We start from the raw sequence: 115343 nt of genomic DNA on the forward strand, positions 1-115343 counted from the left end.
CACACTCATACTGGCAAAGCTCGGCCTGCTGGATGAGGTCCCGGCTTGCACGGATCTCATCACCAAGCCATGGGTTGAAGAAGCGGGGGTTGCGGTACTCGATCAGCCATTCGTAGCCAAGGGCAATGTCGCAACCGCTGGCGGTTGCCTGGCTTCGCAGTATCTGGCCGCCTGGTTCATTTCCCGTCTAGCGGGTGTAGAGGCTGCGCGCAGGGCACTTCATTACGTTGCCCCGGTGGGGGAGAAGGATCTGTATGTAGAGCGTGCGATGACGAACATTTCTCGGTTTCTTTAAGCCGACTACTGCTGCTAATGCATATGAGAAACTCAGTCTCGTCGAGTAATCCGGTCGTGTACTCAGACTCACCTGATAGACGACCGCTTACGAGATACTTAATTTGTCTCCGGGTTCCCTGCATTCTGGGCAAACGTATGGGGGAGCTGGCTTGATAAGCAGCCTGCGTGCTATCACCTTAGCCATCAACCTCAATGCCCCCAGTCCAACCAGCCACAACCCGCCGCGCGTCGCGGCGTACTGCCTGTGGAGGCACGCCGAAACCTCGGATGAAGGCTTCCCGCATGTGGCGGCGATCACGAAAGCCGGATTCGCTGGCGATGACATCAAGGGAGAGTCGGCTCTGCTCAATCATCAAACGGGCGGCCTCCAGGCGAAGTCCTTCGATGGCTTTGGCTGGGGGGTGTCCGGTTTCGGCAGTGAAAACACGGGTGAACTGGCGAGGGCTCAGGTGTGCCACGTCGGCCAGTTCCTCGACCCCGAGCGGTCGGTTCAGGTTCTGCCGTGCATAGTTCAAAGCGCTTTGGATGCGGTCGGACTTGGGCGCGAGGCCAAGCATTTCCGAATGCTGTGACTGGCCGCCGGATCGGTACTGGTGCATCACCAGTTTGTGCGCTACCGAGCGGGCAATATCGGCCCCCAGATCCTTCTCCACCATGCCGACAGCAAGATCCAGTCCTGCCGTCATGCCAGCCGAGGTCCAGATGGGGCCGTCGACGATATAGATGCGGTCGACCTCGACGATGATCTCCGGATGTTGCTTCTGCAGAATCTGGGCATAGGCCCAATGGGTCGTGGCTCGCCGCCCGGCCAGCAACCCCGACTCAGCAAGGATGAAACCGCCCGTACAGATGCCGACGGTGCGCCGTGCCTGACTGCCGGCTTGGCGTACGAAATCGAGCACAGCGGAGCTTGTATCATTCTTCAAGGGATCGTTGACCCCGACAACGATCCAGGTATCGGCCAGCCGTGGAGCCTGAAGTGGTCGGGTTTCCATGACAAGTCCCAGCGAAGAACGCACCATGCCGCCGTCCGGTGAGAAATTCTCGACGCTGTAAAAAGGCTCTTCCGCGACCTGGTTGGCGAACTCGAAAACGGTTTGGGTCGCCAGGGAGAGCACCTGAAAGCCATCGGTGAGCAAGTAGCCGATGCGATGCATGATTTATTCTCGGTTGTCCTGAATCACTACCTTATACGTCATTTGAGATATCGCCAAGCCGCCGCATTCTGTCCTCCAGTTCTTCCCATAACACTGGAGATTCGAAATGACTCAATCCCGTCTCGGTATCGCAATGATCACGGGTGCTTCGTCCGGTATAGGTGCCATTTATGCTGAGCGCCTGGCCCGCCGTGGTCATGACCTGATTCTGGTCGCGAGAAATCGTGACCGCCTGACTGTCTTGGCAAAGCGCCTGAGTGAAGAAACCGACCGCCACATTGAGATCGTGGTGGCCGACCTGTCTGACAGAGCCGACCTGGCGCGGGTCGAAGAGCGGCTCAGGACAGACGCAAACATTTGCCTGCTCGTGAACAATGCCGGGGTTGGAGCAACACAACCCCTGCTTGAGTCGAACATCGACAAACTCGAAGAGTTGCTCACGCTCAACGTGAACGTGCTGACGCGATTGACTTATGCTGTCGTTCCAGGCTTCGTCGCCCGTGGTGGCGGTATGCTGATAAACATCGCCTCGATTGTTGCCATTGCCCCGGAAGTGCTGAACGGCGTTTACGGCGGCTCCAAAGCATTCGTCCTCGCGTTCAGCCAATCTTTGCGTCATGAACTGGCGGACAAAAATATCAGAGTCCAGGTGGTACTGCCCGGCGCGACGGCCACGGAGTTCTGGAGCGTGGCCGGAACACCACTGGCGCACCTGCCGGAGAATATCGTGATGAGCGCGGACAATATGGTGGACGCTGCACTGTCCGGGCTTGATCAAGGCGAGTTCGTCACCATCCCGGCACTGCCGGAAATAGCCGACTTGAATGCCTACGAGGCGGCACGTCAGAAGTTGATGCCCAATTTGTCGCTCAGTGCACCAGCTGAGCGCTATCGCAACTGATGCTTGAGGCAGGTATTGAAGTAAAAGAGTGCGGGCTCGTTGGCGAGCCCGCACTGCTATTCGGGTATATCCACCGACCGCTTTTGGCCGGTAGCGGTCGCTTGTGAGCGTACGTGATGCGGCTAAAGAATATTTCAGCGCGATTTTAGGAACAGTCTGATAGGAAAACTCTTGATGAGTCCTGAGAATGGGGGTGAGACCTCTGATAATGCCCTCGTCGAAGGATTAAGCCGATGAAACCTCTGCGTGACCTTCAAAATCTTCAGCTAAGACTGGTTGAGTCTGCCTCTGTGAACGAAAGCTGCGCCGCTGACCTGTTAAGCATTCTGCAAAAACTGACGAACAAGGAGGCGAACAGCGTCGTTGAGATAATCGGCTTACTGCAGCATGAGGCAGCAATGCTTCAGCAACTATCGAGAGACTTGACGCTTCAACGCTATAAAACAATGTTTGGCTAACGACTTGCCGACCCGAGCAGCGCATCGCGAGCACTCTTGGATGGAGTTCCGCAAAGCGCAGGGAGAGGTTTTCACCGCTGTATACGCCATACAGCCGTAGCAAAGCGGTGCTTGTACGATGTCCTATCTCAAGGTATTACTACGTCTCCCACAAAAAAAATAAAACCACGGAGATCGCTACATGGACTCATCCCTGTCCGCCAATGCTGAAAGCCTTGACCCAGCGAAAGGCGACACCCGCCGCAGTTTCCTGAAAAAGTCCCTCGCCGTTTCCGCCACGCTCGCCACCGTCGGCAGTTCCGCGCTAACCCGACTCGCCGAGGCTGCCGAACCCTTGAGTCAGCGCTACCCTGATCCACTGATTCACATCCTCGACGACAGCTTCCTCGAACTACGTGTTTTCAACGCCAGTGTTGAAAAACTTGCCACCGGTATGCGCTGGGCCGAAGGACCGGTATGGGTTGGTGATGGCCGCTATTTGCTCGTCAGCGACATCCCCAATAATCGCATCATGCGCTGGGACGAAATCACTGACACCTTCAGCGTGTACCGCGAACACTCGAACTTCTCCAACGGCATGTGCCGGGATCGCCAAGGGCGTCTGATTGTCTGCGAAGGCTCCACCACCACCAGCGAAGGCCGCCGCATCACGCGCACTGAATCCAATGGCACGATCACCGTGCTGGCCGACAGCTTCGACGGCAAGCCTTTCAACTCGCCCAACGACATCGTCTGCAAAAGTGACGGATCGATCTGGTTCACCGACCCACCATTCCAGACCAGCAACAACTACGAAGGCCACAAAATCACCCCGAGCCAACCCCATGCCGTGTACCGCATCGACGGCGAAAGCAAAAAAGTCACCCGGGTCATCGACGACCTCAACGGCCCCAACGGCCTGTGCTTTTCGCCCGATGAAAAAACCCTTTACGTCGTTGAAGGTCGCGCCAAACCCAATCGCCTGATCTGGGCGATCGCCGTAAAGGACGACGGCACACTGGGCGAACGTCGCAAGCACATCGAAGGGCTGGAGTATGCCGCGATCGACGGCATCAAATGCGATGAAGCGGGCAACCTGTGGTGCGGCTGGGGCGGCAATGGTGATCCCAAGGCCGACCTGGAAAAACTCGACGGCGTGCGCGTTTTCAATCCGGAGGGCAAGGCCATCGGGCACATTTCCCTACCGGAACGTTGCCCGAACTTGTGCTTTGGGGGACGCGAAGGGAATCGGCTGTTCATGGCCAGCAGTCACTCGATCTACTCACTGTTTGTGAATACTCGCGGGACTACGTTTGCGCTGTAAAAATAGCCTGCAGCGCATCTGAGGATGCGCTGCATTTCCGGCTGTTTATGAAACCCTACGGTTTGGAGACGCCCGGCACATCCATGTTGATCTTGCGCCAGAACGCTTCAGAAAAACTGTAAACCGAGAAGGCAATCAACCCCAGGGCCATCAACATCAAAATCAGCCAACCCGCCGGAAGATTCTGCAGCGCATCGAGCGCCTCTTTCAGACCCGGTGGATCCACGGCTTGATAGGTGGAACCGCTGATTGCCAGGAGCAATGCAATCTCTATAAACACCACTCCGCGAGCGATCAGACCAAACCGGGAGACAGGGCGGACGTAGCGCATGACTTCTTCGTCGGCCTCAAAATACCTTTCGAACGACGCTTTCCAGCCCTTGATGAGGTGAGCAATGCCGACACCGAGCGGAACGAGAGCGATCACATACACCAACACATTCGAGTATTCCCACGACAAGAGATGTGCTAGCCAATCTTTGGTTTGCCCGCCGGTATTTCCCGAGCTTCGAATGCCGCTTACGAGCAGGCCCAATGCAAAAAACGCCAGAGCCCCGTTGACCAGACCTCCTGCCAGCAGGCCGGCACGAATCACCAGACCTTTGAGTTGTTTGCCGTGATGATCGACATCACGCGTAGCTTGCAAGACACGCCAAGCCGCAAAGGCGAGCAGACCCGCCACCACCAACCCAACTAAAAAATAGCCGAATGGCTGGCCTAGCAAGGCCTCCAGACTCTTGTGGCTGTCCTTGGGTCGGGTCGAATCCCGGGCGGCGAGCAATGCGAAGATACCAATGATCAAATACAGCACTCCGCGAGCGGCGTATCCGCCCCGGGCAAGTATTACAAGGCTGTGTTGCGCGGACATGGGGTGTATTCCTGAAAGGTCATAGGAGAGCAGACCCTTCTTGCCAGGAGGGGTTCTATTTCGCCTTCCTGGCACTCAAACGTTCGTTATGTGTTGCGGGCAGAGGAGGGCTTACTCAACCATCACCTCATCCAGTGCCTGCTCCAGCAGGTTGACCGTGCGCTCGAGATTCTGCAGCTTCTCCAGCCCGAACAGCCCGAGGCGGAAGGTCTGGAAGTCGGCCGGTTCGTCGCATTGCAACGGCACGCCGGCAGCGATCTGCAGGCCGTGTTCGGCAAATTTCCTGCCGTTCTTGATGTCGGCATCATCGGTGTAACTCACCACGACGCCGGGGGCCTGAAAGCCGACTGCAGCGACGCTTTTGAAGCCTTTGCCGGTCAACAGGGCGCGCACCCGATCACCCAGCGCCTGTTGTTCATCGCGAACCTTGTCGAACCCGTACGCTTGCGTCTCTTTCATCACGTCGTTGAACCGCGCGAGGGAATCGCTGGGCATGGTCGCGTGATAGGCATGTCCGCCCTGTTCGTAGGCCTGCATGATTTGCAGCCACTTTTTCAGGTCGCAGGCGAAGCTGCTGCTTTGCGTCTGTTCGATGCGCTCGAGCGCCGCAGCACTGAACATCACCAGAGCGCAGCAAGGGGAGGCGCTCCAGCCTTTTTGCGGGGCACTGATCAGCAGGTCGACGGCGCATTGGTGCATATCCACCCAAATCGTGCCGGAGGCGATGCAGTCCAGCACGAACAGACCACCCACTGCATGCACGGCGTTACCGACCGCGCGCAGGTACTCGTCGGGCAGGAGGATCCCGGATGAGGTTTCCACGTGGGGGGCGAAGACCACTTTCGGCTTCTGCGCCGCAATGGCTGCCAGCACTTCGTCCAGAGGTGGCGGGGCGTAGGCTGCCTGGCGACCCGTCTCGATCGGCCGGGCTTTTAACACCGTGGTGGCCGCCGGGATGTTGCCCATCTCAAGGATCTGGCTCCAGCGATAACTGAACCAGCCGTTGCGTATCACCAGACATTGCTGGCCGGTGGCGAACTGCCGTGCCACCGCTTCCATGCCGAACGTGCCGCTGCCCGGAACCACCGCCACGGCCTCGGCGTGGTAGACCTGTTTCAGGGTCGTGGAAATGTTCTTCATCACGCCTTGAAAGGACTGCGACATGTGGTTCAGCGAGCGGTCGGTGTAGACCACGGAATACTCGACCAATCCCTCGGGATCGATGCTCGGATAGAGCTTTGACATGGTGACTCCTTCGGCAGAGAGGTAAACATCTTTGGCAAGCAAGTGTAGGCAAAGGGCAGGGATCAGCTCATCGAAATGCGCAAATGAGGTTAGAGTGCTCGGCAATGTCTCTATCGTTGCGTGAACCATGAAGCTGCCGCTGTTTATTTCTCTGGATGGGCCCAAGGGCACCGGCAAAACCACACTGCTGGAGGCCGTTACCGCCGCACTGCGGGCAGACAAGCACAAAGTCATTCGGCTGTGCGAGAGAAAAAGCGATCCGTACCGCGGCGAAACCATGGCCCTGGTCAACCAACTCGCCAGACATCCCTCGCGGGAGCTGGAGTGGGCGGTGTGTCAGCGCCTTGCCGATAGCCGTCGCTGGATTTCCCGAGAAGTGCTGCCCAAACAGCCGCTGGACAGCATCATCCTGATCGACCGCTGGTATCCGTCGGATGCCGCATTTCGCCATAGCGTGCCGTTTGCCGAGATTCTGCAGTTGAACATGCAGCGAGGTGTGCGCGTACCGGATCTGCATGTCGGGGTCGTCACCGCACCGGATATTTCATGGGCGCGGGCAACGGCCCGATCACGAGGACTGGGCGGCACAGTGATCCAGAAACACGCCGAGCACGTCGTGTGTAGCGAGATGTTCGAGCAGGCGATTGCCGATCATGGCTGGGTGCTCTGCCGTAACGAAGGAACCATCGAAGCCGCAACGACTCAGGTAGTTTCAGAGATCTATAAAGTGCTTGGCTGATCGTCGATTCGCAGGCGCTGGTTTAATTTGAATTTCAGGTTTCTCTGATCTGAGCTAACTGTACTGACGGATCGCACGCAACCCATGCTCACAAACCTCTGGTATGTCGTCCTCCCATCGTCCCAGTTGACTGATGGATTGATGCCGGTTCAATTGCTCGGACAACCCTTCGTAGCGTTCCGCGATGACGCGGGTGTCGCTCACTTGCTGTCGGATATTTGCGTGCATCGCGGCGGTTCGCTGTCCGCCGGCAGCAAAGTCGGCAATAGCTTGCAGTGCCCTTATCACGGCTGGCAGTTTGGCGCTGATGGAGTGTGCACGCTGATACCGGCGCAGCCGGACCTGCGGATTCCCGCCAAGGCCCGAGTTGATGCCTACCTGACGCTGGAGCGATACGGTTGGGTCTGGGCTTTTCTGGGGGACCTGCCTGAGTCTGAGCGTCCGCCTTTACCCACGCTCGACTGGGTTGACGATCCCGCCATCCGCGTGGTCTCGGGCCACTTTGACTGGCAGGCCAGTTGGGACCGGATTATTGAAAACGGTCTGGACTTTGCGCACGCACCGTTTGTCCATGGCTCAACCTTCGGCGATCCGGATCATCCCGAGATTGAATCATTCGAGGTCGACAGCGATGCGTGGAGCGGCAGCGCCCAAATGCTTATGCGCAGGCCGGTACGCAAAGGGCTGCTGCGACGTAAATCCTCCACTGAGTTTGTCAGCGTGGTGACTGTTCCGGGTTTCCATTTGGCCGGCCCATGCACAACGCTGGAACTTGAATTACCGAATGGCTGGCGAATCTACATCGTCTCGGCGCATGTCCCGATTGACGCCAATCGCACGCGCACCTGGTGGATGATGGGCAGAACGTTCCTGCGCACCCGACTGCTGGATCGCAGGTTTATTGCGAGCAATATCCGTATCTTCGAACAAGATCATGCCGTGCTGAAAAACGTCCGGCCCGAACGTGTGCCGGACTCTTTCCAGCAGGAGGTTTCGTTGAAGTCCGATGCGCTGCAGATTGCTTTTCGCAAAGATGTGCAGGCACTGGAGTTGCGCGGCTGGCGCATCGACGAAGAGCGTCTTGCGCGAACCTTCACCGGACGCAAGGCCTGCGCGATACCCAGCCCTGAACGTCGACAAATTCGCGCTTGGGCGATCGAGCCGATTCCTCTCGTGGATATCACTCACGAATCTGAATAGTGGTGCGAGCCAGTCTGCACTTGACACAGACTGGCGCAACCCTCAGCGCGTTTCACACTGAGGCGAAGGCTCGCCGCTCAATGCGTCCACCATCGGCGGATGCTCCTGCACCGCTTGGCGCAGATCTTCGGTCACCCGCAGTTCCGCACCTGTCGGTGAGAACGTGGCTGCCGCCGCAAACGGCGCGGGATTGGCCGGAACCGGGCGTTTGCCACGGCGCCACAGGAAGAAGGTGACCATGCACAGATTGACCAGTGCAAACACCCAGAACAGTCCATTGGCGCCGAACGAGTTCATGACCGGCGAGATCATCATCGGGCTGATCGCCGAGCCCAGCGAATTGATCAGCAGCAAGCCCTGAATCATCGGCACCAAGGCTTCGGCCGGGGCGCGGTCGGCCGCGTGGCTGACGGCAACCGGGTACAGCGCGAATACGCCGCCACCGAGCAGAAACAACATCACCGCGAGCATCGTCGAGGACAACGGCACCAGGACGATCACCAGCGATAGCACCGTGCACGCCACCGTCAGAATGGTCAGCACCTGCAAGCGATCCTTGCGGTCGGACCAGCGCCCGACCGGGTATTGCAGGAGCATCGCGCCGAGGATCGTCCAGGCCATCATGCTGCCAACTTCCCCGACATTCAGACCGCTGCGTTGCAGATACAACGGCAGCAAGGTGTAAATCGCCGCGATGGTCACACCCGAACCGAAACAGCCGACCAGCCCGGTCGGTGTCACGCCCAGCAGTTGCCGTGGCTTGAGCGGTTCAACCTGATCGAGCAATGGCGACACGCGCGGCAGGATCACGATCGGCAACACCGACAACGAGGCGAGCATGCCGGCCACCATGAACGGTGCGCTGTCGCTCAACCCGGTGATTTTGCCCAGCGTTGCCTGGCCCAGCACACCAGCGCCGTACAAGACGATCATGTACAGCGCGAGCAAGCGCCCGCGAATCTTCGCGTCGCCCGCCAGCAGCAGCCAGCTTTCAATCACCAGAAACACGCCGACCGTGGCCCAGCCGTTGATCAGGCGCAGGGCAAACCAGCCCCAAGTGTCATAGAACAAGCCCTGCAGCAGGATGGTCACAGCGATCAACGAAGCAAAGCTGCCGTAGGCGCGGATATGGCCGATGCGCAGAATCAAGCGGTCATTGAATACGGCGCCCAGGGTCAGGCCGATGAAGTAGGCCGATGACACGACACCGATCATCGTCGCCGAAGCGCCGGCGGCGTCCAGTCGAAGGGTGGTAAGCGATGACAAAAAACCGTTGCCCAGCGCAACAATGAACAGCCCGAGCAGGGGCGCCAGCGCCATGGCCAGCAAACGCGGAGACATAAAAACCTCTAGAGATCGAACAGCGCAACGTGCGCCTCTGCGCATGCGATTGCCAAGCCGGGGTGTGTGGTGCGGGTGCCTGCCGAACGGGCAGGGCGGTTGGATACGTTTCGGTCACCAGATCCGGCGACTGCAAGAGCGCGCGGATTCTAAGGCTTGTGCGCAATTTTCCAATGGCTGATTGCTGCGACAGTTGGACGCAGGTCAATCAAGGCTGAGTCATAACGACAGCTCATCCTTTGCCGGGCAAAAATGTCCCTTTATTGATCCTCTTGCGCTGGTTAGCCTGTGCGGTCGGTTTGCCATTTTGTGCCGGGAGTCATGATGCTGATCAAAGGTGAGCGGGCCGCCACAGCGTGTGGTTTGGTGGCGATTGTTTTGTGGAGTACCGCCGCCGGATTGATCAGGGGCGTCAGCGAGCACTTCGGTCCGCTGGGAGGCGCTGCGCTGATCTATTCGCTGGGCGCCATGCTCTTGCTGGTATTTCTCGGTCGCCCGCGGATTCGCTCGACCTCCAGGCTCTATCTGGTGCTGGGCAGCGCCTTGTTCGTCGCGTATGAAGTGTGCCTGTCGTTGGCGCTGGGTTTCGCCAGTGATCGTCATCAAGCCATTGAACTGGGCGTGGTCAATTATCTGTGGCCGTGCCTGACCGTGGTGCTGGCGATTGTCATGAACGGGCAGAAAACCCGCTGGTTCATCATTCCAGGCTCCGCGCTGGCGATTTTCGGCATCTTGTGGGTGGTCAGTGGCGAGGGGTTATCGTTGCCAGGGATTGTGCGCAATGTTCAGTCCAACCCGTTGAGCTACAGCCTGGCATTGACCTGTGCGATTACTTTTGCGCTGTATTGCAATGTCACGCGTCGTTATGCCGGCGGGCAGAATCTGGTGGTGCTGTTTTTCGTATTGACGTCCGTCGTGCTGTGGGTGAAGTGGTACGTGAGCCAGGAACATATACCGCCATTCACTTGGGAAAACTCCCGGGAGCTGCTGGCAGCCGGAATCGCCATGGCCGGCGGTTACGCGCTGTGGAACATCGGCATTCTACGGGGAAACCTGACCTTGCTGGCGACTGCGTCCTACTCCGCGCCGGTGCTGTCGTCGGCGTTCGCCGCGCTGTGGCTGGGCGTGAGTTTGCAGATGCAGTTCTGGCAGGGCGCCGTGCTGGTGACGGCGGGGTCACTACTGTGTTGGCATGCGACCCGGCAGCGCGCCGTACCCCAGACAACACCGATCAAGGTCAGTGTGGGCGATAACCCTCACTGAAGATGCCAATCCCCGCTTCCATCAATGCTGCCCGTGCGTTATGTCTCCAAAAATCTTGCGGCGTAACTGACAAACAACAGCAGAAATACCAAGCCACCCAATGCGACCACCAGCGTACTGAAATGCGCAACCATGCCGATAAACGCCGGCCCCATGAGAATGCCGGCGTAGCCCATGGAAATGATCGCCGGAATCGCTGTGCGCTGGGGCATGCGCTGTTGCCGACCTGCCGCCGTAAACAGCACCGGAACAATGTTCGAGCAGCCGATGCCGACCAAGGCATAGCCCAGCAATGCCGCTTGCCAGCTATCGAACACAAGGGAAACCAGCATGCCCGCCGCCGCGCAGATCCCGCCCAGCGCCACCACGCGAACACCACCCAGTCGGCTGACGATGGCATCTCCGGTCAGGCGCCCGAGCGTCATCGCCGCCGCAAAACTCGCATAGCCCAAACCGGCGTAGCTGGGTTCCATCGCGCGTTGCGAGGCGAGAAAAACCGCGCTCCAGTCGAGCATGGCGCCTTCCGTGAGGAAAACAATGAAACACAGACAGCCCAACAGCAGCACGATCCCCCTTGGCAGCGCCAACAACGGACCGTCTCTCTCCGTGCCATAGGGCAACAAACCTGGCGCAGCCTTGTACAGCGCGGCGAGGATAATCGCCACCAGACAAAGCACGGACAGCAGTGGATTCAGTCCCAGGCTGAGCATCGCCGTCATGGCCCCGGAACCGGCGATACCGCCGACACTGTAGAGCCCGTGAAAACCGGATTGCAGGGTTTCGCCGCTGTTCTTTTCAACGATGATGGACTGGATATTGATCGCGCAATCGAGCATGCCCATGCTGGCGCCGAACCCCAGCACGGCGAGCGCCAGCCCCGGCAGCCATGTCAGATGGCTGAGCATCGGCAGCACCGAACACAACGCGAGAGTTGAGCAGATGATCACTGGCCGGCAGCCAAAACGTGCAGTCAGGTAACCGGCAAACGGCATGGCGACGATCGAGCCGATACCAAATCCCAGCAACAACAGGCCCAGTCCACCGTCGTCCAGTCCGGTACGCGCTTTCACCAACGGAACAAGTGGTGCCCAGGCCGACATCACAATGCCGGTGATCAAAAATACAATGCGCGTGGACACGCGTTCGCCGTGGTTTGCATAAGCTGCCAGGGATGACGTCGAGGTGTTCATTGATGCGGACATCCTATCGGTGTCTCCCGGCTTTTTCGGCGACGAACCGGAACAACAGTTTTTCGAGACGAAAGAGTCCCTGCCAGCATCCGTCGGGATGCTGAAGGGAGGAGGGGTGGAACTGGTGAGGAGAACCCGGATCAGCCAACAGACTTCAACGGGATAGGGCCTTTGAGCCGATCCATCATGGTCGCGCAGTACCAGTCATCGAACTGACAAACACCAGTCTCGGCTGTTTCCGAATAAGGACCCGGCTCGTACGAAGGCGAGGTCACGCCGCGCTGGGTGCCTTCGACCAGCGTGCGGTCCTGATCGTTGGTGGCAATCCAGACTTTGGTCAGGCGTTCGAGATCGTAATCCACGCCTTCCACTGCGCTGTCGGGTACCAGCCATTTGGTGGTGACCAAGGTTTCAGTGGCGCTGATCGGCAGCACGCGGAAGCTCAACGCGTGGTCACCGAGGAAGTGATTCCAGGTGGACGGGTAGTGGAAGTACAACAGCGCGCCGATGTCCGCTTCAGCTGTCTTGTCCAGGCGACCGGCAACGGCTGGTTTGCCATCCATGGTGTAGCTGACGGCACCGGATGACAGGGGAATACGGGTCATGCGGAACTGACCATTGATATCCATCACCAAACGGCTTGGTAACCCGGCGCTCTCGCACTTGGACCAGTAGGCCGAGAGTTCGGGATCATCTTCACCACTGATGCCGCCCACCGAAAGGTTATCGACGAACGAATGCAGCAGCTCCGGGTGTGAGCCGTCGCAGTGGTAACACTCGCGATTGTTTTCGAAGACCAGTTTCCAGTTGCCTTTCTCGACGATGTTCGATTCGAACGCCACTTTGCAGTTTTCAAGATAGTGCGGCGCTACAAAAGGGCTGACGGCTTTGCGGAATCCTTCGAAGTCGGGAGCCTTGGCGGCCACGCAGACATAAATGTAGGTATCGACGATCTCGCAGTGAACGCTTTTCAGACTGTATTGGGATTTGTCGAAATCCTGGCCCATGTTGCCGGCGAACAACAGGTTGCCATCCAGCTCGTACGTCCACTTGTGATACGGGCAAACCATCTTCGCCACTTTGCCGTGATCGGCCTCACAGATTTTCGCGCCACGGTGACGGCAGGCGTTATGGAATGCCCGGACCTCGCCGTCTTTGCCACGGACGACGGCAACGGGATAGTCACCGATTTGCAGGGTGAAATACTGCCCCGGTTTGGTAATTTCAAACGTGTGGCCGGCGAAGATCCAGTCCTTGTGCCAGATCTGCTCAAGGTCCTGACGGTAAACGCTTTCATTGCTGTAAAGAGCGCCCGGCAGCGAGTGCCAGGGTTTGCGCTGTGCGATCAGGTCAAAAACACTTTCTTTATTGTTCATTTTTATCCTCCCATAGGCGACATGGTTCTCAGCCTATATGGCCGAAGACAGCCGTCACAAACGACATTTGCTGTGGGCAATTCATGCGTTGGGGTTATCGATGGGGCCTGACGGGAGCGGCGGAACTGCGGGGAAAATCGCTTCCATGGCAGTAATGGCGCAACTGGATTGAGCGATGTGTTTGATCACCGCTTTCACCTCGGCACTGCGTTCTACACCGAGACCGCTGGCGAACAGATCAAATTTCTGACTCAGCTCTGCAGCGCTGAGGGCCGTTTCGGGATCGCCACGCGCGGCGGTGACCGGACTGACCAGCACGGCACCGTTTTTCAGGGTAATGGTCAATCGCGAGAGGATTTCGTCGGGGAATCGGGCGGAGATATCGGCGGCTTCGACGACTTCGATACGACGGCTCAACGCGAGAATGTCTTCGGCAAAAATCGCCGCCCCGGTGACTTCCTCCGGACCGACCTTGCCCCGGACAATCAGTGCAGCCAGCGGAAAGGCCAAGGCGTACTGCGCCTGGTCGGCGTCACTCGGCGTATGCCCCTGCAAACACATCGACTCGTAGAACGTTTCCACTCGAACGGTTTCAATCGAGTCGGCATGGAGTTGAGGATTTTCCCGCTGCAGTTCGAGCATGGCGGTCAGCGCCGGTTGCGCCCAACGGCAGACCGGCCAGGGTTTGAAATACTGACTGTCGATCTCCCAGCGTGTACCGATGTCGGTCCAGTATTCGGCGACGGTGACATCTTCAACCGTTTCTGCCGGTGCACCGGTGATGCCTTCCCGGGCCATGAGCAGGGCGTTCAAACCCGCAAATGCGCCTGCTCCGTGGGCATCGCGCAGCATCGTCGGCGCTTGCACCACGCGCATCATCGGGCAGCGTGCGCTGAAGTATTCGGCGATGCCCAAGGCGTGGCGAAAGGTCGGTTCATCGAAGCCCAGCAAGCGCGCCCCGGCACAGACCACACCCAGCGCGGAAAAACCACCCGATGCGTGATAAGTCGGCGAAGTCGCCATCAAGGCCGAACCTGCCCGCAGCGCCGTTTCATAACCGATGCACAGGGCAGTGAGCAGTTCATGGCCGCTGATCGACTGGCCTTGATGATGCAGCGCATCGGCGAGGGCAAGCACGGCGGGAACAACAGTCGCTCCGGCGTGCCCCTTGGATTTGAAGTGGCCTTCGTGGGCGTCGAGGCTATCAGCGCTGAACCCGCCGGCCCACGCTGCGCCGAGCACGTTGACACGCTGCCCGGCAAAGATCAGGCGACTGCTATAGGCGCCCGCCGGGTAATGCCGTTCGGCAAAACGCCGCATCGCGCTGCTGGTGTCATTGCTGGCCGCGCCGGCCATGACGCCGACGATATCCAGCAGACTGTCCTGCACGATTGCACGAGTCTTGAGCGGGGCATCGAGGAAATCAAAGTCGCGACAGAATTCGAAGAGTGACATTCAACAATCCCTTCCTGTGAGTTGAGCCGGGCCGATCATGGCCGGCGCTGCTCAACAATGAGCCACGGGGAGGGTGCCGCTCTAGCAACATTTTCGTCGGGCTATTGATAACCAAATCACCCAACGCTTGTGCCGAGCGGATTAACGGCGGGGAAACTTCGCCAGAATCCATTCGCGAAAACGCCGCAGTTCTTCTTCGTTTTCGGAGCTTTCGCGACAGCTCAGGTAGTGCCAGCTATTGCGCAATTGCACCTGTTGCTCGATCGGTCGCACCAGCAGGCCTTGCTGTACCAATCCCGTGACCAGGTGATTCCAGCCCAACGCGATGCCCTGATGGGTCAGGACCATGCTGATGAGCAGGTTGTAGTCGTTGGCGTTGAAGATCTGTGGGCTGTTCGGCGGACGGTCATCGATATCGATGGCCTGAAATGCCAGCCACACGCCCCAGTCGACATGCTCGGCGACCTGCGAGCGGCCATAGGGGCTCAGGTTGAGCAGGGCCGAATCGCGCACGCCTTCGATCGTCGCAATCTCCGGGTGTTTCTCCAGATACTGCGGGGTGCACACCGGATAAATCACGTCGTGGCACAACGGGTAGCTTCTATAACCATCACGAATGCGCGAAATCTTGTTAATGAAGATGTCCGGCTGCACACCGGGTTCCATGGTCAGAAAGTTCTGCGTGGTGATCAGGTTGAGTTCGATATCCGGGCACTGCGCAAAGAACTCTTGCAGATGATTCGACAGCCACAGTGCGGAAAAGGCCGGCGAGCAACAAACGGTGAGCACCTTCTTGGTCGACTGGCTGCTGCGGATGCGTTCGGCAGCCTGGGCGATGTTGACGAACGACAGCTGCGCGGCATCGAAGAACACCGCGCCGGCGGCCGTCAGTTCCACCGCACGACCGACCCGGGTAAACAGCTGCGCGCCCAGATAGCTTTCCAGCTCACGGATCTGCCGGCTGATCGCGGCTTGAGAAACGCACAATGCCTCGGCCGCACGGGTGAAGCTTTCGTATTTGGCCGCGGCGACAAATGCCTTCACAGCCCTTAAGGACGGCATTTTCAGCAGGATGGTGTCAGGGTCGACATGCTTGCTCATTCGTACACTCTCCTAACGATACAGCTCCCCAACGAAGCGCGAGGAGGGTAACGGAACCGTGCGGGGACGGCTACGCGAGCGTCGCTGTGGGGATAGACCCGGTCGCTCATGGTGCTGACGCAGCACCCGGCAACGGCAGTCTTCGCAACCGATAACCCGACGTTATCGAATTGTCCCTGTAAATGTAGTTGGATTAAGCGGGGTGATGCTAATAGATTTGAAACATCCCTTTTTCCTGGGACCTCAAAAATAATAAAAGGAAGCCCGTCGTGAAGACATTTATTCATTACCGCTGCCGCTTACAATTATTTTTGCTCGTTTGCCTGTCGCTTAATGCGAAAGATGCACGATGCGAAGGAGGCATGGTATGACAAGTTCCGACGAGATCATCTGCGTAAAGAATGTTTTCAAAGTCTTCGGTACGCAGCCAGCACTTGCCATGGAAATGGTTAAAGAAGGCGCATCAAAAGCTGAAGTGTTCAAAAAGACCGGTCAGGCGATTGGTGTTTTTGATGCCAACTTCTCGGTTCGCCGTGGCGAGATTTTCGTGATCATGGGTTTGTCCGGTTCGGGCAAATCGACCATGGTCAGATTGTTCAACCGGTTGATCGAACCAACCTCCGGGCAGATCTTTCTCAATGGCAAGGAAATCACCGGCCTGGGCGACAAGGACTTGTTGCAAGTTCGCCGCAAAGACATGGGCATGGTCTTCCAGTCGTTTGCTTTGATGCCGCACATGAGCGTCATCGACAACGTCAGCTTCGGCCTGGAAATCAGTGGCGTCAGCGAGAAGGAACGCTATTGCCGCGCGATGGGCGCACTGGAGCAGGTCGGGCTTTCGGGGCAGGAGCTGAGCTTTCCTCACCAACTCTCCGGCGGTATGCAACAACGCGTCGGCCTGGCCCGCGCGCTGGCCAACGATCCCGCCATTCTGCTGATGGATGAAGCCTTCTCGGCTCTTGATCCGATGATTCGCAGCGAGATGCAGGGCGAGCTGATCAAGCTCCAGGCCGAGCAGGACCGCACGATCATTTTCATCTCCCACGATATAGAAGAAGCGGTTCGAATCGGTCACCGCATTGCCATCATGGAAGGTGGGCGGGTGGTGCAAATCGGCACGCCGCGTGAACTTCTGTGCAACCCGGTGAATAAATATGTTCGCGATTTCTTTAATGGATTCGACACCAGTCGCATTCTGAAAGCGGGCGATATCGCGCAACAGGATTGCAATGTCGCTTATATACCGGGCGGGCAAACGCCGATTAAAGCGGAAGCGTCTCTTCGCGACATCTTTCATCTGGTTGCGGCCTCGTCAACTCCCATGCCGGTGGTGGATGAAGTTGGGCTTTATAAAGGTTCGATTTCGCAAGGCCATCTTCTGAGTTGTCTGTGTAACAGCTGAACTGCGAATAATCAGAATTGATTTACCGCTTCTGAGGGCGAGGTAGCACCATGTCAGACTTCAACTTTCTAGATCCTTTCCAAAGTTTAAATATTCCCTTGGGTTCGTGGGTAGAGACCGCCCTTAAATATCTGGTGCATAACTTCAGGGAAGTGTTTCGCTCGATCCGCTGGCCGGTCGATCAAGTACTCGACGGTGTGCAGTGGGGACTGCTGTCGGTTCCGCCCACGGTGTTCATCATCATCGCCGGACTGATCAGTTGGCAGATTGGCGGCAAGCGCATCGCGATCTTCAGCGTCGCAACCCTCACCGGGCTTGGACTGATCGGTGTGTGGAACGATGCGATGGTCACGCTGGCCCTGGTGCTGACCTCGCTGTTGTTCTGCGCGGTCATTGGCATACCGCTGGGCATCTTGTGTGCACGCAGTGATCGCACGGAAATGATCATTCGCCCGGTGCTGGACGCCATGCAAACGCTCCCTGCATTCGTCTATCTGGTGCCGGTGGTGATGCTCTTTGGTATCGGCAACGTCCCCGGTGTGATCGTCACCATCATCTTTTCCGTCGCGCCGCTGGTGCGGCTAACCAACCTTGGTATTCGCCAAGTCCCTGCGGACAAGGTCGAAGCCGCCCGCGCGTTCGGCTGCACAGCTACGCAAATGCTTATGAAGGTGCAATTGCCGTTGGCGGCGCCAACGATGATGGCCGGCCTCAACCAGACACTGATGCTGTCGCTGTCGATGGTGGTGGTCGCCTCGATGATTTCGGTGGGCGGTCTGGGCTTGATGGTGTTGAGCGGCATCGGCCGCCTCGACATGGGCCTGGCCAGCGTCGGTGGCGCGGGGCTGGTGCTGCTCGCGGTATTCCTTGATCGACTGACCCAGGCAATGGGTGAGCGCAGCAGCGATCTGGCCACGGGTCAGCGCTGGTATGAAAGCGGCCCCGTGGGGCTGGTCATGAAACTGAAGAAAAAGAAGAACGTTGTACGTCCAGTGACGAATTGAGTTGGCCTGCTCACCCCATTAAAAACTCCAAGCGTGGTGAAACATGAAACTGACAAATCTCAAGAAAAGCGTGGTGGCGAGCCTGGTGGCTTCGGTGTTTGGCACCTTGCTGTGCTCGGCGGTTTACGCGGCCGATGCCAACAAACCCGGTGCCGGTGTTTCGATTACGCCGATTTTCCCGACCATTGCTGAAGAACGCTTTCGTGGTGAGGTGGTGATCGCCGGCCTTAAGGAGTTGGGCTACGACGTCAAACAGCCAAAAGAAGTCGACTACCCGGCGATGTTTCTCGCGCTGTCTTATGGTGATGCGGATTTCACCGTGCATGAATGGGAACACCTGCACCAAGCGTTTTATGAAAAGGCCGGCGGCGATGACGTGATGGTCAAGGTCGGGCAAGTCATGAAAGGCGTGCTGCAGGGCTACATGATCGACAAGAAGACCGCCGAGGCTTATCAGATCAAGGATCTGTCGGACCTGAAGAAACCCGAAATCGCCAAGCTCTTCGACAGCAATGGTGACGGCAAGGCCGACCTGACGGGCTGCAATCCGGGTTGGGGCTGCGAGATCATGATCGAACACCACATGAAAGCCTATGGCTTGGGTCCCACCGTAGTCGACAACCGCGGCTCGTACTTCGCGTTGATGGCTGACACCATTGCGCGGCTTCAGCAAGGCAAGCCCGTGCTGTTCTTCACTTGGGTTCCGCAGTGGATTGCCAGTGTATTGGTGGAAGGGCGTGACGTCGTCTGGTTGCCGGTGCCTTTCACCTCGCTGCCGGATGGCAAGGAAAGCAAGGACACCTTCCACGACGGCAAGAACCTCGGTTTCCCGGTGGACACGATCAATGCCGTCATGAGCAAAGAGTTCGCCGAGAAGAACCCGGTGGCGCGCAAATTCCTCTCTGAAGTCAGCATCCCGACGGCCGCTGAAAGTGCGCAAAACCTGCGCATGCAAAACGGTGAGAAGTCGCTGGCCGACATCAAGCGTCATGCCGCGGAATGGATCAAGGCCAACCAGCAAGCCTATGACGGCTGGTTGAGTGACGCCCGGGCGGCAGCGAAGTAATCGGTTCGACCACGGTTTGGCGGCGGGCGGTGCCAGTCGCCAAGCCACAAGGTTGTCGTTTCAAGTGAAGGTGAGCGGGTGACGCAAGATGGAAACGTTCCAGAGTCCGTTGAAACAACAGAACATCGGCTTTCGCCCATCCACCGTGATGTCGGGCCATGAACGTGTGGTGCGGGTGGCGTTTATTCTGCTCGATCATTTTTCCTTGACGACCCTTTCAACGGCGATGGACGCCTTGGCCACTGGAAACCTGATCAACGCTGAGACGATTTACACGGTATCGACCTACTCACTGCAGGGCGGGCTGGTTGAAAGTGATATTGGCGTGTCGCTGGCTTCGCAAAGGCTGCTTGCCGAAGGTTTCAATCATGATGCGGTGATTGTCGTCGGAGGCCAGCGTGTGAGGCTTGCCACACAGCCAGTGCTGCGCCGAGTGCTGAAGAAGTCCTCGGGCAAAGGGATCGTTGCCGGGTGCTGGAATGCCGCGTTTTATCTGGCCGATGCCGGTTTGCTGGAGGCTTGCGAGTTCGCCTGTCACAGCGACAGCTGCGGCCTGATCAATGAATATTTCCCGCAGTTGAAAGTTTCCGCTCGTGAGTTTATTTGCACAGAGCGCCGGGCCACTTGCGCCAACGCTCATTCGGCGCTGGATATGACCCTGGCGATCATGCAGGAGCTGGGAGCGGGTAACGATGCGGCACTGGTCGATGAAATAAAACGGGTTCACCAGTCTGGACACCTTCAACCGAAGACTGCCGACAGTCTCCGCTGTTCAGCGATTCCCAAGCCTTTGAACATCGCGCTCGACTTGATGGAACAAAACATTGAGGAGCCGTTGGAAATTGACGCAATCGCCAGTCAGGTCGGCGTGTCACGCCGGCAACTGGAAAGAAGGTTTGCCCGCTATCTGAATGCGGCACCCAATCGTTACTACCTGGAGCTGCGTTTGACTCGGGCCCGGCAACTGATTGTGCAAAGTGATCGCTCGTTGACGGATGTCGCTTTGGCAACCGGGTTTGTCAGCTATCCGCACTTCTATAAACGCTTCAAGGACTTGTTCGGCTTACCGCCCATGACCTTCAGGGATTATTACTACTCGAGCGACTGTGCCAGTAGCGGACGTTATGCCGTAGCGGCCAGTTTTTAAAACAAACAGTCAATCGTCACTGTTTGCGCAAGTGCCAGTTTTACAAGTTTCCGGATCAACGCCACTGCGTGCGTTCGCTTTGTGCCGCGTGCGTTTTGCAACTTCAACGATTAACGGTTCAACACTATGAAAGTCAGTTCATTACCCGCCGATGATGATAGTTGTGGCTGGTTTCATTTGAGCAAGCCACGCAGTCCCGAACCGGCTCACCGTGGGCACCGTTCCGTTCGCTGGGTGATCATCGGTGCCGGCTTCACGGGACTGGCGTGCGCGCGGCAACTGGCGTTGAATTTTCCCGACGACGAAGTGGTGCTTATCGAAGCGCAGGAAGTCGGGCTGGGGCCATCGGGGCGCAATGCCGGTTTTGCCATTGATCTTCCCCATGACATTGGCGCTGAGGATTACATCGGTGACATCGCGCTGGCCCGGACCAGTTTGAAACTCAATCTGGCCGGCCAATCGATACTTCGCGAGCTGGTCGATCAATACCGCATCGACTGCCAGATGAAAGCCTGCGGCAAATATCAGGCGGCGGTAGAGAATCGCGGTATCGCCGTACTCGATGCCTATCGCCGGGGCCTGGAAAAACTCGATCAGCCCTTTCAAATGATTGATGCCGACGAATTGCCCGAACACTTGGGCACACGGTTTTACCGCCAGGCATTGTTCACCCCGGGGGCGGTGCTACTGCAACCGTCCGGACTGGTGAAAGGCCTCGCCGACAACCTGCCATCGAACGTCACGCTGTATGAGCGCACCCCGATTCTGGAAGTGGAATACGGCGCCAAGACGATCCTCAAACACGCTCACGGCAGCATCACCGCCGACAAGCTGATTCTGGCGAACAACTCGTTCGGCATGCGTTTCGGTTTCCTGCAAGGGCGCATGTTGCCGATCTACACCTACGCGAGCATCAGCCGGCCGCTGACCGAAGAGGAGCAGGCGCGCCTGGGCGGCAAACCGTTCTGGGGCGCCATTCCGGCCGATCCGTTCGGCACCACGGTGCGCCGCACCCCGGATAACCGCCTGCTGATCCGCAACAGTTTCACCTTCAACCCGGATGGCCGCAGCAACAGCAAATACAACGAACGTTTCGTGCGTCGGCACAAGGCTTCATTCGATCAGCGGTTCCCGATGTTGCCGGACGTAACGTTCGACTACACCTGGGGCGGCGCCTTGGCCATGTCGCGCAACCACAACGGCTTCTTCGGTGAACTGGCGCCCAATGTTTATGGCGCGCTGGGATGCAACGGTCTGGGCGTCACGCGGGGAACTGTCACCGGCAAGTTGCTCGCTGACTGGCTGGCGGGGCAGCGTGACCCACTGATTGATTTCCTGTTGCAGGCGCCAGGGCCCAACAGCAACCCGCCAGAACCGTTCCTTTCGCTTGGGGTGAACATGAACCTCAAGTGGGGGCAGTACCGCGCAGGGAGAGAAAGCTGAGTCTGCGTTGGCCGGTCGCTGAAGCCTCGTCGCTCTGCTGCCGTCCTGAAGGCTTCACCGCCAATAACCAAGGTCTGCCCGGCATGCCGTCGGGCGCACGGATTGAACATTGAACCACTGGAGAAAACGCTATGAACTTTGACGGAATTTTCACCCCTGCCATTACCCCGTTGTCCGCTGATGGCCAGATCGACTATTCGGCGTTCTCCGAGGTGCTCGAATACCTGATCGAGTCCAAGGTTCACGGCATCGTAATTGGCGGCTCCACCGGCGAGTATTACGCGCACACCGCCGAGGAGCGCGTGGCCGTCGCCGAGCGGGCCAAAGAGGTGATCCGCGGACGTTTGCCACTGGTGATCGGCACCGGTGGCATTCGTACCGAAGATTCTGTGTACTTTGCCGAGAAGGCCAAGTCACTTGAAGCGGACGCTATTCTTGTGGGGTCACCGCCATACGCCTTGCCGACGCAAAAGGAAATTGCCGCCCATGTGCTCGCCGTGGACAAGGCCGCCGGGCTGCCGATCATGCTTTACAACTACCCGTCGCGGATGGGCGTGGCGATGGGCGATGAGTTTTTCGAAGCGATTGCTGGCTGCAAGAACATCGCCGCGATCAAGGAAAGTTCGGGCGAGATGAGCCGCCTGCACCGTCTGGCTCACGCTCATCCGTCGATCCAGCTGTCCTGTGGCTGGGATGATCAGGCCCTGGAGTTTTTCGCCTGGGGCGCGCGCAGCTGGGTTTGCGCCGGCTCGAACTTCATCCCGCGCGAACACATCGCGCTCTACGAAGCCTGTGTCCTCGAGAAAAATTTCGATAAGGGCCGGCGGATCATGTCGGCGATGTTGCCGTTGATGGATTTCCTCGAGAGCGGCAAGTTCGTGCAGTCGATCAAACATGGCAGCGAACTCAGTGGGCTGCGTGCCGGCGGTGTCCGGGCGCCACTGCAAGCGCTGGAGCCTTCCGAGAAGCAAGCGCTGGAAAGCGTGATCAAAACCCTGCAGAAAAACGTCGCGCGTATCGTCGAGGAGGCTTGAAATGGCAGACCTGCTGAGTAAAGAGCAATATCTCGAGTTGGCTGCGAAGCTCGAATTTCGCAATCAGGCCTTCATCAACGGCCAGTTTTGCGCCTCGCGGTCAGGCAAGACATTCACCACAACCAACCCGGCTACCGACCAGGTGCTGACCGAGATTGCCGCGTGCAATGCCGACGACGTCGATGCAGCGGTAGCGGCGGCCAAGGAAGCCTTTGACGACGCACGCTGGCATTCACTGGCGCCGTCCGCACGCAAATCGGTATTGCTGCGCTTTGCCCAATTGCTGGAAGACAACGCCCACGAACTGGCAGTGCTGGAAAGCCTGGACAGTGGCAAGCCGATTCGTGAATGCCAGAACATCGACGTGCCGGAAACGATTCATACGCTGCGTTGGCACGCCGAGCTGATCGACAAGATCTACGACGCTACGGCTCCCGTCGGCTCGGGTGCGGTGACCATGGTTGTGCGTGAACCGATTGGCGTTGTCGGCCTGGTGTTGCCGTGGAACTTCCCGCTGCTGATGCTCGCCTGGAAAATCGGCCCATCGCTGGCCGCAGGCTGTTCGATCGTGGTCAAACCGGCCAAGGAAACCACGTTGAGCACTTTGCGCGTCGCCGAACTGGCGCATCAGGCAGGGATTCCCGCTGGCGTGTTCAACGTCGTGCCCGGGGGAGGCAAGGAGGCCGGTGAGCCACTGGGGCGTCACGCGGATGTGGCCATGGTCAGCTTCACCGGCTCAACCGATACCGGGCGGCTGTTCCTCAAGTATTCCAGCGAATCGAACCTGAAACGCATCGTGCTGGAATGTGGCGGCAAGAATCCTGCCGTGGTGATGAATGATGTCGAAGACATCGACCTCGTCGCCCAGCATGTGGTGAATGGCGCGTTCTGGAACATGGGTGAAAACTGCTCGGCCTCATCGCGGCTGATCGTCCACGCTGACATCAAGGATGAACTGTTGCAGCGTGTCCAGGTGCATCTGGGTGACTGGAAAATGGGCGATCCACTGGATCCTGAGAACCGCCTGGGTTCGATGATCAGCAAGGCGCATTTCGACAAGGTGCGCTCCTACCTTGATGTGGCCCGCGACGAAAACCTGCGTGTGCTGGTAGGCGGCAAAACCCGCCAGGATATTTTCGTCGAGCCCACTATCGTTGACGGCGTGAGTCGCGATAGCCGTTTGTTCCAGGAAGAGATCTTCGGCCCTGTACTGAGCGTCACCACGTTCCAGACCGTTGACGAAGCCATTGTGCTGGCCAACGACACAGCCTACGGCCTGGCAGCATCGGCTTACACCGGCAACCTGCGCCATGCCCTGAAACTCTCGCGCGGGATTCGCGCCGGGATCGTCACGGTGAACTGCTTCGGTGAAGGCGATGCCTCTACGCCATTCGGCGGCTACAAGGAGTCGGGGTTCGGCGGGCGCGACAAGTCGATCTGGGCGCACGATCAATACACCGAAATCAAAACCATCTGGATTGACGCTTCCTGATAGTGCTTTGACGGCAGAAATCGTATCGCCTCGACACTGGATTCAGTGGCGGGGCGATTGACCCATTCCATGAGCTGAGCCAATAGCAGCACAACTCGACCGTGAACAACCGCTGGCGAGAACCCCTCACGCACTGACTTTAACCTCAGCCTTGACGACTGATTTACGATAAGTCAGCAAAACGATGCCCGTGACCACAATCACCCCGCCGAGAATCTGTCCGTTGCTGAGCATTTGATCCAGCACAATCCAGCCCATCAACAACGTTGCCAATGGCTCGATGTTCATGACCGGCGCATTGCGCGGCATGTCGAGGCGAGGCACCGAAATGAACAGAACGATAAAACCCGTGCCGTACAGCACCACAAGGGTGGCGAGGGCCAGCCATCCGGTCGAGGTGGCGGGCAGGTTCAATCCGCCGGGAAGGGCGCCCGTCAGCCCTGCCAGGTTGACGCTGCTGAACACGATGAAAATGGTCAGCAGACTGCGCACCGAGCCACGTACCTGAGACAGTTTGTGGTCAGTGATCCACAGCGCACAGGCGAACACGCTGGCGGCGCAGAACGCGAGCGCGACGCCCGTCAGCCATTGCGCACTGACGTCTGTTGTGGTCGAGAGACGCCCGGGGACATCCAGCACAAACACCAGGCCCAGCAGAATCAAACCCATCAACGTCGCGGTGCGTGCGCTCGGTCGCGCACCACCCAACGCCCAGGTCAGCAATGCCAGCAGAATGGGGAATACGTTCGCCACCAGCAGCGCCAGCGCCACCGGCACCCGCGCAACAGCAGAGTAAAGGCACAGACTCTGCGCAGTGATCAGCAACCCCAGCAACAGTTGCCAGCGCCAGGCACCCGCCGGCAAGCGCGGGCTTTGTCTTTGCCACAGCACCAGGATGGCGAGCACCAGCAAGGTCCCGCCGGAACGCATCAAAATCGCCAGCAGCACACCCGCACCATCATCAAAGGCGACTCGCGCCGCCACATGATTGCCGGCAAACGCACAGCCCATGCAGAACAGAATGATTACTGCGAGAGAGCGGGGGTAGGGTGGCGGTACGGCTTGCGCAGCGGTAAGGCGAGGCATGGCAGATCTCAGGATTGTTAGCCGTTCGAACGACTTGGTTTTTATTAGGTTGTCGTACAACAAGGCGGTTTTACCGCATTCGACAACGTCGGGCAATAGATCTGAAAGCTCACAGCTACGCATATGTTTGACGTTACGGTGGATTTCCCACGCCTTTGATTAGGCGCAGAGATCGTATGACCTAATAAAAAAGGGGCGAGTCCGCCCCTCCCATAGGTCTGCATTTGTTCAGGCATGAAATGGATAATCGATGTAGCCACGCTGATCCCCGCCAAAAAAGCTTCCAGGGTCTGGCGTGTTGAGCGCCAGGCCATCGTGCAGCCGACGCGGCAGATCCGGGTTGGCCAGGAACGGCCGGCCAAACGCGATGATGTCGGCACGATCAGCGATCAGCGCCTGTTCGGCAGATTGCGCGTCATAACCGCCGGCCAGGATCAGCACGCCGTTCCAGGTCTTGCGCAACTGGGCAATGATCGCGTCCCAGCGCGGGTCGAAGTTCTCGTCTTTGACTGTGCCGACCATCGCCGGCTCGACCAGGTGCAGGTAGGCCAGATTCCATTGATTGAACGCCTCGACCAAGTGGCCGAAGGTCGCCTCCGGGGTGTCATCGCCCATGCCCATGAAACGCCCCATCGGCGTCAGGCGTACGCCGACCCGTTCGGCGCCGACTTCTTCAGCCACGGCCGCGACCACTTCGAGCAGAAACCGCGCGCGATTCTCCACGCTGCCGCCATAGGCATCGTCACGCTGATTGCTGTTGCTGTTAAGAAACTGATCGAGCAGGTAACCGTTGCCAGCATGAATCTCTACACCGTCCATGCCCGCCTGCAATGCGTTGCGCGCGGCCACGCGGTAGTCCTCGACGATGCCGGCGATTTCCGCGGTTTCCAGCGCACGCGGCACCGGCACATCACCCCAGACGCCGTTACCGTTTTCGTCAACGATAAACGTCTTGCCAGGCACCGGCAGCGCGCTGGGTGCAACCGGCAGGCCGGCATCGGGTTGAAAGCTGGGGTGGGACACCCGGCCGACGTGCCACAGCTGCATGAAGATCAACCCGTCGGCCTCATGCACCGCCGCGCTGACGTCACGCCACGCGCGGACCTGCTCAGGGCTGTAGATGCCCGGCGTCCAGGCGTAACCCTGAGCCTGCCGGGAGATTTGTGTGGCCTCGGTGATGATCAGCGCGGCACTGGCCCGCTGGCGGTAGTACTCGGCGTTCATCGGTGTCGGCACATCGCCCGGTTGCCCGGCGCGGGAGCGCGTCAACGGCGCCATCGCCACGCGGTGGGCGAGGGTGTAAGGACCGAGTGCGAGGGGTTGGAACAGACGACGAGTCATGGGTAGCTCCAGATTTCAATAGAAGGAATTCAAGCGCGGCAGCGGTGCCGCGAACCAGTGCCGCTAACTTAACCGCGCTCAGCGGGGCTGATAATCGGTGACCGGCGCTACGCTGTTTTGCGCAGGGCGCAACGGCGCCCGTGCTCATCAGCGACGAACACGGGCGTAGCTCAGGCGGGTGGGTTTGAGCGCGTGAGTGGCAGGTTCAGCCAGCGCCGGCCGGTGGCGTTGGCGACGGCGTTGCCAAGCGCTGCGGCCATCGGCCCCTGGACGATTTCAGCGGCACCGAGAAAGGGTTCTCCCGGCTGGTCGAGCAAATGCACATCGACTTGTTCCGGCAGTTGCGTGAAACGCAGAATCGGATAACCGCTCCAGTCGTAGCTGCGAATGCCGCCCGCGTCGTAGGCGACTTTTTCGTACAGGGTCCAGCTCGCGGACTGCACGATGCCGCCCTCGACTTGATTGCGCAGGCCATCGGGGCTGACGATCTGGCCAACGTCAACCGCCGTCACCACGTGGTCGATGCGGATCTCGCCGGTCTGCGGATGCACGCGCAGTTTCACGGCGATGGCGCAGTAACCCATGATGTTTTTGTAGCGGGCAAAGGCGAAACCGATACCGGCGCCGGGCTCGCTGCGTTTTTGCGGCCAGCCGATCTCATCACGCACACGTTCCACCACCGCGCGAGCACGCGGGTCGCTGAGATGGGCCAGACGCAAAGCGACCGCGTCGATGCCGGCCCGAATCGCCAGCTCGTCGATACTCGCCTCGATGGCGAAAATGTTGATGTGCGCACCCAGCGAACGCATGGCCGAGGTGCGAAACGGCATCTCGGTGACGAAGGTCATGTTGATGCGCGTCGAGTTCAACTCGTACAGCGGCACCGCATTGCGATCACCATCGCCTTCGGGCTGGGCGATCGGCACGGATGGCGCCGAGGGGAAGGGCCGCGCGAGCAAGCGTGCCGGCAACAGACGCCCGGCGTTGACGATGCGTTCGTTGTGCGGCGTGGTCCATAGTTCATAGGACCAATCCTGCAAACGGCCGTGGCTGAGACCAGCGTCAACTTCGGTGACCATCGCCGAGCTGTATGGCTCCCAAAGATTTTCCTGTTCGCGCATCCATTGCACGCGCACCGGCGTCCCGGGCACGCGCAGGGCAATCAACGCCGCATCGGCGGCGGCATCATCGGCGCCGTTATGCCCGTAGCACCCTGAGCCTTCGGTATGAATACAGCGCACCCGCTCAGCTGGCAGACCGAGCATTTCGGCAATGCCGGCGCGCAGTGGGTAAACGCCTTGGGTATGGGTCCAGACGGTTAGAACGCCGTCCTTGAACCAGGCCACTGCGCAAGACGGGCCGATCGAGCCGTGCATCAGATATTGCTTGGTGACCCGCGCCTGAAAACGCGTGTCGGCCGCGCCGCTCGGCGTGCCGCTGTTGCTGATCGGATAGCGCCGTGAGGGCAGGCGTTTGAGCAGGTCATGAATCTCGCTAGCCTCGGGAATCGCCTCGCCGCTGCTCCACTGCGCGACTTCGCTGGCGCTGCGCATGGCTTTGATCGCTTGCCACTCATCACCAGCGACCACCGCCAGATAGTTGCCGTCGCGGATCACCTTGACCACGCCAGCCTGAGCCTCGATGGACGCCGCATCGAATGCTTGCAGCGTGCAGCCCGGACGAGGCGGGCGGATCACCCGCGCATGCAGCATGCCCGGCAGGCGCATGTCCTGGACGAAGGCCGCACCACCGCTGACCTTCGCCGGGATGTCGAGGCGCGGCAACGAATGGCCGATCAATTTGAAGTCAGCGGCGGCCATCGCCGGTGACTGAGCCTCGGCGTATTGATGCACATCGACATGCTTGACCGCGACGGCGTAACTCATCCGCTGACCGGCCGGGCCTACGATCACAGCGTCGCGGGTGCTCAGCAGTGCTGCATCAACCTGCCAACTGCGCGCGGCGGCATCGACGAGCATTTCGCGCACCTGCGCGGCGGCGTTATACAACGCGGTACCGCTGTCGAAAATACTGTGGCTGCCGGCGGTGTAGCCTTCGTTGGGCGTCAGCGCGGTGTCGGCGGTGAGCAGGTTGATGGAGGTTGCCGGCACCTGCAAACGCTCGGCGGCGATTTGCAGCAGCGCGGTTTTCACCCCGGTGCCCAATTCGACCTTGCCGGTGTAGACGGTGATGCCGTCGGCGCCGATGCGGATCCAGGCGTCGAGAAACGGGTTGGTGCGCAGGCTTCCGGGGAGATCGGGCGCGAGGACTACGGTGCCGAGCGTGTCGACTTCGGTGTCCGCTAACACACGCCGCGCCAACGGCATCAGGGTGAATACCATCAGCAACGCACCACCACGCAGAAAGGCACGCCGACTCGGGTTCAAACCGTTCGACTCACTCATGTCAGGCTCCCGTTGTGCCCGGCCACCTGTTTGATCGCCTCGATGATCCGCAAGTGCGTACCGCAGCGGCAAAGATTGCCGGCCATGTGCTCGCGAATGGTCGCCTCATCCGGGTGGCGATTACGCTCAAGCAACGCCTGCGCGCGCATCAGCATGCCGGCAATGCAGTAGCCGCATTGCGCGGCCTGTTTCTCGATGAACGCCGCTTGCAGAGGGCCAGGTTTTTCCGCGCTGCCGAGGCTTTCCACGGTGCGGATTTTTTTGCCTTCGAGACCGGCGCAGGGCGTCAGGCAGGCGAACACCGGTTGATCATCGACGATAACCGTGCAGGCACCGCACTGACCGAGACCGCAGCCGTATTTGGCGCCGTTGAGGTTCAAGTGATTGCGCAGCGCATACAGCAGCGGCATGTCCGGCTCCAGCTCAAGCGGTTGCGCGGCTCCGTTGACGTTGAGGGTGATCTGGCTCATTTCGTCTCCTGACGTAACGCTTCAATATTGGAAGAGAGGTCTGCCCACGGCTGATCGGGGCTGGCTTGCTGGCGTAAATACGCGGCCAGTGCGGCGAGTTGCGCGTTGTCCAGGCTGGCGGCGAACGCAGGCATCTCCGGGCCGGGCGATCCTGGCGTGGCGGGCAAGCCTTCAAGTACGGTCTTGAGGAAGTTGCGCGAACTGGCCGCTTGCAGCGCCGAGCTGTTTTGCAGGCCCGGGCGACCATCGATGCTGCGCATCGGCGCCGCCGGACCATGGCAGCCGGCGCAGGCGCTGCTGAAGAGCAGGGCGCCGGTCGAGTAGTCTGCCGCTTCACTGGCAGGTGTCTTTGGCGACGGTTGCGTCAGTGGGTGCGGGTTTTCCAGGCTGAGCAAATACTCGGCAATCGCCTCGGCTTCACTGGCGGGCAAGCGGGCCAGACTCAAGCTGACCGGACGCATCGGCCCGGCGGGTGTGCCGTGGCCATCGACGATCTCGGCGCGCAGATAGCCCACCAGTTGCGCGTGACTCCACGGGTTGCCGCGCTGGCCCATGCCGACCAGCGCCGGCGCGTGCCAGCCGTCAACGCTGCCGCCCTGTAGATATTCCGAAGATTTTTCCGCGCCGATCAGGTTCAGCGGCGAATGGCAGCCGGCGCAGTGCCCCGGGCCGTCGACCAGATAACGCCCGCGATTCCACGCCTCGCTGCGCTGTGCCAGCGGCGTCAATGGCTCACCGTGTAGAAACAGCAGGTTCCAGAACGACACCAACGGACGAATATTCATCGGAAAATTCATCCGGTTTTGCTCGGCCGGCGCGTGCACGGCAGGGCCGCTCATCAAGTAGGCATAAGCGTCGGCGATGTCTGCTGCGCTCATGCGCCGGTAGTGCACGTAGGGGAATGCCGGATAGAGGAAGTGACCATCGCGAGCGATGCCTTGGCGCATCGCCCGCTCGAAGGCTGGCAGTGACCATTGGCCGATACCGGTCTCTGCTTCCGGGGTGATGTTGGTGCTGTACAGCGTGCCGAACGGCGTTACCAGCGGCAGTCCGCCGGCCAGATATTCGCCACCGGGGCGGGTATGGCAGACCGCACAATCGCCGGCCTCGACCACCCGCGCCCCGCGTTGCAACTGCGAGGTGTCGAACATCGTCGGGCGCTCGATCGGCGCAATCGCCGGGCGCCACATCAACCAAACGGCGCCGATCAGGCCGAGCACGGCGGCGACTGCCACGCTGATCCATAGCGTTCTGGACTTCAGAAATGAGCTGTTCATGGCACAGGAAAAAACGCGGCAGGCGATGACAGGACGGATGGGCTACGGGTCATGGAAACGCTCCTTGTGATGGCCGGGGAAGGGCGCCGCATGGGACGACAGCGCCAGAGGCCAAAGCGTAGAGAAACCACCAGCGCCGGAGAATCACCGGCCCACGCAACAGCGCGTTGCGCGAGAAGCAACGCCTGCGCCGTTGCGCCGGACGCATCACTGCGTTGCCCGCCGCGTGGATTCTGCGCGTCGCAACAGGGCCGTAGCCTTGGCAGCACTTTCCTGAACTCAATGAGGTGTCATCATGCTCACGGGCAATCCAGCCGTTGCGGCCAGCGCCGAACAGCCAACTTCACTCTCCGGCCTGATGGTCGCGTTCCTGGCATTCTGCTGTGGCGCGGTCGTGGCCAATCTTTATTACGCGCAGCCAATTGTCGAACTGATTGCACCGCAGATCGGTCTGTCCAGCGCCAATGCCAGCCTGATCGTTTCGCTCACGCAGTTTGGTTACGCGCTGGGCCTGTTGCTGCTGGTGCCACTGGCCGATCTGATGGAAAACCGCCGGCTGGTGGTCGGTTTCACCCTGGCAGCGAGCGTCACGCTGTTGTGCGCCGGGCTGACCCATTCACCGTCGATGTTCCTGGTGTTGTCTTTGCTCATCGGCCTGACCTCGGTGGCCGTGCAAATCCTGGTGCCGCTGGCGGCGCACCTGGCGCCCGAGGCCAGTCGTGGCCGCGTCGTCGGCAATATCATGAGCGGTCTGCTGTTGGGGATTCTGTTGTCGCGGCCACTGTCGAGCCTGTTGGTTGAAGTGTTCGGCTGGCGTGGGGTGTTTTACAGCGCGGCGGCCCTGATGGCGGTCATCGCGCTGATTACCGCTGTGGCACTGCCGCGTCGGCTGCCGACGCATAAAGCCACCTATGCTGCGCTGATCGGCTCGGTGTTTGCCTTGGCCCGGCGCTATCCGCTGCTGCGTCAGCGCTCGCTGTATCAAGGGCTGCTGTTTGCCAGCTTCAGCCTGTTCTGGACCCTCGCGCCGATTGAACTGATGCGTCACCACGGCTTCACTCAGGCACACGTGGCGATCTTCGCGCTGGTCGGTGCGGTGGGTGCCATTGCGGCGCCGATCGCCGGACGCCTGGCCGATGCCGGGCATGGTCGGCGCGGCACGCTGGTCGCCTTGTTGCTGGCGCCGGTTTCGCTGTTGATCGCCGCGCTCCCGGGCAGCGGCTATGTCTGGCTGGTGGTGTGCGCGGTGCTGCTGGATTTCGCGGTGCAATTGAACATGGTGCTCGGCCAGCGTGAGGTGTACGCCCTCGATCCCCACAGCCGTGCGCGCCTGAACGCCGTGTACATGACCAGTATTTTCGTCGGCGGCGCGCTGGGGTCGCTGGTTGCGAGCCCGTTGTACGAGCATTTCGGCTGGAACCTGTCCGCCGTCGCGGTGGCGCTGCTGCCAGCGCTGGCGCTCGGGTTGTTCCTGAGCCGCAAGGGCGATGTCTGAACGACTGGGGACTTTGTTCAAGCACGGCGGTACAAGACGTCGTGGGAACAGTGATGCACAATCATCCGCGTTCCCTTTCGACCGGACCCCGCTTATGGACAAGTTGCTGGCACTGAAGATGTTTGTGGAAACCGTGCGCTGCGGGGGCTATTCCTCGGCAGCGCGCAAACTCGGGATATCCACGTCGTCAGTGACACGGCAAGTGGCCGGGCTGGAACACGAGCTGGGCGCGAGCCTGCTCAATCGCACCACGCGCAACACCAGCGTGACCGTTGCCGGCCAGACCTATTTCGAAAAAGCCGTGGCGATTCTCGACGCGATCGACGAAGCCGATGCTGTCGTCGCCGATCGTGGCGCCGAAGCGCAGGGCCGTCTGCGCATCAGCGTGCCGGTGGAGTTCGGGCGGCGCCTGATCGCGCCGCATTTGAGCCGCTTGCTCGAGCGGCATCCGGGCCTGGAAATCAGTCTGTCGCTGAGCGATCAGGTCAGCGACCTGCTCAGCGAGCAGATCGATGTTTCGGTGCGACTCGGATCGTCGGTGGTCAGTGAAGACATCGTCAGCAAACGCGTGGGGCAGTTCGAACGCTGGGTGGTAGCCAGTCCGGCGTATCTGGCGCGTAGCGCGGCGCTCTGTCATCCACGGGATTTGCTGGAGCATCAATGCCTGCGTTTCGATTACGGCGGCACCCACCAGCACTGGACCTTTCAGAATGAAGACGCGCCCATTCAGCTCAACGTCCATGGGCGCCTGCAAAGCAACAACGCCGACATCCTGCGCGAAGCCGCCATCGGTGGAGGCGGGGTTACGCTGCTGGCCGACTGGCTGGTGCGCGACGACGTCGCAGCCGGCCGGCTGACCCGATTGCTTGAGCAGTACGAGGTCAATCCCGGCAGCGCCAGTACGTGCATCAACGCGTTGTATTTACCCAATCACCGTGGGTCCAGCCGGATCAACGTGTTCATCGATTTTCTGGTGGAGATTCTCAGCCCGGCGGCCGCAACCACGCCCGCCGCGTGATCCCTGTGGCTCAACGGCGCCCGGTCCGAGTACTCACATCCACCCAAACCGCCAACACCAGAATGCTGCCCTTAACGATCATCTGCCAGTAACTGTCGACGTCGAGCATCGACATACCGTTGTCCAGGCTGGTGATGACCAGCGCGCCGAGGAGGGCGCCGTACACCGTGCCGGAGCCACCGCGCATGGAAGTACCGCCGATAAAGCACGCGGCGATGGCGTCGAGTTCGCCCATGCTGCCGGCCGAGGGCGAACCGGCGGCCAGGCGTGCGGTGTTGACCACGCCGGCGAGGGCGCACATCACGCCCATGATCCCGAAAATCCACAGCTTCACGGCCTGCACATTGATCCCGGACAGGCGCGTCGCTTCCATGTTGCTGCCCACGGCATAGACGCGGCGACCGAACACGGTCTGACTGGTCACGTAGCTGAACACGCCCAGCAGAATCAGCAGCAACAAGACCGGCACGGGAATGCCGTCATAGCTGTTGAGCGTCTGCACGAAACCGGTCAGCACAGCGCCGATCACCAACACGCGGATGACATCGCGCAGCAATGAATGCGCCGCGAGACCGTGAAGAGCGCGATTGCGCCGTTGTTTCCAGGTCAGGAATACCGTCAGCGCAAACAGCAGAACGCCAAGGCCGGTGCCGATCGCATGGGGCAGGTAACCCTGGCCGATGTAGACGAGTTCTGGCGATACCGGTGCGATGGTCGTGCCACCGGTAATCCCAAGCAGAATCCCGCGAAACGCCAGCATGCCGCCCAGACCGACGATGAACGAGGGGATGCGCAGATAAGCCGTCATGTAACCGTTGGCGAGACCAATCATCAGGCCACACAGGGCGACCAGACTCAGGTTCGCCAGCAGCGGAATGTGATAGACCACATCGAGAATCGCCGCGAGTCCGCCGAGCAGGCCGAGCAATGAGCCGACCGATAAATCGATCTCGCCGCTGATGATCACCAGCACCATGCCGCAGGCGAGAATGCCGGTAATCGACATCTGCCTTAGCAGATTGGAAAGGTTGCGCGGAGTGAGGAATCCGCCCTCGGTCTGCCAGCTGAAGAACAGCCAGATCAGCACCACGGCAAACACCAGCGCGAGCATTTTGTAGCGAGTGAACAGTTGTTTGACCTGATTCATTTACGCGGATTTCCGATCATTATTGTTATGGCTGCCAGACTGGCTGAGGGCGGCGGCGAGCACCTGTTCCTGGGTGAGTTCATGGTTGATGAAGTCGCCACGCAACTGGCCTTCGCCAATCACCAGCACGCGGTCGGACACGCCGAGCACTTCGGCCAGCTCCGACGAGACCATGATGATCGACACACCTGCTGCGGCCAGCGCACCCATCAACTTGTAGATTTCGTATTTGGCGCCGACGTCCACACCTCGGGTCGGCTCATCGAGAATCAGTACCCGGGGTTTGGCCAGCAGCATCTTCGCCAGCACGGCTTTTTGCTGATTGCCACCCGAGAGGCTGGTGATCGGCAGAAAAGGGCTGGCGGTCTTGAGGTGCAGGCGCGATATTTCCCGATCGATGCAGCCCAGTTCGGCTTCGGCGTCGATGCGGGTCAGCTTCGAGTAGTTGTCCAGCACAGCGAGGGTGATGTTCTGGCCGACGCCCAGATCCGGAATGATGCCTTGGCGCTTGCGGTCCTCCGGCACCAGGCACAGACCAGCGCGGATTGATTTGAGCGGCGTGCGGGTGTCGATGGGATGACCGTCCAGCCAGACTTCGCCCTCGTGACGACCGGGGTAAGCGCCAAACAGCGCGGTCACTAGTTCGGTACGGCCGGCACCAACCAGCCCGGCGATGCCGAGGATTTCGCCGCGCTTGAGGACGAATGAAATATCGTCGACCCGTTTGCGCTTGGGGTTGTCGACGTCGTAGCAGGTGATGTGGCGGGCCTCGAAAATCACTTCGCCGATGTCGTGCGGCTCGGCGGGGTAGAGGTTGCTCATTTCCCGGCCGACCATCTGCGTGATGATCTGCGCAATGTCCATGTCGGCCATGGCGGTGGTGGCGATGTGTTTGCCGTCGCGGATCACCGAAATGGTGTCGCACACGGCGGCCACTTCATCTAGCTTGTGCGAGATGTAGACGCAGGCAACGCCTTTGGCTTTGAGGTCGCGGATGATGTCCAGCAACACCTCGATTTCCGAACGGCTCAAGGCCGAGGAAGGCTCGTCGAGGATCAGCAGGCGTGCCTTCTTGTTCAGGGCCTTGGCGATTTCCACCAGTTGCTGATAGCCGCCGCCGTACTGCGAAACCGGCAGCGATACGTTCATGTCGGGGACTTTGAGTTCGCGCATCAGGGCTTCGGCGCGGTGGATCATCGCCGGGTAATTCATGCGTCCGCCGGGCAGCGTGAGTTCGTGGCCCATGAAGATGTTTTCGGCCACCGACAGATCGGGTACCAGCGTCAATTCCTGGTGAATGATGACGATACCGGCGGCTTCCGTTTCGCTGATCGATTGCGCCCTGAGCGGTTGCCCGTCCCAGAGTATTTCCCCGTCCCAGGTGCCGTGGGGGTAGACCGCCGAGAGGATCTTCATCAGCGTCGACTTGCCGGCACCATTCTCGCCGCACAGGCCAACGCACTCGGCGGGCCTGACCTTGATGTCGATGCCGTTGAGCGCTTTGACACCGCCGAAGGTTTTGATGATGCCGTTCATTTGCAGCAGATAGTCGGACATGGGCAGGGCTCGTAATCAAAGACTCATACACCACTGAACCTGTGTGGGAGCGAGCCTGCTCGCGAAAGCGTCAGTTCAGGCAATGCTTCGTTGACTGACACACTGCATTCGCGAGCAGGCTCGCTCCCACAAGGGTTTTTCGCATTACCGGAGGTCACTTCCCGGCAATTTGCGCCTTGGTGTAGAAGCCGTCCTGTTCGAGCAGGTCGATGTTGTCCTTGGTCAGCGGGGTTGGCGTGAGCAGGATGGTGTCGACTTTTTTGCTGCCGTTGTCGTATTGCGAGCTGAAAGCGGGTTTTTCGTTGCGCGCCAGTTGCACCGAGAGCTTGGCTGCTTCGCTGGCGATGAGTTTCAGCGGCTTGTACACGGTCATGGTTTGCGTGCCGGCGATCACACGCTTGACTGCGGCAAGGTCAGCATCCTGCCCGGAAATCGGCACCTTGCCGGCCAGTTGCTGCGCCGCCAATGCCTGGATCGCGCCACCGGCCGTAGCGTCGTTGGAGGCAACGATGCCGTCGATTTTGTTGTCGTTGCGGGTCAGGGCGTTTTCAACAATGCTCAGCGCTTCGGTCGGGTTCCATTCCTTCACCCACTGCTGACCGACGATCTTGATATCGCCCTTGTCGATGGCCGGTTGCAGCACTTTCATCTGGCCTTCACGCAGGATCTTCGCGTTGTTGTCGGTGGGCGCACCACCGAGCAAAAAGTAATTACCCTTGGGCGCGGCATTCAGCACGCCGCTGGCCTGCATCTCACCGACCTTTTCGTTATCGAAGGAAATGTACGCGTCGACATCGGCGTTAAGAATCAGTCGATCGTAGGAGACGACTTTGATCCCGGCTTTCTTCGCTTCGGCCACCGCGTTGGTCAGCACCGTGGCGTTGAACGGCACGATGACGATGACATCGACGCCCCGGGAAATAAGGTTTTCGATCTGGGAAATCTGCTTCTGCTCGTTGGCATCGGCCGACTGCACGAAGACCTTGGCGTCCATTTTTTCTGCTGCCGCGACGAAGTAGTCACGGTCACGCGACCAGCGTTCCAGGCGCAGATCATCAATGGAAAAACCGATTTTCGGGTGGGCAGCGTCAGCCATCACCGGCAGTGACAGCAGCGCCAGGGCAGTGGCCAATAGCGTGCGTTTTACGTTCTTCATGGTGGGGCGTCCTTTTATTGTTGTTGGAAAGACACGGCCTGACGATGAGTATCGGGCTGGTAAAACTGTAGAGAATCCGCAGGCGCTGCAGACACAGATTTGTCGTAGAAATGTCACCGCGTGGATGCGCCCGCAGACTTCCTCTGTGATCAGCGATAGATGAACCGATTGACGATGTTCTCGAGCCTTTCCTGGCGGCCGCTGACGGCTTGCGGGTTCAAGTCGTTGGTGAACGCGTGCTCGGCCAACGACTCAAGGTTGAAGTCACCGGCCATCACTGCCTGCCCGAATGGCTGCTGCCAACCGGCGTAGCGTTGATCCTTGAGCCGTTGCAGTTCGTCGTTCTGGACCATGGCTGCTGCCCGCTCCAGAGACAGGGCGAGAACGTCCATGGCACCGACGTGGCCATGGAACAGATCGATCTGATCAAGGCTTTGCCGGCGCACCTTGGAGTCGAAGTTGAAACCGCCATTCTTGAAGCCGCCGGCCTTGAGGATTTCATAGGTGGCCAGGGTCATTTCTTCGACGCTGTTAGGGAATTGATCGGTGTCCCAGCCGTTTTGCGGATCACCGCGGTTGGCGTCGATGCTGCCGAAAATCCCCAGCGAGACGGCCGTGGCAATCTCGTGATGGAAGCTGTGCCCGGCGAGGGTCGCGTGGTTGGCCTCGATGTTGACCTTGATTTCGTGCTCCAGCCCGAACTGCTGGAGAAAGCCGAATACGGTGGCGCTGTCGTAATCGTATTGGTGCTTGGTCGGCTCCTGCGGCTTGGGTTCGATCAGCAGATCACCGGTGAAACCGATCTTGTGCTTGTGCTCGACCACCATGCGCATGAAGCGGCCGAGCTGTTCGCGCTCACGTTTCAAGTCCGTGTTGAGCAAGGTTTCGTAGCCTTCGCGGCCGCCCCACAACACGTAGTTGGCGCCTTTCAGGCGATGGGTCGCGTTCATGGCGCTGAACACTTGCGCTGCGGCGCAGGCGAACACTTCGGGATCGGGGTTGCTCGCGGCGCCGGCAGCGAAACGCGGGTTGCTGAAGCAATTGGCGGTGCCCCACAAGAGCTTGATTCCGCTTTGTTCCTGATGTTGCTCGAGGTGATCAACCATCTGCGCGAAGTGGTTGCGATACTCCTTCAGAGAGCTGCCTTCTGGGGCGACATCGGTGTCATGGAAGCAGTAATAGTCGATGCCCAGTTTGGAGAAGAATTCGAAGGCCGCTGCTGCCTTGCCGATCGCCAATTCCATGGGATCGCCGGCGTGTTGCCATGGGCGCTTGAACGTCCCCGCACCGAACACATCGGAACCCGGCCAGACGAACGTGTGCCAGTAACACGCGGCCATGCGCAGGTGTTCGCGCATGGGTTTGCCGAGGATGAGTTTGTCGGCGTCGTAGTGACGGAAGGAGAGGGGAGAATCGCTATCCGGGCCTTCGTAGCGAATCGCATCGACATCGGGGAAATACTGCATGGACCTTGTCCTTGTTGTTCTTGGCGGTGTCTCGATACTAGCAACGGCCCTGACCCTGCTGATTATGAAAAACATCAACACGGGGTGCGATTTTGCGTATTGAGCTTCTTCGGCCACGGGCCTAGTCTGTGCCAATCGCCTCCGTGACCAGAGGCCCGGAACAAGCATAAAAACAATGAAAACCGTACCGCCTGTTCACCGCATCGCCCTGTTGTTCAACGGCAGCAAGATCTACGACCGAGGCATCATCAGCGGCATCGGCAACTACCTGAGCAGCACCCGTGCTTCCTGGGACCTGTTTCTCGAAGAGGATTTTCTCTGTCGTTTGAAAGGCATCGAGCGCTGGCAGGGCGACGGGATCATCGCCGACTTCGACGATCCGCTGATTGGCGAGGCGTTGGCCGATATCCAGATGCCGGTGGTAGCAGTAGGGGGCTCGTACGAGGATAAGCGCGCCTATCCGAAAGCGATTCCGTACGTCGCCACCGATAACAACGCGCTGATGACGCTGGCTTATACGCACTTGATCGAGGCGGGACTGCAACGTTTTGCCTGCTTCAGCCTGCCGGAAGCGCAGGCCAATCGCTGGGCGCAGGAGCGGGAAAAAGCCTTTCGCAAACTGATGAAACGCGACGGCCTGCACGGCGAAATCTATCGCGGCATGGGCACCAGCGCACCGCTGTGGGACAGCGCCGTCGAACAGTTGATAGCCTGGCTGCAAAGCCTGCCCAAGCCGATCGGCATCATCGCCGTCAGCGACGCCCGCGCGCGGCAACTACTGCAAGCCTGCCTGACCGCCGGGATTGCCGTGCCGGAGCAAGTGGCATTGATTGGCATCGACAATGATCCGCTGACCCGCAGCCTGACCCGCGTGCCGCTGAGTTCGGTTATTCAGGGCACGGAAACCATGGGCCGAACTGCCGCGCAATTGCTTCACCAGATGCTGCACGGCATGCCGTCCACCGGCACACAGATCCTGATCCCGCCGGATGCTGTGAACGTGCAGGTGTCGAGCTTGCACCAACCATTGGGCAATCCTTACGTCATGCAAGCGCTGCTGTTTATTCGCCAATATGCTTGCCAGGGCATCAAAACAGCGCAAGTCGCGGCATATGTCGGTGTGTCGCGTTCGTCACTCGAAGCGCATTTTCGCGCTGAGCGAGGCTGCAGCGTGCATGACGAGATTTTGCGTTTCAAACTGGCAGCGGCTACCAAGGGCCTGACAAGTAGCGATTCGGTCATTGCTGACGTTGCGCGCAGTTGTGGGTTTAAATCTGCGCAGTATTTGCACACGGTGTTTCGGCGAGAGTTGGGTTGTACGCCTCGGGAGTATCAGCAAAATGGGAAATAGCGGGCGACAACAAAGGGCAGGATTTCAATGACTGGTAGTGAGGCTGGAGTGCAAAAAGGTAAAACATGGAAGCGCGTCAATACTTACGAACAATGCCCACAGCTGGGCTATTTACTCGATGCGTGGGTTGCTGCGGTTGAGCGCTACACGGCACACTTTCCTGATAACCCGTGGAGCTACAACGAACGCGCCATTCTCAGCACATTGGCCGGTGCCGCCTGGACGCTGGATGGATGGGTCGCACTGGAAGAGTTCGCCACATCAAAGCGTCTAAGGAAACTGGAGCCGGGTGTCGATCACGGCGACAAACTCAGGAAGGGGCGTTGCGACTTGTTCGTCAGTTCGCCTGAAGCAAGCTTCGTCTTCGAAGCGAAACAGGCCAACCAGCCGATCGGAGGTCGATCCGATGGTTTCTCGTACGCCTACAACGCGATGGGTGCCGCTTGGGACGATATCGGCGATGTGCAGGTCGGAGAGGCAGATTACCGTTTTGCTGCGACTTTTGTGGTGCCTATGATTCCGCTCGGCGAGATAATCCCCGAGGGGGGCAAGCTGGGTGATATCTGCGCCAATAAAGTCGAAGGCTTCCTGAAGCCATGGCTCGAAAAGACAATGGGATGCTTGGGCAAAGACGCGAAGTATCAGGATTTCGCGTTCGTTTTCCCTAATCTGGGCGACAAAAACCATGTCATGCGAGGCCGATATTACCCTGGCGTCGTCTTGGTGTTGAAAGAACGTCGGCGCGCAACCTCTCGAAGTGCTGCTTAGTCGGTCATATCGCGAGAATATCTGACGTGGCTGCCCGGATGCAGGTCAAAGGATTCAGAGGGAAGGGCGGAGAGTTAGCAGGCGGTGAAGATGCATTAAAGATCGCCCCACGACAGCTCTGATGTGTCTGCAGCAACGTTCACCGCCCAGTTTTCCAAGCTACTGAAAACTGTTGAGCCGCTCCTGAAGGTCTTTAGCGATACCTTCTAGCCCCGGGTAAATGAAGGCATGTGTTATTCCGTAAAGCGCAAGCTCCCGTTTCATATCCATCCTGACTTCGAAAGGAATGCTGTACTTGGTAATCCTTCCCCATTTCAATGGTTCAAAGGGATTCTGTTGAATTGAGAAAAGCCCGCCTTGAGAAGAAATTCTCGGTGTCACATGACTTGCGAAGAATAGTCCGTCGCTTTCGAATGGCTGTGAAGCGAATGTATTGAGTGGAGGGTGCTTGACTCGCATGACATAGAATGCGGCTGAGCCATTGAATTCTTCGGTACTTAATTGTTCTCTTTTCAGCCAGTCGGCATCAATCATTTCGCCCACTGCAAAATACAGTGCAACAAGAGGGTTTGTCGTCCAATCCAATAAGCGTGTCGGCAGACCATGATGCTGCGCCAGCGCCAGCCAGTCCCATTCCGAATCCGGCACAGCACTGAGGTAGGGCCTGGCCGCAGCCTTGAAACGCTGCAATGCTTCGCGCTCGTTCACAATGCTTACCGGATATCGCAGATCAAGAACCAGCTTTCCATCTACTGACGGGACTGGTTGCGCCACCAATCGAGCTATCTTTGGTTTCAACGAGTAGTCACTACGTCGTTCACCCCTAAAAAAATAGCCATCATCCAGCGCAATGTCGCGAAGGACACTACGCAGTTCTTCAAAAGACGTGAGCGTTCGATTTTCCAAGTCCGTTCCCTGGTGTTTGAGATGAACGCGGATTTTATACATTCACGACGAAACGATGTAGCCGACATTGAATGCGCGTTGATGAAATCAGAGGATCTCAAGAAAGGATGCAGAGAGGGCTGACATCATTGACTCAGGTCCGCCATAAAGGTACCTGCGAGATACGTAATTTAACATAATATACATTACACGTAACAAGATGTTACGAGATCAGCCCGGTTGCACAGTGGATTTCAACCTGCAGAATCGCCCTGAATCCGATCCACAGCTTTTCCTTGAATTCGACGGCGCTCAACCCTCATCACGCGTCAGCCTTTCAATCAGCGTTCGATGCTGTGGAAATTGTTGCGTGAGTTTCTGCCGATCACCCATTTCCATATCGGCAAAATCAAATCCTGGCGAAACGGCTTCGCTGATCAGCCCAAATTCGTTTTCGCCGTCGAGCAACCGCGAAGCTTTCCATATTCCACCCGGTACGTGTAATTGCAAAAGTTGTCCTGCCAGAATGTCGGCGCCCATCACCAATGTCTGCAACGAGCCGTCAGCATGGATAAGGCTGTACTCAATCGCGTCGCCCAGGTGGAAATAATGCAGGATGTCGGATCGATTGAAATGAAACTGGCCCACCGGTGATTGCTGATCCAGCAGATAGTAAATCGAGGTCATCAGATGCCGTGGGCCGTTGGAGGTTTTGAGTGGGTCGCGATGATCGGCCTGATAGGTTCTACGGAAATAGCCACCTTCGAGGTGCGGCTGCAGATCCAACGTTTTGATAATGTCTCCAGCTTTGGCTTCACGCATGATCATGGTCTCTTCTCCGTAGAATATGATGCTATTTTACGTTAACTCGACTAAACCGCCATTTAGTGTAGTTAAACGTGAACCGCAAGGTCTGCGTCTAACTCATCCCTTTTCATCACTTTCCTCCATTTAAAAAGCCAGCCCGCCCAGTGCGAAAATCTTTTTCGAACTGGGCTGTTACGGTCCAGGTCGGGGGCTGAGCTCGATTGGCGTGGTTTCAATCAAGCGCTTTGACACAATCATCGACTTGGTAGTGGCAGCGTACTTTTTGAAGTGCGGCGATTCGATATGGCTTCGGTATGCCGAATCGCTGGCGTAGATTTCGAAGAAATGAAACCAGTTCGGGCGGTCGACTTCGGCGACAGCATAGATTGATATAACGCCCGGCTCTGTTCGAGTCGATTCTGAGATCTCTTCTTTGACTGCGGCTTGATAGGCCGCAACCTGTGCAGGATCGATTTCGAGTTGCGCGATGCGCACCACCAAGCCATTTTCCTCGTCGGCCACGGCTCCTCCTGCAAGTAATCCTGCCAATGCGACCATACCTAATAAACGTTTACCTATCATGTTTCCCCTCCTTCACTGCGGCAGCGCATACTCCCGCGCAAGGTCGATGGTGTTTTGAGTAATCGGCAATAACATCCATGGGGCAGCCTCTTGGTAAAGGGCGACGCTTTTTCCCTGTGAAGGTCTTTGTCCACCGACCGCTTCTGGCCGATTTCGTCTGTCGAGCGCTTCGAGACCGCAGACTGACAGATTAACAACGCTGGCTGAAAATCCACTTCGTATCGCTATTTCCCACCGAGACTCCCTCCTCCATCGACGCTGATCACCTGGCCGGTAACGAAGGATGCCCCCTCGCTTAGCAGGAAGGTAATCAGCGAGGCCACTTCTGATGGCGTGCCCAGTCTTTGCATCGGAATCGTGGAGAGTATCTGACGCTCGCCCTCACTGCCCACGGGCCGGTTTTTTCGGAAAAGCTCGGTGTCTATAGGGCCCGGTGCGACTGCATTGACCGTAATGCCAGTGGGCGCCAACTCAAGTGCCCACGTACGCGTGATACCCACCAATGCGCTTTTTGCGGCAGCGTAAGCTGTTCTGTCACGGGCTCCAAAAATGGCACGGCTGCAGACATTCACGATGCGTCCTGCAGACGATCGCTTCAGAGACGGCAAGCAAGCCTGGGTGATTTGTACCGAGGCTCTGACATTCAGGTCAAAAACGTTTTGGAGTGTTTCGAGTTCAAGCGTTTCCAGGCTTTGCGGAGACGCAACGCCTGCGTTATTGACGACGGCATCAATGGAAGTCCGCTCCAGGAGTTTCTCGAGCACTTCACCCGTTTGCTGAGCATCGGATAAATCACAGAGCAACAGCTTCCCGGGAAAATCATCAACCGGATGCCTGGCAATGCCGACCACATTCCAGCCTGCCTGATTCAACTGAGTACTGAGTGCAAAACCGATCCCTTTGGTGGCACCAGTGACCAGTGCCGTTCGGCTGTTGTTCATGGTTACCCTCTCATCTTCCGACGCCAGCCCCATTGATAACACTTCAGAACCCTATCCGACAGACAGGCTTTTCTTGGTATTCGAGACACGTTTTCGAGGCGGCTCGTCCAACAGCCGTTTATATTCCCGGCCAAATCGATGGGCGCTTTCATCGAAGCTGGCTACGCCCAGGCATCAAAGCTTTCTGCTTTGAAGCCAGTTATCAATGGCAACAACGAGTTCTGACTTACACTCCAGCGGCAGCCAGTGCGCGCCTGGCAGGCTCGTTATGGTGAGGTCTGCACAAGCCGCCCGCATCGGGTCGGCCAATCGATTGCCCTTGATATTGTTCATCTGGTCGTAGTCGCCGTTCACAAACAGCACAGGCAATGACAACCTGCCGCCATCCGGCGCGCGACGAGCGTAGGCGATGTTGGCGTCATCGTTTAGATACCATGCGCAGGGAGAGCGGAAGCCTCGCTCCTCGAATGCCTGCAGCAGTGCGGAGAAGTCCGTCACTGGCCAGAGCGCCAGATCAGGCTGCATAGGCGGCGCACGATGACTGACGCCGAACCGCCCTCCTTTGCGTGTCACTTCGGCATTCGACGCGACCTTGCCAATACTCGCCGGGTCTCCACGTCGATAAATCGAAGCCAGCGATGCCGCTTTGTCCGCGTCCAGATCAGCGACGGCGGATGTGAAGTGCGTGTTGTAGTAGCGGTAATAGTCCCATTGACCATCAGGATACTGATTGGCTGGATAGATCGCCCGGTCAACCAGTGGAATCAGCGTCGATAATGCGTTCGTGTCGGGGAAATACGGCACGGAGATCAGCACCACGCCGCGACTACGCTGTGGTTCGTGAGCCACCAATTCACCGGCCACTACACTGCCCCAATCGTGGCCAACCCAGACAGCGGGCTTGCCGTCCAGATGGTCATGAAGTTCGGCCATGTCCGCCACGATTTTTTCCATCGTATATTCACCGGTGGATTCTGGCGCGGCAGAACGGCCATAGCCGCGCATATCCGGTGCAACGCAGTGCCAGCCTTTTGCAGCGAACGCTTCCATTTGCGTGCGCCAGACCAGGCTAATCTCCGGCCAACCATGCAGGAACATCATCAGCGGCCCGTCGTCTGGCCCGGACTCCAAATAATGCGTCGTATGGCGCGGGGTACTGAAAATGCGTGAGGTCAGCGTGAGTGTGGACATGAGAACTCCCCTGCGTTATCGCCGGACATGTGTACAGCGGCTGCGCCCCTATTGAAAAGTAGAGACCGCCGACTGGGCGATAAGGTCATTGTCCATTTTTACCTTGGCGATCAAGTGATATCCATGCATCCCGCCAACATTCACTACCACCTCGCGATCATGTGTCGCAGTGAGATTAATGGCTTGATCAACCCCAGGCCCCACAAATCAGGCGCTCTATACTGGCCTTCCAGGATGGTAAATTGAGCGCAAAATATGCCCGTCACACCCAATCAAAATTTCCCAGTCATATTGGTCTTGGCTCAACAAAGCGACTTGGACAATCTGGTAGCCATTCGAATTGAGGCCATGCGCGAAAGTCTGGAGCGTGTTGGGCGATTTGATCCGGTGCGTGCGCGTGAGCGGTTTCTTAGCGGTTTTGAAGCTCACAACACACACTACATCGAGGTATCTGGAGAGAGGGTTGGTTTTGTAGTGGTCAAGCATCACCACAATGAACTCTTGCTCGACCACTTGTATGTGAGACCGAGCGCGCAAGGATCAGGTATAGGCTCTGTTGTTCTCACTCAGATTTTCAAAGTGGCGGATGCGGCTGCGCTCCCTATTAAAGTTGGAGCTCTCAAAGAAAGCGCTTCGAATCGCTTTTATATCCGCCATGGCTTCCAATTCGTCGAAAGCGGTGAATTCGACAATTATTATGTTCGTCAGAGCGTACCGGCGGCTGGCCCAGCTTGCTAGCTGGAGGTGACGCACCTCAAGGTACGTTTTTACATCCCTGTCGCTGAATGGTCGTTCGATAGAACGCCGCCCTGTATCGACGGCGCAAAGTTTGGGCACACGAGCAGCCGACTAATCCCGATAGAGTGCTATTCGCCTTCGTGTCGCCAAAGGTCAGAGGGCCTGGCCCTTGGCTATGCAATACGTGTTGACGAACATTGCAGTGTGCTGCAAAGACTGGCGTATATCCGGTTTGGCTATTCCATGCCTGTTGGCAAATTGCTCAACCGCCGCCGTATTAAAACGAGTGGTCTGGATAAAATCCAGAGCTTCGGGTTTTGAATTCAAGAACCTCGCTACGGGAGGAATACTCAGTAGCAGCTTCAGCAATCGAAGTGAAATGTGATGCTTGGGAGACTTTAATCCCAAAGGTTGTGCAACCTGTTTCAGGAGTTCTCGCAGGTTTGGCGTCTGGTCATCAAGCGCCAGCAGTTCCTGACCCACCATGGCAGGATCAAACGCACAAACTGCCACCAGTTCAGCCAGGTAATCCACGGTGACCAGTGGCAGCCAGTGCCTGGCGGTGCCGGGCACCGCAGCCAGCTTGCCCTGCACAAGGTTGCGTATCAACTCCACCAGCGGCTGACCGTCAAGGATATGCCCTGTGCGGCTGTGGCCACAGACCGTCGCAGGATGGACAACAGTAAATTCCCCGCCCTTGGCTGCCATGACCTCCAGGGTCGCAAAATGCGCCTCCAGCTTGCTTCCTTCGTAACCACCGACACGCCGGTAGACGGCAGGCCAATTCGTCCGTTGCGGATAACGAGCGTCAATTCCGATGCGTTGTAGGTGTTCATGATTTTTCAGCATGTAGCCGCCGATCATCACTAAACGGCTTTTTTGCTCAGCCGCCAACAGCGCCACGCGCTTTGCCCCTTCGACGTTCACCGCACGAGAGTGCTCCACTGAAAGCCCCCATGCGAAGTGCGCGCCCAAATGGAACATGACGCTGGCGCGCCTCAGCACTTCTCGGTCAGCAACGCTCAGCCCGAGGTTGTCTTGTTCCAGATCGCCAGCGACGGCGAATACCCGGGTTGCGCACCCGCCCAAATTATCGACTTGCTCGCGCAAGGCTGCCAGTCGCTCCGGGCGACGCATCAACACCCGAACGGCGTGACCTTTCGCACTCAGGTTCGCCACTAAATGTTGACCGATGAAACCAGTCCCGCCTGTGACAAAGCACTCCACGCTCATTTCCATGTTCCTTGTTGAAGGTGAGAAATCAAGCGTAAAGTATCGACCCCACTCTACAGTCAAGCGGTGTTTCCATGAAAATCGGCGAACTTGAAGCGCGCAGCGGCGCCAGCCGCCATACGTTGCGTTACTACGAGCAAATCGGCCTGATCTCACCGCTGCGGCAAACCAACAACTATCGCGTTTACAACGAGCAAACTCTGCAGGATCTGGACTTTATCCAGCGCGCGCAAAGCATGGGGTTTTCTCTGGGGGAAATAGGCGAGATTCTGGATGCGCAGCGCAACAAGCTGATCGATTGTGCTGAAGGCGCGAAGCTGATTGAAAAGAAGATGGCCGACATCAAACAGAAAATCGCCAACCTCCAAAGCATTTATCGGTATCTGGATGAAGAGCGTGCAACCCTGGAAGCCAGTGCCGCCAAGCAACTTGAGCTTCAGCGACTGAGCAACTCTGCCAATCGCACGATTCGACAGTGAACACTGGGCCAGTCGCGTGGTGGATTGGCTGGAAACCCGAAGCGACGTTGATGCCAAACGTATCGGGCTCGAAGGTGTCTCGTTGGGCGGCTATTACTGCCCGCGAGCGGTTGCATTCGAACCACGCTTCGCCTGCGGCGTGGTATGGGGCGCCAACCACGACTGGCGTGATGTGCATCTGCTGGTCGTCCCCTCGCCTGCTCTCTAGCCTCTCTTTGCAGAACAATCACAGAGCGAAGACGCCATGACTGCCCTGCACCTGAAATGCCAGACACTGTTCGACGGCGCTGGAATGGAGACCCGCCAACAACAGACATTGATCGTCGAAAACGGCCTGCTCAGTTACGTCGGGCCTACCGCGTTGGCACCCGCTCCCAAGCCAGGCGATACGCAGGTGGATGCAGGGGATAATTTCGTCATGCCGGGGCTGGTGGATGTGCACACGCATCTGGCCTTCGGTAACGCGCAGAGCGAAGAGGACATTGATCTGTGCACCAGCGACGAATTTCGCGCGCTGCGCGGGATGTTCTTCGCGCAACACGTGCTGGCCGCCGGCATCACCAGCATGGTCTGCCCCGGCGACAGCGGCCAGCTCAGCATCGCCGTGCGCAATGCCGTCACCGCAGGTTTATTCGAAGGGCCGAGGATCGCGGCCAGCAGCCGCGTCATCACCAATCGGCAGAGTCTCAATGACTGGTTCCCGAGCCGGGTCGGCGCCCCGGAATACTTCACCGCCCAATTGGTCACCAGCCGTAGCGACGCCCTCGCGGAGATCCGCAAGCAGGCCAAGGACGGCGTCGACCTGATCAAGATCGCCATGGACGGCACGCACCGCCGTCCCAACGGCGAAATCATCGCGGCCTTTACCGCCGACGAGACTTTCGAAATGGTCGAGGAAGCGCATCGTCTGGGCTGCAAGGTCGCCACCCATGCTTACGGTCGCGAAGCCGTGATGTACGCGGCGCGCGCGGGCGTTGATCTGGTCTTTCATGCCTTTTACATGGACGACGCGTGCATCGAAGCGCTGCTTGAGGCCGGCAGCATCCTTGCCCCGACCATGACGTTCCCGCAGAACACCGTGGATTTCTGCCAGCCCCATGATCCGGCGATCAGCACCGGCTATGCCGGTTATTGTGCTCGCACACTGGACGTCGGCTCGGCGGTACTCAAACGCGCCAAAGCGGCGGGTGTTCCGTTCGCCTGCGGCAGTGACAGCGGTTTTGCGGTGACGCCCTATGGCGAATGGCATGCACGCGAATTGGAGCTGCTGGTGACCCGGCTTGGATTCACCCCGGCCGAAGCGCTGTACGCCGCGACCGCTGTTGGTGCGCGCTGCATGCCGCGCGGTGAAAGCCTCGGCTCGCTGCAAGTGGGCAAGCAGGCCGACTTCCTCGTGCTCGATGGTTCACCGCTGAACGACATTCGCATCCTTCAGGATCGTTCGCGCCTGAAGGCCGTTTACAAGGCCGGCCAACCGGTGCGCATGGATCGCAGCCCCTACAACCCCAAGCAAGTGTCCGATTTCAACTCGCTGAAATGGACCGATCTTTACACCCGCGACCGCGTGGCCCAACTGGGCAAGTGGGCCGTATGAGGACAGAGGCCATGCAACGACTTTATCTACTGACTGCGACGGACATTGCAAGACTTGCACAGCCTCGGGGAAAGCCAGCGGTGCCGGGTGGACGCGCAACGGATAACGCTGGGCGAAACGCTGCGCCTGTCGTTGAAACACCGTGGCAATGCGCGCGGTGCCAATGATGTACTCCGGCATCAGCACAAAGCTTTCAACGGTCACCGCCACTTGCCGTTCAATCCCGAGTTCATGCAGATGCATGGCATCCATCGCCAGGTTGTGCCCGTCGGCAAACTCGCGCACCACATGCGCCGCGGCGCGATAGTCGGCCATGCTCAGTTGCTCGGCAAACTGTGGCTGTTGCGCGCAGACGATGCAACAGAGCTGGTCAGTCAGGAGCGGCATATGGGGATAGGCCGGATTCAGCCGTCGCTGCGGCACGATCACACAATCACTGCGCCGATAATCGAGCGCTTCGCTGACGACATCACCGTCGCGTGGAACAGGTATGTCGCGCAGACTCAAGCGAACACCCGGAGCGATACGCGCCAAAACACGGCTGACAGCCGGAAGCAGCACGTCGGCGACGTAATCGGAGGCTACGAGGGTGATGTGCCGGTCGCAGTTCGCCGGATCAAAATTCTGCGGCGCGTCGACGATCTCCCGTGTCAGCGCCAACGCTGCACGCACTTTTGGCAGCAACTCCAGGCCCAGCGCCGTGGGTTCCAGGCGGCGCCCCACTTGCAACAGTAACGGGTCGTTGAAATGTTCACGCAAGCGGCCCAATGCCGAGCTGGCAGCTGACTGCCCCAGGCACAAACGCTCGGCCGCTCTGCTGACGCTGCATTCGCTCAACAAGGCGTCGAGCGCAACCAACAGATTAAGGTCGAGGCGTCGATATCGCATGTGGGTTCCGCTGAAGGTGATGGTGACGTTTTTGCCACTGTTTACGGGCAGGATCAAAAACGAATCATGACCTTAGCGAGCTGTGTATCAATGCGCCAATCGCGTGTTTGGTTGGGAGGTATCGTTTACGGAGATACCAAGCGCCACTGCGCGTAATTAGTTACTCATGGGAAGCCACTAATAGAAGGGCCAACGCGCACCATTGAGGATCTGGCAGGTAAGCAAAAGCGCTGCGATCACTTTTGATCGAGAGTAACTTATAGGTTGCTCGAAAATTGGTGCTCGTGGACGGCAATCGGCCAAAAGCGGCCCTTGGACAACCTGATTGCGAAACAGTAGCTTATGTAGCGAGACTGACGAAAAATACTCGGCGGTGGGGTTCCTTCCCATACCGTGATTCACCTTGGACGATGTCAAGAAATGGGACCTAAAACCGAAGAGCTGATCTGCGTTCTTGATCAGCTTGCAGCAATGCTTGAGAGCGATGGAGATACTCACTGGAGCCTGTGGATGCGTAAGGCAAGAGCACGCTTGATGGATTCTGATTACTCCGGAATTGAGTACCTACAGTCAGCCTATGGTGGAATGGGCTCATTCAATGATCTCATTCTTGGTCAAAGTGATGAGAATGGCGTCCTTTGCTGGAAGCCGGGTCATGTTGAGCTAAACGAAAGATTCGATGAATTGCGCAATGAAGCCGCGAAGCTTGTCGAGCTCATAAAGCGAACTACATAAAGGGGCGCAGTTATCAAACTACGGTATTCAAAGGGGTTAGGCTTGCCACCGACGCATCTCACTTTGATCAGCTCCGTCGACTCCGTTTCCGGCAGCCTGGTGTTTGCCTACACAGAAGTCGGGGATTACAGAGTGCATTACACATCACGTGCCGAGTTGTTGAGCATGCTCAACAGCCTTTTGCATCAGCGCGTGCCCATTGCTGTCGGAGGCATGCTCCCGGGACCTGCCGACGAAGTCGACATGTTAATAGCGAACGAAGTACTTGAAGGCCCCTACATAGAACTGTCCTGGTCCGGCCCCCAGCAATGGACTCTGCGCGAAATCGACTCCACCACTGCTGAATGGCAACCAGTACCTGACACTCGAAGTATGGCCAATATGTCATTCGATCCGAAGTCCCTGAAATGCTCTGGCTGAACTGGCTAAGAAATTAATACAAGTTCACGCGGTTCTTCGTATCTAGCACCAATCACCTACGGTCGCGACCAGCAGCAATCGGCCAAAAGCGGACACTTGATTCCGGGGTCGCTCAGCGACCCATCGGTCATTCAGGAATGGATATACCGGCATGAAGTAGCGCCGCGATAATAAACGGAGACTTTTTCTCCAGATACTCAGCCATCCCACCAATATTGCTCGACTCCAACTGAAACTTCAGCGCTTCATACTGCTGGCGGATCGAGGCATCGCGCCTAAGCAAATCTCTGAACCCAAGCATCTGGGTGATCGTAAGGTGGCCACGGGTACAAGCGTGGAGCTTGTGCGTGCGAATCCCATCCACATTACGCCGATAGAAATGATGCCCTTCCGATAGATCACTTCCTCGTACATATCCCAAACCCATCAACACCTCGTCCCGCGCCGAGGCATTGCGATGATCGAGAACCTCGATGAGCACATCGATCTCGGGCTTCGCTGCGAGCCCTGGAACAGAGGTGCTTCCAACGTGGTGTATGGCAATCAGTTCATTGCCAAAGGCCGAAGCGATGAGTGGTGTGTCTGCCAGAAAGCGGGCGGGCCAAGTGGGATTGTAGGGAGTGATCTTGCTGGTCAATGCCATATCCGTTCCTTGGCGACTAATATCTAAAGCACCGAATTTTCCGTCAAAAAATACGCATCCGCCAGCGACTGATAACGAAACCTCGGCATTACGGCGATTTAGCAGATCGAATTAGAATCTGGCCGAGGTGGGTAGCTGTCCTGTCCAGCGTCTGCTTCTGGCCGATTGCTGCCTTTCGTGAGAGGCTGAAATCGACTCAATGCAGACGCTGACCAGAATTTGGCTAAGGGGCGGGCTTTAGCCCGGCCCAGTGAGCAAAGCCACCAGTTAGAATCAGTTGCTATGCATGTTTTACTAGCCGTTTCTTTAAATGATACAGGTTAGTTCCGATTGGGCGATCCTCAAGAACACCATAAATCTCATACCCATGCCGCTCATAGAACTGTTTCGCATCAACGGTTTTTAAGAATGCAACTACTGCCCCATTGTCGGCACCAATCGCTTCTGCTTTCTCCAAAAGCATAGATCCTACTTTTTTACCGCGATGAGATTCCTTTACCCAAAAGGTGTCAATCTCTAAGCCATCCCAGTAACAATTACAACTTATTGCACCGATGTAGTCGCCCACTTCATCGTGTGCAACCACCATAAATATTTTATCTTCTGATTCTGGTGGTAGATTTGGATATTGAATTCGAAGATATTCTGAAAACCTATTATTCAGAACTCCTTTATCCTTTTCTGTTGGAGAACCCAATACATCAATCCTGATTTCCACTTTATTGCTCCTTAAATTCAATCTTTAAGTGCCGAACCGCTTTTTGCATACATTCCATGTTCATGCGTAATCCCTTGAGCAATCAAAAATCGCGTCTGTAAACGCGACATCAAGAAGGGGGGAAGCGAAATAATACTTTGCACATTACTGACGTATTAGCTGCGTGTCGATGGTCCGCTTTTGGCCGATTACTGCCAGTCACCAACGCTGCAATTGCCCCATAACTGCCGGTGAGGAACGGTAGATTTTGACCACAACCGGCCACTCGACAGCCCCCCGAACGTTTTGAGTCCGTCTGATCGTCTATGAAAGAAGCGCTCGCAACGGAGCTGGAATGGATACAACTTCCTTACTTTCCGGCGAGACACAAACGTGTGTGACATTCGCTGTAAATGCCAGCACGCCTTCGCCTATAAACCCCTCAACCAAAAAAGTAAAAGAGTGCTCGCCCAACTTGGTCACGCCAACTTTAATAATCATTTCGTCATCCCACGTCACCGGAGACAGCAACTCGATCGACATCGCACGCACCGGCGGCAATATATTAAAACTCATCACCGCTCTAAGCCCCGGCCCCCCTACCCATCTGTCGAGTGCTACACCAATGGCCTCTACAGCAAAATATGAGAATCGCGGGGTGTAAACCACCCCTGCCGGATCACAATCTCCGAACAAAATAGTTCGACTTACAAAAACCGCATCAGGCATAAATCCCCCTACTCGCCAGCGTCAGTCCGATATCGATGAGTTCTTCTCGCTCGGCCATCAAGGGCTTCTGCCTTTGATGGCGGCGATTTTGCCCATATCAGCGACTCGCCTGGAACCTAAGCACTCAGCTGCTTGATCCAGTCAAGACTCGCAACGGTAGATCCAGAAGGACGGTATTCACATCCGATCCATCCCGCGTAGCCGCGCTGCTCCAGCGCCGCGAACAACGCTGCAAAGTCGATATTCCCCGTTCCCGGCTCGTGACGACCCGGGCAATCGGCAATTTGCACATGCACGGTTCTGTCATAAAACCGCGCCAGCACATCGGCTGCGTCTCCGGTCAAAAGCTGGGCATGGTAAAGATCAAGAATCAGCCCGACACTCGGGAAGGTCTCCAGTACCTGTTGCGCCTTGCTGAAGTCGGACATGTAATAGCCCGGCATCGCCTGCGCACTGATCACTTCAATAAGCGGCCGCAGCCCCTGGTCTTCCAGGTACTTGACCGCATATTCCAGGTTGCCCGCGTAGGTTCGCTCAGCGTCATTCTGCGTAGTAACGCCCGACATGATGTGGACATCCGCACACGCCAAGGTCTTTGCGTAGCGGGCGGCCTGGAGCAACCCGTCACGAAACTCCTCTCCCCTGCCCTGTAACGCGGCGATGCCTTTGGTCACGCCGGCCGGGGCGGCGAACTGAATCAACGGCAAACTGTATTGGGCTAGATGGTCGGCAAGCAGACTGGCGTCGAATTCATACGGTGACGGGAACTCAACTGCCCGGAAACCGGCGGCTGCGGCGGCTTCGATGCGCTGCAGAAAAGGCAATTCATTGAATTGAAAACCGAGATGAGCATTGAACTTGAGCATTGGGTAATCATCCATCCTGGGAAGAAACGACATCATTAGCCTGGAGCATCCTTCGCCGCTCCAGCACTGCACTATCGCAAGTGTGTTCAACGATTAAAACCAGGTTTCCATCTGGATGCCGTATTGCCACACCCCTCCCGCCTGGAAGTCGGACATGCCAAAGGAGTCAGTAGTACTGAACCTGTCCAGATCCGAAGACCAGTTCATGTAGCTGGCGAACACTCGCAGCTCCGGACGCGTGAGTAGATCACCAACGTCAAGCTTGAATGTCGGGGCGACCGTGAATTTCCAGAAGTTACCATCGACCGCATTACGTTGTAGATAGCCCTTGGGGTCGAGGTTCATGGTTTGCCAGCTCATTTCGTAGGCCATTTCGAAGTTGCTGTTGATTTTGTTGGCCAATCGCACGTTGAGGGTCAGCCAGCGGTAGTCGTCACCTTTAACGTATCTATCTTTGCTCTGTTCAGCCAGCAAGCTGGGTCCGATGCGCCAGTCAGAGGTCAGCGGGGTCTCACCGTAAAGCGCCAGACGCAGCGCGCGGGCCTCGTCGATCAGTTCACCGTCCGAGCCAACGTTCTTGACCTCTGCCCCCAGGCCTTGGCCATAGAGCAGCGCCGTTTTGAAGAACCCTTCCCTGCCGAAAAAGGTTTTCTGGTGATTGGCCAGCATGCTGTGCAAACCGCTATCCGCAGGCGTCAAACCGGCCTTGTTGGTGTGGGTGCCGAAATCGTTTTTCTTGGCGCCGATGGCGTTGTACATCCACTGCCACTGGCCATCCGCGAAGAACTGGTTGGAGGTCAGGATGTAGCTTTCCACATCGGCATTGATACCGCCTTGACTGAAATCCCCGTAGCTACGCCCAATCAACGAATAGTTCGAGCGCCAATGCTTGCTCATCTGCACATCGTAAATTCCACCGCCGGTGCCGGCGAGGTAAACGACGTCGGAGTCCAGCCAGTGGATATCGAAATTATCTCTATCAAACCGCTTGCCCGCCCACAGCGTAGCGTTCTCGAAGACTGAATTGCCTTTGAACGCAGCGACATGATCGAGTGTGGCGAACACTTGGCGCACGTTGAGTTTGCTTTCGTCGGCCGTCCAGTCATTGGAGCTTTCCACACCGTCGGCAATGGAGACCGTGAACTTGGAACGGGTGCCGTTTTGCGCATAGAGCTCTTTCGACAGGTCGATACGCATGTAGGTGTCGTCCTCGTTGCCGAGTCGCCCGACTGCCCCGCCCACCGAGCCGGCCGGCGTTGTGTAAGGGCCGCCACGCCCGCCACCCAGCCCCTCGTCAACCAGCAATCCCGAGCGCGCATAGCCGTTGAAGCTGAATCCATCGGTGAGGTTCCCGGTACTGCCCTCCTTCTCCAGGCTTTGCTGACGGGCTTCGAGTTTTGCCAGTCGGCTGTCCAGAGCAGGTGCCGAAATGGCTGTTGCGTTAGATGCGACGGGTTGCAAGGGCGGCGCCGCGCGTTTGACCTGCTGCAATTCCCGGGCAAGTGCCTGGGTCTGCTGTTCGGCCGTGGCTGCACGCTTTTCCGCTGCGCTGGCACGGGCTTCAAGTGCGGCCATGCGCTCTTCCAGCGTCGCGGCCTGAGAAGCCGCTGCCGATGTGCCGAGCACGCCGACCAGTAGCCAGCTTGATCCTTTCTGCATGTTGATTCCCTGTTTTGTTTTTATTTTTGGTTGCCGCGATTGCCTTTTTTTGCATGAGTCGCGAGTTGTCACAAACGACAAAAAAAGGATGCCTCCTCGCAAATACGCTGCTACATTTGGCGATGTTAACGTTAACTTTTCTAAAAACAAAAATAAAGGACGCTCGATGAAACACCTTAAATCGCTCCTGCCCGTAGCATTGATCACCCTGTCTGCCGCACTGCCATCCGTCTCGAGCGCAACCGATCTGACGATCTCGTGCGGTGCCGTGGGTGCTGAGTTGCAACTGTGCAAAGAGGCCGTCGAGACATGGTCGAAACAGACCGGCAACAACGTCGAGGTGGTCTCCACGCCTAACTCGGCAACCGAGAGGTTGTCGTTCTACCAGCAGATCCTCAGTGCGCAGTCCACCGACATCGACATCATTCAAATCGATATGGTGTGGCCGGGGATGCTGGCCAAGCACCTGATGGATCTGCGTGAGGTGCTGCCCGCCAACGCGACCCAAGGCTACTTCCAGGCCCAGGTCGATAACGCCACGGTCAACGGCCGGCTGGTGACGATGCCGTGGTTCACCGACTCGGGGCTGCTGTATTACCGCAAGGACTTGCTTGAGAAATACAACAAACAGGTTCCTCAGACGTGGGAGGAAATGACCGCTACCGCCAGGGATGTGCAACAGGCTGAACGCAACGCCGGAAACGCCAATGCCTGGGGTTACATCTTTCAGGGACGTGCCTACGAGGGGCTGACGTGCAATGCGCTGGAGTGGATCAGCAGCCAGCCGCAGGGCGGACTGATCAATCAACGCGGCGACATCGTGGTCAACAGTCAGGCCTCGAGAGCGGCGTTAACGCTGGCGAAAAGCTGGGTCGGAGATATCTCACCGCGTGGCGTGCTCAATTACACCGAGGAAGAAGGACGTGGCGTATTCCAGTCGGGCAATGCGCTGTTCATGCGCAACTGGCCTTATGTCTGGGCCCTGGTGCAAAGCCAGGACAGTGCCGTAAAAGACAAGGTCGGCGTCGCTCCCCTGCCCCGCGGCGGCGAGACCGGCGAACATGCTTCCACCCTCGGTGGCTGGGGCCTGGCGGTCTCGCGCTACAGCGCTCATCCCAAACTTGCCGCCGAGTTGGTGAGCTACCTGAGCAGTGCCCAAGAGCAAAAACGTCGAGCTCTGAAAGGCGGCTATAACCCGGTGATCGAGTCGCTGTATCAAGATCCCGAGCTGCTCGCAGCCATGCCTTATTACGCTCAGCTGCACAGCATTCTCAACGCTGGGGTCATGCGCCCCGCCGCCATCACTGCCGATCGCTATCCACGGGTCTCCAATGCGTTCTTCGATCGGGTGCATGGCGTGTTGGCGGGCGAGTTGCCCGTCGATCAGGCACTGGCCGAACTGGAAAGCGAACTCACGCGCATCAAACGCCGGAACTGGTAAGCCACAAGGAAGGAAATCACCATGCCTGTCTCTACGACCCATGCCCCCTTTGACGAGCTGCTGCTCACGAGGGAAACACCTGTACAACGTCGCCGAGTGCGCGCTGCCTGGCTGTTTCTGACGCCAATGCTGGTCTGCCTGGCCCTGGTGGCTGCGTGGCCGCTGCTGCGCACATTCTGGTTCAGCCTGACCGACGCCAGCCTGGCCGACACCGGTGGCGCAACCTTCATAGGTTTGAGCAATTATCTGTTGTTCAGCGATGCCGGCTGGTCGGGCATCCTCGTCGATCCGCAGTGGTGGAATGCGGTGCGCAACACGTTGTATTTCACGGTGGTCTCGGTGGGGCTGGAGGTCGTGCTGGGACTGTTGGTGGCGTTGCTGCTGAACATCAAGTTCACCGGCCGTTCGCTGGTGCGGGCGTTGATTCTGATTCCGTGGGCGATTCCGACGATTGTCTCGGCGAAGATCTGGTCATGGATGCTTAACGACCAGTTCGGCATCATCAATCACCTGATGCTCAGCCTCGGCCTGATTGGCGCGCCTCTGGCCTGGACGGCAGATGCCGACCTGTCGATGTGGGCGGTGATCATCGTTGACGTCTGGAAGACCGTGCCCTTCGTCACGTTGCTGATGCTGGCGGCTTTGCAGATGTTGCCGGGCGATTGCTACGAAGCGGCCAGGGTCGATGGCATTCATCCGCTGAACGTATTCTGGCGCGTCACCCTGCCACTGTTGATGCCTGCACTGCTGGTGGCGGCGATCTTCCGCATCCTCGATTCTCTGCGGGTATTCGACGTCATTTATGTGCTGACCTCGAACTCGTCGAGCACCATGAGCATGTCGGTGTATGCCCGCCAGCACTTGGTGGAGTTTCAGGACGTCGGTTACGGCAGCGCGGCGTCGACGCTGTTGTTTCTGGTGGTCGCGGTGATCGCCATGCTTTACCTCTACCTAGGACGCCGTCAACTGGAGGTCCGCGCATGAGCCCGCGCCTGCTGAAAAAAGCGCTGTTGCGCGTCGGATTCTGGTGCCTGATCGGGGTTTTGCTGCTGTATGCGGTGTTCCCTTTCTATTACGCCATCGTGACCTCGCTGAAGCCCTCCAGCGCGTTGTTCGAGGTGAGCTACTGGATCGAAAATCCCGACTTTTCCAATTACGCGGCGGTCCTCCACCAGGCCTCATTCCTGCGAGCGATCGGTAATTCGCTGGTGGTTGCGCTGTGCGTGGTGACACTGGCGCTGTTCCTCAGCCTGACCGCTGCCTATGCCTTGGGCCGAGTGAAATTCCGTGGGCGTGGCACGGTGTTGATGATGGTCCTTGGCGTGTCGATGTTTCCCCAAGTCGCAGTGCTGTCGGGGTTGTTCGAAGTGATCCGCGCCTTGGGTCTGTACAACACGTCGTGGGCGTTGATCCTCAGCTACACGATTTTCACCCTGCCCTTCACCGTCTGGGTGCTGACCACGTTCATGGGGCAACTGCCCCATGAGCTGGAGGAAGCGGCAATCATGGATGGTGCTTCGCCCTGGGTGACGCTGACCCGCGTGCTGTTGCCGTTGCTCTGGCCAGCCCTCGTCACCACGGGCTTGCTGGCATTCATCGCCGCGTGGAACGAGTTCCTGTTTGCCCTGACGTTCACCCTCACCGACACCCAACGCACGGTGCCGGTTGCCATCGCCTTGATTTCCGGCGGCAGCCCCCATGAGTTGCCTTGGGGCTTGTTGATGGCTGCCTCGGTGCTGGTCACCGTCCCACTGGTGATTCTGGTGCTGATCTTCCAGCGCCGAATCGTTTCCGGTCTCACTGCCGGCGCGTTAAAGGGTTGATGCCCAACAAAGACAAGGAACAGCATCGTGATCAAATTGAAACTGGACAACGTGAACAAACAATTGGGCGGCGTGCGGATTCTTCGCGACATCAGCCTGGAGATCGCGGCGGGTGAATTCGTGGTGTTCGTCGGCCCTTCGGGTTGCGGAAAGTCGACGCTGCTGCGCCTGATCGCCGGGCTCGACTCGATCTGTGCCGGCGATCTGCTGATCGACGGGCGCCGGGTCAACGACCTGGAGCCGCGCGAGCGTGGCGTCGGCATGGTGTTTCAGTCCTATGCCCTGTACCCACACATGAGCGTCTACGACAACATCAGTTTCGGTCTCAAACTGGCCAAGACTGAAAAGAGCAGCCTGCGCGAGCGCGTACTGAAAACCGCGCAAATCCTGCAATTGGACAAACTGCTGCAACGCAAGCCAAAAGAACTGTCTGGCGGGCAGCGTCAGCGTGTGGCCATGGGCAGGGCCATGGCGCGGGAGCCGGACATTCTGTTGTTCGATGAGCCGCTGTCCAATCTGGATGCGTCCTTGCGGGTGCAGATGCGCAACGAAGTCGCCCGACTGCATGACCGATTGGGCTCGACCATGATCTACGTCACTCACGATCAGGTCGAAGCGATGACCCTGGCCGATAAAATTGTCGTGCTCAATGGCGGCCATATCGAGCAGGTCGGCTCACCGCGCGAACTCTATGAGTGCCCGGCCAGCCGCTTTGTCGCCGGTTTTCTCGGTTCGCCGAAAATGAATTTCCTGCCGGCACGCCTGCAGGCGCCGGGCGAAACCAGCCTGGTCGATACGCAGGTTTTGGGGATGACCACCCTGCCCTTCGACAGCTCGAACCTGGCGGCGGACGCGTCGCTGAGCCTGGGCGTTCGCCCTGAACACCTGTCGCTCAAAGCGGCGCCGGGAACGGCTGGCGTCGTCGTGACCGGGGTCGAATACCTGGGCAGTGAAACCTATGTGCACCTGGATACCGGGCAGGACGAGCCACTGATCTGTCGTTGTGAAGTCAACGCCGGATGGCAGGCAGGCGATCGGGTCGAACTGCACCTGGACATCGACAAGATCCACCTGTTCGACACCGACGGCACGGCATTGAAGCGCCACCCGCACACCTTTGAATCCGTGGTGGATGACCGCTCTCTGCGCTCAATCCGAGCACGCGCGCTATGACCTTGTCTTTGAATACTTCGAGCGATCCCATGTCTTCGACCCTTGACCTTGCGCAGCGCGCACTGGCTGACAGCCAGTCTCGCGTCATCGAGGATTATCGACCCGGTTATCATATTGCCCCGCCGGCAGGCTGGATGAACGACCCGAACGGCGTCGTGTACTTCCGTGGCGAATATCACGTGTTCTATCAGCATCATCCCTTCGACGCGAAATGGGGGCCGATGTATTGGGGCCACGCCAAGAGCGCCGATCTGGTGCATTGGCAGCACCTGCCCATTGCGCTGGCACCCGGCGATGATTGCGACCGCGACGGCTGTTTTTCCGGTAGCGCCGTGGTCTGTGGCGATACCCTGGCGCTGATCTACACCGGACACACCTGGCTGGGCGAAGTGGGTGACGAGCGCTTGATCAAACAGGTCCAGTGCCTGGCAACCAGCAACGACGGCATCCGCTTCGTCAAACACGGCGCGGTGATCGACAGCGCGCCGCAAGACACCATCATGCACTTTCGTGACCCCAAGGTCTGGCAGGCGGATGGCTATTGGTACCTGATTGCCGGCGCACGTCTGGGCGACAGACCGCTACTGCCGCTGTACCGCTCCACGGATCTGCACGCCTGGGAATTCCTCGACTATGTATCCGCCGGCAGCGAGGGCGATGGCTATATGTGGGAATGCCCGGACCTGTTTCGACTGAATGGACGCGATGTGCTGCTGTACTCTCCGCAAGGCATGCAAGCCGACGGTTACGACCGACTCAACAAGTACCAGACCGGTTATCGAGTGGGCCAACTCGATAACCAGTGGCACTTCACGGGCGGGCCTTTTATCGAGCTGGATAACGGCCACGATTTCTATGCGGCGCAAACGCTGTTGGCCGCCGATGGTCGGCGCCTCGTATGGGCATGGCTGGACATGTGGGAAAGCCCGATGCCGAGCCAGGCCCACCACTGGTGCGGCATGCTCGGATTGCCCCGCGAACTGGAACTGTGCGCCGATCGTCTTTGCGTGTATCCGGCACGGGAACTCAGCGCGCTGCGAATGACGCAATTGCCGGGGACGCCGTGGTGGGGAGCGTCGGGCACCCGTTGGGTACCGGATATGAAGGGCGATATGCTCGAACTCCATGTGCATCTGGATCTGCTCGGCTGCACTGACGGCCACTTGGGAGTCGCCTTGCGCTGCAGCGACGATGGCCGTGAAGAAACCCTGCTCTATTACGATGCGTCACTGCAGCGCCTGGTGCTTGACCGCAGCCGCTCGGGTGCGCAAGTCACCGGCCAGCGCAGCGTCTCGATAGACCCGACGCTAGAGCGACTCGAGCTGCGCGTGTTCCTCGATCGCTCGTCCATTGAGGTGTTCGACGAAAACGGCCGCTTCAGCCTCAGCAGTCGCCTCTATCCGTGTTCCGACAGTCTGGGCGTGAAGCTGGTGGCAAGCGGGAGTGGCGGACGCGTCTCGATTCCCAAGGCATGGCCTCTGGGTTCGGGATGGTCATGAGCGGCGTCATTCGGGTCGCGAGAAGTCCGGGCCCTGTGTCATGATTCTGCGTCAACCTGACCGGCCGCACTTCGCATGACTTCAGTGAAAGACGTTGCACAACTGGCCGGCGTGTCCCTGATGACGGTGTCTCGAGCGCTCAATACTCCGGAAAAACTGAGCCCCGAAACCCTTCTACGGGTGCGTCGTGCCATTGATGAACTGCAATTCGTACCCAGCCTGTCAGCGCGCAAGATGCGCGGTGACAACCTGCAGTCGCGCACCATCGGTGTGTTCGCGCTGGACACCGCGACCACGCCCTTCGCGGTCGAGCTGCTGCTGTCCATCGAGCAGACCGCGCAGCAAGCCGGCTGGAATGTCTTTATCCTCAACCTGCTCAGCAACCCGCCCACCGACCAGAACATCGACCTGATGCTGTCGCACCGTCCGGACGGCTTGATCTTCAGCGCCATGGGATTTCGCCAGGTCAGCATTCCCGAGCGCTTGAAGAGCAAGCCTCTGGTGCTTGCCAATTGTCTGGCAGATGACAGCAGCCTCGTCAGCTATGTACCCGACGACGAAATGGGCCAGTATCGCGCGGTACACCACGCGTTGAGCCTCGGCTACAAGCGTCCTCTGTGTATCAATCTGCCGAAACAGAGTCTGGCATGGGGGCTGCGACAAAAAGGTCTGCAGCGTGCCTGTCAGGCATTCGGACTGGCGCCTGACACGCTCCTGCAATACGACCTTTCCGATCATGATGCCTACAGTGAAACAGCCGCTATCCTCGACCGGCATGTCATTGATGGGCGTCCCCAATTCGATATTCTGATCTGTGGCAACGACCGCATTGCCTTTTGTGCCTATCAGTTGTTGTTGGGGCGCGGCCTGAAAATTCCCGACGATGTCGCCGTGCTCGGCTACGACAACATGATCGGCATTGCCGAGTTGTTCATCCCGCCGCTGACCACCGTGCAACTGCCGTACTACGAGATTGGGCGCCAGGCTGCACGGCATCTGATCGAGACCCTGGAGCTATCGGGAACCCAGCGAGTCGACTGTCCATTGGTGGTCAGGACATCCCTATAAGAGTGAGTCAGCTCGCTGATAGCACGTTTTTGATTTGCCGAGTGGAATCAGAAATCCACCGTCGCTGAAAGCAGATAAGTTCTCGGTGTCGACAACGTCAATCCCGGCTCACTGTCATCCGAAGCGCCTGCCGAGCTCCAGTAGCGTTTATCCAGCACGTTCTCGACATTGGCGCGCAGAGTAATGGTTTTCTCATCGACTTTGAAGGCGTACCGCGTACCTACGTCGAAGCGCTCCCAGGAATCGATTTCCTTCTCGTTGGACTGATCCAGATACTGCGAACTCGAATAGATGCCCCGCGTTGTCAGCGTCAGCCCCTGCACAGTCGGCACGTCCCACTCTGCGCCCAGGTTGACGTTGTATTTCGGCGTCGCCGGCGCGCGATTGCCGTCGAAGGTGCCATTGGTGGTCTTGGTCAATTCGCTGTCGATGTACATCACGCCGCCGAGCAAGCGGAAGCCTTTGAGTGGCTCGCCGAACACGCTCAGCTCCACGCCATTGTTCTCGCGCTTGCCATTGGGGCCGAAGACTCGTGTCGTCGCGTTGGTTTCATAAGCGGGCTGTTTGATCCGGAACACCGCTGCCGTCAACGCATACGAACCGGCGTCGTACTTGGCACCGACCTCGACCTGACGGCTGATAAACGGTGGGAAGATTTCATCTTCGTTCACCGAGGTCGACGGCGCGATCTTGCCCTGACTCAGGCCTTCCATGTAGTTGGCGTACAGCGACAGCTTGTCTGTCGCCTTGAACAGAATCCCGCCCGATGGCGAGACCTTTTCTTCGTCGTAAGCCGTGTCGCCTTTGACGTCATCGCTCCAGTCATCGACTTTCACCCGTTGCCAGCGCGCACCGAGGGTCAGCAACAGTCGATCATCGAAAAAGCCCAGCGTGTCGGACAGCGCCACGCCGCTGAAGCGGTTTTCCGTGTAGACCTTGGCGTCATTGCGTGTCGGCGTGCCGGGTTTCGCCGTTCCCACTGGGTCATACAGGTTGCTGCGCCCTGCCGCGTAACGCGCGCCGCCATTCTCGAAATCCATATAAAAGTAGCTGGCCGCGAGGTTGACTTCATGGCTCACCGGCCCGGTATGGAACCAGTTGCGCACGCCGGCCGTGGCCGTGCGCACGTTTTCGTCGCGGGTGAAGTCGCGCGGCAGTACGCTGAAATCACCGGCATCGTTGGTGACGGAAACGGCGTGGCGCAAGAAGTCATGATTACTTTTGCGCGCGCCGACGCCGCCGTACAGCATCACCGAGTCATTGACGTCGAACTCGGCGTTGACTGTGCCAAAGGTGTCCTCGGTTTTCGCCTGGCTCCACGGTTGCGCGTAATTGCGATGCACGCTATTCGCGCTCGGAACCTTGGCATTGGCGGCGACTTGCACGCGCTCTTGCGGCGCGTCGGTGTTGCGCTCGGTGTGACCGATATCGGTCGAAAGCCGAAGCCGCTCACCGCGAAAATCCAGGCCGAGCACGGCCATGTCACGGTCGACGCTCTGGTGATCCCACTCGGTGTCGCCGGACTGTTTGACGCCGTTGAAACGCAGGCCGAACTGATTGTCTTCACCGAACCGCCGGCCGACATCCACCGCGCCGCCGACCTGATTGTTCGACGCGTAATTGGCCGTCAGCGAGGTGATCGGTTTGTCTGTGGCACGCTTGGGCACTACGTTGATGCCCCCGCCTACGCTGCCCCGTGGCGAGATGCCGTTAATGAGCTGGCTCGGGCCTTTGATGATATCCACACGATCGGCCATTTCCATGTCAATGGTGTACGTCGGCAGCACGCCATAGAGCCCGTTGTACGCCACGTCGCTGTTGAACAGGCTGAAACCACGGATGGTGAACTGCTCATAGCGCCCACCAGCCGGATTGGTTGCACGCACCGATGGATCGCTGGAAATCAGATCGCCCAAGGTGCGCGCCTGCTGATTCTTCACCGCCTCGCTGGTGTAGGTGGTCATGCTGAACGGGGTTTCCATGAAGTCTTTCGACCCCAGCAAACCCTGCGAGCCACGCCGCGCAACCTGGCCGCCGGCAAACACATCGGCATCGCTGGAACCGGTGGCACCGAGAATCGACGTCGGCGCCAGTTGCAGGCTGCTGCCCTCGGCGGCTGGAATCAGTGTGTAGGCCTGCTCGCCCACCGGTTGCAGTTGCAGACCGGAACCCAGCAACAAGCGAGCGAACCCCTCCTCCACAGCGAATTCGCCGGACAAACCGTTACTGTTGCGGCCACTCACCAGCGCCGGATCGACCGACAGATTGACCCCGGCCAACCCGGCAAAGCGGGTCAGCGCGGCGCTCAAACTGCCGGCCGGCACCTGATAACTGCGCCGAGCTTCTTCGGCCCAACTGGATTGAATCAACACAGGGCTAGCACTCAGGCTCAGCAGGAGGCTCAACTGCAACAACGGACGCAAACGACTTGGGAATACTGCGGGCATTGGAAGAAGCTCTCGATTTTGTTCACTTACCTGCAATGACCGGTGAGGCGAAAAAAAGGGACAGGCTTCAGACGATATTTTTTCGCGGCGCCAGCGTTACCCAGAAACGCGTGCGCGAATGCACCTCCAACGGCAGGCTCGCCGCCAGCAGCGCCAGCACTTTATCGGTGTCGTCGAGACGGAAACTGCCGGTGACACGCAGACGTTCAAGTGCCGGCTCCCAACGCAGAAGCCCTGAGCGATAACGGCTCAACTCGCGCAGGAAATCACCCAACGGCTGGTTTTGCGCCATCAACACACCGTCACGCCAACCCGGCATTTTGGCGTCGAACTGCGCGACTGGCCCGGCGCCGGAGGCCTGCAAATTGACCTGTTGCCCGGCGTTCAACTGCAGCGCCGGGCCGTGCAGCGGTTGCAACTGCGCCGAGCCGCTGACCACCGACACGTTGCAGTCACGCTCGTTGAGGCGCACGCAGATTTCGCTGTGGCGGACAATGATCCGACCGTACGGCGCGTTGACCGTCAACGCCGTGCCACCCGGAACGTTGAGCGCCATTTCGCCGCGCACTAACGTCAACTGACGGTTGGCCAGATCAACGTTCACCGCACTGGCGGTGTTCAGTTGCAAGGTGCTGCCGTCGGCCAACCGTGTTCGCGTGTGCTCGCCGGTGGAAGTGTGCAAATCCGCGCGCCAGACGTCGAGCGGCAACTGGCGACTGATCAGCCACGCCGCAGGCACCAAAGCCGCCAGACCCAGCGCCCTTTTCAGAGCTGCACGCCGCGCCAGATCCGGGCGATCGAGTGTGGCCATGGCCAATTCTGTCGGCAGACTGGCAAAGCGCTGACGCAGCAATTGAATCTTCTGCCAGGCGTTTTCATGGCGGCTATCGCTGTCGCGCCAGTGCTTCAGTCGCACGTGATCGGCTTCACTGGCCTCGCCGGACTCGAGTAATGCCAACCACTGTGCGGCGGCACGGGCAACTTCGCGCGCTTCGGTGTTGGGTGCTACGCGCATCATAGATCCAACATCAAACAATGCTCATAAGCCATTGCCATGTAACGTTTTATGCTGCGCTCAGAGACCTGCAATCGTTCGGCGATTTCACGGTAGCCGAGGCCCTCGAGTTGACTCATGAGAAAGGCACGACGCACCGCTCGCGGCAAGCCATCGAGCAGCTCATCCAGCGCCTGCAGGGTTTCCAGCAGCAGCCAACGTTGCTCGGGCGACGGCACGCACTCCTCCGGCAATTGCGCCAAGGCTTCGAGGTAGGCTTTTTCCAGACTGCGGCGGGTGTAGAAATTGCTCAGCAGGCGTTTGCCCACGGTCAGCAGGTACGCGCGCGGCTCACGCATGTCGGCAATCGGTTGCGCACTGCACAGCACGCGCAGGAAGGTGTCCTGGCTCAGGTCCGCCGCATCCCACGCGTTGCCCATGCGCCGCCGCAGCCAGGTTTCCAGCCAGCCTCGGTGATCACGATACAGTTCCTGCAGGTGCTGCGGCGATGGCGTCGCTGCTTCAGTCATCTCAAGAGTCCTGCGCGAAGTCAGTATCAAATGAGAGTGATTCTATTTAACTTGCGCGCGGAGACAAAGCCTTTTTATCCACGACGGCATTCATGAGCGCTTCAAGGTCTCGCTCGGCAACTCCTTGAACAACGCCCGGTAACTGCTGGAAAACCTTCCCAAATGCCAGAACGACCAGTGCATCGCCACCTCGGCCACGGTGGTCTCCGTCGGCCGGCGCTTGAGCAATTCACGGTGTGCACTGTTCAATCGGCGCAGGCGCAGCCAGTGACTCGGGGTCATCCCGGTGTAGGCCTTGAACGCCTGCTGCAATTGGCGCAACGGCACGCCTGCCACGTGTGACAGCTCAAGCAGATTGACGGTGTCTTCCGGCGAATCCGCCGCCCACTCCCCCACCCGTTTCATGATCATTCGTTCTTCGGTACGACGTTGTAAGCCACCGCGATCGAGACTGGTGTGAGCGTTGTCGAGAATGAACAGACAGTCTTCCAGCAGTTGCTGGGTCAGCGAATCTTTATCAAGCGGATCAACAGCTTGCGACAACTTTGTGAGAATTGAGCTTAACCAGCGACTGAACAAGGCGTTCTGTCCGCAGTTGAGTTGCGTCATGAACAACCCTTCGAGTTTCGCCACATTCAGACCGTGCTGACGGACAAACTCCGGACCGAACACCACGGCAATTTCCTGATAGTTCTCCGGGGTGATCCAGATGTTGCGGCTCTCTTCATTGAGCAGGTAAAGCGCGTTGTCGCTGCGATCAAAACAGAACGCCAGAGCACCCGATGGCGCGCTGAAATTCTGCTCGACGCGGGTGTTCATCTGCTCCTCATAAACCTCGACACCCTGCAGATCCAGATAGCGGATCTGCCCGGCAAAATGACCCGGCGACATCTGTTGATAATGCTGGACCCAGCCCGGTGTAACACGGACTTGTTCGGCGACATCGGCGGTGTTGAACGCTTGGACTTGTAGCGGATTGCACGTTGTCATGGGGTGACCTTGCGCACTCTTTTGGTGCGCTTTGGTGCTGCTTAAAGTGGATAGATGGAACTGCAAGGCTCGCCCAAGATAGTCGTCAACGCGCCACAGGGGAAGGGGCGGAAGATGAAACCCGCCCTCCCCGGCGTCTATAAAACCAATAACGAGGTCTTTATGAATGCCCCTTTCGATCAGCTGTTCACGTGGCTGAAAGATCACAAGATTACCGAAGTCGAATGTGTGGTCAGCGACCTGACCGGCATTGCCCGCGGCAAGATCGCACCGACCAACAAGTTCCTGCATGAGCGAGGCATGCGCCTGCCGGAAAGTGTGCTGCTGCAAACGGTAACCGGGGATTTTGTCGACGACGACATCTACTACGACCTGCTCGATCCTGCCGATATCGACATGGTCTGCAAGCCCGTGGCTGACGCGGTCTACGTGATTCCATGGGCGATCGAACCGACCGCCATCGTCATCCACGACACCTTCGACAAGTTCGGCAACCCGATCGAACTGTCGCCGCGCAACGTGCTGAAGAAAGTCTTGCAGCTCTACACCGACAAAGGCTGGAAGCCGATCGTTGCGCCAGAAATGGAGTTCTACCTGACCCAACGCTGCGAAGACCCGGACTTGCCACTCAAGGCGCCGCTTGGCCGTTCGGGCCGTGCTGAAAGTGGCAGGCAGTCGTTCTCCATCGATGCCGCAAACGAATTCGATCCGCTGTTCGAAGACGTCTACGACTGGTGCGAACTGCAAGGTCTGGACCTCGACACGCTGATCCACGAAGACGGCCCGGCGCAGATGGAAATCAACTTCCGTCACGGCGACGCGCTGGATCTGGCCGACCAGATCACCGTGTTCAAACGCACCATGCGTGAGGCCGCGCTCAAGCACAACGTCGCCGCAACCTTCATGGCCAAGCCGATCGGCGATGAGCCGGGCAGCGCCATGCACATTCACCAGAGTGTGGTGGAGATCGCCACCGGCAAGCCAATCTTCGCCAATGCCGACGGGCAGATGAGCGAGCTGTTCCTGCACTACATCGGCGGTTTGCAGAAATACATCCCGAAAGTGCTGCCGATGTTCGCGCCGAACGTCAACTCGTTCCGCCGCTTCCTGCCGGACACCTCGGCGCCGGTCAACGTCGAATGGGGCGAAGAAAACCGCACCGTCGGCCTGCGTGTGCCGACCTCAAGCCCGGAAGCCATGCGCGTGGAAAACCGCTTGCCGGGCGCCGATGCCAACCCGTATCTGGCGATTGCCGCGAGCCTGCTCTGCGGTTACATCGGCATGGTCGAAGCCATCGCGCCGAGCGCTGCCGTACAAGGCCGCGCTTACGAGCGCCGCAACCTGCGCCTGCCGATCACCATCGAGGAAGCGCTGACGCAAATGGAAGAGTGCGAGGCCGTTGCGCAATACCTAGGCGACAAATTCGTCCGTGGCTACGTCGCGGTGAAGCGTGCCGAGCATGAAAACTTCAAGCGCGTGATCAGTTCGTGGGAGCGTGAGTTCCTGATGCTGAGCGTTTAACCCAAACCAGAATATCCCCTGTGTCGATCGTTCCCACGCTCTGCGTGGGAATGCAGCCCGGGACGCTCCGCGTCCCATCCAAAGCCGAACGCGGAGCGTCCGTTGAGGCATTCCCACGCAGAGCGTGGGAACGATCATTATAAGAAGAGGTGTCGATATGCGTCTGTTGAAATCCGTACTCCCGGTCGCCCTGAGCGTGCTGTTCAGCGCTGTAGCTCACGCCCAACCGACGGTCAGCGTCTACAACTGGACCGACTACATCGGCGAAACCACCCTCGCCGACTTCCAGAGCAAAACCGGGATCAAGGTGATCTACGACGTTTTCGATTCCAACGAAACCCTCGAAGGCAAGCTTCTCGCCGGGCGCACCGGGTATGACGTGGTGGTGCCGTCCAACCACTTTCTTGCTCGCCAGGTAAAGGCCGGGGCGTTCCTCAAACTCGACCGTTCGCAACTGCCGAACTGGAAAAACCTCGATCCGATGCTGCTTGAGCTGCTGGAAAAAAACGATCCGGGTAACGCGCACTCCGTGCCGTATCTATGGGGCACCAACGGCATCGGCTACAACGTCGATAAGGTCAAGCAAGTGCTGGGCATCGACCACATCGATTCCTGGGCCGTGCTGTTCGAGCCTGAGAACCTGAAAAAACTCACCCAGTGCGGCGTGTCGATGATGGACTCCGCCGACGAAGTCTTCCCCGCCGTGCTCAATTACATGGGCATGGACCCGCGTAGCGAAAACCCGGAAGACTATAAAAAGGCGGAAGCGAAGCTGCTGAGCATCCGCCCGTACATCACCTATTTCCATTCCTCGAAATACGTGTCGGACCTGGCCAATGGCGATATCTGTGTGGCGTTCGGTTATTCCGGCGACGTGTTCCAGGCCGCCAACCGCGCCAAGGAAGCCAAGAACGGCGTGAACATCGCTTACGCCATTCCGAAAGAAGGCGCCAACCTCTGGTTCGATCTGTTGGCCATTCCGGCCGATGCGAGCAACACCAAAGAAGCCCACGCCTTCATCAATTACCTGCTCGATCCGCAAGTGATCGCCAAAGTCAGCGCCTCGGTCGGTTACGCCAACCCGAACCCGGCCGCCAAGCAATACATGGATCCGGAGCTGGTCAACAATCCTGAGGTCTATCCGCCTCAAGAAGTCCTCGACAAGCTTTACATTTCTACCACCCCGCCCCAGGCGATCATGCGTCTGATGACCCGGTCCTGGAGCAAAGTGAAGTCGAACAAATGAATCAGTACACCCAGGAACACGCCCGCTCCTACTACGCCGCTTCGGCCCGGGCGAGCACACCTTATCCGCTGCTGGACGGAGACTTGACTGCCGATGTCTGTGTGATCGGTGGCGGGTTCACCGGCGTCAACACGGCCATCGAACTGGCCCGGCGCGGGCTCTCGGTGGTGTTGATCGAAGCCCGGCGCATCGGCTGGGGCGCCAGTGGGCGCAATGGCGGCCAGTTGATTCGCGGGATCGGTCATGACGTCACCGGGTTTGCCAAGTATGTCGGTCAGGAAGGCGTGCGTTACTTGCAGCGCGCCGGCATTGATTCGGTGGAGCTGGTGCGGCAGCGCATCGGCGACAACGGCATCGAGTGTGATCTGCGCTGGGGCTTCTGCGATCTGGCCAACACCCCTGCGCAGTTCGACGCCTACAAGGACGAATTGGTCGACCTCGCTGAACTCGGCTATGCCCACGAAACCCGACTGATCGGCCCGGAGCAGGTCCGCCAGCAGGTGGTCAACTCCGAAATCTATGCCGGCGGCCTCGTGGACATGGGTTCCGGTCATCTGCACCCGCTGGATCTGGTGCAAGGCGAAGCGCGATTGGCAGCGTCGCTCGGCGTTAGAATTTTCGAGCAGAGCGAAGTGCTGGAAATCATCCACGGCGCAACCGTGCAGGTGCGTTGCGCAACCGGCACGGTGCGAGCTGGCAGTCTGGTGCTCGGCTGCAATGCGCATCTGGACGAGCTCGAACAACAACTCAGTGGCAAGGTGCTGCCGGCCGGCAGTTACATCATCGCCACCGAACCGTTGTCCGAGGCGCGCGCCGCGCAGCTGATTCCACACAATCTGGCGGTGTGCGACCAGAAAGTCGGCCTCGATTACTACCGGCTCTCGGCGGACCGACGCTTGCTGTTCGGCGGTGCCTGCCACTATTCCGGGCGCGACCCGGCGGACATCGCCGCTTATATGCGGCCGAAGATGCTCAAGGTCTTCCCGCAACTGGCGGACGTGCGCATCGATTACCAATGGGGCGGCAAGATCGGCATCGCCGCCAATCGCTTCCCGCAGGTCGGCCGGCTCAAACAGCACCCGAACGTGTTCTATGCGCAGGGCTATTCCGGCCATGGCCTGAACGTCACCCACTGGTGCGCGAAGCTGCTAGGCGAGGCGATTCATGCCGGTCACAGCCAGGGCATGGACGTGTTCAGCGGCGTGCCGCACATGACCTTCCCCGGCGGCCCGGCCTTGCGCTCGCCACTGCTGGCACTGGGGATGTTCTGGTATCGCCTGCGGGAAATGCTCGGCTGACAGCACAAACTGCGCTGTCGCGATCTGATCGTTCCCGGCTTTGATCGTTCCCACGCTCTGCGTGGGAATGCCTCAAGGGACGCTCTGCGTCCAGTGACGCGGAGCGTCACGGGCTGCATTCCCACGCAGAGCGTGGGAACGATCAGGTCGCGGTGCATGCGCTATACACATTTGCTCTATCGCCAAGCACTTCTATATTGATGAGGTGCTTTTGCGTTCCTGACGCTCAGTGCCCAATCAATCGAGGAGGACATGGATGAAGTCGTCAGCCACCGACGAGCCGCGAGCACCAGGCCAAGCCCCAGTCAAAACCCGCCGTTTCGGCATTTCACTCGTCTGGATTGTGCCGATTGTGGCGGTGCTCGTGGGCATCTCGCTGGTGGTGCACAACGTGATGCAGGAAGGGCCGACGATCATCGTCAACTTCAAGACCGGCAGCGGCCTGACGGCGAACAAGACCGAGGTCAAATACCGCAACGTGGTCATCGGTCAGGTCACGGACGTCGAGTTGAGTGGCGACCAGAAAAGCGTCGACGCCACCATCAAACTGTCCAAACAAGCGGAAACCTTCACGCGCGAAGATTCACAGTTCTGGGTGGTGCGTCCGCGCATAGGCGCCGGCGGCGTTTCGGGCATCGACACCCTGCTTTCCGGTGACTACATCGGCGCCGACGTCGGCCAGTCCAATGGCCGCGCAAAGAACTTCAAGGGTCTGGAAAATCCGCCGCCGATCACCTATGGCGAACCCGGCAAGCGCTTCATGCTGCACGCGCCGGACCTCGGTTCGCTGGACATCGGTTCACCGGTCTATTACCGCAAGATTCCGGTCGGCCAGGTCGTCACTTACGCCCTCAACCCCGAAGGCAAAGGGGTCGATATCGAGGTGTTCATTCACGCGCCGAACGACGCGTTCGTCACCGAAAACACCCGCTTCTGGAATGCCAGCGGCATCGACATCAATGTCGGTGCCAACGGCTTTGCCGTGAAGACCGAATCGCTGTCGACCCTGCTGGTGGGCGGTATTGCGTTCCGTGCTCCGGATTACAGCCCCAACGATGTGGCCGCCGCCGACGACAAGGATTTCGAACTGTTCGCCGACCAGCAGAGCGCCCTCGCCCCACCGAATGGCAAGGCGCAATACATGGTGTTGCGTTTCGAACAGTCACTGCGCGGACTCAAGGTCGATGCGCCGGTCGAGTTTCTCGGTATGGAAATCGGCCGGGTCGTGGGCATCAACCTGGATTTCGATGCGAAAAAACGCACCTTCCCGCTTAACGTCGGCATCGTCATTTACCCGCAGCGTCTCGGTCAGGCCTACAAAAAGATGCTCACCGAATTCAAACACGACCCCAACGACGAAGCCGCCGGCATCCGCCTGCTGGGCACCTTCATCGACAATGGCCTGCGTGCTCAGGCGCGCAGTGGCAACCTGCTGACCGGCCAGTTGTACGTGGCCCTGGACTTCTTCCCGAAAGCGGAGAAAGTCGCGTTCGATCCGAGCGCTCGCCCGGTTGTTCTACCGACCGTTCCCGGCAGCCTCGAACAGCTGCAGGAAAAACTCGAAGCCGTGGTCGACAAGCTCAACAAACTGCCGGTTGATCGCATCGCCAACAACCTCGACAGCAATCTGATCGAGCTGCGCAAAGGCCTGACCCAGTTCAACGCCAAGACCCTGCCGGGCGTGCAGAGCACTCTGGCCGACGTCAGCAAGACCTTGCAGTCCGCCAGCTCCACGTTGGCCGAAGATTCGCCGCAACGCGAGAAACTCACGGAAACTCTCGACGAACTCGGGCGCATGTCGCGCTCGCTGCGTGAGCTGTCGGATTACCTGGGCCGGCATCCGGAATCGCTGATTCGTGGTCGCCCCGATAACGCCGCGCCACTGGATCTGAAAGGACCGCCACGCAATTGAGCACAGGAGCTAACCCAATGGCTTTACCGCTGAAGATCACCGTGCTCGCTGCCTTCATGCTGCTGGGCGCGTGCCGCAGCGACCCGATCAGCTTTCACACCCTGACGCCGGTGCAGATCGCCAACACACGGACCGGCGCGCAGATTCCGATTGAAGCGCTGAGCGTGCCGCCGCAGGTCGACCGTGCGCAAATCGTTATCCGCCAGGGCGACAGCGGCCTGGCGATTCTGGAAACCGATTGGTGGGGGGCGACACTGGCGGATGAGTTGCGCGGTGCGTTGGCCGATCAATTGAGCAATACCAGTGGGCAAGGCAATGTTTCGGTGCGCATCGAAGTGCAACGCTTCGACTCGATCCCCGGTCAGTACGGCCTGATCGACGCCCAATGGCGCTTGCGTCCCGTCGGCGCCACTGACAATGGCTCGCTGACCTGCCGTTCGACCCTGCAAACACCGTCCGGCCCGACCATCGATGATCTGGTGGGCGCCCAGCAGAACAACGTCAAACGCCTGGCTGCGGCGATCAGTCAGGCCGCCGGCAATCCGCGTGGCTGTCCGCCCTCCTCCTGAATCAGCGTCACCGTGAAACGACAGCCATTGGGTTCACGGGTGGTGAGTTGCACTTGCCAGTGTTGCTGGCTGCAGATCCGCTGCACCAGCGAAAGCCCGAGGCCGAACCCCTCGCCGCGTTGTTCATCGCCACGCACGAAGGGCTGGAACATCGCATGGCGCTGTTCTTCCGGAATACCGATGCCGCTGTCTTCAACCACGAAGCTGTTTTCTAGCAGGGTCAGGCGCACGTAACCGTGGTCGGTGTAATGCCAGGCATTGCGCAACAGGTTGCCCATCACTGATTGCAGAAAAGTCAGGTTGAAGCGTCCGGCGCCGGCGTGCTGCGGATCGTAGACAAACTCCAGGCCTTTTTCGCGGATCAAGCGGCCCCACACCTCTGTCTGCGCATCGGCAATTTCCTTGAGCGTACACGTGGACTGCACGCGAACTTCTTCAGGCTTGCGTGCCAGCATCAGAAAGGTTTCGACCAACAGGCGCATCTCGTGGCTGGCCCGGGCAATCCGGCTGACCTGTGCGCCTGAACGGGCATCAAGCGACGGGTTGGCCAACAGCAGTTCGCAGGACGTCGTTAGCACCATCAAGGGTGTGCGCAGTTCATGGCTGACATCGCTGGTGAACAGTTTCTCCCGGCTCAAGGTGGCGCGCAGGCGTCCCAAAGTCTGATCGAACGACAGCGCCAGCTCGCCGACTTCATCAGCGGCGTAATCGGGATGCAACGGCGGCGCCACTTCAATGAGCTGATCGCGATGGCGCACTTGTCGGGCCAGGCGAATCACCGGCGCCATGACCCGTCGTGCGAGCAAGCGGCCGAGGACCAGCGCCAGAACGATGCTGAGGATGAATCCGACGATCACCACAATAAACAGCAGATGCTCACGCTGTTCGAGGCTCTCCTGATCGCGCAGCAACACGTATTTGCGCCCGCCGACGGCTTCGACCATGGCGTAGAAGGCATCACCGTGGAAGGTGATTTCCTGAAAACCCAAGGGTAACTCAGCCAGTTGTCGAGTCAGTGCCAACGGCCCCTGCCCGCCCTCGAAGAAAAACAATTCGCTTTTTTCCGGTGTATGGCTCCAGAGACGGATGTCGTCCATTGCCAATAACCGGTGTAGCCCCCCGCTCAACGTGGTGGTGGTCAACTTGCGCTCCACCACGTGTACGGTCGCGACGATCCCCAATGCAAAGACACCGGCGACTAAGGCGCTCATCAGCGCGAACACAATCACGATCCGTTTCGTCAGGCTTTGCTTGAGATCCATGCGCTTGAGTGGCCCCTTGTTTGTCCGTGTCACGGCAACGATAGCCCAGCGCTACGCCGTTGCCCGGTAATCCTGAGCGTCACCGCAACGGTGCAGACTTGGTAAGGCCCTCCTATAAATAAAAACAACAATTGAGTTTATTTATCAAATGGCCGTTTTAGTTGCCCCGATCAACTTCTGGCAATTTTTTCACATGTTCTTCACCGCGCCCAGACGACCTCGAGCGTAGTGTTCAGCCAGCATTCAAGTAAACAGTCGTAAAGTTGCTCGCTGCCCAAGCCTTGCGTTGCACTGAATGAACTATCTGGCGTTTTAAGAGGCAACATTGTGGCGCAATTATTTCAGTTGAAACATTTATTCCGCTACCGGCGCACGCCGCGCTTTCGGCTATGGAGTGCACTGGTGTGCGTCGTGCTTGTGGCCATTCTGGTCAGCGGGTTTGTCTGGTGGCCACGCTCGCCGACCGACCTCAATCATGCCGGACGCAGCACCACCGCTGAATGGATAAAAGCCTGGCGGGCCGGTGAAGTCGTTGCGCTGGTGCGGCACACCGAACGTTGTGACCGCTCAAGCAATACCTGCCTGGGCCCGGCGGATGGCATCACCGAACTGGGCAGCAGCGCGGCGCAAGCGGTCGGTGAAGGCTTCGTCAGACTGGGCATGCAACAAGCCGTGGTGTTGAGCAGTCCGCTGACCCGTACGGCGCAAACCGCGCATTACATGTTCGGCCACGATGCCCTTGCCGAAGACTGGCTGGCCACGTGCGGGCCGACACTTCGCGATGAAATCGTCGCGCGCAAAGTGGCGCAGCAGAATCTTGTGCTGGTCACTCACAGCGGTTGCATCAGTGATTTTGAAAAACAGACCGGTTTTCCTCACGCGATTGCCGCGGAGTATGGAAGTACCTTACTTGTACGAATTGATAACCGGAAACAACTTACAGTGTTGGGCATTATCAATACGCCGTTCTGGCAGACATTAGACGTTACACATAACCAATGAAAAAACCGCCACGGCTTCTAGTGTTTTAAGCCAGATACTTTTTATTCGTCACAAGGCTCAGTCATGACGTCCGATACCCCTCCGTTGCGCCACGCTGCCCGCCATTTGATACAACCTCCTTCGCTGATCGAACGCTGGGCGATCCCCGGGTTGATCCTGGCGTTTGTGCTGTTTTATCTGTTGCCGCTGATGACCCACGGTTTGTGGATCCCCGACGAAACCCGTTACGGTCAGATCAGCCAGGAAATGCTGTTGAGCGGCAACTGGGTCGCGCCGCACTTCATGGGCATTCGCTATTTCGAGAAGCCGATTGCCGGGTACTGGATGATTGCGATCGGCCAGGCGATTTTCGGTGACAACCTGTTTGGCGTGCGCATCGCTTCGGCGCTCAGTACCGGCGTCAGCGTCTGGCTCGCCTACCTGTTGGCGCGCCGGCTCTGGAACAACCCGCGCATCAGCGCAGCGTGTGCCTTGCTGTACATGAGTTTTGGCCTGATCGCCGGTCAGGCAGGCTACGCCAACCTCGATCCGCAGTTCACCTTGTGGGTCAACCTCAGTCTGGTGGCGGTGTGGTTTGCCATCGACAGCACCACCACAAAGGCCCGCCTCGGCAGTTGGGCATTGCTCGGTGCCGCCTGCGGCATGGGCCTGATGACCAAGGGCTTTCTGGCCCTGCTGCTGCCGGTACTGATCGCCCTGCCCTACATGATCTGGCAACGCCGTTTCGGCGAACTGCTGCGCTACGGCCCGGTGGCGGTGCTGGTCGCCGCATTGGTCAGCGTGCCGTGGGCACTGGCGGTACATGTGCGCGAGCCGGACTTCTGGCGGTTTTTCTTCTGGCATGAACACATCCGCCGTTTCGCCGCTGGCGATGATGCCCAGCATGCACGGCCGTGGTGGTTCTATCTGCCGTTGCTGTTTGCTTCGACGTTGCCGTGGGCGCTGTTGTTGCCATCGACGTTGATCCGCACCTGGCGTGAAAAGCGTGAAGTGAAAACCGCGTTTCTGGCGTTGTGGTTTGTGCTGCCGCTGATCTTTTTCAGCCTGAGCAGCGGCAAACTGCCGACCTACATCATGCCGTGCCTGTTTCCGCTGGCCTTGCTCATGGGCCACACCGTGGTGAAATGGCTGGAGCAGCGCCACACCAAGGCTTTGCGTCTGAACGGCGTGATCAATACGGTTCTTGCCAGCGTTGCCTTGATTGCGCTGATCTATCTGCAGGTCACTAAAGAGATCTACGCAAACACCGAGATGTTCAGCCTGTCGCTGGTGTTTATCGTGCTGATCGGCTGGATCATCGCCAATGCCCTGCAAATCATGCGGCCGCTGGCGATGTGGGCCATGCCGGCCCTTGGCATCGGCCTGTTGATTGCCTTGCTGCCCGCCGCGATGCCGGCACAGATCGTCGACAGCAAGATGCCCGACCAGTTTATTGCCGAGCACCAACAGGCCTTGAGCGAGGCATCCTCGTTATTGAGCAATGACCTTGGCGCAGCGTCGGCCTTGGCGTGGCGTCTGAAGCGGCCGCAAGTGGATCTGTTCAATACTGTCGGTGAACTGAAATACGGCCTCGACGATCCGGCCATGGCTGCCCGCAAGGTCGGTCTGGACGACGTCGGCCAATGGATGACCGACGCGCGCAAAAAAGGCTCGGTGGCGGTGGTGATGCGCGTCAACAGCACCCAGGAAGCGCAGGAAATCGAACTGTTGCCGGCTGACGGCAAGCATTACCAGCGCGGCAATCTGCAGATCTACATCTTCGCCAAGCGCCAGCCATGACCGCGACGGCCAAAGAACCCAGGGCGTTATGGATTCTGCTGGCGGCGACCGCCCTGATGCTGCTGCTCGGGCTGGGCAGTCGCGAACTCTGGGGCGCGGAAACCCGCTGGGCCAATATCGCTTTGCAGATGCTGCAAAGCGGTGACTACTTCGACCCGTATCTCAAGGGCGATCCGTACTACGACAAGCCATTGCTGTCGTACTGGCTGATCACCGCAACTTCCTGGCTGACTGGAGGCCTGGGGCCTTGGTCATTGCGCTTGTCGTCGGTCATTTCGGCGTGGTTCAGCGTATGGCTGGTGTACCTGCTGGGCGAGCAATTGTTTCGCAAAGGCACCGGGCTGATTGCCGGATGGATGTTGGCGACCACATTCTATTTCGTCTTCTGGGCGCGGGTCGCGACGGCCGACATCCTCACCGTTTGCGGTGTTCTCGCGGCGGTGTGGTGGTATTGGCGTGGCCCTGATGACACCCGGTTCTGGCGCTATGTGGTGTTTTTCGGCCTGTTGGCGCTGACGTCTTTGTTCAAGGGCCTGATCGGTTTCATCCTGCCGGGACTGCTGCTGTTACCGCATCTTTTGCAAAACGGCCGTTGGAAACGCCATCTCAACCTGCGCCTGTGCGCCGCGCTGCTGATCGCCGGAGCGTTTTATGGATTGCCGTTCCTGCTCTCGCATGTCTACGGATCCCCTGACTATCGGCAAAGCGGTCTGGAACTGGTGTTGCGGGAAAACGTTGTGCGGTTTTTCCAGCCCTTCGACAACATCGGCCCGATCTACACCTATTTGTTGTACCTGCCGGTCTACACCCTGCCGTGGGCGCCGTGCTGGATCATCGCCCTGTGGGTGGCGCTGCGAAACTGGCGAAACATCGAGCCGGACACCCGCTGGCTGATTCAAGGCCTTGGCCTGTTGCTGCTGTTTTTCACCGCCAGCGGCAGCCGACGTAGCTATTACGTATTGCCTCTGGTGCCGTTCGCGCAACTGCTCGGTGCGTGGTGGATCACCCGGCGCATGGCCGCGCGCAGCCTCCGAGGGCGTGGTTTGAAAGTCGGTTTTGCGGTCGCCACGGCCGTGATGGTCGGTGTACTCGGCGTGCTGTATCCGTGGACCAACAGCGGTGGCGGCGTGATCCGCTTCGGCGAAACCGTGCGCGAGCAGGCCAGCCAGCAGGCACCATTGAGTCAGTGGCGCATGGTCATGATCGAGGTCGACAACAAAGTGCCGATGTACCTGCAAACCGGCGGTGCGCCGTTCTACTACGTGGCAGAAACCGCAGACTTCCCACGTACAGGCGACAGCGCGGCGACGTTGGCCTGGCTGGAACGCAGCAGTGGTCAGCACTGGGATCCGCAACGCACCATCATCGTTGCCCAGTATCGCAGTGGTGATCCGTTGCCACTCGACTACCTGAGCGCCGATCACCGCGTCATCCGCACCACGCCAACCCGCGGCGAACAGGTGTTCCATGGCCGCGCCGACCAGAGCGTCGCCTACATCCCCAATCCCTCCTGAATAGCCTGACGCGGAATGACGCACGGCAACCGCGCGTCACCGAGTCGCTGCTAATCTGAATGGCAATGACATGTATTAACGGTTTGTTTGACGTTTTTTTCTCATTTGCCTCTCTACATTGCCTGCGGCTGAATATCTGCAAATCATTCGCATTGAAGTCTGCCCGCGAATGCCTGCCCATAACGTCTAAAAAATCAGGAGCGTCACCGTTATGAATTCAAAGGTCCCGTCCTTTCTGAAACGCGCATTGTTGGTCAGCGCCCTGCTCAGCGCAGGCTCAGCCGGTGCGGCTGACGGTGTTGGCTTGTTGGTTTATAACGCCCAGCACGAAAGCCTGACCAAAGCCTGGGTGGCCGGCTTCACCGAGGAAACCGGGATTCCGGTGACGATTCGCAACGGCGACGACACTGAAATGGGCAACCAGATCGTGCAGGAAGGCGCGGCCTCGCCGGCAGACGTATTCCTCACCGAAAACTCCCCAGCGATGGTATTGGTCGACAACGCCAAGCTGTTCGCGCCGATCGCTCCGGCGACGCTGCAACAAGTGGACGCAGCGTACCGCCCGGCCCACGGCCAGTGGATCGGCATCGCCGCGCGCTCAACGGTGTTCGTCTACAACCCGGCGAAACTGGCTGAGAAAGACCTGCCGAAATCCCTGCTCGATCTGGCCAGACCGGAGTGGAAAGGTCGCTGGGCTGCTTCACCGGCCGGCGCTGACTTCCAGGCCATCGTCGCCGCCGTGCTCGAGCAAAAAGGCGAAGCCGCCACGCTCGACTGGCTCAAAGGCATGAAAACCAACGCCAGCGTGTATCGCGGCAACAGCGCCGTGCTCAAAGCAGTGAACGCCGGGCAGATCGACAGCGGCGTGATCTACCACTATTACAGCTTCGTCGATCAGTCCAAGACCGGCGAAAACAGCCAGAACACCAAGCTTTACTACTTCAAACATCAGGATCCGGGGGCGTTTGTCAGTACCTCCGGCGCTGGCGTGCTGGCCTCCAGCAAACATCAGGAAGAGGCGCAGAAGTTCGTCAAATACATCACCGGCAAAGAAGGTCAGGAGATTCTCCACAGCGGCACTTCGTTTGAATACGCGGTCGGCAAAGACGCGCCGTCCAACCCGAAACTGACGCCGCTGAAGGATCTTGATGCGCCAACCGTCGACGCGTCGAAACTCGATAGCAAAAAAGCCGTCGAGCTGATGACCCAGGCGGGAATCCTGTAAGTGCTCCCCGAAACCCTACCCGCGCAGGTCGCAGCGACGGCCTCCGCGAGCCTTAGACTTAAACCCCGCGCCCTCACCGGTCGCGGAGGGTCGTGGGTGGTTGCGCTGGCGATCGGCGTTTCATTGCTGTCACTGTTGCCGATCGCGTTTGTGCTCGGTGTGTCGTGGGCAACTGGCTGGGCGACTATCGAAGCGTTGGTGTTTCGCCCACGGGTGGCGGAACTGCTGATCAACACCGTGCTGCTGGTGTTGATCACCTTGCCGCTGTGCATTCTGCTCGGCACCGCACTGGCATGGCTGACCGAGCGCACCAACCTGCCCGGTCGGCGCCTGTGGTCATTGCTGGCCGTCGCGCCGCTGGCGGTGCCGGCGTTCGTTCACAGCTATGCCTGGGTCAGCCTGATTCCATCGATTCACGGACTGCCGGCCGGTGTGCTGGTGTCGGTGATCGCCTATTTTCCGTTTCTTTACTTGCCGATTGCCGCGACCTTGCGCCGACTTGATCCGGCGATCGAAGACGTCGCCGAATCCCTGGGTCTCAAGCCCTGGGCGGTGTTTTTCCGGGTGGTGTTGCCGCAGTTGCGCCTGGCGATTTGCGGCGGTGCGTTGCTGGTTGGGCTGCACTTGCTGGCCGAGTACGGCCTGTACGCAATGATCCGCTTCGACACCTTTACCACGGCGATTTTCGATCAGTTCAAATCAACCTTCAACGGCCCGGCGGCGAACATGCTCGCGGGTGTTCTGGCGTTGTGTTGTCTGGCCATGCTCACCGTCGAATCCGCCGCCCGGGGCAAGGCGCGATATGCCCGCGTGGGTTCCGGCAGTGCGCGCGAACAGCGCACGGTGCGGCTCGGTCGTGGCAGCGTGATTCTCGGGCTCGGTCTGCAAGGGCTAACCTGTCTGCTCGCCCTCGGCGTGCCGTTGCTGACATTGAGTCGCTGGTTGATTGCCGGTGGCTGGGACGTGTGGGGCGGTGATGAACTGGTGCCCGCGCTGTTGCAAACCCTGTCGTTCGGCGTCGCCGGTGCGCTGTTGACCAGTCTGGCGGCGATTCCGATTGCCTGGCTGTCGATCCGCGCGCCGGGCAAACTGCAGCGTCTGCTCGAAGGCTGCAATTACATCACCAGTTCCCTGCCGGGGATTGTCGTGGCGCTGGCACTGGTCACGGTGACCATCCATTTCGCCCGGCCGATCTACCAGACCACCATCACCGTGTTGCTCGCCTATCTGCTGATGTTCCTGCCGCGCGCATTGGTCAGCCTGCGTGCCGGTTTTGCCCAGGCGCCGGTGGAGCTGGAGAACATTGCGCAAAGCCTCGGCCGTTCGCCGTTGCGCGCCTTGTGGCTGATTACTTTGCGCTTGGCCGCACCGGGCGCAGCAGCTGGCGCTGCACTGGTGTTTCTGGCGATCACCAATGAATTGACCGCGACCTTGCTGCTCGCGCCTAACGGCACGCGCACCTTGGCCACCGGTTTCTGGGCCATGACCAGCGAAATCGATTACGCCGCCGCTGCGCCGTACGCACTGTTGATGGTGCTGCTCTCGCTGCCGCTGACGGCCCTCCTCTATCACCAATCCAGGCGCACCGCTGGCCGATGAACGCACTCGAACTGATCTCACTGAACAAATCCTTCGGCGCGCAGAAAGCGCTGGATGACATCTGCCTGTCCGTACCGACCGGCAGCCGCACGGTGATTGTCGGCCCGTCCGGCTCAGGCAAAACCACGCTGCTGCGGATAATTGCCGGGTTTGAATTCCCTGATGCCGGTAGCCTCACGCTCAACGGTCAGGTGCTGGTCGACAGCACTCACGCCGTGCCGGCTTATCAACGGCAGATCGGTTATGTCCCTCAGGATGGCGCGCTGTTTCCGCACATGACCGTCGCCGCCAACATCGGTTTTGGCCTGACGCTAACCGGCACCGCCAGAGAGGAACGGATCAAGGCATTGATGGACAGCGTCTCGCTCGACGCCAACATGGCCAACCGTTGGCCGCATGAATTGTCCGGCGGCCAGCAGCAACGGGTTTCCCTCGCCCGGGCATTGGCGCAACAACCGCGACTGATGCTGCTCGATGAGCCCTTCTCCGCCCTCGACACCGGCCTGCGCAGCGCCATGCGCAAAATGGTTGCGCGCTTGCTCGAGGACGCTGGCGTCACGACGATTCTGGTGACCCACGATCAGGGTGAAGCGTTGTCATTTGCCGATCAGTTGGCAGTGATGCGCGGCGGGCGGCTGGTGCAATCCGGGCATCCGATGGACCTTTACCGCTTTCCCCACGACGAGCAGACCGCGCATTTTCTCGGTGAAGCCGTGGTCATGCCGGCGCGGATCGAATCCGGTCTGGCCCACTGCGATCTCGGCCAGGTGCCGGTGAACAGCAACGGCTTTATTGGCAATGCGCAGATCATGCTCAGGCCCGAACAGTTGCAGTTGTCCGGCGCCGTACTCGGCACACAAGGCTGCCCCGCCGTGGTCACCGAACGCGATTTTGCCGGTAACACCTGCACCCTCACCGTCGAACTGCGCTCGTCGATCACTCAGGATCCCGGACGTTCGCTGCTGGTGCGCAGTTCCGGCATGCACGCGCCGCCTGCTGGCAGCGACGTGCAGTTATCGGTGCTCGGTGCGGCCCATCTGTTCGCCGCTTGCTGATTACAGATCGAAGCGATCCACCGCACGCCGCCGCTCGTTGTCATCGCGCACATCGTAGTTGGCGGTGGTCTGGATGTTGCTGTGGTGCGCGAGCTTCTGCGCGATCGACAGATCATGCTCCTCGATCACCCGCGTGATGAACGAGCGGCGGAAGTCGTGGGGCATGATCTTCACCCCGACCTGCGTGCCCCGCTGACGGGCGATGTAGTAAATCGCGTGCTTGGTGATGCGCTCGCGGGTGATATGGCTGCCGCGACGGATGCGGTTGAACAGAAAGGCATCGTCGCTCTCGCCTTCCTTGAGTTGTGAGCGTCTTAGTTCCAGCCACGCATCGAGTTTGGCGAACGCCCAGGCCGGCGCGTACTTGATCAGTTGTTTATTGCCTTTGCCGGTGACGGTCAGGCTGCGCTCAGTAAAGTCGACCTGATTCAAGTCCAGATCCACCGACTCCGATTTACGCATGCCGGTGCCGTACAACAACGCAATCACCGCTGCGTCGCGCAGCCCTTGCGGGCGCGGATCAGCGGCGCAGACTTCCATCAATTCGTGAATCAAGGTGCGCTTCAAGTTGCGCCCCTGCGACAAGCGCGTGCCGGCAATGGCTTTGACCGAACGCATCTTCAACAAATGATCCTGAGAAATCAGGCTCATGCGCCAGGCTTCATTCATCACACCGCGCACGGCATTCACATACAGCGAAGAAGTGTTCGGCGCATAGTTGTCTTCGCGCAAAGCGGCAACCAGCGCAACAACATCTTCAGGTTGTAATGCATGCCAGGGAATATCCTCGACATTCATGTCTTCAAAGCCGAGACGGTCTGCCGCATCCTGCAAAACGTAGCGCATGGTCAACTGGCTGGAGGGAGCCAGGCGCGCCAGATACAGGGTCATCGGATTGGTTTGGCGGGTTTGCAGCGGTACAACGGACAAGTCAGTCAAACGTAAAGGCCTTGAGTAAAAACAATTCAACACAGCAACTAACAACTGCAACATTTACCCTATAAAGGGAACACTTCTGTAGGACTTTTCTACTAAAAACGACGATAAACGGTAGAAGTCTGAACAGCGGCTGTATGAGTTCTAGATAAACGATTCGCCGACCGGTTTTTCATGTTCCTTTCACAAAAACGGGCATAACCTTAATTCCAACAGATCCCGTGCCGGCGCCGTCCAAACTGCCGCGCGAAGCCACAAAAGTCAACCGAACCCCGACGGTAAGTCGTATCAGCAACTTATTGATGCAAAGGTATTTTTTGCGTCTACGCTGAGATTGGATCCTGTTTGGTGACTTGGTTTTCTTCTGATTGTTTGTGATGAGGTGTTCATGAGTCAGGCGTTTCTCCCCTTCTCTCGCCCGAGTATCGGCGATGAAGAAATTGCAGCCGTTGAGCAAGTATTGCGTTCCGGCTGGATCACTACCGGACCGAAAAATCAGGCACTCGAAGAACAATTCGCGCAGTACGTTGGCTGTCGGCATGCGGTGGCACTTTCGTCCGCCACCGGCGGCATGCACATCACCTTGCTGGCCCTGGGTATTGGCCCGGGTGACGAAGTCATCACCCCGTCGCAGACCTGGGTGTCGACCGCCAACATGATCTCGCTGCTCGGCGCCACACCGGTGTTCGTTGACGTTGATCGCGACACCTTGATGACCGACGCCGCGCGCATCGAAGCCGCCATCACCCCACGCACCAAAGCAATCATTCCCGTGCATTACGCCGGCGCCGCGTTTGATCTTGATCCGCTGTACGCGCTGGCCGACAAACACGGCATCGCAGTGATCGAAGACGCCGCCCACGCCGCTGGCACCCGTTACAAGGGCCGTCATGTCGGCGCGCAAGGCACGGCGATTTTCTCCTTCCATGCGATCAAGAACATGACCTGTGCCGAAGGCGCGATGTTCGTCACCGACGACGAAGCCTTGGCCAGCCGCGTGCGCATGCTCAAATTCCACGGTCTGGGCGTTGACGCCTACGATCGCCTGACCGGTGGCCGCAAGCCGCAGGCGCAAGTGATGGAACCGGGGTTCAAGTACAACCTCGCCGACATCAACGCCGCGATTGCGCTGGTGCAACTGGAGCGTCTGGACGCGATCAACGCGCGCCGCACCGAACTGGCCGCCGCCTACCGGCAAAAACTCGAAGGCCTGCCGGTGCAACCGCTGGCCGTACCTGCCTACGCCCAGACCCACGCCTGGCACCTGTTCATCCTGCGCATCGACAGCGAGCGCTGCGGCATGGATCGCGAAGCCTTCATGAAAGGCTTGCAGGACCAGGGCATCGGCACCGGTATCCATTTCATCGCCACCCACCTGCACACCTGGTATCGCCAGCGTGACCCCGATCTGTATCTGCCCAACACCGAATGGAACTCGGCGCGGCTGTGCTCGATTCCGTTGTTCCCCGACATGAGCGATCAAGACCTTGATCGCGTGGTCGGTGCCATCGCCACTCTTATGGACAAACGCCTGTGAAACCTTATCCGATCCGCTGTGTGTCGATCGTCATCCCGGTCTACAACGAACAGGACAGCCTCCCGGAACTGCTGCGCCGCACCGAGGCAGCCTGCCGGATGCTGCGTCACGACTATGAAATCGTCCTCGTCGACGATGGCAGCCGTGACGAGTCCGCCAACCTTCTGGAAGAAGCTGCGAGCCGTGAGGACAGCCCGTTTGTAGCCGTCATCCTCAACCGCAACTACGGCCAGCATGCAGCAATCATGGCCGGTTTCGAGCAGTGCAAAGGCGATGTCGTCATCACCCTCGACGCCGACCTGCAGAACCCGCCGGAAGAAATCCCGCGCCTGGTCGCCGAAGCCGAAAAAGGTTACGACGTCGTCGGCACCGTGCGCGGCAACCGTCAGGATTCGGCCCTGCGCCGCTATCCTTCGAAGCTGATCAACCTCGCCGTGCAGCGCTCTACCGGCGTCGCCATGAGCGACTACGGCTGCATGCTCCGCGCTTACCGCCGGACGATCATCGACGCAATGCTCGCCTGCCGTGAACGCAGCACCTTCATCCCGATTCTGGCCAACAGCTTCGCCCGCCACACCACCGAAATCGTCGTGGCCCACGCCGAACGTGAGCACGGCGATTCGAAGTACAGCCCGATGCGCCTGATCAACCTGATGTTCGACTTGATCACCTGCATGACCACCACGCCGTTGCGCCTGCTGAGCATCGTCGGTTTCACCATGGCCGGGCTTGGATTGCTGTTTGCTTTTGCGTTGATCGTCATGCGCCTGGCGTTCGGTTCCGGCTGGGCCGGTGACGGCATGTTCGTGCTGTTCGCCGTGCTCTTTGTGTTCACCGGTGGCCAGTTCATCGGCATGGGCCTGCTCGGCGAATACCTCGGGCGCATGTACAGCGACGTGCGCGCCCGCCCGCGTTTCTTCATTGAAAAAGTCTTGCGCAGCCACGCCGCCGAGCCGGCGCCTGCGGTCACCGTTGATGGTCTCTCCACTACTACTTCTACTACCGGTCAGGTTCACTCATGAGTGCAAAAACTGTTGTCTTCGCTTATCACGATATTGGTTGCGCCGGTATTCAAGGCCTGCTCGACAGCGGCTATGACATTGCGGCGGTGTTCACTCACGCCGATGACCCGAAAGAAAACGCGTTTTACGGATCGGTCGCGCAACTGTGCGCCAGCAAAGGCATCCCGGTGCACGCACCGGAAGACGTCAACCATCCGTTGTGGATCGAGCGCATTGCCAAGCTCGCGCCTGAGTACATTTTCTCCTTCTACTATCGCAACCTGCTCAGTGAGTCGTTGCTGGCCGTGGCCAAGAAAGGCGCGTTCAACCTGCACGGCTCGTTGCTGCCAAGCTACCGTGGCCGCGCCCCAGCCAACTGGGTTCTGGTCAACGGCGAAACCGAAACCGGCGTCACTTTGCACCGCATGGTCAAGCGCGCCGATGCCGGCGCCATCGTTGCCCAGCAGCGTGTTGCCATCGAACGCAGCGACACCGCGCTGAGCCTGCACGGCAAGTTGCGCACCGCCGCCGCTGATCTGTTGCGTGACACCCTGCCGGCCATGTTGCAAGGCAAAATCAGCGAAACCGCGCAGGACGAATCGAAAGCCACCGTGTTTGGTCGTCGCACCGCAGCGGACGGCAAACTGGTCTGGGCGAAACCGGCCGAGCAGTTGTTCAACCTGGTTCGCGCCGTGACCCAACCTTATCCGGGTGCATTCTGCGCCGTGGGTGAACACAAACTGATCGTCTGGAGCGCTGAAGTTGCCAAGGGCAACGACGGTCAGGCACCGGGTCGGGTGATCAGTGTCGACCCGCTGCGCATTGCCTGCGGCGAAGATTCTTTGGTGATCCTCTCCGGTCAGCGCAACGACAACGGTCTGTTCCTCAGCGGCCCGCAACTGGCCAGTGAACTCGGTCTGGTCGATGGCTCGCTGCTGCGCGGAGCTGAATCCGGCCGTGCACCGCGTCGCACTCGCGTGCTGATCCTTGGCGTCAACGGCTTCATTGGCAATCACTTGTCCGAGCGTCTGCTGCGCGATGACCGCTACGAAGTCTATGGCCTGGACATCGGTTCCGACGCCATCGACCGTCTGCGCAGCCATCCGCACTTCCACTACGTCGAAGGCGACATCAGCATTCACTCCGAGTGGATCGAGTACCACATCAAGAAGTGCGACGTGGTCCTGCCGCTGGTGGCCATCGCCACGCCGATCGAATACACCCGCAACCCGCTGCGTGTGTTCGAACTCGACTTCGAAGAAAACCTGAAACTGGTGCGCTACTGCGTCAAGTACAACAAGCGCGTGATCTTCCCGTCGACCTCGGAAGTCTATGGCATGTGCCAGGACAAGCACTTCGACGAAGACACCTCGAACCTCGTGGTCGGCCCGATCAACAAGCAGCGCTGGATCTACTCGGTGTCCAAACAACTGCTCGACCGGGTGATCTGGGCGTACGGCGCCAAGGGTTTGAATTTCACCCTGTTCCGTCCTTTCAACTGGATGGGCCCGCGTCTCGACCGTCTGGACTCGGCACGCATCGGCAGCTCCCGTGCAATCACCCAACTGATCCTCAACCTGGTCGAAGGCACGCCGATTCGCCTGTTCGACGGCGGTGAGCAGAAACGCTGCTTCACTGACATCGCTGACGGCGTCGAAGCACTGGCGCGGATCATCGATAACGATAACGACGTCTGCAACGGCCAGATCATCAACATCGGCAACCCGGACAACGAAGCGAGCATCCGTCAGTTGGGGGAAGAGTTGCTGCGTCAGTTCGAAGCGCACCCGCTGCGCGACAACTTCCCACCGTTCGCCGGTTTCCGCGACGTGGAAAGCAAGGCGTTCTACGGTGCCGGTTATCAGGACGTCGAACACCGCAAACCCAGCATCGCCAACGCCAAGCGTCTGCTCGACTGGACGCCAACCGTGGAAATGCGCGAGACCATCGGCAATACGCTCGATTTCTTCTTGCGCGAGGCCATGCTCGAAATCGCGGACAAGAAGTAATGCAGGCAGGACTTCGTATCGACGTCGACACCTACCGCGGCACCCGTGAAGGTGTGCCGCGGCTGCTGGAAATGCTCGACGAGGCACAGATCAAGGCAACGTTCTTCTTCAGTGTCGGCCCGGACAACATGGGCCGGCATCTGTGGCGCCTGATCCGCCCGCAGTTTCTCTGGAAGATGCTCCGCTCCAACGCCGCCGGCCTTTACGGCTGGGACATTCTGCTGGCTGGTACCGCGTGGCCGGGCAAACCGATTGGCCGTGACCTCGGGCACCTGATGCGTCAGGCCCGCGATGCCGGTCATGAAGTGGGCCTACATGCGTGGGATCACCACGGCTGGCAGGCCAACGCCGGGCGCTGGAGCAATGCGCAACTGATCGAGCAGATCCGTCAGGGCGTCGACACTTTGAGCGACATTCTCGGCGAGAAAGTCGAGTGCTCGGCCGCTGCCGGTTGGCGTGCGGACGAGCGCGTGATCGAGGCCAAGCAAGCCTTCGGCTTTCGCTACAACAGCGATTGCCGTGGGCAACGTCTGTTTCGCCCGTTGCTGGCCGACGGCACGCCGGGTACACCGCAGATTCCGGTGGATTTGCCGACCTTCGACGAGGTCGTCGGCCCGATCGTAGCGGCGCGGGACTTCAACGGTTTCATCCTCGATCACTTTCGCCCGCAACAGCTCAACGTCTACACCATTCACGCCGAAGTAGAAGGGATTCTGATGGCTGAGGATTTTCGTCAATTGCTGGCCGATGCGCGCCAGCGAGGTATCGATTTCAAACCGCTGGGCGATTTGCTGCCCGAGTTCTTCAACACCTTGCCCGTGGGTCGTGTGCAACGCGGCGCCCTCGACGGCCGTGAAGGCTGGCTGGGAGTGCAAGGCGCATGACTAAACGCTGGACGCTGCCACTGCTGTTGCTGGTCATTTGCTTGCTGGCCTATCTGCTGCCGCTGGGCACGCACGGCTTGTGGATTCCCGACGAAACCCGCTACGCACAGATCAGCCAGGACATGCTGCTGAGCGGCAACTGGGTGTCGCCGCACTTCATGAGCCTGCGTTATTTCGAGAAGCCGATTGCCGGTTACTGGATGATCGCGCTGGGTCAGGAGTTGTTTGGGCAAAACCTGTTCGGCGTGCGCTTTGCTTCGGCGCTGAGCACCGGGTTGAGTGTGCTGCTGTGCTATCTGGTCGCCCGGCGCTTGTGGAACGAGCCGCGTAAAAGCTTCGTCTGCGCCCTGCTCTACATGAGTTTTACCGTGGTCGCCGGTCAGGCCGGTTACGCCAACCTCGATCCGCAATTCACTTTCTGGGTCAACCTCAGTCTGGTGGCGCTGTGGTTTGCCGTCGACAGCCACACCAGCGGCAAGCGCATGGCGGCCTGGGCGGTATTGGGGCTGGCGTGTGGCATGGGTTTCATGACCAAGGGATTCCTCGCCTGGCTGCTGCCGGTGTTGATCGCCCTGCCGTGGATGCTCTGGCAAAAACGCTGGCGTGAATTGCTGATGTTCGGCCCGGTGGCGATTGCCGTGGCGATCCTCGTCAGCCTGCCGTGGGTGCTGTCGGTGCATGCGCAGGAGCCGGACTACTGGCGGTTCTTCTTCTGGCACGAACATATTCGTCGCTTTGCCGGTGATGACGCGCAACACGATGCGCCGTGGTGGTTCTATCTGCCGCTGTTGGTGGCGTTCAGTCTGCCGTGGGTGGGGTTGCTGCCGACGGCATTCAAGCAGGCATGGCAAAGCCGCGCTCAGCCGAAAGTGGTCTTTGTGCTGCTCTGGCTGGCGATGCCGCTGGGTTTTTTCAGCCTGGCCAACGGCAAGCTACCGACTTACATCCTGCCGTGCCTGCTGCCGATGGCGTTGTTGCTGGGCAATGCGCTGGCCGACCGCTTGCGTCTTGAGCAAGGTCGCACGCTGAGCATCAATGGTCTGCTCAATCTGTTGCTGGGCGTCGTCACGTTGATCGCGCTGGTCTATTTGCAACTGACCAAACCGGTCTACGACCACGAACTGCACAGCATGGTGCTGGTGTTTATCGCGCTGATCGGCTGGATCATCGCCAACCTGCTGCAAGCCTTTCTGCCGCTCCAATGCTGGGCCGCGCCGGCGCTCGGCAGCCTGTTGCTGATCGCCGTGTTGCCGGCGGCGCTGCCCAAATCGGTGGTCGCCAACAAGATGCCGGATCAGTTCATCAAGCATCACGTCACCGAACTGGCGCAAACCACCCACCTGCTGAGCAACGATCTGGGCGCCGCTTCGGCGCTGGCCTGGCGCCTGAAAACCCCGCAAGTGGCGTTGTACAACACGATAGGCGAATTGAAATATGGCCTTGCCTATCCTGACGGCATTCAACAGCGGGTCGACAGCAAAGACGTGCAACAGTGGATGCGCGAGGCGCGCCGCAGCGGTTCAGTCGGCGTGGTGATGCGCGTCAAGGGGCAGGACGAACTGGACGAAATCGACAAGTTGCCCAAGGACGGCATCCGTTACGAACAGGGCAACCTGGTGATCATGATCCTGCCCAAGGAGGCGTCATGAGCCTGTTGCTGCTGTTGGCTGCGTGCCTGCTGACCTGCCTGGGCCAAGTAGCGCAGAAATACGCCGTGGAGAGCTGGCGCGGCGTCGAGTCGGGCTGGGCCGACAAACTGTGTTCGCCGTGGTTGTGGCTGGCCCTGCTCGCCCTCGGCTCGGGCCTGTTGGTCTGGCTGTTGGTGCTGCAGCGTCTGGAAGTCGGCATCGCCTACCCGATGCTCAGCCTCAACTTCGTGCTGATCACCCTGATCGCGCGCTTCGTCTTCCGTGAACCCATCGACCGCCAGCATTGGCTCGGCGTGGCGTTGGTGATCGGCGGCGTGGTGTTGCTGGGGCAACAGTCATGAATCAACGTCGTGGCATCAGCTTCGCGCTGGGCAGCGTGTTTCTCGTCAGCGCTGCGCAACTGGGCATGCGCTGGAGCATGACCCGCCTGCCCGTGCCGGACCAATGGCTGCACATCGACAGCCTTGATTGGCGGGCCTTGGCCGTGGTCATTGCGGCGATTTTCGCCTACGCCCTGTCGATGCTCTGCTGGCTCGCCGCCCTGCGCGATCTGCCGTTGGGCCGGGCTTATTCGCTGCTGAGCATCAGCTATGCGCTGGTTTATCTGCTGGCGGCCAGTCTGCCGCTGTTCAACGAATCCTTCAGTTTCACTAAATCACTGGGCGTGGCGTTGGTCATGCTCGGGGTCATCACCATCAACACTCGTCCGGCTCGTGCGCCCGAATTCAGGAGTGCTCCATGAAAATCACAGTATTTGGCAGCGGTTACGTCGGTCTGGTGCAAGCGGCTGTATTGGCCGAAGTCGGCCATGATGTCGTGTGCATGGACGTCGACCAGAAGAAGGTCGACCTGTTGCGCCAGGGTCATGTCAGCATTTTCGAACCGGGGCTGGCCAGCCTCGTTCGGGAAGGTCTGGATTCGAAACGCCTGCAATTCACCACCGATGAACAACTCGCCGTGCAGCACGGTCGGGTGGCGTTCATTGCCGTGGGTACGCCGTCGCGAGAGGACGGTTCGGCCGATCTGCGTTACGTGCTTTCGGTCGGCGACGCGATTGCCCGTCATCGTGAGCAGCCGTTGATTCTGGTGGAGAAATCCACCGTACCGGTGGGCACCGGCGATACGCTGCGCACGCACATCGAAAAAGCCTTGATCAAGGTCGGCCGCCTGCTGCAATTCGATATCGTCTCCAACCCGGAATTTCTCAAGGAAGGCTCGGCGGTTGCCGACTGCCGCCGTCCAGACCGTATCGTTATCGGTTGCGAAGGCGATGAAGTACGCGACGTGATGCGTGATCTGTACTCGCCGTTCAACCGCAACCATGACCGCATCATGTTCATGGACCTGCGCAGCGCCGAGCTGACCAAATACGCCGCCAACTGCATGCTGGCGACCAAGATCAGCTTCATCAACCAGATCGCCGAGTTGGCCGAGCACCTGGGCGCCGACATCGAATCGGTACGCCAGGGCATCGGTGCCGACACGCGCATCGGTTACCACTTCATCTACCCGGGCTGCGGTTATGGCGGTTCGTGCTTCCCGAAAGACATGCGCGCGCTGATCCACAGCGCCGAAGAAGCGCATTGCTCCAGCGACTTGCTGCAAGCCGTCGAGGCGATCAACCAGCGGCAGAAACACAAGTTGTTCGAGCGTATCAATGCGTTCTACAAGGGTGATCTGCGCGGCAAGGTCTTCGCCCTGTGGGGGCTGGCGTTCAAACCGAATACTGACGACATGCGTGACGCGCCGAGCCGGGTCCTGCTGGAGGAGTTGTGGGCCGCTGGTGCCAGTGTGCGCGCCTTCGACCCGGAGGCCATGCAGGAAACCCAGAACCTTTACCCGGACGAATCGAAGCTGATGCTGATGGGCACGCCGGAATCGGTACTGCCCGGCGCCGATGCGCTGATCATCTGCACCGAGTGGCAGCAGTTCAAGGCGCCGGATTTCGACCTGATCAAACAGCGCCTCAACACCCCGGTGATCTTCGATGGCCGTAACCTGTACGACGCCGAGCGTCTGGCGCGCAACGGCTTCCATTACTTCCCGATGGGCCGTGGCGAATCGCGCAAGTTGCCGATTCCGCTGCAACAGTGGCCGCACGCGTCCGACGTCGCTTGATCACGTTATCGCCTGAAATCCGCCGGCAGTCCCTGATCGCAGGGTTGCTGGCGTTTTTATTGTTCATGGCCGGAGTCTACGGGCAGGCTCCGATCGGTTTCGATTCGCGATTTGTGTTGTTCGCGCAGGAAATGCTGCGCCATGGGCCGACGGTGTTTCCAACCACCTATGGTCAGCCGTACGCGGATTATTCTGCAGTTTCGACGCTGTTCGTCTGGCTGCTGTCGTTGCCGTTCGGCGTGGTGAATGCGTTGACCGCGTGGGCGCCGAGTGCCGTCGCCGGTGCGCTGATTGTGACGCTGATGTATCGACTGCTGGCGCCGTACTCACGGCGCTGGGCGTTGATCAGTATTGCGTTGCTGATGCTCACCAGCGGTTTCGTCACTGAAGTGCGCGCGGTGTCGCAGGACTTGATGCTCGCAGCGGTGGCCTTTGCGGTGTTCTATCTCGGTTATGCCCATGATCATTTTGCCGGCAAGCGTCACTGGCTGCTGATTTTCGCTTTGCTGTTGCTCGGCTTCGGTATTCGCGGGCCGATTGGTCTGGTGGTGCCGACCGGCATGCTGTGCAGCTATTACCTGCTCAACCGTGAGTGGTCGCGTTTGCTGGTGTTCGGCGTGTTGGCTTCGCTGTTGCTGGCCGCGTGTGTCGGGTTGTTGTTATGGCTGGCGAAACTCAGCGGTGGCGCGGTCTTCTTGCAGGACGTGATTCGCATGCAGTTCATGGGGCGCATGGACGGCAGCGAAGGCGTCAGCGGCTCGCTGTATTACTTCACCAGCTCGCTGGGCAACTATGCGCTGGCCTATCCGCTGGCATTGTTGGTACTGGCGGCGGCCTGGCTGAGCAAACCGCAGCAGCGTGGTCCGGCGTTACGCCTGGTGCAGTATTGCGCGGCGGCGGGACTGATTGTGATGGTCGGCCTGTCAATTCCCCAGGCGAAGAAGGCGCGGTATCTGCTGCCGATGTTGCCCATGGCGGCGATCATTGCGGCGTATCCGTTTCAGGTGGTGCATGGGCGGGTGTTCCGCTGGTTGCGCGGCTTGATCATGGGCTTGTGGCTGGTCACGCCGGGCTTGTTGCTGGTGGTTTTACTGATCGCCCGACGGCGCTTTCCCGAGCAATTGGGTGAGGTTTCCATTGTTTTGATCGCGTTGGGCGTGCTGCAGCTGTTGGCGTTGTCGCGATTGTTGATCCCGCGTTGGCGCGTCGAAGTGCTGACGTTGAGTGCCGTGTTGGCGCTTTGGACGGTGTACGCGGCGGTCTTCGAACCGGTGGAACGGCGTTTGTACGACACCCAGGCATTCAGTCGCGCGGTGTTCGCCCAGGTTCAGCAAAATCCGGCGCCACTGGTGTTGCATGGCATGGGCAAGGACGCGAAGGCGATCAAGTTCATGGTCAATCTCTCGCAGGATCTGCAACCGCAGTTCAGTGACTCGATTCAGCAACTGGAGGCGATCAAAGGTCCGGCGTGGCTGATGATGGACCGCAGTGATCTGCCCTCCCTCAAGGGCACGCCGCTGGAAAGCGCGCAGCCAGTGTTGGACGGGCGTTTTGATAAAAACGACTATGTATTGCTGTGGCTGAAACCTTAATCTGTCGAGCTCTCGACCGACAGGATGCGCCTCAACATGACCTTCGACGTACGCCGCGCCAGCCTTGCTGACGCGGGAGCCCTCCCCGCGATCGAGCGTTCGGCAGCGCAATTGTTTCGTCTTGATCCGCCGTTGGCGTGGCTGGCTGATGCCGAGGTGCCCGATGCTGCCCAACATCTGCAAGCCATCGAACAGGCGTACGTGTGGGTTGCTGAAAACAGCGATGGGCAACTGACTGGATTTGTTCGTGCTGTAGGCATTGATCAGCACATGCACATTGAGGAGCTATCCGTCAGTCAGGCTTTTCAAGGACAAGGCATGGGTCGCGCACTGGTTGCGGCAGTCATTGAACAAGCGCGCCTGATGCGGTTGAACTCAGTGACATTGACCACCTTTCGCGATCTGCCGTGGAATGCGCCGTTTTATCAACGGATGGGATTTGTCGAGTTGACGCATGCACACACCGACCGCCATTTGCGCGATGCGCTGCAAGCCGAAATCGCCTGCGGATTTCCCGCAGAGCGGCGCTGCGCCATGCGCCTGCCCCTGATTTGAAAGCAATGAAGGTCCTTGTGGGAGCGAGCCTGCTCGCGAAGGCGGAGTGTCAGTCAACATTGATGTATCTGACCCAACGCATTCGCGAGCAGGCTCGCTCCCACAGGGATAGTGTTGTGGCAGCTTGACCGGTGGTGACTGGCCGGTAAGGATGACGTACGCCCGCCAGGCATTTGAAATAAGGACATTGACCCTTCGTGGCCACCTACTCGCGCCTCATCCGCCGGTTGATGATCAGCTCGCTGACCGTCGTCATCAGCCGTGCGCTGATCAGTCCACTGTTGACGCTGTTCCTCAGCAACAAGCTCAACCTCAACCCGCAAGACGTCGGACTGCTGCTGGGGATCGCGGTGTTCAGCGCCACGCTGTTGTCGCTGTACGGTGGTTACATCATCGATCGGCTGGACAAGCGCCAGTTGCTGATCCTGACCATGCTCTCAAGCGGCATCGGTCTGATCCTGCTGACCTTCGCGCAGAATCTGTACCTGGTCACCCTGGTGCTGATCATCAGCGAAACGGCGTCGGCGCTGTTCCTCATCTGCTCCAAAGCCATCCTCAGTGAAAACCTGCCGGTGGGCCAGCGGGTCAAGGCGTTTTCCCTGAACTACACGCTGACCAACATCGGTTACGCCGTCGGCCCGATGATCGGCGTGGTGATTGCCGGCGTTCAGCCGTCAGCGCCGTTTATCGTCGCGGGCGCGATTGCCATCGGCAGCATCTTTCTGCTGTTCGGTGCCGTGCGCGAAGTGAATCCGGTCGCCGCGGTCGCTCAGCCACAAAGCTTTCTGAAAACCCTGATCATCCTGAAAAACGACCGCACGATGATCCTGTTTACCTTGGGTTGCCTGCTCAGCACGCTGGTGCACGGGCGTTTCACCCTGTACCTGTCGCAATACTTGCTGGTGACCCACACCCAGCAACAGACGCTGGATACCATGGCCGCGCTGCTCGCCTGCAACGCAATCACGGTGATTCTGCTGCAATACCAAGTCGGCCGATTGCTCACCCGTGAGCACCTGCGCCACTGGATTGCCGGCGGCACCGCATTGTTCATCATCGGGCTGATCGGCTTCAGTCTGGCCGACAGCCTGGTCGGCTGGTGTGTGGCGATGTTCATCTTCACCTTGGGCGAGATGATCATTTACCCGGCCGACTTTTTGTTTGTCGACACACTCGCCCCGGAAGAATTGCGCGGCAGCTATTACGGCGCGCAGAACCTTGCGGCCCTGGGCGGTGCGGCCAGTCCGGTCATGTGCGGATTTCTGCTGATGCACACCCCGGCACCGAGCATGTTCTATGCCTTGAGCGCATTGGCCGCTGTGGGTGGCTATTTGTGTTTCATGAGTGGCCGCCGTATCGCTTCAATTCAAAATTAATGCACTAAATCTTCATTAATATGAATTTGTCAGCATCGAGTTTGCCCGGCACACTGTGCGCGTTCCTCCCCCAATGCTGGAACACTTCGAGGGCTTTCCGGATATGCCGGACAAGTCCTTTTTTTTGCCTCGGATTTGCTGCAAGGATCGGATTCACATGCTCGCTCGCTGGTTGCCCGCCGCCATCAACACCCGTCCCACCGAATGGAGCCGCGCCGCCATCGGCATGGCGCTGGGCACATTGTTCAGTGTGTGGCTGTGCGCGCAGGTGTTCGGTCACGACGTTGCCTATCACCTGATTGGCCCGCTGGGGGCATCGGCGGTTTTGCTGTTTGCCGTGTCCTCCGGCGCCCTCGCCCAGCCGTGGTCGATTCTGGGCGGGTATTTGTGTGCCGGTGTCGTCGCGTTGCTGGTCGCTCATGTACTTGGCCGCACCTTGGGCAGTGCTTGCCTGGCGGCGGGCATGGCGCTGATTCTGATGTGCTGGCTGCGTTGCCTGCATCCGCCGGCCGGGGCGTTGGCACTGACGCTGGTGCTGGCCGATCCGGCGACCATTGCCATGGACTGGAAGGCCATGGAACCGGTGATGCTTGGCGCGGCGTGCATGCTGCTCAGCGCCCTCGCCTATAACAACCTGACCCGCATCCGTTATCCGAAACGTCCGGCCGAAACCGCGCCGGTGCTGACCCAGGTCGACAGTCAGGCCATCACCGCCGAAGACCTCAAGCTGGCGCTGGCCGACATGGAGGCCTTCATCGACATCACCCCCGAAGATCTGGAACAGTTGATCCACGCCAGCGAACTGCACGCCAAGCGCCGCAGCATTACCCAAACTTTCCGCTGACCCCCTGTGTAGGAGCTGCCGCAGGCTCGGGCCGCGATCGGACGATCTTTTGATTTTGATTTTAAAGATCAAAAGATCGCAGCCTTCGGCAGCTCCTACGGTAAAAACGCAGACAGGCCCTGCACATATCCCCGTTGTACAGGGCAAATTTGCACTGTTACGATCCGGTAACGCTCGCGCGCGAGCTTCTCGAATAAAGACAATAAAAGCAGGGAGTTACTGATGACAGCTCAGGCTTCATCCCAGCGGACACCGTCCATGGATGCCACGCAAAACGAAGTGCTGGCCGAGGTTCGCAATCATATCGGTCACCTGACCCTCAACCGCCCCGCCGGTCTCAATGCCATCACCCTCGACATGGTGCGCTTGCTGCAACAGCAACTCGATGCCTGGGCGACTGACGCCAATGTGCATGCAGTGGTTCTGCGCGGTGCCGGTGAAAAAGCCTTCTGCGCCGGTGGCGACATTCGTTCCCTGTACGACAGTTTCAAAAGCGGCGACACGCTGCATGAAGATTTCTTTGTCGAGGAATATGCCCTTGACCTGACGATTCATCACTACCGCAAACCGGTGCTGGCGCTGATGGACGGTTTTGTCCTCGGCGGCGGCATGGGGCTGGTGCAAGGCGCCGATCTGCGTGTGGTCACCGAGAAGAGCCGACTGGCGATGCCGGAAGTGGCCATCGGTTATTTCCCCGATGTCGGTGGCAGTTATTTCCTGCCGCGCATTCCCGGTGAGCTGGGCATCTATCTGGGGGTCAGCGGCGTGCAGATCCGTGCCGCCGATGCGCTGTATTGCGGCCTCGCCGACTGGTACCTGGACAGCAGCAAACTGGCGCTGCTCGATGAAAAACTCGATGTGATGGAGTGGCAGGATACGCCGCTGAAAGCGCTGCAAAACCTGCTGGCCAAACACGCCGTGCAAACCCTGCCCGATGCGCCGCTCGAAGCCTTGCGCCCGGCCATCGATCACTTTTTCGCCCTGCCGGATGTGCCGAGCATGGTCGAGCAATTGCGCGCGGTGACCGTCGCCGACAGCCATGAGTGGGCGACCACCACCGCTGACCTGCTGGAAACCCGCTCGCCGCTGGCCATGGCCGTTACGCTGGAGATGCTGCGTCGCGGTCGCCACTTGAGTCTGGAACATTGCTTCGCGCTGGAGCTGCATCTGGATCGCCAATGGTTCGAGCGCGGCGACCTGATCGAAGGCGTACGCGCCCTGCTGATCGATAAAGACAAGACACCGCGCTGGAACCCGCCGACCCTCGCGGCGCTGGACGCAGAGCATGTCGCGAGTTTTTTCCACGAGTTTGCTGAGAGCGGGAGCTGAGCCATGCACGATCTCGAACTGACTGAAGAACAAGTGATGATCCGCGACATGGCCCGGGACTTCGCCCGTGGTGAAATCGCACCCCACGCGCAGGCCTGGGAAAAGGCTGGCTGGATCGACGACGCGCTCGTCGCGAAGATGGGCGAATTGGGTTTGCTCGGCATGGTCGTCCCCGAAGAATGGGGCGGCACCTACGTCGATTACGTCGCTTATGCGCTGGCCGTGGAAGAGATTTCCGCCGGTGACGGCGCAACCGGCGCGTTCATGAGTATTCACAACTCGGTCGGCTGCGGCCCGGTGCTCAATTACGGCAGCGAAGCGCAGAAACAGACCTGGCTGGCGGATCTGGCCAGTGGGCAAGCCATCGGCTGCTTCTGCCTGACCGAACCACAGGCCGGTTCCGAAGCGCACAACCTGCGCACCCGCGCCGAGCTGCGTGACGGCCAGTGGGTGATCAATGGCGCCAAGCAGTTTGTCAGCAACGGCAAACGGGCGAAGCTGGCGATCGTGTTTGCCGTGACCGATCCGGACCTGGGCAAGAAAGGCATTTCAGCGTTTCTGGTACCGACCGATACAGCAGGTTTTATCGTTGATCGTACTGAGCACAAAATGGGCATCCGCGCTTCCGACACCTGTGCGGTGACGCTGAACAACTGCAGCATTCCCGAGGCCAATCTGCTCGGTGAGCGCGGCAAAGGCCTGGCGATTGCCCTGTCCAACCTTGAAGGCGGACGCATCGGCATCGCGGCTCAGGCTTTGGGTATCGCTCGGGCGGCGTTTGAAGCGGCGCTGGTGTATTCGCGCGATCGTATCCAGTTCGGCAAACCGATCAACGAACACCAGAGCATTGCCAACCTGCTGGCTGACATGCACATGCAAATCAACGCCGCGCGCTTGATGATCCTGCATGCGGCGCGTCTGCGCACGGCGGGCAAACCGTGCTTGTCGGAGGCTTCGCAGGCCAAGCTGTTTGCGTCGGAAATGGCCGAGAAGGTGTGTTCGTCGGCGATTCAGATTCATGGCGGGTATGGATATCTGGAGGATTACCCGGTCGAGAAGTATTACCGTGATGCGCGGATTACCCAGATCTACGAAGGCTCGAGCGAGATTCAGCGGATGGTGATTGCGCGGGAGCTGAAGAACTATCAGTTGTAATGGTGTTGGCCCCTTTCCCTCACCCCAGCCCTCCCGAAACGTCGGACCGCCCAGAGGGAGAGGGAGCCGACCGAGGTGTCTGGCGTCCTGCATCGACCTGAAAGACCGAGTCGATTATCGATGGGATAAACCAGGTCAATTAAGGATTCAGTAAAACTCTTTCAGGTCGGCGTACCTTCCAAGCATCCCCCAATCAGTCCCCTCTCCCTCCGGGAGAGGGTTAGGGTGAGGGGCTTTTGATTTTGATGTACATCAAGCCTTAAAAGCTTCGCGAGCAGGCTCGCTCCCACAGAGATCTCCAGCGAACGCAGGTTTTGTGAACGCCGAGAACCTCATGTGGGAGCGAGCCTGCTCGCGAAGGCGTCAGTCAGACCCGCTCATTACTTGCCCTTGAACGCAGCCTCACGCTTGGCAATAAACGCCGCCATCCCTTCCTTCTGATCCTGCGTGGCAAACGCCGCATGGAACACCCGGCGCTCAAAACGCACGCCTTCCGTCAGGTTCACTTCAAAGGCACGGTTCACGCTTTCCTTGATCATCATCGCAATCGGCAGCGACTTGCTGGCAATCACCGCCGCCACTTTCAACGCTTCATCCAACAACTCATCGCTCGGCACAATCCGCGCAACGATGCCGCAACGCTCAGCCTCCACCGCATCAATCAAACGCCCGCTCAGGCACATTTCCATGGCCTTCGCTTTACCCACGGCACGAGTCAGGCGCTGGGTGCCGCCCATGCCCGGCAACACGCCAAGGTTGATTTCCGGTTGGCCAAATTTTGCGTTGTCACCGGCCAGAATGAAGTCGCACATCAGCGCCAATTCACAACCACCGCCAAGGGCGAAACCGTTAACGGCGGCAATGATCGGCTTACGCCGGTTGGCCACGCGATCGCTGTCGCTGAACAGGTCGTCCATGTAGATCTGCGGGTAGGTCAGCTCGGCCATTTCCTTGATGTCGGCACCGGCGGCAAAAGCCTTTTTCGAACCCGTGAGGACGATACAACCAATGTTCGCATCGGCTTCCAGCGCATCAAGGGCCTGGTTCACTTCGCTGACCAGTTGCGCATTCAGCGCATTCAGCGCCTGCGGACGGTTGAGGGTGATCAGGCCAACGCGGCCATGGGTTTCGAGCAGAATGGTTTGGTAAGTCATGGATAAAATTCCTTGTCAAAGATTGCGCGAAATGACCATGCGCTGAATATCGCTGGTGCCTTCGTAGATCTGGCAGACGCGCACATCGCGGTAGATGCGCTCCAGCGGGAAGTCGTTGAGGTAACCGTAACCACCGAGGGTTTGCAACGCCATCGAACAGACCTTCTCGGCCATTTCCGAAGCGAACAGTTTGGCCATCGACGCCTCGACCAATGCCGGTTGGCCGCTGTCACGCAGGGCCGCCGCGTAATGCACCATCTGCCGGGCGACGGCGATTTGCGTGGCCATGTCGGCCAAACGGAATGCCACGGCCTGATGCTCGATGATCGGCTTGCCGAAGGTGTCGCGCTCACGGGCGTAATCGCGCGCCGCTTCGAACGCCGCGCGGGCCATGCCTACCGATTGCGAGGCGATGCCGACGCGGCCACCTTCAAGGTTTGCCAGGGCGATTTTGTAGCCCTCGCCCTCTTCGCCCAAGCGGTTGGCCACCGGCACTTGCACATCTTCGAAAAGAATCTGGCAGGTGTCGGAGGCGTGCTGGCCGAGCTTGTCCTCGACGCGAGCGACTTTATAGCCCGGCGAATCGGTCGGCACGATAAACGCGCTGATGCCGCGTTTGCCCGCACTCGGATCGGTCACCGCAAACACAATCACGATCCCGGCGTTTTGCCCGGAGGTGATGAACTGTTTGCAGCCGTTCAGCACGTAGTGATCACCGTCCAGCCGTGCGCGGGTTTTCAGGCTGCTGGCATCAGAGCCGGCCTGCGGTTCGGTCAACGCAAAGGCACCAAGCATCGCGCCGCTGGCCAGCGGTTTGAGGAAGCGTTCGCGCTGATCGTCGTTGCCGAACTTGAGAATCGGCACGCAACCGACCGAGTTGTGCACGCTCATGATCGTCGAGCAGGCGCCGTCGCCGGCGGCGATTTCTTCCAGGGCCATGGCGTAGGCCAGATAACCGGTATCGCAACCGCCCCACTGCTCCGGCACGAGCATGCCGAAGAAGCCCAGTTCGGCCATTTGGCCGATGGCTTCCTTGGGGAAACGGTGCTCGCGATCCCACTCGGCGGCAAACGGCTTCAAGCGTTCCTCGGCGAACTGCCGGGCCATGTCGCGGATCTGGGTTTGGTCTTCGTTGGGAATCATGGTGAATCCTTAAAATCCGGTTACAACAGAAAACCCTGTGGGAGCTGGCTTGCCAGCGATGGGGCCGTGTCAGTGAACATTTCGGCTATCTGACCCACCGCCATCGCGGGCAAGCCCGCTCCCACAGGGTCCAGGGTCAACGTTAATAGAGGCATTCCACGGCCATCGCTGTCGCTTCGCCGCCGCCGATGCAGATCGCTGCGATGCCGCGTTTCTGCTTTCTCTGGCGCAGGGCCGACAGCAACGTCACCAGAATCCGCGCACCGGACGCGCCGATCGGATGGCCCAGCGCACAGGCACCACCATGCACGTTCAACTTGTCATGGGGGATTTCCAGCTGCGTCATCGCCGCCATGCCGACCACGGCAAACGCTTCGTTGACTTCAAACAGATCGACATCACCCAGCGACCAACCGGTTTTCTTGATCAGCTTCTTGATCGCACCAATCGGCGCCACCGGGAACAGGCCCGGGGTATCAGCGAACGCGGCGTGGCCATGGATCACCGCCAGCGGTTTCAGCCCGAGTTTCTGTGCCTGCGACTGACGCATCAGCACCAATGCCGCCGCGCCGTCAGAGATCGAACTGGAGTTCGCCGCCGTCACCGTGCCGCCTTCGCGGAACGCCGGTTTCAGCGAGGCGACCTTGTCCAGTTTGGCTTTTGGTGGCTGCTCGTCATGGCTGATCAGCACCTGTTCTTTGCCGACGGTCACGGTCAGCGGGACGATTTCGTCCTTGAAGCTGCCGTCCTTGATCGCCTGCTGCGCGCGGGTGGTCGAGGCGATGGCAAACGCATCCTGCGCTTCCCGGCTGAAGTGGTTGGTCTCGGCGCAGTCTTCGGCGAAGGTGCCCATCAGGCGGCCCTTGTCGTAAGCGTCTTCGAGGCCGTCGAGGAACATCGAATCGAGCACGCGACCATGGCCCATGCGGTAACCGGCGCGGGCACGATCCAGCAAATACGGCGAGTTGGACATGCTTTCCATGCCACCAGCGATCACCACATCGGCGCTGCCAGCGACCAGCATGTCGTGGGCAAGAATGGTGGTTTCCATGCCCGAGCCGCACATCTTGTTGACCGTGGTGCAACGGGTCGATTTATCCAGCCCGGCGCCCAGTGCCGCTTGACGCGCCGGTGCCTGACCGAGGCCGGCGGGCAGCACGCAACCGAACAGCACTTCATCAACCGCGTCGCTGGCGACACCGGCGCGTTCAACCGCAGCCTTGATTGCCGCAGCGCCGAGTTGTGGCGCGGTGAGGCTTTTCAGTTCGCCCTGAAAACCGCCCATTGGCGTGCGCACGGCGCTGACGATAACAATTGGATCGTTGGAAATGGTCATGACAAATCCTCCTTACTTGGCGGCCATGCGCAAGGCGCCGTCGAGACGGATCACCTCGCCGTTGAGCATGCTGTTTTCGATGATATGCCGAACCAGCGCGGCGTACTCGCCAGGCTTGCCCAGACGCGGCGGGAACGGTACGCCGGCGGCCAGCGATTCGCGGACTTCCGGGGTCATGCCGGCCATCATCGGCGTTTCGAAAATGCCCGGTGCGATGGTCATCACGCGGATACCGAAGCGCGCCAGTTCACGGGCGGCCGGCAGGGTCAGGCTGGCAATCGCGCCTTTCGAAGCGGAGTACGCCGCTTGGCCAATCTGGCCGTCGAACGCCGCGACCGAGGCGGTGTTGATGATCACGCCGCGCTCGCCGTCGGCATTGGCCTCGCTCTCGGCGATGGCCGCAGCGGCCAGTCGTAACATGTTGAAGCTGCCGATCAGGTTGACGTTGATCACCTGCGCGAAACTGCTCAGCGCATGCGGGCCGTTCTTGCCGAGGATCTTCTCGCCACGGACGATACCGGCGCAGTTGACCAGGCCGTTGAGACTGCCAAAGGCTTTGACCGTGGCCTGGACGGCGGCTTCGGCGGCGGCTTCGTTGCTGATGTCGGCGACCACGCTTTGCGCGCCCAAACGCTGAGCCTGGGCGGCGACCGCTTCGGCATTCATGTCCACCAGCATCACTTTGGCGCCGGCACTGACCAGCAATTCAGCGGTGGCGGCACCGAGGCCGGAGGCGCCGCCGGTGACGATAAAAACCTTGTTCTCGATCTGCATGACTGTTTCCTTCGGTTCAAGCTGAAACGTTGTGCGCCGCGGCCTCTTGAGCCTTGGCGATTTCCTGGTTGCGCAAGATAAAGCGCTGCAATTTGCCGCTTGGGGTTTTGGGCAATTCGCTGACAAATTCGATTTCACGCGGGTACGAGTGCGCGGCCAGACGTTTGCGCACGTGTTGGCGCAGTTCTTCGGCCAACTCCGGCGCGGCACGGTATTGAGCGCTCAGCACGACGAAGGCTTTGACCAGTTCGGTACGCTCCGGATCGGGTTTGCCGACCACCGCCGCTTCGACCACTGCCGGGTGCTCAATCAATGCGCTTTCAACATCGAACGGGCCGACGCGGTAGCCGGAGGTGGTGATCACGTCATCGCTACGACCGACGAAGCTGATGCTGCCGTCCGGGTTCCATTCCACGGTATCGCCGCTGAGGTAGTAATCACCGACGAAGGCTTTGGTCGGCGCGCCTTCGTAACCGCCGAACCAGCACATCGGCGATTGCGGACGATCGATGGCGAGAATGCCCGGCTGGCCGACGCCGAGCTCGTTGTACTGCTCGTCGAGCACGACGATGCGGTGGCCCGGTGAGGCAAAACCCGCGGCGCCGACGTGCACGGCGTGATCGAGGCCGTGGTGATTGCACAGGACCATGCCCAGCTCGGTCTGGCCGTAATGGTCGTGGATCACCACGTCGAGGTTGTCGGCGAACCAGCGGATCACTTCCGGGTTCAGCGGCTCGCCGGCGCTGCTGACGATGCGCAATTTGCCTTTGATCGACTTGGCGAATTCGTCACCGCCAGCAATCAACAAACGATAAGCGGTTGGCGAACCGGTGAGGTTGGTAATGCCGTATTTGTTGATCACCCGGCAGGTGCTCTCGAGGGTGAACGGGCCATCGTAAAAGGTGATCGGGTGGCCCATCGACAACGGCCCGGTAACGCCGAAATAGATGCCGTAAGCCCAGCCCGGATCGGCGACGTTCCAGAACGAGTCTTTCGGGCGCAGATCGACGGCATCACGGGTGTAGCTCTGGAACGCGACGATGGCTTTGAGCGGCACCGACAGCGCTTTCGACGGGCCGGTGGTGCCGGACGTGAACATCAGCAGAAACGGGTCTTCGCCAGTCAGCAATACCGGTTCGCACACATTGGAATGGTTGGCCAGTTCGGCCCAGAAGCTGAAGTCGCCACGGACGATGCCCTGACCTTTCGCGCCGCCAACGGTGACGAGCGTCGGGCAATCGGCGACTTCAGCAAGTTTCGGCCGGTTGACCGCGTCGGTTACCACGACTTTGGCACCGGAGCTGTTCAGGCGATGTTCGAGAGCCTTGGGGCCGAACGCGGTGAACAAGGGTTGATACACCGCGCCGATGCGCCAGGTGGCGAACACGGTGATGAGCAATTCGATGTTTCGCGGCAGCAGGCCGGCGACCTTGTCACCCTTCTGCACGCCTTGGGCGAGAAGGAAATTGGCGAATCGCGCGGCTTTGTCCTGCAGTTCGTTGAAGGTGTACGTCGCACTGGCGCCGTCGCGGCCCTCCCAGAACAGCGCGATGCGCCCCGGCAAGGCGTGGCGGTCGCAGCATTCGACGCAGGCGTTGAGCGCCTCCAGCGTACCGCTGAGCGCGGCATCCACGGTGTGCTGATAGTTGAACTGTGCGGTGGCAGACAAGTAATCGCGCATTGCCAGAATCCCTCTGTTTTTTATTAGGCTGGGAACCGTAAACAACAGGGAGATAGTCGCGCTGTGGGGCAGCGGCGGCAATGGTCAAAGCCATCAATGTGGCTGACTGGTTTGGCCAAGGTTTAAGTCTTGTGTTGCATGGACTGGCGCTTTCGCGAGCAGGCTCGCTCCCACAATTTGGAATGCATTCCCTTGTGGGAGCGAGCCTGCTCGCGAGAGGCCCGGTCAGACGACCTCGTTCAGGATCAGCGTGCGGTAATGGCCCGGATTCGACCCCGACCACTTGCGAAACGCCTTGTAGAACGAACTTGCATCGGCAAACCCCAAGCGGCTGGCGATCTCGACAAAACTGATCGAAGGCTCCGCCAGCCAGATAATCGCCAATTCCTTGCGCACGCTGTCCTTGAGTCCTTGATAGGTCTGCCCTTCCTCAGCCAAACGCCGGCGCAAGGTCGAAGCGGACATGCACAACTGTTGGGCCAAGGCCTCGGTTTCCGGCCACTGCTCGGCCGGCAACTCCCGCAGATCGTGCTTGATCCGACTGGCGAGGCTCTCCGGGTCGCGGTACTTGACCAGAATGTTGGCCGGGGCGTGGGCGAGAAAGCGTTTCAGTTCTTCGGCGGTGCGCTTGATCGGTAGATCGAGACAATCAGCAGAAAAAATCATTCGAGTACGTGGCCGCTCAAAACGCAGATTCTCCGAAAACATCACCCGGTAGTCATCGGTGAAGTCCGGCTCGGGGCAGCGCAGTTCAATCGCCAGAATTGGTATCCGCCGCCCCGCCAGCCAGCAGGCCACACCGTGGACGATCATCCAGTAGGTGAAATAGCTGAAGGCGCGGCGTGGTTCGGGATCGTCTTCAAGCAGAACGATTTCCGCCAGACTTTGCTGGTGCACCAGTTGCGCCGGCAGGCGCTCGAGCATCAGTGACAGAAAACTCAAACCCGTGCTCAACCCCGCTGCGAGTGTCGGTTGCGCCATCGCACTGCGACACAGGAATTCAAGGCTGCCGGACTTGAGCTTGCGCGGGTCCATGCCGAAAAACTCGTCATCGCCGCGCCGGGCCAATAACCGCCAGAGTTTCGCGTATTGCGAGGCTGGCACCCGGCCGTGCTCGGTTTGCAGCAACGCCGGATCAATCCCGACCTTGTTCAAGACTTCTTCCGTGGCCACGCCCGGGGCACAACTTTGCATCAGCGCTTCACGCACCAATTGAACGGCGATGGTGTCTTTTTCCGACATGGAGCGCGGTGAACCTTGTTGTTTTTGAATGGCAAGCATCTTACCGCAGCTAACACAAATACCCATGCAGGAGCTGCCGAAGGTTCGGGCGCCACCCGCATGAGAATGGTTGTTCTTTACTTCGTTCAGCTTGTGTTCAGGTTTATGTCAATGAATGTCATGTGAGAATGACTTTCATTATGTTACAACTTGTAACCTCTTCGAATGACCCTGTGGATGCCGAATGCTCGTTCCCTTTCTGATCATGCTGCGCGAAGGCATTGAAGCCGCGCTGATCGTTGGCATTATCGCCAGCTACCTGCAACAGACTGGCCGTGGCCAATGGATGCCGGCCGTGTGGATCGGCGTGTTTCTCGCCGCCGCCCTCGCCCTGCTGGTCGGCGGTGGCCTGGAACTGGTCAGTGCCGAATTCCCGCAGAAGCAGCAAGAACTGTTCGAAGGCATCGTCGGCCTGGTGGCCGTGGGCATTCTCAGCTCGATGGTGTTCTGGATGCGCAAGGTTGCGCGTTCGATCAAGCATTCGCTACAAGCCTCGCTGGATCACGCCCTGACGTCTTCTAAACATCAGGTCATTGCGCTGATCGCCATGGTGTTCTTCGCGGTCGCCCGGGAAGGTTTGGAAACGGTGTTCTTCCTGCTTGCGGTGTTCCAGCAGAGCGAAGGCCCGGGCGCGCCGGTCGGTGCCCTGCTCGGGTTGATTCTGGCGATCATCGTCGGCTTCCTGATCTACAGCGGCAGCATGCGTCTCAATCTTTCGGCGTTCTTCAAGTGGACCGGCCTGTTCATTCTGGTGGTCGCCGCCGGAATTCTCGCCAACTCGGTACAAGCGCTGCATGAAGCCGGGCTGTGGAATCACCTGCAAACCGTGCTGTTCGACTTCAGCGCGACGCTGCCGATGGACGGCCCGTTGGGCTCGGTGCTGGCTGGCATGTTCGGCTACCAGGATGCACCGACCATCAGCACCCTCGGTGCCTATCTGATCTATCTGCTGGTGGCGCTGGTGATGTTTTTTTACCCGGCTCCCGCGCCGAAGCCCTCCGCACAATCGTCTTCCGTTTCCAGCCAATAAGGGCATTCATGTCAAAGCCTAATACTCCTCAGGCCTCCCCTCCCCGCGCCTTGCGCTGGGCGGTGGCCGGCTCGGTGGTGGTAATGATCGCCGCTGGCGGTCTGTTTTATTACGCCTCGAAAATGGCTGCGGCCAAGCGTCAGCACAACCACGATGAAGTGGTGGTGAACATTCATCCGGGCAGTTGCGAGCCGAATGCACTGACCGTACCGGCCGGTCGCGCCAGTTTCCGCATCGTCAACCGCTCCGACCGCGCCGTGGAATGGGAAATCCTTGACGGCGTACTCGTCGTCGAAGAACGCGAAAACATCGCGCCGGGCCTGAGCCAAGTGATCAACGCCAACCTGCAACCCGGCGATTACGCGATCACCTGCGGCCTGCTGAGCAACCCGCGCGGCACCTTGCGCGTGACACCGACGGCAGCCTCTGACGCAGCGGCCAAAGCCAAACCGTCGATGGTTGCCTTCGTCGGGCCGCTGTCGGAATTCCGCGTGTATCTGGCCAGCCAGGGCAGCGCGCTGATCAAAGCCGTGACCGCGCTCGATCAAGCCATTGAAAGCGGCGACTTGAGTCAGGCGCAGGCACTGTACTTGCCGGCGCGTGCGGCGTATCAACGTCTGGCCCCTGCCGCGCAACGCTTGGCTGAGCTGGACAACAGCATCAACGCCCGCGCCGATTACTTCGAAAAGCGCGAACAGGATCCGGCCTTCGTCGGCTTCCACCGCCTCGAATACGCGCTGTTCCAGCAACGCAAACTCGATGAACTGACGCCCGTGGCCCAGCGCCTGCTCGGCGATGTCACCACGCTCAAACAGCAATTGCTCGCGCAGAGCCTGCCACCAGAGCAACTGGTCAATATCGTCGTACGCAACCTCAACACCTTGGCCGACGTCCGTGCTGCCAGCGGTGAAGAAGAACGCTACAGCCATAGCGACCTCAACGGTTTCGCCGCCAATGCGCAAACCGCACACAAAGTCGTCGACCTGCTGCGGCCGATGCTGAGCAAATCCGCTGCCGACCTGCTGCCGAAAATCGACAAGGCACTGACGGATTTCGACAGTGAACTCGACACCTACAAGATCAAGGACGGCTACGTCAGCTACGACGCCATCAGCGGCGCACAACGCAAGCAGATCGCCGACAAGGCGCAGGCCTTGGCCGACGCACTGGATGGCATCGATCCCGCCCTCGGCCTCTCCGGCCTGTAAGCAGAAGACCCATTTCCGATGAAAGATATCGAACCACTCAACCTGCAACGTCGCCGTGTCCTGATGGGCATGGGCGCCGCCGGTGTCGCCCTCGCCGGGTCCGCCCTGAGCTGCCCGGCCATGGCTGCCGCGCCTGCGCAAGTCACCGAAGCACCGAGCAGCGACAAGACCGAAGACCGCCACGATTTCCACGGCGTACACCAGACCGGCATCGTCACCCCGCGTCCGGCCTCGGGCATGCTGGTTTCCTTCGATGTGTTGGCCAGTGATCGCGAAGACCTTGAGCGGCTTTTCCGCACCCTCAACGAGCGCATCGCGTTTCTGATGAAGGGCGGCCCGGTCGCGCAGATCGATCCGAAACTGCCGCCGCCGGATTCCGGCATCCTCGGCCCGAACGTGGCGCCGGACAACCTGACCATCACCGTTTCTGTCGGCGAGTCACTGTTCGACGAGCGCTTCGGTCTGGCCGAGGCCAAGCCCAAGCGTCTGATCCGAATGGTCGGTTTCCCCAACGACGCGCTGGACGCCGATTGCTGCCATGGCGACCTGAGCCTGCAGTTCTGCTCGAACACCGCTGACACCAATATTCACGCCCTGCGCGACATCGTCAAAAACCTCCCTGATCTGCTGCTGGTGCGTTGGAAACAGGAAGGCAGCGTGCCGCCGCAAGCCCCGGCGAAACCGGGTGTGCCGGCACAGTCGGCGCGTAACTTCCTCGGTTTCCGTGATGGCTCGGCCAACCCGGATTCCAACGACAGCAAAGCCATGGATCGCCTGGTCTGGGTGCAACCGGGCAGTGACGAACCGGCCTGGGCCGCTCACGGCAGCTATCAAGCGGTGCGGATCATCCGCAACTTCGTCGAGCGCTGGGACCGTACACCGCTGCAGGAACAGGAAAGCATCATCGGCCGGGTCAAAACCAGCGGCGCGCCGATGGGTGCGCAGCATGAGACGGAAGTCCCGGATTACAGCAAAGACCCGGAAGGCAAACTGACCAAACTCGACGCGCACATTCGCTTGGCCAACCCGCGCACCGCTGCGAGCCAAGCCAACCTGATCCTGCGCCGGCCGTTCAATTATTCGAATGGCGTGAACAAGAACGGTCAGCTCGACATGGGTTTGCTGTTCATCTGTTACCAGGCCGATCTGGAAAAAGGCTTCATCACCGTGCAGACCCGCCTCAACGGCGAGCCGCTGGAGGAATACCTCAAACCGGTCGGCGGCGGCTATTTCTTCACCCTGCCGGGTGTCACGGGCGACAAGGACTTCATCGGTCGCTCGCTGCTCAACGCCACTCAACCGAAAACCGCTGCCTGAAACAACATCCCAACACTGGAGCCGCCCCCATGAAAAAGACGCCACTCGCGCTATTGCTGACCCTAGGTTTGCTCAACACCCCGCTGTCGGCGTTCGCCGCTACAGCACCGCTGGATCTGGTCGGGCCGGTGTCGGACTACAAGATTTACGTCACCGAGCAACTGGATGAGCTGGGCAGCCACACCCAGCAGTTCACCGATGCCGTGAAGAAAGGCGACCTCGCTACCGCGCAAAAGCTCTACGCACCGACCCGCGTTTACTACGAGTCGATCGAGCCGATTGCCGAGCTGTTCAGTGACCTCGATGCGTCCATCGACTCCCGTGTCGACGACCACGAGAAAGGCGTGAAGGCTGAAGACTTCACCGGTTTCCACCGCATCGAATACACGCTGTTCTCGGAGAAAAGCACCGCAGGCCTGAACGAGCTGGCAGACAAGCTCAACAGCGACGTCAAAGACCTGCAGACCCGCGTGGCTGGCCTGACCTTCCCGCCTGAGAAAGTCGTCGGTGGTGCTGCGGCGCTGCTGGAAGAAGTCGCCGCGACCAAGATTTCCGGCGAAGAAGATCGCTACAGCCACACCGACCTGTACGACTTCCAGGGCAACATCGACGGCGCGAAGAAAATCGTCGACCTGTTCCGTCCGCAGATCGAGCAGCAGGACAAGGCTTTTGTCGCGAAGGTCGACAAGAACTTTGCCACGGTCGACAAGATTCTGGCCAAGTACAAGACCAAGGACGGTGGTTTCGAGACTTATGACAAGGTGAAGGATAACGACCGTAAAGCGCTGGTTGGGCCGGTGAATACACTGGCTGAAGATTTGTCCACGTTGCGTGGCAAACTGGGTCTGAACTAAGTTTATTTAGCGTCTAAGCGGGCCCCATCGCTGGCAAGCCAGCTCCCACAGTGTTCTCGGTCAGCCACAAATCTTGTGTACACCATAGAACCTGTGGGAGCTGGCTTGCCAGCGATGGCATTTTCAGCAGCGCTAAAGAATCCGATAGAGCAACCGCTCAATCCGCACCCGACTCACGCGTTTGAGAAACTTGGCCACCGCGCCCGGGTACTCCGGCAGCGTCTCCAGACTCTGAAAGCTGTCAATCCGCGTGGTATGGCGGAAGATTTCTTCCAGCTCCTTCGCCCGAGGCTCCAGCCATTCGCCTTTCGGGTCATCGATCAGCAGCGCATTCTCCAGATCCAGACGGAACGCCCGAGGATTGAGGTTGTTGCCGGTCAGCAGCGTATAACGCTGGTCGATCCACATACCCTTGAGGTGATAGGTGTTATCGCCGTCACGCCACAGGTGCAGGTTCAACTGACCGCTGTCGATGTTGCGCTGATGCCGTTTGGCGAAGCGGCGCAGGCTGATCTCGTACAGATACGGCAACGCCGCAATCACCTTGAACGGCTCGCTGGGCGGGATATAGAAATCGTTGGCGGTTTTGTCGCCGACGACAATGTCGATCTTCACGCCGCGGGCCAATGCGCGGTTGATCTCGCGGATCACACCCAGCGGCAGGTTGAAGTACGGCGTGCAAATCGTCAGCTGCTTTTGCGCACTGGCGATCAGTTCGAGAATCGCCCGGTTCAACGGGTTGTTTTTGCCGACGCCGAGCAACGGGGTAACGGACAAACCGTCTCTGGCGGTGGTGCCCGTGGCAGTGTCGTAAGTGGCGTACTTCAGACGGCTGCGCAGATCGCCGATGTCGTTGCGCAAACTGCGCGTGGTCGGCAGGTTCGGCAGATCGAGACGGTGCACGGCTTTCGATTCGATCAGGCCATGCTTGACCAAGTGATGCATCGAGTCGGCCAGCTCGTGGCTTTGCAGGACGTGATAACGGTCGAAACGGTACTTGTCGAACTTGTGCAGGTAGACGTTGTTCAGGCTCGCGCCGCTGTAGACCACGCAGTCGTCGATCACAAAGCCCTTCAAATGCAGCACGCCAAACAACTCGCGGGTCTGCACCGGAACGCCGTACACCGGTACTTCGCTCTGGTGCGTGCGGGTCATTTCCTGATACCACGCCGAATTGCCCGGTTGCTTGCCTGCACCGATCAGCCCACGCTGAGCGCGCAGCCAATCGACCACCACGGCGATTTCCAGCTCGGGGCGCTTGAGCTTGGCGGCGTGCAGAGCATCGAGGATTTCCTGACCGGCTTCGTCTTGCTGCAGATACAGCGCGACGATGTAGATGCGCTGGGTCGCCGTGGCGATTTTCTCCAGCAGGCAACGACGGAACTCGGCGGCGCCGGACAGAATGGTCACGGCCTCGGCGGTCAGCGGAAAGCTGCGCAGTTTGGGCAGCAAGGAACGTTTGAAAAGCAACGGCATAGGGCTCGCAATGGGTCGAATCCGAAGAACCCGAGAGCTTACACCATCGCATCCTTCGGGTCTTGTTAGTGCCCGTAAAGAGATCAAAAGATCGCAGCCTTCGGCAGCTCCTACACGGGCCAATGTAGGAGCTGCCGAAGGCTGCGATCTTTTGATCCTAAAAAGCCATTGACCAAGGAGAACAATCGTTCTACTGTTCGCCACATGAACGAAATCACTAGCAACGACACACGCGACATCATTCTGGATGTCACCGAAAAGCTGATCTACAAAAGTGGCATCGCTGCCACCAGCATGGATCTTCTGGTGAAAACCGCCGGCGTCTCCAGAAAAAGCATCTACCGCTACTTTGCCGACAAGGACGCACTCACTGTCGCCGCCCTGCAACGCCGCGATGTGCGCTGGATGCACTGGTACAGAAGCGCCGTCGATCAGGCCGAAACCCCGGCCGATCGCCTGCTCAACCTGTTTACCGTGCTCAAGAGCTGGTTTGCCTCCGAAGGCTTTCGCGGCTGCGCGTTCATCAATACCAGCGGCGAAACCGGTGACCCGCAAGACCCGGTGCGCCTGGTGGCGAAAGAACACAAACAGAAGCTGCTCGACTACGTGTGCGAGCTGTGTACCGAACATGGTGCCGAGGATCCGCAACTGCTGGCCAGACAGCTGCTGATCCTGATTGACGGTGCCATTACCGTAGCGCTTGTGATGGGTGATCACAGTGCCGCCGATAATGCGCAATGCATGGCGCGAAAGTTATTGGACCTGTAACGCCTTAATAAGCCGGACTTGTTGTTCAATTATTAATTAGATCGGGAGACTGATATGTCTACTGCAGCCCAGGTACGTCCGCCATTGCCGCCCTTCAACCGTGAATCGGCGATCGAAAAAGTTCGTCTGGCCGAGGATGGCTGGAACTCCCGCGACCCGGAACGGGTATCGCTGGCTTACACCCTCGACACTAAATGGCGCAACCGCGCCGAATTCGCCAACAACCGCGAAGAAGCCAAGGCCTTCCTGACCCGTAAATGGGCGAAAGAGCTGGATTATCGTT

100 protein-coding genes and 2 pseudogenes (2 of these 102 only partly in view) are annotated in these 115343 nt (G+C 59.2%); 60 read left to right on the forward strand and 42 right to left on the reverse strand.

Features of this window, described 5'->3' with window-relative positions:
* Window positions 1-295, forward strand: partial view of a DJ-1/PfpI family protein gene (locus RMV17_RS14050; RefSeq protein ID WP_034154069.1) — the final stretch only. 302 nt of this gene lie to the left of the window's left edge; the window shows 295 of its 597 coding nt (coding positions 303-597); its start codon lies off the left edge, out of view; the stop codon is at window positions 293-295.
* A 178-nt stretch (window positions 296-473) separates the two neighbouring features.
* Here RMV17_RS14050 and RMV17_RS14055 read toward each other — a convergent pair whose 3' ends face one another.
* Window positions 474-1454, reverse strand: a complete 981-nt coding sequence (locus RMV17_RS14055) for a GlxA family transcriptional regulator (protein ID WP_311886904.1) — start codon at window positions 1452-1454, stop codon at window positions 474-476.
* Between the two features lie 106 nt (window positions 1455-1560).
* On the opposite strand from RMV17_RS14055, the gene RMV17_RS14060 reads away from it, so the two are divergent.
* The 3 genes from RMV17_RS14060 (at window position 1561) to RMV17_RS14070 (ending at window position 4116) form a co-directional block, all read left to right on the forward strand.
* Window positions 1561-2355: an SDR family oxidoreductase gene (locus RMV17_RS14060; RefSeq protein ID WP_311886905.1), complete on the forward strand. Its 795-nt coding sequence runs from the start codon at window positions 1561-1563 to the stop codon at window positions 2353-2355.
* A gap of 233 nt (window positions 2356-2588) precedes the next feature.
* On the forward strand, window positions 2589-2813 hold the full coding sequence (locus RMV17_RS14065; protein WP_034154066.1) for a hypothetical protein: 225 nt from the start codon (window positions 2589-2591) through the stop codon (window positions 2811-2813).
* A 181-nt stretch (window positions 2814-2994) separates the two neighbouring features.
* A complete protein-coding gene (locus RMV17_RS14070) occupies window positions 2995-4116 on the forward strand; it encodes an SMP-30/gluconolactonase/LRE family protein (RefSeq protein WP_311886906.1) in 1122 nt (373 codons plus the stop codon).
* 55 nt (window positions 4117-4171) lie between these two features.
* On the opposite strand, the gene RMV17_RS14075 is transcribed toward RMV17_RS14070, so the two are convergent.
* Both RMV17_RS14075 and RMV17_RS14080 read right to left on the reverse strand, forming a co-directional pair.
* A complete protein-coding gene (locus tag RMV17_RS14075) occupies window positions 4172-4984 on the reverse strand; it encodes a DUF1206 domain-containing protein (protein WP_311886907.1) in 813 nt (270 codons plus the stop codon).
* 111 nt (window positions 4985-5095) lie between these two features.
* Window positions 5096-6229, reverse strand: a complete 1134-nt coding sequence (locus tag RMV17_RS14080) for an aminotransferase class V-fold PLP-dependent enzyme (protein WP_311886908.1) — start codon at window positions 6227-6229, stop codon at window positions 5096-5098.
* A gap of 127 nt (window positions 6230-6356) precedes the next feature.
* Between RMV17_RS14080 and RMV17_RS14085 the strand changes: the two genes are divergently transcribed.
* Window positions 6357-6968: a dTMP kinase gene (locus RMV17_RS14085; protein WP_311886909.1), complete on the forward strand. Its 612-nt coding sequence runs from the start codon at window positions 6357-6359 to the stop codon at window positions 6966-6968.
* A 141-nt stretch (window positions 6969-7109) separates the two neighbouring features.
* On the forward strand, window positions 7110-8168 hold the full coding sequence (locus RMV17_RS14090) for an aromatic ring-hydroxylating dioxygenase subunit alpha (RefSeq protein WP_311887049.1): 1059 nt from the start codon (window positions 7110-7112) through the stop codon (window positions 8166-8168).
* Between the two features lie 42 nt (window positions 8169-8210).
* Here the strand turns inward: RMV17_RS14090 and RMV17_RS14095 are convergent, their stop codons facing one another.
* On the reverse strand, window positions 8211-9509 hold the full coding sequence (locus RMV17_RS14095; protein WP_311886910.1) for an MFS transporter: 1299 nt from the start codon (window positions 9507-9509) through the stop codon (window positions 8211-8213).
* Window positions 9510-9833: 324 nt separating this feature from the next.
* Between RMV17_RS14095 and yddG the strand changes: the two genes are divergently transcribed.
* Window positions 9834-10772 carry an aromatic amino acid DMT transporter YddG gene (gene yddG / locus RMV17_RS14100; RefSeq protein ID WP_311886911.1) on the forward strand — a complete coding sequence of 313 codons (939 nt, stop codon included), beginning with the start codon at window positions 9834-9836 and terminating at the stop codon, window positions 10770-10772.
* 38 nt (window positions 10773-10810) lie between these two features.
* Here yddG and RMV17_RS14105 read toward each other — a convergent pair whose 3' ends face one another.
* The 4 genes from RMV17_RS14105 to RMV17_RS14120 form a co-directional block, all read right to left on the reverse strand.
* Window positions 10811-11962 carry an MFS transporter gene (locus tag RMV17_RS14105; protein ID WP_311887050.1) on the reverse strand — a complete coding sequence of 384 codons (1152 nt, stop codon included), beginning with the start codon at window positions 11960-11962 and terminating at the stop codon, window positions 10811-10813.
* A gap of 140 nt (window positions 11963-12102) precedes the next feature.
* Complete coding sequence (locus RMV17_RS14110; protein WP_311886912.1) at window positions 12103-13338, reverse strand: aromatic ring-hydroxylating dioxygenase subunit alpha; 1236 nt, start codon at window positions 13336-13338, stop codon at window positions 12103-12105.
* Window positions 13339-13419: 81 nt separating this feature from the next.
* Window positions 13420-14793 carry an MmgE/PrpD family protein gene (locus RMV17_RS14115; protein WP_311886913.1) on the reverse strand — a complete coding sequence of 458 codons (1374 nt, stop codon included), beginning with the start codon at window positions 14791-14793 and terminating at the stop codon, window positions 13420-13422.
* Between the two features lie 141 nt (window positions 14794-14934).
* Window positions 14935-15894, reverse strand: coding sequence for a LysR family transcriptional regulator (locus tag RMV17_RS14120; RefSeq protein WP_311886914.1), 960 nt, complete (start codon window positions 15892-15894; stop codon window positions 14935-14937).
* Between the two features lie 367 nt (window positions 15895-16261).
* On the opposite strand from RMV17_RS14120, the gene RMV17_RS14125 reads away from it, so the two are divergent.
* From RMV17_RS14125 to RMV17_RS14155, 7 genes are all read left to right on the forward strand, one after another.
* Window positions 16262-17296: a glycine betaine/L-proline ABC transporter ATP-binding protein gene (locus tag RMV17_RS14125; RefSeq protein WP_311886915.1), complete on the forward strand. Its 1035-nt coding sequence runs from the start codon at window positions 16262-16264 to the stop codon at window positions 17294-17296.
* 50 nt (window positions 17297-17346) lie between these two features.
* A complete protein-coding gene (proW, locus tag RMV17_RS14130) occupies window positions 17347-18300 on the forward strand; it encodes a glycine betaine/L-proline ABC transporter permease ProW (protein WP_311886916.1) in 954 nt (317 codons plus the stop codon).
* Between the two features lie 43 nt (window positions 18301-18343).
* Window positions 18344-19366: a glycine betaine/L-proline ABC transporter substrate-binding protein ProX gene (gene proX, locus RMV17_RS14135; RefSeq protein WP_311886917.1), complete on the forward strand. Its 1023-nt coding sequence runs from the start codon at window positions 18344-18346 to the stop codon at window positions 19364-19366.
* 175 nt (window positions 19367-19541) lie between these two features.
* Window positions 19542-20513: a helix-turn-helix domain-containing protein gene (locus RMV17_RS14140; protein WP_311886918.1), complete on the forward strand. Its 972-nt coding sequence runs from the start codon at window positions 19542-19544 to the stop codon at window positions 20511-20513.
* A 126-nt stretch (window positions 20514-20639) separates the two neighbouring features.
* Window positions 20640-21956, forward strand: coding sequence for an FAD-binding oxidoreductase (locus RMV17_RS14145; RefSeq protein WP_311886919.1), 1317 nt, complete (start codon window positions 20640-20642; stop codon window positions 21954-21956).
* Window positions 21957-22087: 131 nt separating this feature from the next.
* Window positions 22088-22990: a dihydrodipicolinate synthase family protein gene (locus RMV17_RS14150; RefSeq protein ID WP_311886920.1), complete on the forward strand. Its 903-nt coding sequence runs from the start codon at window positions 22088-22090 to the stop codon at window positions 22988-22990.
* Window position 22991: 1 nt separating this feature from the next.
* Entirely contained in the window at window positions 22992-24482 is a 1491-nt protein-coding gene (locus RMV17_RS14155) for an aldehyde dehydrogenase (RefSeq protein ID WP_311886921.1), read from the forward strand.
* 126 nt (window positions 24483-24608) lie between these two features.
* Here the strand turns inward: RMV17_RS14155 and RMV17_RS14160 are convergent, their stop codons facing one another.
* From RMV17_RS14160 to RMV17_RS14180, 5 genes are all read right to left on the reverse strand, one after another.
* On the reverse strand, window positions 24609-25568 hold the full coding sequence (locus tag RMV17_RS14160; RefSeq protein WP_311886922.1) for a DMT family transporter: 960 nt from the start codon (window positions 25566-25568) through the stop codon (window positions 24609-24611).
* A gap of 228 nt (window positions 25569-25796) precedes the next feature.
* Window positions 25797-26909, reverse strand: a complete 1113-nt coding sequence (locus tag RMV17_RS14165) for an alkene reductase (protein ID WP_311886923.1) — start codon at window positions 26907-26909, stop codon at window positions 25797-25799.
* 170 nt (window positions 26910-27079) lie between these two features.
* A complete protein-coding gene (locus tag RMV17_RS14170; protein ID WP_311886924.1) occupies window positions 27080-29314 on the reverse strand; it encodes a molybdopterin cofactor-binding domain-containing protein in 2235 nt (744 codons plus the stop codon).
* Window positions 29311-29784, reverse strand: a complete 474-nt coding sequence (locus tag RMV17_RS14175) for a (2Fe-2S)-binding protein (RefSeq protein WP_123375250.1) — start codon at window positions 29782-29784, stop codon at window positions 29311-29313. The genes RMV17_RS14170 and RMV17_RS14175 overlap by 4 nt, the downstream gene beginning before the upstream one ends.
* Complete coding sequence (locus tag RMV17_RS14180; protein ID WP_311886925.1) at window positions 29781-31061, reverse strand: c-type cytochrome; 1281 nt, start codon at window positions 31059-31061, stop codon at window positions 29781-29783. Before RMV17_RS14180 ends, RMV17_RS14175 begins: the two co-directional genes overlap by 4 nt.
* A 295-nt stretch (window positions 31062-31356) precedes the next feature.
* Here RMV17_RS14180 and RMV17_RS14185 point away from each other — a divergent pair, with 295 nt between their 5' ends.
* Together RMV17_RS14185 and RMV17_RS14190 are read left to right on the forward strand one after the other, a co-directional pair.
* Window positions 31357-32556 carry an MFS transporter gene (locus RMV17_RS14185; protein WP_311886926.1) on the forward strand — a complete coding sequence of 400 codons (1200 nt, stop codon included), beginning with the start codon at window positions 31357-31359 and terminating at the stop codon, window positions 32554-32556.
* A gap of 94 nt (window positions 32557-32650) precedes the next feature.
* On the forward strand, window positions 32651-33574 hold the full coding sequence (locus RMV17_RS14190; protein ID WP_311886927.1) for a LysR family transcriptional regulator: 924 nt from the start codon (window positions 32651-32653) through the stop codon (window positions 33572-33574).
* Window positions 33575-33584: 10 nt separating this feature from the next.
* Here the strand turns inward: RMV17_RS14190 and RMV17_RS14195 are convergent, their stop codons facing one another.
* The 4 genes from RMV17_RS14195 to xylA form a co-directional block, all read right to left on the reverse strand.
* Window positions 33585-34721: an ABC transporter permease subunit gene (locus RMV17_RS14195; RefSeq protein WP_311886928.1), complete on the reverse strand. Its 1137-nt coding sequence runs from the start codon at window positions 34719-34721 to the stop codon at window positions 33585-33587.
* A complete protein-coding gene (xylG, locus tag RMV17_RS14200) occupies window positions 34722-36278 on the reverse strand; it encodes a D-xylose ABC transporter ATP-binding protein (protein ID WP_311886929.1) in 1557 nt (518 codons plus the stop codon). It lies immediately after the preceding gene.
* Window positions 36279-36432: 154 nt separating this feature from the next.
* Entirely contained in the window at window positions 36433-37434 is a 1002-nt protein-coding gene (xylF, locus tag RMV17_RS14205) for a D-xylose ABC transporter substrate-binding protein (RefSeq protein ID WP_064118124.1), read from the reverse strand.
* Between the two features lie 149 nt (window positions 37435-37583).
* Entirely contained in the window at window positions 37584-38900 is a 1317-nt protein-coding gene (gene xylA / locus RMV17_RS14210) for a xylose isomerase (RefSeq protein WP_311886930.1), read from the reverse strand.
* Between the two features lie 175 nt (window positions 38901-39075).
* Here xylA and RMV17_RS14215 point away from each other — a divergent pair, with 175 nt between their 5' ends.
* Both RMV17_RS14215 and RMV17_RS14220 read left to right on the forward strand, forming a co-directional pair.
* A complete protein-coding gene (locus tag RMV17_RS14215) occupies window positions 39076-40251 on the forward strand; it encodes a XylR family transcriptional regulator (RefSeq protein WP_311886931.1) in 1176 nt (391 codons plus the stop codon).
* Window positions 40252-40278: 27 nt separating this feature from the next.
* Window positions 40279-41019 carry a hypothetical protein gene (locus RMV17_RS14220; protein ID WP_311886932.1) on the forward strand — a complete coding sequence of 247 codons (741 nt, stop codon included), beginning with the start codon at window positions 40279-40281 and terminating at the stop codon, window positions 41017-41019.
* A 159-nt stretch (window positions 41020-41178) separates the two neighbouring features.
* Here RMV17_RS14220 and RMV17_RS14225 read toward each other — a convergent pair whose 3' ends face one another.
* The 5 genes from RMV17_RS14225 to RMV17_RS14245 all read right to left on the reverse strand — a co-directional run bounded on the left by RMV17_RS14225 (window position 41179) and on the right by RMV17_RS14245 (window position 45425).
* A complete protein-coding gene (locus RMV17_RS14225) occupies window positions 41179-41925 on the reverse strand; it encodes an FRG domain-containing protein (RefSeq protein WP_311886933.1) in 747 nt (248 codons plus the stop codon).
* A gap of 291 nt (window positions 41926-42216) precedes the next feature.
* Complete coding sequence (locus RMV17_RS14230; RefSeq protein WP_311886934.1) at window positions 42217-42732, reverse strand: cupin domain-containing protein; 516 nt, start codon at window positions 42730-42732, stop codon at window positions 42217-42219.
* Window positions 42733-42903: 171 nt separating this feature from the next.
* Entirely contained in the window at window positions 42904-43293 is a 390-nt protein-coding gene (locus tag RMV17_RS14235; RefSeq protein WP_034154030.1) for a putative quinol monooxygenase, read from the reverse strand.
* 224 nt (window positions 43294-43517) lie between these two features.
* Window positions 43518-44234 (reverse strand): SDR family oxidoreductase, encoded by a 717-nt coding sequence (locus RMV17_RS14240; RefSeq protein ID WP_311886935.1) that lies wholly within the window; start codon window positions 44232-44234, stop codon window positions 43518-43520.
* Window positions 44235-44408: 174 nt separating this feature from the next.
* Window positions 44409-45425: an alpha/beta hydrolase gene (locus tag RMV17_RS14245; protein ID WP_311886936.1), complete on the reverse strand. Its 1017-nt coding sequence runs from the start codon at window positions 45423-45425 to the stop codon at window positions 44409-44411.
* 255 nt (window positions 45426-45680) lie between these two features.
* Between RMV17_RS14245 and RMV17_RS14250 the strand changes: the two genes are divergently transcribed.
* On the forward strand, window positions 45681-46163 hold the full coding sequence (locus RMV17_RS14250) for a GNAT family N-acetyltransferase (protein WP_311886937.1): 483 nt from the start codon (window positions 45681-45683) through the stop codon (window positions 46161-46163).
* Window positions 46164-46316: 153 nt separating this feature from the next.
* Here RMV17_RS14250 and RMV17_RS14255 read toward each other — a convergent pair whose 3' ends face one another.
* On the reverse strand, window positions 46317-47396 hold the full coding sequence (locus RMV17_RS14255) for an SDR family oxidoreductase (RefSeq protein ID WP_311886938.1): 1080 nt from the start codon (window positions 47394-47396) through the stop codon (window positions 46317-46319).
* A 74-nt stretch (window positions 47397-47470) separates the two neighbouring features.
* Here RMV17_RS14255 and RMV17_RS14260 point away from each other — a divergent pair, with 74 nt between their 5' ends.
* The 3 genes and pseudogenes from RMV17_RS14260 (at window position 47471) to RMV17_RS14270 (ending at window position 49469) form a co-directional block, all read left to right on the forward strand.
* Entirely contained in the window at window positions 47471-47875 is a 405-nt protein-coding gene (locus RMV17_RS14260) for a MerR family transcriptional regulator (protein WP_311886939.1), read from the forward strand.
* Window positions 47859-48050: pseudogene (locus RMV17_RS14265) on the forward strand (alpha/beta hydrolase family protein); the annotation flags it as partial. The gene RMV17_RS14260 and the pseudogene RMV17_RS14265, both read left to right, overlap by 17 nt.
* A gap of 69 nt (window positions 48051-48119) precedes the next feature.
* The gene (locus tag RMV17_RS14270; RefSeq protein ID WP_311886940.1) at window positions 48120-49469 is read left to right on the forward strand and encodes an amidohydrolase family protein; all 1350 of its coding nucleotides are present in this window, start codon (window positions 48120-48122) and stop codon (window positions 49467-49469) included.
* Between the two features lie 111 nt (window positions 49470-49580).
* Here RMV17_RS14270 and RMV17_RS30135 read toward each other — a convergent pair.
* Window positions 49581-50357, reverse strand: a pseudogene (locus RMV17_RS30135) (LysR family transcriptional regulator); the annotation flags it as partial.
* 420 nt (window positions 50358-50777) lie between these two features.
* Between RMV17_RS30135 and RMV17_RS14280 the strand changes: the two are divergent.
* Window positions 50778-51092 carry a DUF6966 domain-containing protein gene (locus RMV17_RS14280; RefSeq protein ID WP_042705006.1) on the forward strand — a complete coding sequence of 105 codons (315 nt, stop codon included), beginning with the start codon at window positions 50778-50780 and terminating at the stop codon, window positions 51090-51092.
* Window positions 51093-51639: 547 nt separating this feature from the next.
* On the opposite strand, the gene RMV17_RS14285 is transcribed toward RMV17_RS14280, so the two are convergent.
* The 5 genes from RMV17_RS14285 to RMV17_RS14305 all read right to left on the reverse strand — a co-directional run bounded on the left by RMV17_RS14285 (window position 51640) and on the right by RMV17_RS14305 (window position 56106).
* The gene (locus RMV17_RS14285; protein ID WP_186623202.1) at window positions 51640-52155 is read right to left on the reverse strand and encodes a GrpB family protein; all 516 of its coding nucleotides are present in this window, start codon (window positions 52153-52155) and stop codon (window positions 51640-51642) included.
* 280 nt (window positions 52156-52435) lie between these two features.
* A complete protein-coding gene (locus RMV17_RS14290) occupies window positions 52436-52873 on the reverse strand; it encodes a GNAT family N-acetyltransferase (protein WP_202894555.1) in 438 nt (145 codons plus the stop codon).
* A 303-nt stretch (window positions 52874-53176) separates the two neighbouring features.
* Window positions 53177-53581, reverse strand: coding sequence for a thioesterase family protein (locus tag RMV17_RS14295; RefSeq protein ID WP_311886941.1), 405 nt, complete (start codon window positions 53579-53581; stop codon window positions 53177-53179).
* Window positions 53582-53697: 116 nt separating this feature from the next.
* Window positions 53698-54447 (reverse strand): hydroxypyruvate isomerase family protein, encoded by a 750-nt coding sequence (locus tag RMV17_RS14300; RefSeq protein WP_186623206.1) that lies wholly within the window; start codon window positions 54445-54447, stop codon window positions 53698-53700.
* A gap of 93 nt (window positions 54448-54540) precedes the next feature.
* Complete coding sequence (locus RMV17_RS14305; protein WP_311886942.1) at window positions 54541-56106, reverse strand: carbohydrate porin; 1566 nt, start codon at window positions 56104-56106, stop codon at window positions 54541-54543.
* Between the two features lie 166 nt (window positions 56107-56272).
* Here RMV17_RS14305 and RMV17_RS14310 point away from each other — a divergent pair, with 166 nt between their 5' ends.
* From RMV17_RS14310 to RMV17_RS14335, 6 genes are all read left to right on the forward strand, one after another.
* Window positions 56273-57547 (forward strand): ABC transporter substrate-binding protein, encoded by a 1275-nt coding sequence (locus RMV17_RS14310; RefSeq protein ID WP_311886943.1) that lies wholly within the window; start codon window positions 56273-56275, stop codon window positions 57545-57547.
* Window positions 57548-57568: 21 nt separating this feature from the next.
* Window positions 57569-58531: a sugar ABC transporter permease gene (locus tag RMV17_RS14315; protein ID WP_311886944.1), complete on the forward strand. Its 963-nt coding sequence runs from the start codon at window positions 57569-57571 to the stop codon at window positions 58529-58531.
* Window positions 58528-59370 carry a carbohydrate ABC transporter permease gene (locus RMV17_RS14320; protein ID WP_311886945.1) on the forward strand — a complete coding sequence of 281 codons (843 nt, stop codon included), beginning with the start codon at window positions 58528-58530 and terminating at the stop codon, window positions 59368-59370. Before RMV17_RS14315 ends, RMV17_RS14320 begins: the two co-directional genes overlap by 4 nt.
* Before the next feature lie 27 nt (window positions 59371-59397).
* Complete coding sequence (locus RMV17_RS14325) at window positions 59398-60543, forward strand: sn-glycerol-3-phosphate ABC transporter ATP-binding protein UgpC (protein WP_311886946.1); 1146 nt, start codon at window positions 59398-59400, stop codon at window positions 60541-60543.
* Entirely contained in the window at window positions 60540-62042 is a 1503-nt protein-coding gene (locus RMV17_RS14330) for a glycoside hydrolase family 32 protein (protein WP_311886947.1), read from the forward strand. Before RMV17_RS14325 ends, RMV17_RS14330 begins: the two co-directional genes overlap by 4 nt.
* Window positions 62043-62117: 75 nt before the next feature.
* A complete protein-coding gene (locus tag RMV17_RS14335; RefSeq protein WP_034153994.1) occupies window positions 62118-63110 on the forward strand; it encodes a LacI family DNA-binding transcriptional regulator in 993 nt (330 codons plus the stop codon).
* Between the two features lie 47 nt (window positions 63111-63157).
* Here the strand turns inward: RMV17_RS14335 and RMV17_RS14340 are convergent, their stop codons facing one another.
* From RMV17_RS14340 to RMV17_RS14355, 4 genes are all read right to left on the reverse strand, one after another.
* Window positions 63158-65557 carry a TonB-dependent receptor gene (locus tag RMV17_RS14340; protein WP_311886948.1) on the reverse strand — a complete coding sequence of 800 codons (2400 nt, stop codon included), beginning with the start codon at window positions 65555-65557 and terminating at the stop codon, window positions 63158-63160.
* A gap of 67 nt (window positions 65558-65624) precedes the next feature.
* On the reverse strand, window positions 65625-66572 hold the full coding sequence (locus tag RMV17_RS14345) for a FecR domain-containing protein (RefSeq protein WP_311886949.1): 948 nt from the start codon (window positions 66570-66572) through the stop codon (window positions 65625-65627).
* The gene (locus RMV17_RS14350) at window positions 66572-67081 is read right to left on the reverse strand and encodes a sigma-70 family RNA polymerase sigma factor (protein WP_311886950.1); all 510 of its coding nucleotides are present in this window, start codon (window positions 67079-67081) and stop codon (window positions 66572-66574) included. The genes RMV17_RS14345 and RMV17_RS14350 overlap by 1 nt, the downstream gene beginning before the upstream one ends.
* A 90-nt stretch (window positions 67082-67171) precedes the next feature.
* Window positions 67172-68071: a helix-turn-helix domain-containing protein gene (locus tag RMV17_RS14355; RefSeq protein WP_311886951.1), complete on the reverse strand. Its 900-nt coding sequence runs from the start codon at window positions 68069-68071 to the stop codon at window positions 67172-67174.
* A 162-nt stretch (window positions 68072-68233) separates the two neighbouring features.
* Between RMV17_RS14355 and RMV17_RS14360 the strand changes: the two genes are divergently transcribed.
* The 5 genes from RMV17_RS14360 (at window position 68234) to RMV17_RS14380 (ending at window position 74617) form a co-directional block, all read left to right on the forward strand.
* A complete protein-coding gene (locus tag RMV17_RS14360; protein ID WP_311886952.1) occupies window positions 68234-69592 on the forward strand; it encodes a glutamine synthetase family protein in 1359 nt (452 codons plus the stop codon).
* Between the two features lie 157 nt (window positions 69593-69749).
* A complete protein-coding gene (locus RMV17_RS14365) occupies window positions 69750-70838 on the forward strand; it encodes a polyamine ABC transporter substrate-binding protein (protein WP_311886953.1) in 1089 nt (362 codons plus the stop codon).
* Entirely contained in the window at window positions 70835-72136 is a 1302-nt protein-coding gene (locus tag RMV17_RS14370) for an FAD-binding oxidoreductase (protein ID WP_311886954.1), read from the forward strand. Before RMV17_RS14365 ends, RMV17_RS14370 begins: the two co-directional genes overlap by 4 nt.
* 256 nt (window positions 72137-72392) lie before the next feature.
* Entirely contained in the window at window positions 72393-74048 is a 1656-nt protein-coding gene (locus RMV17_RS14375) for an MlaD family protein (protein WP_311886955.1), read from the forward strand.
* Window positions 74049-74065: 17 nt separating this feature from the next.
* The gene (locus tag RMV17_RS14380; RefSeq protein ID WP_311886956.1) at window positions 74066-74617 is read left to right on the forward strand and encodes a PqiC family protein; all 552 of its coding nucleotides are present in this window, start codon (window positions 74066-74068) and stop codon (window positions 74615-74617) included.
* Here RMV17_RS14380 and RMV17_RS14385 read toward each other — a convergent pair.
* Entirely contained in the window at window positions 74575-75879 is a 1305-nt protein-coding gene (locus tag RMV17_RS14385; protein WP_311886957.1) for a HAMP domain-containing sensor histidine kinase, read from the reverse strand. The two genes, RMV17_RS14380 and RMV17_RS14385, sit on opposite strands and share 43 nt — an antisense overlap.
* Window positions 75880-76281: 402 nt before the next feature.
* Between RMV17_RS14385 and RMV17_RS14390 the strand changes: the two genes are divergently transcribed.
* The 6 genes from RMV17_RS14390 (at window position 76282) to RMV17_RS14415 (ending at window position 84053) form a co-directional block, all read left to right on the forward strand.
* A complete protein-coding gene (locus RMV17_RS14390; protein ID WP_311886958.1) occupies window positions 76282-76881 on the forward strand; it encodes a histidine phosphatase family protein in 600 nt (199 codons plus the stop codon).
* Window positions 76882-76944: 63 nt separating this feature from the next.
* The gene (arnT, locus tag RMV17_RS14395) at window positions 76945-78660 is read left to right on the forward strand and encodes a lipid IV(A) 4-amino-4-deoxy-L-arabinosyltransferase (RefSeq protein WP_311886959.1); all 1716 of its coding nucleotides are present in this window, start codon (window positions 76945-76947) and stop codon (window positions 78658-78660) included.
* Window positions 78657-80174, forward strand: coding sequence for a glycosyltransferase family 39 protein (locus tag RMV17_RS14400; protein ID WP_311886960.1), 1518 nt, complete (start codon window positions 78657-78659; stop codon window positions 80172-80174). Before arnT (RMV17_RS14395) ends, RMV17_RS14400 begins: the two co-directional genes overlap by 4 nt.
* Window positions 80175-80385: 211 nt before the next feature.
* Window positions 80386-81399 (forward strand): iron ABC transporter substrate-binding protein, encoded by a 1014-nt coding sequence (locus tag RMV17_RS14405; protein ID WP_311886961.1) that lies wholly within the window; start codon window positions 80386-80388, stop codon window positions 81397-81399.
* Window positions 81400-82998: an ABC transporter permease gene (locus RMV17_RS14410; RefSeq protein WP_108224673.1), complete on the forward strand. Its 1599-nt coding sequence runs from the start codon at window positions 81400-81402 to the stop codon at window positions 82996-82998. It abuts the gene before it with no gap.
* Window positions 82995-84053, forward strand: coding sequence for an ABC transporter ATP-binding protein (locus tag RMV17_RS14415; RefSeq protein ID WP_311886962.1), 1059 nt, complete (start codon window positions 82995-82997; stop codon window positions 84051-84053). Before RMV17_RS14410 ends, RMV17_RS14415 begins: the two co-directional genes overlap by 4 nt.
* On the opposite strand, the gene xerC is transcribed toward RMV17_RS14415, so the two are convergent.
* On the reverse strand, window positions 84054-84944 hold the full coding sequence (xerC, locus tag RMV17_RS14420) for a tyrosine recombinase XerC (protein ID WP_150649579.1): 891 nt from the start codon (window positions 84942-84944) through the stop codon (window positions 84054-84056).
* Between the two features lie 433 nt (window positions 84945-85377).
* Between xerC and arnB the strand changes: the two genes are divergently transcribed.
* From arnB to RMV17_RS14490, 14 genes are all read left to right on the forward strand, one after another.
* Window positions 85378-86526 carry a UDP-4-amino-4-deoxy-L-arabinose aminotransferase gene (arnB, locus tag RMV17_RS14425; RefSeq protein ID WP_311886963.1) on the forward strand — a complete coding sequence of 383 codons (1149 nt, stop codon included), beginning with the start codon at window positions 85378-85380 and terminating at the stop codon, window positions 86524-86526.
* Window positions 86523-87548 (forward strand): undecaprenyl-phosphate 4-deoxy-4-formamido-L-arabinose transferase, encoded by a 1026-nt coding sequence (gene arnC / locus RMV17_RS14430; RefSeq protein WP_016986762.1) that lies wholly within the window; start codon window positions 86523-86525, stop codon window positions 87546-87548. Before arnB ends, arnC begins: the two co-directional genes overlap by 4 nt.
* Entirely contained in the window at window positions 87545-89536 is a 1992-nt protein-coding gene (arnA, locus tag RMV17_RS14435; protein ID WP_311886964.1) for a bifunctional UDP-4-amino-4-deoxy-L-arabinose formyltransferase/UDP-glucuronic acid oxidase ArnA, read from the forward strand. Before arnC ends, arnA begins: the two co-directional genes overlap by 4 nt.
* On the forward strand, window positions 89536-90420 hold the full coding sequence (arnD, locus tag RMV17_RS14440) for a 4-deoxy-4-formamido-L-arabinose-phosphoundecaprenol deformylase (protein WP_311886965.1): 885 nt from the start codon (window positions 89536-89538) through the stop codon (window positions 90418-90420). The genes arnA and arnD overlap by 1 nt, the downstream gene beginning before the upstream one ends.
* Window positions 90417-92069 carry a lipid IV(A) 4-amino-4-deoxy-L-arabinosyltransferase gene (arnT, locus tag RMV17_RS14445; RefSeq protein ID WP_311886966.1) on the forward strand — a complete coding sequence of 551 codons (1653 nt, stop codon included), beginning with the start codon at window positions 90417-90419 and terminating at the stop codon, window positions 92067-92069. Before arnD ends, arnT (RMV17_RS14445) begins: the two co-directional genes overlap by 4 nt.
* The gene (gene arnE, locus RMV17_RS14450) at window positions 92066-92410 is read left to right on the forward strand and encodes a 4-amino-4-deoxy-L-arabinose-phosphoundecaprenol flippase subunit ArnE (protein ID WP_311886967.1); all 345 of its coding nucleotides are present in this window, start codon (window positions 92066-92068) and stop codon (window positions 92408-92410) included. Before arnT (RMV17_RS14445) ends, arnE begins: the two co-directional genes overlap by 4 nt.
* Window positions 92407-92811, forward strand: coding sequence for a 4-amino-4-deoxy-L-arabinose-phosphoundecaprenol flippase subunit ArnF (gene arnF, locus RMV17_RS14455; protein WP_123594537.1), 405 nt, complete (start codon window positions 92407-92409; stop codon window positions 92809-92811). The genes arnE and arnF overlap by 4 nt, the downstream gene beginning before the upstream one ends.
* Window positions 92808-94187: a UDP-glucose/GDP-mannose dehydrogenase family protein gene (locus RMV17_RS14460; protein WP_311886968.1), complete on the forward strand. Its 1380-nt coding sequence runs from the start codon at window positions 92808-92810 to the stop codon at window positions 94185-94187. The genes arnF and RMV17_RS14460 overlap by 4 nt, the downstream gene beginning before the upstream one ends.
* Window positions 94184-95779 (forward strand): glycosyltransferase family 39 protein, encoded by a 1596-nt coding sequence (locus RMV17_RS14465; protein ID WP_311886969.1) that lies wholly within the window; start codon window positions 94184-94186, stop codon window positions 95777-95779. The genes RMV17_RS14460 and RMV17_RS14465 overlap by 4 nt, the downstream gene beginning before the upstream one ends.
* Window positions 95780-95815: 36 nt before the next feature.
* A complete protein-coding gene (locus RMV17_RS14470; RefSeq protein WP_311886970.1) occupies window positions 95816-96334 on the forward strand; it encodes a GNAT family N-acetyltransferase in 519 nt (172 codons plus the stop codon).
* A gap of 197 nt (window positions 96335-96531) precedes the next feature.
* On the forward strand, window positions 96532-97710 hold the full coding sequence (locus tag RMV17_RS14475) for an MFS transporter (RefSeq protein ID WP_311886971.1): 1179 nt from the start codon (window positions 96532-96534) through the stop codon (window positions 97708-97710).
* 157 nt (window positions 97711-97867) lie between these two features.
* Entirely contained in the window at window positions 97868-98554 is a 687-nt protein-coding gene (locus tag RMV17_RS14480) for an HPP family protein (protein ID WP_311886972.1), read from the forward strand.
* 222 nt (window positions 98555-98776) lie between these two features.
* Complete coding sequence (locus RMV17_RS14485) at window positions 98777-99883, forward strand: enoyl-CoA hydratase/isomerase family protein (protein WP_108224682.1); 1107 nt, start codon at window positions 98777-98779, stop codon at window positions 99881-99883.
* Between the two features lie 3 nt (window positions 99884-99886).
* A complete protein-coding gene (locus RMV17_RS14490; protein WP_311886973.1) occupies window positions 99887-101038 on the forward strand; it encodes an acyl-CoA dehydrogenase family protein in 1152 nt (383 codons plus the stop codon).
* Between the two features lie 380 nt (window positions 101039-101418).
* On the opposite strand, the gene RMV17_RS14495 is transcribed toward RMV17_RS14490, so the two are convergent.
* The 6 genes from RMV17_RS14495 to RMV17_RS14520 all read right to left on the reverse strand — a co-directional run bounded on the left by RMV17_RS14495 (window position 101419) and on the right by RMV17_RS14520 (window position 108368).
* Window positions 101419-102192: an enoyl-CoA hydratase gene (locus RMV17_RS14495; RefSeq protein ID WP_311886974.1), complete on the reverse strand. Its 774-nt coding sequence runs from the start codon at window positions 102190-102192 to the stop codon at window positions 101419-101421.
* Window positions 102193-102207: 15 nt separating this feature from the next.
* Entirely contained in the window at window positions 102208-103335 is a 1128-nt protein-coding gene (locus RMV17_RS14500) for an acyl-CoA dehydrogenase (protein ID WP_311886975.1), read from the reverse strand.
* A gap of 142 nt (window positions 103336-103477) precedes the next feature.
* On the reverse strand, window positions 103478-104671 hold the full coding sequence (locus tag RMV17_RS14505; protein WP_311886976.1) for an acetyl-CoA C-acyltransferase: 1194 nt from the start codon (window positions 104669-104671) through the stop codon (window positions 103478-103480).
* 12 nt (window positions 104672-104683) lie between these two features.
* Complete coding sequence (locus RMV17_RS14510; RefSeq protein ID WP_311886977.1) at window positions 104684-105445, reverse strand: SDR family NAD(P)-dependent oxidoreductase; 762 nt, start codon at window positions 105443-105445, stop codon at window positions 104684-104686.
* Between the two features lie 16 nt (window positions 105446-105461).
* Window positions 105462-107126, reverse strand: coding sequence for an AMP-binding protein (locus RMV17_RS14515; RefSeq protein ID WP_311886978.1), 1665 nt, complete (start codon window positions 107124-107126; stop codon window positions 105462-105464).
* A 225-nt stretch (window positions 107127-107351) separates the two neighbouring features.
* The gene (locus RMV17_RS14520) at window positions 107352-108368 is read right to left on the reverse strand and encodes an AraC family transcriptional regulator (protein WP_311886979.1); all 1017 of its coding nucleotides are present in this window, start codon (window positions 108366-108368) and stop codon (window positions 107352-107354) included.
* 223 nt (window positions 108369-108591) lie between these two features.
* Here RMV17_RS14520 and efeU point away from each other — a divergent pair, with 223 nt between their 5' ends.
* The 4 genes from efeU to efeO (RMV17_RS14540) are packed head-to-tail and all read left to right on the forward strand — an operon-like array spanning window position 108592 to window position 112816.
* Window positions 108592-109437, forward strand: a complete 846-nt coding sequence (efeU, locus tag RMV17_RS14525) for an iron uptake transporter permease EfeU (RefSeq protein ID WP_311886980.1) — start codon at window positions 108592-108594, stop codon at window positions 109435-109437.
* A gap of 8 nt (window positions 109438-109445) precedes the next feature.
* On the forward strand, window positions 109446-110645 hold the full coding sequence (gene efeO / locus RMV17_RS14530) for an iron uptake system protein EfeO (RefSeq protein WP_311886981.1): 1200 nt from the start codon (window positions 109446-109448) through the stop codon (window positions 110643-110645).
* Between the two features lie 18 nt (window positions 110646-110663).
* On the forward strand, window positions 110664-111962 hold the full coding sequence (gene efeB, locus RMV17_RS14535) for an iron uptake transporter deferrochelatase/peroxidase subunit (protein WP_311886982.1): 1299 nt from the start codon (window positions 110664-110666) through the stop codon (window positions 111960-111962).
* A gap of 29 nt (window positions 111963-111991) precedes the next feature.
* Window positions 111992-112816: an iron uptake system protein EfeO gene (efeO, locus tag RMV17_RS14540; protein WP_034153957.1), complete on the forward strand. Its 825-nt coding sequence runs from the start codon at window positions 111992-111994 to the stop codon at window positions 112814-112816.
* Between the two features lie 132 nt (window positions 112817-112948).
* Here the strand turns inward: efeO (RMV17_RS14540) and pssA are convergent, their stop codons facing one another.
* On the reverse strand, window positions 112949-114292 hold the full coding sequence (pssA, locus tag RMV17_RS14545) for a CDP-diacylglycerol--serine O-phosphatidyltransferase (RefSeq protein ID WP_311886983.1): 1344 nt from the start codon (window positions 114290-114292) through the stop codon (window positions 112949-112951).
* A gap of 204 nt (window positions 114293-114496) precedes the next feature.
* On the opposite strand from pssA, the gene RMV17_RS14550 reads away from it, so the two are divergent.
* Window positions 114497-115060, forward strand: coding sequence for a TetR/AcrR family transcriptional regulator (locus RMV17_RS14550; RefSeq protein ID WP_150792674.1), 564 nt, complete (start codon window positions 114497-114499; stop codon window positions 115058-115060).
* Window positions 115061-115114: 54 nt separating this feature from the next.
* A protein-coding gene (locus RMV17_RS14555; protein WP_034153955.1) for a nuclear transport factor 2 family protein crosses the window boundary here: on the forward strand, window positions 115115-115343 show its 5' end (the start). It continues 251 nt past the right edge of the window; the window shows 229 of its 480 coding nt (coding positions 1-229); the start codon lies at window positions 115115-115117; its stop codon lies beyond the right edge, outside the window.

Source organism: Pseudomonas sp. VD-NE ins (assembly GCF_031882575.1).
In the GTDB taxonomy this organism is placed as follows: Bacteria; Pseudomonadota; Gammaproteobacteria; order Pseudomonadales; family Pseudomonadaceae; genus Aquipseudomonas; species Aquipseudomonas fluorescens_BZ.

Coding starts and splice junctions, on each gene's coding strand:
- RMV17_RS14055 (WP_311886904.1), bottom strand. CDS start 1,454: ATGCATCGCATCGGCTACTTGCTCACCGATGGCTTTCAGGTGCTCTCC.
- RMV17_RS14060 (WP_311886905.1), top strand. CDS start 1,561: ATGACTCAATCCCGTCTCGGTATCGCAATGATCACGGGTGCTTCGTCC.
- RMV17_RS14065 (WP_034154066.1), top strand. CDS start 2,589: ATGAAACCTCTGCGTGACCTTCAAAATCTTCAGCTAAGACTGGTTGAG.
- RMV17_RS14070 (WP_311886906.1), top strand. CDS start 2,995: ATGGACTCATCCCTGTCCGCCAATGCTGAAAGCCTTGACCCAGCGAAA.
- RMV17_RS14075 (WP_311886907.1), bottom strand. CDS start 4,984: ATGTCCGCGCAACACAGCCTTGTAATACTTGCCCGGGGCGGATACGCC.
- RMV17_RS14080 (WP_311886908.1), bottom strand. CDS start 6,229: ATGTCAAAGCTCTATCCGAGCATCGATCCCGAGGGATTGGTCGAGTAT.
- RMV17_RS14085 (WP_311886909.1), top strand. CDS start 6,357: ATGAAGCTGCCGCTGTTTATTTCTCTGGATGGGCCCAAGGGCACCGGC.
- RMV17_RS14090 (WP_311887049.1), top strand. CDS start 7,110: ATGCCGGTTCAATTGCTCGGACAACCCTTCGTAGCGTTCCGCGATGAC.
- RMV17_RS14095 (WP_311886910.1), bottom strand. CDS start 9,509: ATGTCTCCGCGTTTGCTGGCCATGGCGCTGGCGCCCCTGCTCGGGCTG.
- yddG (WP_311886911.1), top strand. CDS start 9,834: ATGCTGATCAAAGGTGAGCGGGCCGCCACAGCGTGTGGTTTGGTGGCG.
- RMV17_RS14105 (WP_311887050.1), bottom strand. CDS start 11,962: ATGAACACCTCGACGTCATCCCTGGCAGCTTATGCAAACCACGGCGAA.
- RMV17_RS14110 (WP_311886912.1), bottom strand. CDS start 13,338: ATGAACAATAAAGAAAGTGTTTTTGACCTGATCGCACAGCGCAAACCC.
- RMV17_RS14115 (WP_311886913.1), bottom strand. CDS start 14,793: ATGTCACTCTTCGAATTCTGTCGCGACTTTGATTTCCTCGATGCCCCG.
- RMV17_RS14120 (WP_311886914.1), bottom strand. CDS start 15,894: ATGAGCAAGCATGTCGACCCTGACACCATCCTGCTGAAAATGCCGTCC.
- RMV17_RS14125 (WP_311886915.1), top strand. CDS start 16,262: ATGACAAGTTCCGACGAGATCATCTGCGTAAAGAATGTTTTCAAAGTC.
- proW (WP_311886916.1), top strand. CDS start 17,347: ATGTCAGACTTCAACTTTCTAGATCCTTTCCAAAGTTTAAATATTCCC.
- proX (WP_311886917.1), top strand. CDS start 18,344: ATGAAACTGACAAATCTCAAGAAAAGCGTGGTGGCGAGCCTGGTGGCT.
- RMV17_RS14145 (WP_311886919.1), top strand. CDS start 20,640: ATGAAAGTCAGTTCATTACCCGCCGATGATGATAGTTGTGGCTGGTTT.
- RMV17_RS14150 (WP_311886920.1), top strand. CDS start 22,088: ATGAACTTTGACGGAATTTTCACCCCTGCCATTACCCCGTTGTCCGCT.
- RMV17_RS14155 (WP_311886921.1), top strand. CDS start 22,992: ATGGCAGACCTGCTGAGTAAAGAGCAATATCTCGAGTTGGCTGCGAAG.
- RMV17_RS14160 (WP_311886922.1), bottom strand. CDS start 25,568: ATGCCTCGCCTTACCGCTGCGCAAGCCGTACCGCCACCCTACCCCCGC.
- RMV17_RS14165 (WP_311886923.1), bottom strand. CDS start 26,909: ATGACTCGTCGTCTGTTCCAACCCCTCGCACTCGGTCCTTACACCCTC.
- RMV17_RS14170 (WP_311886924.1), bottom strand. CDS start 29,314: ATGAGTGAGTCGAACGGTTTGAACCCGAGTCGGCGTGCCTTTCTGCGT.
- RMV17_RS14175 (WP_123375250.1), bottom strand. CDS start 29,784: ATGAGCCAGATCACCCTCAACGTCAACGGAGCCGCGCAACCGCTTGAG.
- RMV17_RS14180 (WP_311886925.1), bottom strand. CDS start 31,061: ATGAACAGCTCATTTCTGAAGTCCAGAACGCTATGGATCAGCGTGGCA.
- RMV17_RS14185 (WP_311886926.1), top strand. CDS start 31,357: ATGCTCACGGGCAATCCAGCCGTTGCGGCCAGCGCCGAACAGCCAACT.
- RMV17_RS14190 (WP_311886927.1), top strand. CDS start 32,651: ATGGACAAGTTGCTGGCACTGAAGATGTTTGTGGAAACCGTGCGCTGC.
- RMV17_RS14195 (WP_311886928.1), bottom strand. CDS start 34,721: ATGAATCAGGTCAAACAACTGTTCACTCGCTACAAAATGCTCGCGCTG.
- xylG (WP_311886929.1), bottom strand. CDS start 36,278: ATGTCCGACTATCTGCTGCAAATGAACGGCATCATCAAAACCTTCGGC.
- xylF (WP_064118124.1), bottom strand. CDS start 37,434: ATGAAGAACGTAAAACGCACGCTATTGGCCACTGCCCTGGCGCTGCTG.
- xylA (WP_311886930.1), bottom strand. CDS start 38,900: ATGCAGTATTTCCCCGATGTCGATGCGATTCGCTACGAAGGCCCGGAT.
- RMV17_RS14215 (WP_311886931.1), top strand. CDS start 39,076: ATGAAAACCGTACCGCCTGTTCACCGCATCGCCCTGTTGTTCAACGGC.
- RMV17_RS14220 (WP_311886932.1), top strand. CDS start 40,279: ATGACTGGTAGTGAGGCTGGAGTGCAAAAAGGTAAAACATGGAAGCGC.
- RMV17_RS14230 (WP_311886934.1), bottom strand. CDS start 42,732: ATGATCATGCGTGAAGCCAAAGCTGGAGACATTATCAAAACGTTGGAT.
- RMV17_RS14235 (WP_034154030.1), bottom strand. CDS start 43,293: ATGATAGGTAAACGTTTATTAGGTATGGTCGCATTGGCAGGATTACTT.
- RMV17_RS14240 (WP_311886935.1), bottom strand. CDS start 44,234: ATGAACAACAGCCGAACGGCACTGGTCACTGGTGCCACCAAAGGGATC.
- RMV17_RS14245 (WP_311886936.1), bottom strand. CDS start 45,425: ATGTCCACACTCACGCTGACCTCACGCATTTTCAGTACCCCGCGCCAT.
- RMV17_RS14250 (WP_311886937.1), top strand. CDS start 45,681: ATGCCCGTCACACCCAATCAAAATTTCCCAGTCATATTGGTCTTGGCT.
- RMV17_RS14255 (WP_311886938.1), bottom strand. CDS start 47,396: ATGAGCGTGGAGTGCTTTGTCACAGGCGGGACTGGTTTCATCGGTCAA.
- RMV17_RS14260 (WP_311886939.1), top strand. CDS start 47,471: ATGAAAATCGGCGAACTTGAAGCGCGCAGCGGCGCCAGCCGCCATACG.
- RMV17_RS14270 (WP_311886940.1), top strand. CDS start 48,120: ATGACTGCCCTGCACCTGAAATGCCAGACACTGTTCGACGGCGCTGGA.
- RMV17_RS14280 (WP_042705006.1), top strand. CDS start 50,778: ATGGGACCTAAAACCGAAGAGCTGATCTGCGTTCTTGATCAGCTTGCA.
- RMV17_RS14285 (WP_186623202.1), bottom strand. CDS start 52,155: ATGGCATTGACCAGCAAGATCACTCCCTACAATCCCACTTGGCCCGCC.
- RMV17_RS14295 (WP_311886941.1), bottom strand. CDS start 53,581: ATGCCTGATGCGGTTTTTGTAAGTCGAACTATTTTGTTCGGAGATTGT.
- RMV17_RS14300 (WP_186623206.1), bottom strand. CDS start 54,447: ATGCTCAAGTTCAATGCTCATCTCGGTTTTCAATTCAATGAATTGCCT.
- RMV17_RS14305 (WP_311886942.1), bottom strand. CDS start 56,106: ATGCAGAAAGGATCAAGCTGGCTACTGGTCGGCGTGCTCGGCACATCG.
- RMV17_RS14310 (WP_311886943.1), top strand. CDS start 56,273: ATGAAACACCTTAAATCGCTCCTGCCCGTAGCATTGATCACCCTGTCT.
- RMV17_RS14315 (WP_311886944.1), top strand. CDS start 57,569: ATGCCTGTCTCTACGACCCATGCCCCCTTTGACGAGCTGCTGCTCACG.
- RMV17_RS14320 (WP_311886945.1), top strand. CDS start 58,528: ATGAGCCCGCGCCTGCTGAAAAAAGCGCTGTTGCGCGTCGGATTCTGG.
- RMV17_RS14330 (WP_311886947.1), top strand. CDS start 60,540: ATGACCTTGTCTTTGAATACTTCGAGCGATCCCATGTCTTCGACCCTT.
- RMV17_RS14335 (WP_034153994.1), top strand. CDS start 62,118: ATGACTTCAGTGAAAGACGTTGCACAACTGGCCGGCGTGTCCCTGATG.
- RMV17_RS14340 (WP_311886948.1), bottom strand. CDS start 65,557: ATGCCCGCAGTATTCCCAAGTCGTTTGCGTCCGTTGTTGCAGTTGAGC.
- RMV17_RS14345 (WP_311886949.1), bottom strand. CDS start 66,572: ATGCGCGTAGCACCCAACACCGAAGCGCGCGAAGTTGCCCGTGCCGCC.
- RMV17_RS14350 (WP_311886950.1), bottom strand. CDS start 67,081: ATGACTGAAGCAGCGACGCCATCGCCGCAGCACCTGCAGGAACTGTAT.
- RMV17_RS14355 (WP_311886951.1), bottom strand. CDS start 68,071: ATGACAACGTGCAATCCGCTACAAGTCCAAGCGTTCAACACCGCCGAT.
- RMV17_RS14360 (WP_311886952.1), top strand. CDS start 68,234: ATGAATGCCCCTTTCGATCAGCTGTTCACGTGGCTGAAAGATCACAAG.
- RMV17_RS14365 (WP_311886953.1), top strand. CDS start 69,750: ATGCGTCTGTTGAAATCCGTACTCCCGGTCGCCCTGAGCGTGCTGTTC.
- RMV17_RS14370 (WP_311886954.1), top strand. CDS start 70,835: ATGAATCAGTACACCCAGGAACACGCCCGCTCCTACTACGCCGCTTCG.
- RMV17_RS14375 (WP_311886955.1), top strand. CDS start 72,393: ATGAAGTCGTCAGCCACCGACGAGCCGCGAGCACCAGGCCAAGCCCCA.
- RMV17_RS14380 (WP_311886956.1), top strand. CDS start 74,066: ATGGCTTTACCGCTGAAGATCACCGTGCTCGCTGCCTTCATGCTGCTG.
- RMV17_RS14385 (WP_311886957.1), bottom strand. CDS start 75,879: ATGGATCTCAAGCAAAGCCTGACGAAACGGATCGTGATTGTGTTCGCG.
- arnT (WP_311886959.1), top strand. CDS start 76,945: ATGACGTCCGATACCCCTCCGTTGCGCCACGCTGCCCGCCATTTGATA.
- RMV17_RS14400 (WP_311886960.1), top strand. CDS start 78,657: ATGACCGCGACGGCCAAAGAACCCAGGGCGTTATGGATTCTGCTGGCG.
- RMV17_RS14405 (WP_311886961.1), top strand. CDS start 80,386: ATGAATTCAAAGGTCCCGTCCTTTCTGAAACGCGCATTGTTGGTCAGC.
- RMV17_RS14415 (WP_311886962.1), top strand. CDS start 82,995: ATGAACGCACTCGAACTGATCTCACTGAACAAATCCTTCGGCGCGCAG.
- xerC (WP_150649579.1), bottom strand. CDS start 84,944: ATGACCCTGTATCTGGCGCGCCTGGCTCCCTCCAGCCAGTTGACCATG.
- arnB (WP_311886963.1), top strand. CDS start 85,378: ATGAGTCAGGCGTTTCTCCCCTTCTCTCGCCCGAGTATCGGCGATGAA.
- arnA (WP_311886964.1), top strand. CDS start 87,545: ATGAGTGCAAAAACTGTTGTCTTCGCTTATCACGATATTGGTTGCGCC.
- arnD (WP_311886965.1), top strand. CDS start 89,536: ATGCAGGCAGGACTTCGTATCGACGTCGACACCTACCGCGGCACCCGT.
- arnT (WP_311886966.1), top strand. CDS start 90,417: ATGACTAAACGCTGGACGCTGCCACTGCTGTTGCTGGTCATTTGCTTG.
- arnE (WP_311886967.1), top strand. CDS start 92,066: ATGAGCCTGTTGCTGCTGTTGGCTGCGTGCCTGCTGACCTGCCTGGGC.
- arnF (WP_123594537.1), top strand. CDS start 92,407: ATGAATCAACGTCGTGGCATCAGCTTCGCGCTGGGCAGCGTGTTTCTC.
- RMV17_RS14460 (WP_311886968.1), top strand. CDS start 92,808: ATGAAAATCACAGTATTTGGCAGCGGTTACGTCGGTCTGGTGCAAGCG.
- RMV17_RS14470 (WP_311886970.1), top strand. CDS start 95,816: ATGACCTTCGACGTACGCCGCGCCAGCCTTGCTGACGCGGGAGCCCTC.
- RMV17_RS14480 (WP_311886972.1), top strand. CDS start 97,868: ATGCTCGCTCGCTGGTTGCCCGCCGCCATCAACACCCGTCCCACCGAA.
- RMV17_RS14485 (WP_108224682.1), top strand. CDS start 98,777: ATGACAGCTCAGGCTTCATCCCAGCGGACACCGTCCATGGATGCCACG.
- RMV17_RS14490 (WP_311886973.1), top strand. CDS start 99,887: ATGCACGATCTCGAACTGACTGAAGAACAAGTGATGATCCGCGACATG.
- RMV17_RS14495 (WP_311886974.1), bottom strand. CDS start 102,192: ATGACTTACCAAACCATTCTGCTCGAAACCCATGGCCGCGTTGGCCTG.
- RMV17_RS14500 (WP_311886975.1), bottom strand. CDS start 103,335: ATGATTCCCAACGAAGACCAAACCCAGATCCGCGACATGGCCCGGCAG.
- RMV17_RS14505 (WP_311886976.1), bottom strand. CDS start 104,671: ATGACCATTTCCAACGATCCAATTGTTATCGTCAGCGCCGTGCGCACG.
- RMV17_RS14510 (WP_311886977.1), bottom strand. CDS start 105,445: ATGCAGATCGAGAACAAGGTTTTTATCGTCACCGGCGGCGCCTCCGGC.
- RMV17_RS14515 (WP_311886978.1), bottom strand. CDS start 107,126: ATGCGCGATTACTTGTCTGCCACCGCACAGTTCAACTATCAGCACACC.
- RMV17_RS14520 (WP_311886979.1), bottom strand. CDS start 108,368: ATGTCGGAAAAAGACACCATCGCCGTTCAATTGGTGCGTGAAGCGCTG.
- efeU (WP_311886980.1), top strand. CDS start 108,592: ATGCTCGTTCCCTTTCTGATCATGCTGCGCGAAGGCATTGAAGCCGCG.
- efeO (WP_311886981.1), top strand. CDS start 109,446: ATGTCAAAGCCTAATACTCCTCAGGCCTCCCCTCCCCGCGCCTTGCGC.
- efeB (WP_311886982.1), top strand. CDS start 110,664: ATGAAAGATATCGAACCACTCAACCTGCAACGTCGCCGTGTCCTGATG.
- efeO (WP_034153957.1), top strand. CDS start 111,992: ATGAAAAAGACGCCACTCGCGCTATTGCTGACCCTAGGTTTGCTCAAC.
- pssA (WP_311886983.1), bottom strand. CDS start 114,292: ATGCCGTTGCTTTTCAAACGTTCCTTGCTGCCCAAACTGCGCAGCTTT.
- RMV17_RS14550 (WP_150792674.1), top strand. CDS start 114,497: ATGAACGAAATCACTAGCAACGACACACGCGACATCATTCTGGATGTC.